This is a genomic window from Brenneria tiliae (assembly GCF_023347575.1).
Classification (GTDB): Bacteria; Pseudomonadota; Gammaproteobacteria; order Enterobacterales; family Enterobacteriaceae; genus Brenneria; species Brenneria corticis.
The window spans coordinates 1-115,343 of record NZ_JAKPCB010000094.1 but is presented as its reverse complement, the minus strand read 5'-3'; the positions used below and the strand labels follow the sequence as shown (position 1 = coordinate 115,343).

The following is a 115,343-nucleotide window of genomic DNA, read 5'->3' as shown; positions in this document are numbered from 1 at the left end:
AACTGCCATTCAGTGAACGTTCATCGTTGCCAAACAGCACCGACAGCCAGCCGCCCTGTTGGTAGTAAAGGAATTCCACCACCTCGGGCAGGGCGTCCAGCTTGACGGTCAGCGTCAGCTGCTCCGGCGTTTGCCACGCCTCTTCCAGAACGGCGGCCGGGAACCGCAGGCGGACCTGGGCGGCATAGCTGAGGCCGCGTTTGCCGAACAACGCGTTGGGGCCGGCGACAGGGGTTTCATTCATTAGGGCACGTCTCCTGACGGAAAGAGGGGAGCGGGAGCGCTCCGGCCGTTGCCGGGGCGTTGCGCTGCGGGCGGGTGGTCGCAAGGAAACTCTTTTTCATGGCGAGGGGCGATTCCTTATAGACCGAAAAGATAAAACAGCCATGCCAGCACCGCGGCGGCAAAGCCCAGCCGGGTCACGCGCCCGATCAGCAGAAAACGTCCGCGGGCGAGACTGTTCTCAATCAGCGAGGCGATGAAAAACAGCGCCGCCAGCTTGATGACGAAGGAGAACGCCCCCGTCGCCAGCGCCGGCAGCGTAAAGGTTTGCGCCTTGCCGAACGGGATGAAGACGGACAAAAACAGCGAGGCGACCACCACCTGCTTCAGGCTGACGCCCCATTTCACCAGCGCCAGCCCGGCGCCGGCGTATTCCGTCAGCGGCCCTTCCTGCAGTTCCTGTTCGGCTTCCGCCACGTCAAACGGCACTTTGCCCATCTCCACAAAGGCGGCGAAAGCGCAGGCCAGCAGAGCGATAAAGGTGGCCGCGGGCGATACCCAGGAGACGGCCAGCGTGCCGGCGATGGCGCCGATATTGGTGGAGCCGGCAATCAGCGCCACCACCAGCAGCGCCAGGATCAGAATGGGCTCCACCAGCACCCCGAGCGTCATCTCGCGGCTGGCGCCGATGCCGGCGAAGGTGCTGCCGGTATCCAGCCCGGACAGGCAAAAGAAAAAACGCAGCAGGGCGAACAGATAGAGCAGGGCGATGACATCGCCGCCGGCGCCAAAGGGCGACGTCCAGGTGACGGCCGGCAGCGTCATGGCGATCAGCAGCAGGGTGCCGATCAGCACATAGGGCATCAGGCGGAAAACGCCGCTCGCGTGCAGCGGCGCCACATCCTGACGTTTCAGCAGCTTGAACAGGTCGCGGTAGTCCTGGAGCAGGCCGGGGCCCTGGCGTGAGTGCATTTTGGCGCGTATCACCCGCGACATGCCGGACATCAGCGGAGCAATCGCCAGCATCAATATCGCCTGCACAAAGCCGAAAGCCATCATTGTCGGCACGGTTGCCGTTTCAGCGATCATCATGTTCTCCCGCAGCGGTGGAAGGTTTTTTTCCGCCTGACGCCGTCGCCTTCGACCGGCCCCACCGCAGAGTGCGCAGGCGGTAGAACGGGGCGAACATCAGGCGCAGGGGTTGGGTAAAGCCGGCGGCGGAAACCGCCATATCGTTCTCATAGGCGTAGCCGCAGGCCCAGGGGGCGCCGCGCCGGCGGAAGCTCAGGCGCGCGCCTTTGGCGCCGATATAAATCAGCAGCGGCAGCAGCGGCAGGGCCAGCAGCAGGATAAAGATCAACGGCATGGACAGCGACGTCCGGTCGGGGGAGCCGGGGAACAGCAGGCTTCCCTGGGCGACGGCGAGCGCGTCGGCGCCGCTCAGGCCGGCGGCTACGCGCAGGATCGCCGGCGCCACTGCGCCGGCGCCGACGCCCAGCAGGAGACAGCCCAGCGCCAGCAGCAGCGTGGCGGCCCGCATCGGCCAGGGAACTTCGCGGGCCTCGGCGGCGGCCGCGCTGCGGGGCGCCGCGGAAAAGGTAATGGCGTAGAGTTTGACGCAGCACATCGCCGCCAGCGCCCCTACTATCGCCAGCACCACGATGATGAACGGCCCCAGCAGACGCAGCGGCAGACTGCCGTCCTGGCTGAGAATAAACAGCGACTGATAGGTAAACCACTCGCTGACGAAGCCGTTCAGCGGCGGCAGGGCGGAAATCGCCATACAGCCGATAAGAAAGGTCACGGCGGTATAAGGCATCAGCCGCGCCAGCCCGCCCATTCTCTCCATATCTTTGCTATGCAGGCGATAGATAACCGAGCCCGCGCCGAGAAACAGCAGCCCCTTGAACACCGTGTGATTAAGCATATGATACAGCCCGCCCAGCAGGCCAAGCGCCGCCAACAGCGGGTGGTGGCCGGCTATCCCCACGATGCCCGCGCCGATTCCCATCAGCATGATGCCGACGTTTTCCACCGTGTGGTAAGCCAATACGCGCTTGATATCGTGTTCCGCCAGCCCATAGAGACCGCCGAATATCGCCGACGCGGCGCCGCAGAGCATCACCAAGCCTCCCCACCAGATAGTGGTCGCGCCGAGCAGGTCGATGCCTACCTTGATAATGCCGAAAAGACCGATTTTCACCATTACGGCGGCGATCAGCGCCGACGCGTGGGACGGCGCGGCGGGCAGCCCCTGGGGCTGCCAACCGTGCAGCGGCACCACGCCGGCCGTCGCGCCAAATCCCACAAAGGCCAGCACAAATACCGCGGACGCCTGCGAAGCGGGCAGGGAAATTTGCCGCCAGTCGGCAAAATCAAGACTGTGGCTGGCGCGGTACAACAGCAGGAACGCCAGGATAATCAGCACGGTGCCGCAATGGGCGATGAAAAAATAGCGCCTGCCCGCGCCGGCGGCCTGGGCGGACGTCATCAGCGCGCCGGCGCACAGCGTCATCACTTCGAACAGAATAATAAAGTAAGCGGCGTTATCCACGCACACCAGCGCCGTCATGGCGGCGGCCAGCAGGTTGACCAGGAACCCGATGGACCCGGCGCGTCCGCGGTGTTCCCGCAGATAGGCCAGCGAATAGAGCGCGATAACCACCATCAGCAGCGAGATAAGCAGCATCATAAAGGCGGCCAGCGGGTCCAGACGCAGGGTGAGCGGCGCGAATGCGGCGACCGGCGCTGCAATGCCGGCGGTTAACGCCGTTCCGGCGCGCAACAGCGGCAGCGCCGCGGCGATGGCGCACAGCGCGCCGAGCGCCGTGAGCAGCGCATTCAGCCCGATCGCCAGCGATTCGCGGCGCGCCAGACACAGCGACAGCAGCGCCCCGGTCAGATAAAACGCCAGCGCCCACGCCAACCAGTGCAGTGAACTTATCATAGTTTATTCTCCCGATCGGTCTCGGCGGGCGGGAAAGGGATGTTGCCGGCGGGCCACTCCATTGCCTGCCGGCGTTTTGCGGCGCTGGCCTGTTCGATTTGGCGATCGTCAATGACCAGCAAGGCATTGGTCGGGCAAACGCGCACGCATTCCGGTCCCTGCGGCTGAAAGGCGCACAGATCGCATTTCACCGCGACGCTGCGTATGCCGGCATTCCAGGCCAGCAGGGGATTGACGGAGGACGCGCTGGCCGGCACGTCGGACAGCATGGATAGCGGAATCGACTGGCTAAAGGTTTGCGGAATGGCGAGCGGCTTGCTGCCGGACGGCGTTATCGCGCCGAAAGGACAGGCGATGGCGCACAGTTTGCAGCCGATACAGGTGTTTTCGTCCAATACCACCGCCTGGTTCTGATGCGTAATGGCATTAACCGGACAGACTCTGGCGCAGGGCGCGTCTTCGCAATGACGGCATAGTACCGGCGCGGTGCCGGCGAGGTCGCGCTCAACCGTCAGCCGCGGATGCGCCTGCAATCCCTGGCGACGGTGTACCTGCGTACAGGCGGCCATGCAGGTGTTGCAGCCGATACAGCGCTTAGGCTCCGCAATGACGAAGCGGTTCATAGCCATACCCTCCGGGGGTTGTGTTTAAGGTTTGCCGCGTTAAAGCATATTTTGTGCCACGTCGGGCGAATCGGCCGTCAGGTCGCGTAGAATAAGGGATTGAACAAGAAAGCGTCGGCAAAGGCTCGCATGATATAGCCAGACTCGACATTAGTGACGACGGCGATCGACGGGGAAGATTCGACACTTTTGACGACCGGGTGAAGCCGGCCTGGTTTTGGGCGAAAAAAGCGCCGCCTTATGTAATCTTGATTAAGCATATCGTAAAGAAACCGATATTTAATACGCCGTCAAACAGCATGTTAATCTTAATTTTTAATAGATGGCATGAAAATTGCTTAAGCAAGAAATATACCGACGGGTGCTTTGCTGCGCCGCATCCTCAATGGAGAATCACTATGTGTCTGGGCATTCCTGGAAAAATTATTGAACTGGCCTCGGCCGAACGACAGCTGGCATGGGTCGACGTGTGCGGCGTCCGGCGCGAGGTGAACATTGCGCTGGTGGCGGACGGCGTGGACGCCGGGCGGCTGATCGGCAGCTGGGTGCTGGTCCACGTCGGGTTTGCCATGAGCCGTCTGGATGAAGAGGAGGCGTATGCGACGCTCGACGCTTTACGGCAAATGGAGGAGGTAGAACAAGATGTTACAATTTTTCTGCGTCAATAGATTTCTTTTCGTGACGTAAATCAAGACTTATTCATTTCTCAGGGTGATAATAAGAATAAATCTCATTAGCGCTTCACTCCCTGATTATGTCTACCTGGCTAAAACTTTTCTTTTCGTTGTGCTGGCTATTCGGCAGTTCTCTGGCGCTAGCCGCAACCGACTACGCTTCCTTTATCCAGGATATCGAATCCAGACTGGATAAAACGGCTCAACTGTATCAGCAGCAACAGCCTGATGAGGCCCGCACCGAAGTTCAGATGGCCTATTTCGAAGTGTTCGAAAATCTCGAAGGCCCCATCCGTATCAATATTTCCGCGCAAAAAAGCTATCAGTTGGAAGCAGCGTTCGGTGAAATCCGGCGCATGATCGGCGAGGGAAAACCGCTGGCCGACGTGCAGGCCAAAGTGTCCTGGCTGAAAGGGGAACTGAACGCGGTGCTGCCGGTATTGGCCGACGGCCATCGGCTGGTGGCGCAGCAACAGCACGGCGCGTATGACAACAGCGATATCGCGCTGTACTGGCAGCAGAGTTTTAAAATCATCGACGATCAACTGGCGCAGGCGATAAGCGAATATCAGGACGGCGACTACGCCAGGGCCAGCCAGAGCGTGCAGCAGGCGCACTATCAGGGGTTTAAAAACTCCGAAATGGAGATGTCGGTGCGGCAGAATCGCTCCGCGCAGCAGGCCGCCGCCATTAATCAGCAATTCTCTTCCCTGATTACTCTGGCGAATCAGCCGGATCAACTGACTGAAGTGGCCTATCGCGTGACGACGCTGCTGCAGGATATTGAAGATTTGCTGCCGGGGTTGCCCACCACGCGCGACAGCCAGCCGGTTAGCGCAACCGCGGACGATGACGGCGCGCCCGGCGCCGCCGACGTGCCGGACGCCAACTGGGCCAAAATATCCGACGACATTAATCAGGCCATCCTGGCGGCCATCGAAAAGTACCGCCAGGGCGAGGTGAAACCGGCGATGATCGCCGTGCAGGACGCCTACTTCGATCTGTTCGAAGCCACCGGCATGGAAAACAAGGTCGGTTCGCGCAATGCGGCGTTCAAATCGACGCTGGAAGGCTATTTCACCCGTATGGTCAGCCTGATGAATGCCGGCCAGCCGGTGGAGCAACTGCACCTTCAGGCCGAAGCGCTGCGGCAGGATCTGGCGAACGCCGTCGCCATGCTGGGCGAAGGGGGGGATACCCACTGGAGCCTGCTGATATACAGCCTGCTGATCATTGTGCGTGAAGGTATGGAAGCGCTGCTGATCGTGGCGGCCATCGTCGCCTATCTGGTGAAAAACAATCATCAGGATAAGCTGCCGCTTATCCGGCAGTCTGTTTATATCGCGCTGCTGTGCAGCGTGATCACCGCCGTTATTTTCCAATTGCTGTTTACCAACTCCGGCGCCAGCCGCGAACTGCTGGAAGGCGTCACCATGCTTATCGCCGTGGTGATGCTGTTCTTTATGAGCTACTGGCTGCTGTCGAAGGTGGAAGCCCGGCACTGGAAAGCCTATCTGGACGGTAAATTGTCGCACTCCCTGAGCAGCGGGTCGCTGGTGGGATTATGGCTGACCAGTTTTCTGGCGGTCTACCGGGAAGGGGCGGAAACCGTCCTGTTTTACTACGCGCTGGTGGGCGATGCCAGCAATATGGCCGGATACCTCTCCATTCTGGCGGGCTTTGCCATCGGCTGCGTGATCCTGGTGATTGCCTATCTGATCATGCGCTTTACCGTGGTTAAACTCCCGCTTAAGCCTTTCTTTATGTTTACCGGTTGTTTCATGTATCTGATGGCGTTCGTTTTTGCCGGTAAAGGGGTACTGGAACTGATTGAAGGCAAATTGTTTGAACCGACGCTGCTGACCGGCGTACCGGAAATCAGCGGGTTGGGTATTTACCCCTATGTGGAAACGTTAATCCCGCAAGGGGTGCTGTTAGTCGCGGCATTGGCGGCGCTGTGGATCATGCGGCGTCGCAGGGCCTCGACAATCTGATACTGGAAGCAGTGACCAGCAAAAATAACCAGAAACGACCGTTACGCCCCGATGACTGCAAGGCGCGGGAAACCGCCGGCTTGCATGATGACGGGTACATTGATGACACGAGGATGGGTTGATGAATAAGCAAAAAAGTCTGATTGCCGGGGCGATAATCGCCGCTGTTTTCACCATGCCGGCGGCGCTGGCGTTTGAAGAGTATCCGGCCGGCGAACCGGTGACCATAAACGAACTGGAGATCGCCGCGGTTTATCTGCAGCCGATTGATATGGAACCCCGCGGCATGGGGCTGCCGGCGGCAAAAGCGGATATCCACCTGGAAGCCGACATCCATGCGGTGGAAGGGAATAAAAACGGATTCGGCGCCGGCGAGTGGATGCCGTTCCTGACCATCGCCTATACCCTGACCAACACCGATACCGGCGCCAAGCAGGAAGGCACCTTTATGCCGATGGTCGCCAGCGACGGCCCGCACTATGGCGCGAACATCAAAATGATGGGCGTGGGCAACTACAAGGTGATTTACCACATCGACCCGCCATCCAAAGCCGGCATGCACCGCCATACCGACGATGAAACCGGCGTCGGCCGCTGGTGGAAACCGTTTGACGTCAGCTTCGATTTCAAATACGTCGGCATCAAGTGATGGTCCCGTCCGCGATAAGCGTTTCCTTATCGCGGTAACGCTCACGCCTCTGCCGATAGCCGTCAGGGGCGTGCGCTTTATTACCCAATAGATTTCAAGGTGCGGAAGCCAACGCACCTGCAACTTGAAAGATGAAGGGAATATGAGTTACTTCTTCGTTACTACGCTACAGTCATTCCTGCCGATAGCGTTGCTGTTGGGGCTGAACTGGAGCCACCGTTCCCCGCCTGAAATCCGGCCGTTGGCGTGGATCACCCTGCTGGCGCTGATTGTCGGCACGGTAATCGGCATTCGCCTGCCCAACGGCCAGCAGCTGCAACTCTGGATCACCGGCATTCAGGCGATCGTCCTGCTGCTGTTTCTCGCCGGTCAGTTTTTCTCTCATTCCCGCCTCGGCTATTTCTGGCAGGCCGTCCTGGTTGCCGGCGCGGCGATTCATTGGGGCGGCGATCCCAACCTGAGCGCCTTGACCAGCACGCACGTGGTGAATACCGATCTGCTGCTGAATTTCAGCGCGGTGGCCGCGGCCTTCGGCTGGCTGGTATTCAGCGCCGCGCTGTGCGGCATGATGGCGCGGCGTATCCGCGTATTGCGCTGGCCGCTGCTGGTGGCGCTGGTGGCGCTATTGCTGTTGCCGATCAGCGGCAATCTGCTGCTGTTATTGATGAAGCTACAGGTGCTGGGGCTGGACAAGCCGCGCCTGAGCTATGTGGCGCAGGTCACCAATAGCGCCTGGCTGTTGAATTATCTCGGCGCGCTATTGCTGGCGGTGGCGGCGGCCGGCTATCTGCTGCCCTTATTCCAGACGCGCCGGCGCATGCAGGCCGCCACCGAGGCCATCGCCAGGCGCCGCGCCACCGCCGACTACCGCAATGTGCGGCGCACGGTGCTGGCCGCCCTGATTGCGCTGCTGGCGATCGTGGCGGCGCAGCTTTACTGGGACAAGGTGGCGTCCCAGCCTCCCCGTTTGTCCGAGGCGCTGCCGGTGACGCCGGCAGCCGACGGCAAGGTGCACATTCCCATCGAACAAATTCGCGACGGCAAACTGCATCGGTTTGTGTGGGTTGCCGATGACGGCAAGGCGGTGCGCTTTTTCGTCATTAACCGCTACCCGGACCGGCTGCGGCTGGGAGTGGTGTTCGATGCCTGCCTGCTGTGCGGCGATCAGGGCTATGTGATGGAAGGTAATCAGGTGATCTGCGTCGCCTGCGACGTACGCATCTTTATTCCCTCCATCGGCAAGGCGGGCGGGTGTAACCCCGTGCCCATCGAAGGCTGGAGCAATGACGACAATGAGCTGGTGATTAGCCAGTCGTCGCTGGCGGCGGGCACCAACTATTTCACCACGGTGATATCGCTGGAGGTCGTCGATCCGGTTGACGGTTCGAAACTCACCAACGTGCAGGCCGAACATAAGTATCGCTACGGCGGTAAAACCTATTTCTTCTCATCTGAGGCGAACTACAACCGTTTCCGTGAAAGTCCCGGAAAATATGTGACTGCAAAGGCGGCGGCTGACGATCAAGCGGAAGGGGAATAACCATGTTATGGCGCATGTTACGCCAATCCTGGCGCAGAAATATCCGGCGTAAATCGCTGGCGGTCTTAACGGTCTTTTTGGCGGCGGGGCTGATTTCGGCCCTGCTGGCGGTATCTATCGATATCGGCGACAAAATGGCGCGCGAACTGAAATCCTATGGCGCCAATATCCTGATTGAACCGGCGGGACAGGCGGCGCTGCCGGCGCTGTTCGGCGAGCACGGCAATCCGCTGGAAGGGCAGGATTTTCTCGATGAGTCGGAACTGCCCAACATCAAGGATATTTTCTGGCGCAACAATATCGTCGGATTCGCGCCGTTGCTGAGCGGCGACGTGGAGATCGACGGGCAGCCGGTGGCGGTATTGGGCACCTTTTTCTCCCAGCCGGTGGCGGTGCCGGACGAAGAGGATTATCGCACCGGGCAGATAACCGTCAGCCCCTACTGGCAGGTTGCCGGCCGGTGGCCGCAGGAGCCGGTGACTGAGGGAGGCGCCGCCGAGGCGCTGGCGGGCAAACAGCTGGCGCAGCAGAACGGCTGGCAGGTGGGCAGCCAGCTACGGCTGCATGGCCCGCAGGGGGAAACCCGGGTGCGGATCAGCGGCATTCTGAGCAGCGGCGGGGATGAGGAAAACCGGCTGGTGATGCCGCTGGCGGCGGTGCAGCGCCTGCTGGGGCTGGAGGGGAAAATACAGGCGATCCGCGTTTCCGCGCTGACGGTGCCGGAGAACGATCTGTCGCGCCGGGCGCGTGAAAATCTGGAGGCGCTGAATGCCGAAGAGTATGACCTCTGGTACTGCACCGCCTATGTCTCTTCCATCGCCCACCAGTTGGAGGAGGCGATTTCCGGTTCGGTGGTGCGGCCTATCTGGCAGGTGGCGGCGTCGGAAGGCGTGGTGATCGATAAAATCCAGCTGTTGCTGGCGGTGGTCACCTTTGCGGCGCTGGTCGCCGCGGCCATGGGCATCGCCTCATTGATGACCAGCACCATTATGGAGCGGGCGAAAGAGATCGGGCTGATGAAAGCGCTGGGGGCGCGGCAATGGCAGATTATGCTGCTGTTCTATCTGGAAGCGGCGCTCAGCGGTTTGCTGGGAGGAATCGCCGGCTGCCTGGCGGGCTGGGGACTGGCGAAAGCCATCGGCCTGATGCTGTTCGGCGTGCCGCTCAGCTTTGCCTGGATCGTTATCCCCTGCGTGCTGGTGATTTCGATACTGATCGCGCTGATTGGCACCTGGTTCCCGGCCCGGCGCATCGCCGGACTCTACCCGGTGGAGGTGCTGTATGGCCGCTAATGCCTGGATGAATGGGATGTTCTGGCGGCTGGTGATCCGCGCGTTGCGGCTGCGGATGCAGCGGGTCGGCGTGGTGTTCGCCGCCCTGACGGTGGGGGCGGCGATCGTCACCGCCATGTCGGCGGTGTATTTCGATATCAACGCCAAAATGAGTCAGGAACTGCGCACCTTCGGGGCGAACTTTTATATCGGCCCCGCGCGCGGCAATACGCTGCCCCAGCCAACGTTTCAGCAGATCGTCGACGGCGCGCCGGCCGGGCTAATCAACGCCGCCAGCCCGTATCTGTATGGCATGGCGCGCACCGAGCTGGAAAAAGTGGTGCTGATGGGGGTGTGGTTTGAATCATTGCGTCCGCTCGCCCCTTACTGGCAGGTGAAGGGAAACTGGATCGGCGTCAGCTTCGACGATCGCAACGCGATGATCGGCGTCAAGCTGGCGGAGCGGCTGAACGTGAAAGTAGGCGACGGTATTACGCTGATCGGCGACGGCGATAGGCAGCGTTTGCAGATTAAAGGCATTGTGGAATCCGGCGACGCCACGGACAACATGCTGATCGTCAGTCTGGATCTGGCGCAGAAATGGCTGGATAAACCGGGCGCGATCAGCAATGCGTTACTCAGCGTCAGCAACGATCTGGGGCAGGTGGATCAGTTCGCCGCGCGGCTGCAACAGCAGTATCCGCAGTTGGAAATCCGGCCGATCCTTAAGGTCTCCGCCTCCGAAGGGCAGGTGCTGAATAAAATCAAAGGGCTGATGGGACTGGTGTCGGCGGTGATACTGGTGCTCTCCTCGCTGTGCGTCAACACCACCCTGATGGCGATTGTCGGCGAGCGGGCGCGCGAGTTCGCCCTGCAAAAGGCGCTGGGCGCCAGCGGGCGGGATATTATCCGCCAGATGCTGGCGGAGACCGGCATCATCGCCCTGGCGGCGGCGGTGTGCGGTTCGCTGCTGGGTTATCTGCTGGCGCAGATTCTGGGGATGGCGGTATTCAACGCGACGATCTCGCTGCGGGCGCCGGTCTTTCCGCTGACGCTGCTGCTCTCGCTGCTGGTGGCCGCCGTCGCGGCCATAGTTCCCACCCGACGGGCGATTCATGTCGAACCGGCCAAAGTATTAAAAGGAGAGTAGCGATGTCCTCATCGATAAATGTGCAGGGCGCGGAGCAGGCGCCGGAGGCGGTAATTGAAACACGCGGGCTATACAAGCGTTTTGGACAGGTTACCGCGCTGGAGGATATCAATATTCGCATTGCCCGCGGTGAGTTTGTCGCCATTATGGGCGCTTCGGGATCGGGTAAAACCACCCTGATGAATATCCTCACCTGTCTGGATACGGTCAGTGAAGGCCAGGTGCTGCTGGATGGCGTTGACGCCGCGGCGCTGGATGAAGAAGGGCGGCGTAAATTCCGCGCCGACAAGATCGGCCTGGTGTTTCAGCAATTCCACCTGATTCCCTTTCTCACCGCGCTGGAAAACATCATGCTGGCGCAGCATTACCACAGTATCGTGGATGAACCCGCGGCGCGGCGGGTGCTGGAGCAGGTGGGCCTGGCCCACCGCATCGGACATTTACCCAATCAGCTTTCCGGCGGCGAGCAGCAGCGGGTGTGTATCGCCCGGGCGCTGGTGAACGAGCCGCCGGTTATCTTCGCCGATGAACCGACCGGCAATCTGGATGAGGAAAATGAACGGCGGGTGCTGGATCTGCTGAAGAATTTGCACCATCAGGGGCGCACCGTGGTGATGGTGACGCATAACCCCGAACTGGGCAAATTCGCCGATCGCATTATCCGTTTGCAGCACGGTAAATATTTCGGCGAGGAGGTGAATCATCATGTTATGGCGTAACGGTTTACCGGCCTGCTGTCTGCTGGCCGCATTGGCGTTGCTCGGCGGCTGTAAAGAGGAACAGGTCAGCGTCGGGGCGCCGGCGCCGGCGCTGGCCGCTTATGATCTGGCCGGGCAAGCGGCGGACCTGAGCCGCTGGCGGGGAAAAAACGTCTATCTGAACTTCTGGTCCGCGGGCTGCGGCGGTTGCCTGGCCGAAATGGCGACGCTGGAGAAACTCAGCCGACGCTACGGTGATAAAATCGTGGTGGTGGCGGTGAATACCGACCCGGACGGCGTGGATATCGTCCCGCTGTTGGCGCAGCAAACGGTGAACTACCCGGTCATCCGCGATCAGCTGGGGATCACCAAAGAGCGTTACCAGGTTATCGGCACCCCCACGTCGTTTATCATCGACGGCGGCGGCAAGGTTACCGCCCAGCATCAGGGCGCCAGAGACGAGCGGCAATTGACGGAACTCTTTGCGCGGCTGGCTAGCGGAAGCTGATTTCGCCAGCGGCGAATGGCGGTATCGTCAGGCTGATTCGCGCGTTATTTCCCCGCCGGATCGGCGACCGCCACCGGCACCACCACCGGGCGGGGTTTGATTCTGACCGCATAAATCACGCCGGCAACCAGGCAGAATACGCCGCCCAGCGTCAGCAGCGGCGGCCAGGAGTGGCGGATGATAAATGAATAGGTCAGCCCCGCCAGCGTTTCAAACACCACCAGCGGGCCGATCAGCACGGTCGGCAACCGCTGGCTGGCTTCGTTCCAGCATAGCGTGCCCAGCCATGAGCAAAACAGGCCGATAACGATCATCAGAGTAATAAATACCGCCGGCCGCGGGCCGAACGGCAGGGGGAAATCCTGGCGGGCGAGCGCCAGCTGGCCGCAAACCAGCAGGTATCCCAGCAAAGCCAAGGGCAGCGTGACCAGACCCTGCGCGGTGGCCCAGGTGGTGGGCGTTTTGCCGGTGTTTTCTCGCAGCCAGCGCGCGTTGCGCAGCGGATACCAGGTCCAGCATGCCACCGCCGCCAGCGCCAGCGCGATGCCGCCGAGATAGCGCCAGAGGTCCAGCGAAGCCGCCGCGGCGCTCACCTCCGCGATATTGACCAGCAGCAGCCCGGCGGCGATAAGCAACAGCGCGGGAGCCAGCTGTCTCCATAACACTTTGCCGTCATGCCGGCTGTAGAGCAGATTGGCGCTGACGGCGATCGCCACCGGCAAGGTGCCGATAATCATGGTCGAAACCGGGGCGCCGGTACGCTGAATGGCGCTGGCCAGGCAGAAATAATAGAGCAGATTGCCGATAGCGGAGAGTTTGATCGCCTCACGCCAGTCTTTGCCGCTGAGCAGCCGTAACCGATGGCGATCGAGCCAGGCCAGCGGTAAAGCGATCAGGCCGAAAGCTAGATAGCGGCCGGTCGATTGCAACGCGGCGGGGTATTCAGGCACCAGCAAGGGGCCGACAAAAATCAATCCCCACATCAGCCCGGCACAAAGGGCGAAAACAACGCCAGTCAACATGATAAACCTTATTTTAACCGTTTGAGTAACGCGCGCCTGAATTAGCTTTTCATCGCGGCTTAACGTTTATTCCGTCACCTGTATCGCTATTTCCATACTCGGCGTCAATAGCGCAGGTCGGATAAATTATTAGACTTGAAGATTATAACTAATATCTAAAAGATTTATCACGCAATGGGCGCTGATGTGTTCGATTATGGTAAGGTATTTTTAATTTATTGAATATAAAGAATTTATTGTTGTTTTCTGCCTTTATTTTCGACTGAAAGGCAGCGGCTAACTTTTCTTAGTATAAAAAAATATAATCAAATCGATTTCCTTATTTGTCCCGGGCATTATTTCTTCGTATCAATGTTACATTCTGATGTCGCAACAGTGATGGAGTAAAGGGTGAATTTTCAGCAACTGAAGATTATTCGTGAATCAGCACGGTGCAATTACAACCTGACCGAAGTGGCGAATACCCTGTTTACCTCGCAATCCGGGGTGAGTCGTCATATCCGCGAGCTGGAAGAGGAGCTGGGGATTGAAATATTTGTCCGCCGGGGTAAACGCCTGCTGGGCATGACCGAACCAGGCAAAGAACTGCTGATTGTGGCGGAAAGGATCCTGAACGACGCCAGCAATATTCGCCGGTTGGCCAATGTATTTACCAACAATGATACCGGTCAGTTGGTCATCGCCACCACCCATACCCAGGCGCGCTACAGTTTGCCTCAGGTGATAAAAGCGTTCCGCGCGCTTTATCCCCAGGTGCGTCTGGTGCTTAATCAGGGCACGCCTGAAGAGATCGTGACGATGCTGCATTCAGGGGAAGCGGATATCGGCATTGCCAGTGAACGCCTGATTAACGATGCTTCTCTGGCGGCTTTTCCCTATTACCGCTGGCACCATTCAATCGTGGTGCCGGAAGATCACCCGCTGGCGCGCGAGCCGGTTGTGACGCTGGATATGCTTAACGCGGCGCCGCTGATTACCTATCGTCAGGGGATTACCGGGCGTTCCCGCGTCGACCGCGCCTTTCAGGCGGCGGGCATGGCGCCGGATATTACGCTGAGCGCACAGGACTCCGACGTCATCAAAACCTATGTGGAACTGGGGCTGGGGGTTGGCATTCTGGCTGACAAGGCCTACGACCCGGTTCGCGACAAAGGGCTGGTGCGCCTGAACGCCGAACATCTGTTTGAAGCCAATACCGTGTGGCTGGGGTTAAAAAAGAATCAGTTACAGCGTAACTATGCCTGGAAGTTTATCCAGCTGTGTAACACCGAGCTGTCTCTGGCCGAGATTAAAGACAAGGTCTTTGCCGAGAACGACGAGACCGTGATCGACTATCAAATCTGACCCGCGGCAAGCGGCGCTTAATCCAATCGCCCCGGTTCAGTCAGCGCCTGGGGGATTGGCTGGTTTTGCGCCGTAGCGAACCTTGCTGCCTGTCGCATGAGCACCTGATTTATCAGCCAGAAAATTTCTGGCTGCCCGCTTTTTCCCACCGCCGTTTTACCTGTTTCCCGCCTCGTTCAAGCAGCCGGGCTAATGCATTCCGTTAGCATAGTTATGGTTTTCGCGATTAACAATCCACTTGATCTCGCCGTGGCGGGATAGTAGCATCCCCACGCATAACAATAACATATGTTTGGTGTTTTGTTTTTAGATACAAAGAGTTGTGGGTTTTTATTGCATAAATATGTGATTCATTCTGTGTACCGATACGACAATAAACGTCGGTAACTGCCCCATCCAAACATGCCTGATACTCGCTGTCTCCACGCTTATTTTACGGTTCACGTTGAACCGGAATTTGCGCTATCGCCATTCGTTCCTGGCGGGGAGTTTTGAAACGGAAAATCGCTATGAAAACACAGAAAATCAGTCTGGCCTGGCAAATTCTTATTGCGCTGGTGCTTGGTATCGCGCTCGGCGCCGTATTGCACGAACAGGCGGACAGCCCCCAATGGCTGATCGGTAATATTCTCAGCCCGGCCGGCGATATCTTTATCCGCCTGATTAAGATGATCGTCGTACCCATCGTTATCGCCACCTTGATCGTGGGGATTGCCGGGGTCGGCGACGCCAAAAAGCTGGGCCGCATCGGTCTGAAGACCATTATCTATTTTGAGGTGGTCACCACATTAGCCATTATTTTGGGTATTACCCTGGCGAACGTGTTTCAACCGGGGACGGGCATCGATATGTCGATCCTGACCTCCGCGGATATCTCGCAATATGAAAAAACCACCGAACAGGTGCAAAGCGGCTCCCATAGCCTGGTAAGCACCGTTCTGTCGCTGATCCCGCCGAATATTTTTGCCGCGGTGGCCAATGGCGACATGCTGCCGATTATTTTCTTCTCGGTGCTGTTCGGCCTGGGGCTGTCATCGCTGTCGAAAGAGCATCGCGATCCTCTGCTGAACGTGTTTCGCGGCGTCTCGGAAACCATGTTCAAAGTGACGCATATGATCATGCGCTATGCGCCGGTCGGCGTATTCGCCCTGATTTCGGTCACGGTGGCGAACTTCGGTTTTGCCTCGCTGCTGCCGTTGGCAAAGCTGGTGGTGCTGGTTTACGGCGCCATACTGTTTTTTGCCCTGATCGTGCTGGGGGGGATTGCCCGCCTGTGTAAATTGCGCATCACCACATTGATTCGCATTCTGAAAGACGAACTGATCCTCTCTTACTCCACCGCCAGTTCGGAAACCGTGCTGCCGCGTATTATCGAGAAGATGGAAGCGTACGGCGCGCCGAAATCGATCACCAGTTTTGTGGTGCCGACCGGCTATTCATTTAATCTGGATGGTTCGACGCTGTACCAAAGCATCGCGGCGATCTTTATCGCGCAGCTGTATGGCATCGATCTCTCTATCGGGCAGGAAATTGTGCTGGTGCTGACCCTGATGCTGACCTCTAAAGGGATTGCAGGCGTTCCCGGCGTCTCTTTTGTGGTTCTGCTGGCAACGCTCGGCAGCGTGGGGATCCCGCTGGAAGGTCTGGCGTTTATCGCCGGCGTGGACCGTATTCTGGATATGGCGCGTACCGCGCTGAACGTGGTGGGCAATGCCCTGGCCGTGCTGGTGATCGCCAAATGGGAACGCCAGTTTGACGAGAAAAAAGCGCGGGCCTACGAACGCGAACTGCACAGCGGAAATAGCGAACCCGTGCAGCAGGAGCAGGGGTAATTATTCCACCGCGTTGCCATTATTGACCCCACCCCAACCCTCCCCTTCGCAGGGGAGGGAGTTTTGCGCCTCACCTGGCAAAGGGGGAGCGAATTTTTGCTCCTCCCCCTGACAAGGGGGAGGCCGGGAGGGGGTCGTCAACCACATCAGGCGGCGCGATTATCATTAACCACGGCCAATGCCGTTAGCTGTTGCGTACTCCACAACGCCTTTCCAATGCTTTCCGGCTCGACGGAAAAGGGCAGTCGCGCGGCGATATGGGAGCCGATCTTCACGTTTTTGACAATCTCATCAACCTGCGAAGGCCGATCGCCGAGGCCGAGCAAATCCAGCGTCAGCGGACTGCCGTAGCGGCGAAGCTGTAATAACAGCTCTTCTCTGTCATGGGCATCGTCATGTTCGAGAAAGGCCTGGACCGCCAGACCGAATCCCACTTTTTCGCCGTGCAGCCAGTGATGTAATTCCGGCAAGCGCGTCATGCTGTTATGAATGGCGTGAGCGACGCCGATACGCGGTACATCGTCTTTCATGCTGTTAGCCACGCCCGCCAGCGCGATCGCGGCGTCAATCACTTTGCGTAAGGCCGGCGTAATCTGCTTTTGCTGATTGTCGGCAACGGCCTGTTCGCCGTGGCTATTAAACGTATCCACCGCCAGTCTGGCGGCCTGCGCTTTCAGCGCCAGAGCCAGCCCCTCGTCGCCATTGCGCAGATAGGGCTGGAATTCATACCACTTTGCCAGCGCGTCGACGATGCCGGCCTTAAGGTAGCGCGGCGGACTTTGCGCAATCACTTCGCCGTCGACCAGTACCCATACGGGCAGCCGCTTAAGCGCCAGCGGCCCCTGATGCGCTCCCGTCTCGCTGTAAATCACGCTGATGGGCGACCAGGCGGCGCAGGTCGCCGCAATGGTCGGGACGGTAATGACCGGTACCTGCCCCAGGACTTCACCGACGGCTTTGGCCGAATCCAATACCCGCCCGCCGCCGATTCCCAGAATCAATTCGGCCCCAAGCTCTCGCGCCTGAACGGTCAGTGCTTCGATCGCCGGCTTGGTGCAGTCGCCCGGCAGAAATTCAATCCGATACTTCAAGCCCTGCTGATTCAGGCTGTGCTCGACTTTTTCTGACGTCGCCCGCCATGACTGCGGGCTGGTAATAATCAACAGGGTTTCGGCCAGCGGTTTAACAAACTCACCGACGGCGCCGATGACGCCGTCACGATTCAGATAGGTTCCAGGCGCTTGTATTGCGATCATGTCCGTGACCTCCGATATGTCCGCGGAAAAGGAAATAACTCAGTTGTAGCAGCGATGCGGAAAGCGGCAAAAGAATGATTCTGGTTATGCATGGATGAATTTTGCATAACCGGCTGAGGGCGATATTGTCTTATGTTGAACCGCGGCAATTAAGGAGAGTACGACGTTTTTTAATATTTCTGTTCGACCGGCTTTAAAGGGAAAATCCTGTTTATTTATAAAGTCCTTTTTGGCATAACTTAGAATAAATGCCCCGTTGTTTATTAAATATCAATTAAATATCGGACACTTATTTCATTAGAACAATATTGGCTATAGATAGTTTTATTTCTCATTTAGGGATAAAAACGCCGGCGTTATAGTGTTGCCTACATTATTTAATTCAGTATTCAGAGTTGATTATGCCGGTATTTAGTCATCATTATTTACGAGATTATCTGCGCACCCAATTAGTGAATGTCGCGGTGGATGGCGGCGTGGCGCAGATTGTGGCGGATAATCTGGTGGAGTCGAGCCTTAAGGGGCATGATTCGCACGGCGTCAGCATGCTGCCGCGCTATATCGCTGCCATCAGGGAAGGGGGGCTGTCACCCCACGCCAATGCTGTAAAAACGCTGGATTTCGGGCCGTTGATCTCTTTTGACGGCCGGCAGGGGTTCGGGCAGGTGGTGGCGCGGCAGGCGATAGATGAAGGGATCACCCGTGCGCTGGATCAGGGCGTCGCCGTGGTCAGTCTGGCGGACGCGCACCACCTGGGGCGCATCGGCGCCTGGGCTGAACAGGCGGCGAGCGCCGGCCTGGTTTCCCTGCATTTCGCCAATGTTCATTCCACGGTGGTACTGCCGTGGCAGGGGGAACTGCCCCGTTTCGGCACCAATCCTTTCTGCGTGGGGGTACCGGTCGAAGGCGACGAGCCGGTGATTCTCGATTTCGCCACCAGCGTGATTGCCGGTAATAAAGCGCGTATCGCCTGGAATGAAGGGAAACAGCTGCCGCCGGGGTGCATTGTGGACAATCAGGGGAACCCGACGGTCGATCCGCGCTGGCTGATGGAGCAGCCGCTGGGAGCGCTGCTGCCGTTCGGTCAGCATAAAGGGGCGGGGCTGTCGCTTATTTGCTCGCTGCTGGGAGCGGCCTTGACCGGCGGCCGAACCGAACGCACGGCAAAGGGAGAAAAAAAGCAGATTATCAATAGTATGCTGTCTATTCTGATCGATCCGCAACGCTTAGGCGGCGCGGAAACTTACCGCCAGGAAATTCCTGCTTTATTGGCCTGGGTTCGCCAGTCGCGTGACGACGGGGAGTTATTATTGCCGGGCGATCCGGAAAAACAAAAATATCGTCAGCGTCTCGAAGAGGGTATTTACGTTGATGATACCAGTTGGAAGCAGCTTGCCGATTTAAATACGCAGGTTGCATAAAACGGTGGTTTTTATTTAAAGCTTATTTAATTTATTTTGTTATTTTAATCCAATAGGGAACTAAACGTGAGCAAAAATCTATTCGGCGCGGTAGGAATGAGCGGTCTGTTATTTATCGCCACCTCGGCATGGGCGGCGGAAAATAAGCCGGAAGAAGTGCGGGTGGCCTACAGCGGCGGCTCACAGGTATTGGTGTTGGCGAAAGCGGACGGTTCGCTGGAAAAAGCGCTCGGCACGCCGGTCAAGTGGGTGCAATTCGCCTCTGGCGCCGATGCGCTTAACTATTTCGCCAGCAACGCCATCGATATCGCCAACTTTGGCTCCAGCCCGGCCGCCGCCGGTATCGTGCGCAAATTGCCTATCGAGATTATCGGCGTTTCCGGGGTGATCGCCACCTATGAGCGGCTGATTGGCAAACAGGGCATTAATTCGCTGAAGGATATCGAAGGCAAACGCGTGGCGTATCCGCCCAATTCGACCGCCCAGTATGCGCTGGAAGCGGCGATAGCCGTTCACAAGCTCGATCGCAGCAAAATAAACCTGATACCGTTACGTCCGGCTGAAATGGTGGCGGCGTGGAAACGCGGCGATATCGACGCCGGCTATGTCTGGGCGCCCTTTGCCCAGGAGTTGGAAGCTTCCGGCGGACACGGCGTATTCGCCACCAAGGATCTGCAAAAAGACGGCTACCTGATCTACAACAACTATGTGGTCAGAAAGGCGTTTGCCCAGCAGTATCCGCAAACCGTAGCCCGTTTCCTCCGCGTGCATCAGCAAAAAGTGAATGAATTCCGCCAGGATCCGGAGAAAGCCGCGGCGACGGTGGCGAAAGAAGTCGGCGCCCCGGTCACCACGGCCACCAATACCTTGTCAGGTCTGGAATATCCTACGCTCGAAGAGCAGGCGACGGCACAATGGCTGGGCGACGGCACCAATACCGACCAAAGCGGGATCGGGCTGGCGGTCGCCAAAACGGCGCGCTTCCTGGAAAGTATCGGCGAAGTTCGCCAGCGTGATATTCCTTCCTCCTATTCCGATGCCATCAACTCATCCTATTTACAGCAGGCAGGGAAAGGAAATTAACGGATCATGGGAAAGTGGTCCTATGCATTAATAAGCATCACGTCAGTCGCGCTGGTGCTGGTTTTATGGCAGATCGCCGGGGTCAGGCAGTGGGTCGATCCGCTGCTGTTACCGCCGCTGTCGGATATCGGGTTAACCGCGACGGAGCTAATGCACGATGGCTACCGCCAGGTGCCGCTGTGGCAGCATATTCTGGTCAGCGTCGCCCGGGCGCTGAGCGCGTTCAGCGTGGCGATTATCACCGGCGTTCCCCTGGGGCTGCTGATGGGGCTGTCCGCCCCGGTCGCCGCGGTGTTTAATCCTTTTGTGCAGTTTTTGCGTCCGCTGCCGAAGATTGCGCTGATCCCGCTGGCGGTGGTGTGGCTGGGGATCGGCGAGGAGTCCAAGTTCTTCCTGATTTTCATCGCCACCTTTCTCAGCGTGGTGGTCGGCGCCAATGCCGCCGTGGAGCGTATCGGCCGTAACCGTATCCGGGTGGCGCAGACGCTGGGGGCAAGCCGCGGGCAGATTTTTTGCCGCGTGGTATTGCCCGATACGCTGCCTGAATTATTCACCACCGTCAGGCTGGCGATCGGTATCGGCTGGACGTCGCTGATTGCCGCCGAAATGGTGGCGGCGACCTCGGGTATTGGCTGGATGGTGATGAACGCCAGTTCCTATTTACGCACGGATATTGTCATGCTGGGAATTTTACTGCTGGGCGGCATCGGCTATTTGCTGGATTTGCTGCTGGTGGGACTTCAGCGCATTCTGGTGCCGTGGGCGGGGAAAGAGTAATGACCGACCAACAACAGACGCATATCGCCATAGAGCGCGTCAGCCTCACCTTTCCCTCCCAGAGCGGGACGTTGACCGTACTGGATGACGTCTCGCTGCGGGTGAGCCGCGGAGAGTTCGTGGTGCTGCTCGGGCCTTCCGGGTGCGGCAAATCGACCATTTTGAATTTGATCGCCGGTTTCGAAAAGCCCGGCAGCGGGAAAGTGCTCTGCGCGGGACAGCCCGTCGCCGGGCCGGGGCCGTCGCGCGGGATGGTTTTTCAGCAGGCCAATCTATTTCCCTGGCTGACGGTGCTGGACAACGTCACCTTTGGCCCGCGTATGCAGGGCGCCGATAAAAAACAGATCCGGCGCGAAGCGGCGGACTACCTGTCGCTGGTGGGGCTGGATGATTTTCATCAGCACTATCCGTGGCAGCTTTCCGGCGGCATGAAACAGCGGGTGGCATTGGCCCGGGCGTGGCTGCCTCAGCCCGAGATCCTGCTGATGGATGAGCCATTCGGCGCATTGGACGCGCAAACCCGGCTGATGATGCAAGAGCTTTTACTGTCCGCCTGGCAGAAAACCGGCACGACGCTGCTGTTTGTAACCCATGACGTTGAAGAAGCGCTGTTTCTGGCCGATCGGGTGCTGGTGATGTCGGCTCGTCCCGGACGTATCGCCGAGGAGATTCATCTGCCGTTCGGCCGTGAGCGAAATATTGAAACCCTGGCGCAGCATCCGCAATACGCCGAGCTTAAGCGCCACGTTTTGCACCGGGTGCGCGAAGAAGCGCGACGCCATATTAATCTGTAACCAGAGATCTATTTTGAGGAGAATATCATGCACCTTGCCCGTTTCCCCCGGCTGACGCTGGGGCATTTCCCCACGCCGCTGGAGGCTCTGCCGGCCCTGTCCAAACATTTGGGCGGACCGAATATCTATATCAAACGCGATGACGCCACCGGGCTGGCGACCGGCGGCAATAAAACCCGCAAGCTGGAGTTTCTGCTGGCCGACGCCCTGCAGCAAGGGGCGGACGTGATTATCACCCAGGGCGCCACGCAGTCCAACCATGTACGGCAAACCATCGCCGCGGCGGCAAAGCTGGGGCTGAAAACCAAAGTGCTGCTGGAAAAACGTGTTACCGACTACGGCGACGACTATCAGCGCTCCGGCAATATTCTGCTGGATAACCTGCTGGGGGGCGAAATTATCGATCATCTGCCGGCGGGAACGGATATGCAGCAGGCGATGGAAGCGCTGGCGGACACCCTGCGCCAGCAGGGGGCCAAGCCGTACGTGATCCCCGGCGGGGGCTCCAATGCTATCGGCGCGCTGGGTTATGTGGCCGCGGCGGAGGAGCTGCTGTTTCAGTCCAGCCAGCAGCGTCTGCGTATCGACCATATCGTTCATGCCACCGGCAGTACGGGAACGCAGGCCGGCCTGGTGGCGGGATTAACCGCTACCAACAGCCAGATCCCCCTGCTGGGGATCAGCGTAAGAGCGCCGCGCGAGAAACAGGAAGAGAATGTGTATGCGTTGGCGCAGCGAACCTGGCAACTGCTAGGGATTGATGGTGAAATTCCTCGCCATGCGGTACAGGTGAATAGCGACTATGTGGGGAAAGGATACGGCATTCCAAATCAGGGCACGCTGGAAGCGCTGACCCTGCTGGCCCAGCTGGAGGGCATTCTGCTTGATCCGGTCTATTCCGGAAAAGGGATGGCGGGGCTGATCGATCTGATTCGCAAAGGACATTTTGCGCGCGATGAGAACGTGGTCTTTATCCATACCGGGGGCTCCGCCGGGCTGTTCGGCTATCGCCAGCTCTTTGAGCAAGCGGCGTTGTAATGACCACTCAAGCGCAACGGCATACCCTAATCGGGGTGCTGGGCGGCATGGGGCCGCTGGCGACCGTCGATCTGCTGCAAAAGATCATCGAGGAAACCCCCGTTTCCCGCGATCAGGATCACGTGCCGGTGGTGGCCTGGAACGTACCGCAGATCCCCGATCGGCAGCAGGCGCTGGCCGGAACGGGCGAGTCGCCGCTGCCCGCGCTGCTGGCCGCGGTCGGCCAGCTTAATCGCCTTTCCGTCAGTCATATCGTGATCCCCTGTAATACCGCGCACCACTGGTTTGATGCCTTGGCGCAGAAAAGCGAGGCGCCGTTGATCCACATTGCCGATGCGACGCTCGCTTCCGTGGAATACCTGGTGAAAAACCAGGCCAAGGTACTGCAGAAAATAGGATTGATTGCCACCAGGGGCACCCTTGATGCCGGGTGGTATCAGCAGCGCTTTGCCGCTCTGGGGGCGGAAACGCTGGAGCCGGATGAACAGGAATTGGCGACGCTTTTTGTGCCGGGCTGTTATGCGGTAAAACGCGGAGAGTTGCAAAAGGGCGGATATTTACTTGAACAGCTTGCCCAAAGACTGATCGATCGCGGCGCGGAGTGGCTGGTTCTGGCCTGTACCGAAGTGCCGCCGGCATTAGCGGCGATAAATTCCCGTTGGCTGGATATCAGCCTCGACCCGACCCGTGCGCTGGCTCGGGCCTGCGTGCGGGAATGGCGAGGTTCTGTTGCAGAGTAGTTTAAAAAAACGCCGGGAGCGTTTTTCAACGTCGCTTGCGACGGCCTGAAAGGTGGCGGGCATGGATAGCCCGCCATAAAAAAACGCCGGGAGCGTTTTTCAACGTTGCTTGCGACGGCCTGAAAGGTGGCGGGCATGGATAGCCCGCCATAAAAAAACGCCGGGAGCCATAAAAAAAGACCGTCCGGGAAACCAGACGGTCTTTTTATCGGTGATTAACTCAATCGTTAGAGGAAGCCATACAAACCGGCAAACACCCAGCCAAATACGCAGGATGTAAACACCCCGATTAAACCTGGCAGGATGAAGCTGTGGTTAATAACAAAACGACCGATTTTTGTTGTACCTGAGCGGTCGAACTGAATGGCGGCCAGGTCGCTTGGGTAGGTCGGCAGAATGTAGTAACCGTAGCAAGCCGGCGCGGAAGCGACGATATAAGCCGGGTTGATGCCAATGGCCAGCGCAATCGGCACAATCGCGGCTAATGCGGCGGCCTGTGAGTTAACGAATTTCGATACCAGCAGCAGAACAATCGCATAGGCCCACGGGTATTGTGATACCAGCGTGCCCAGGGTGGATTTAATCTCTTCCAGATGCGCGCCGAACATGGTTTCCGCCATCCAGGCAACCCCATAAACGGCGACGATGGCGATCATCCCCGAACGGAACACCTCGTTCTTGGAGATGGAAGCCGCGTTGGTTTTGGTGGCGATAATGATGGTTGCGCCAGCCAGCAGCATAAACATCTGGATAACCAGCACCATGGATAAGGGTTTTCCACCGAAATGCGGACGCAGTTCCGATACCGCGCCCAGAATGGCGACGGCGGCAATGGCGGTCAAAAAGATCCACATGGCAACCCAGTTGCTGCGCGGCAGTTTTTTGTCCAGCAGCGTCGCGGTATCCCCGTAGACATATTCCTTGTTTTCCGGGACAGAGATAAATTTCTGAAACTCCTGATCCTTATCCAGATCTTTACCCCGGAACCAGCTAAAGATACCAATGGCCAGGATACCCAGCAGGGTAGACGGAATGGTAATCGACAGCAGGTCGAGGAACTCCAGGTGTTTGCCGTGGAAGGTAAAGTTAGCCAGCATCGCCACCAGCGACACAACGGCCACCGATACCGGACTGGCGATAACCCCCATCTGCGCGCCGATGGAACTGGCGGCCATGGGCCTTTCCGGACGGATATTATTTTTGATGGCGACATCGTAAATAATCGGCAGGATGGTATAAACCACGTGGCCGGTACCGCACAGAATGGTCAGAGTACAGGTAACGAACGGCGCAATAATCGAAACATATTTGGGATTACGGCGCAGCAGACGTTCTGCAATCTGTAACATCACATCCAGACCGCCTGATGCCTGAAGCGTCGCCGATGCCGCCACTACCGCGATGATAACCAGCATAACGTCAACCGGCGGTCTGCCAGGTTGAAGCTTGAATACAAATACCAGAATAACGAGCCCTATGCCGCCTAACAGCCCCAGCGCGATCCCACCTTTTCTTGCACCGTAGAAAAGGCAGATCAGGACAATGATTAACTGAATGATAAAATCCATATATACCCCATTGCTCAGAATGACGAGTTAATTAATTCGGTTGGCTTACTTTCGTCGTGGGTACTATAGATACTGTTTGTTATTCATTTTCTTGATCTAAGTCTATTATTTCAAATGTTTCTTTATTTTGCTTGAAATAAAGGAACTAGCTCTCAATAATAAATTCCCTGTGATTTTTTTAGTTTCTTAAGTATAAAATTAGTTTTTTAATGTAAATTAAATATCGACAGATGATTCATGGGTTAATTAATATTTAAAAAATCATATGTTCATCATCCCATTGTTCTATTTTTGTTGTTGTTTGGTTTTAATTTGTGATTAACTCGGTTTTGTTTTTTGATAAAACATGCGTTTATTATGTGGGGAACGTTGTGTTTTGGTGATTGATTTTGTTTATTTTATTGATTTTAATGAATAAAAAATTATTTTTTTAAGAAAATACGCGTTGCGAGTGAATGTCAATTTCTCCGCGGTATCAATATTCCAATTAACGATAATAACCAATTTATAACGATTCTTTTTATCTAATGCTGCGCGGGACGCCTGGTTTTTATTTTCCTTTTGAAAAAATTTCGTCTGAAATCATATAGCTTTATAAGTTATTAAAATAATAACTCTATATAGCTAATAGATTTTAAAATATCACGCGGCGGTGTTGCATAAATCCACGATCGCTGCCCGAAGTAGCCACGGGCTGTCCATACCAAAGTCTGGTTCCCTTCTTTCTTAGTAAAAAACCCGCACTGCGTGATATAAGGCGGCTTTTTTTTGACAAAAAGCGGCTACATTCTCTGTACATAACCATACAAATAGAATGGTTTTTGCGGCGCGGGGACAGGGGACACTGGGTTTGCGCACCCCCTGTCGATGTTGTCGGTAGATAGCCTGAAAGCCATCAATGAAACGTAGAGAAAGGTTTTACTTTAGCCATGGCGGTTTTGCTTTAGATAATGTAATTCGGTTTATTGATATTGCTGTAATTGTCTGAACAGAGAAACCGGCATTTGAGGAAATACGGAACCAAGACGTTGATTTTATATAAAGACGCCGCCGTACTTATGTTAGCACGGCTTAATATATTCCCCATCCTACAGACAAGCCATTATGAAAACGAATAAAGTGAAATATCCAGGCGTTCCCAGTGTGATCCATGGCAATGGCGCTGTTGCTTATGTTATGAATCACGTTTGTGGCGGGGTAATCGGTTACCCGATTACCCCATCGACGGAAATTGCAGAGATTTTCGAAGCCGCCCGTGCAGAGGGGGGCGTCAACGTCTGGGGCAAGCATCCGTTTTTCTTTAGCCCGGAGGGGGAGCACTCGGCGCAGAGCGGCGCGCTTGGGGCGGCGTTGACCGGCGGTCAGTTCATTTCAAACGCCTCGTCGGGCCAGGGTATTCTTTATGCGCTGGAATCCCATTACGTCACGGTGGGCAAAAAGGTGGGCGGCTTTGTGCTGCAGGTGGCGGCGCGGGTGGTGTCAAAACATTCGTTGAATGTGATGGCCGGCCATGACGATATCTACGCGTTGCTCTCATCGGGTTATACCATTCTTTTCGGGGCCAACCCGCAGGAGGCGGCCGATCTGGCGGCCATTGCCTACCGGGTCTCGTCGCTGTCGCTGATTCCCGTCGCCAACGCCATGGACGGGTTTTCCACCAGCCATATGCTGTGTGAAGCGCTGATGCCTGAGCCGGCGCTGCTGGCGGAGTATCTGGGGGATCCGGCGGGGCGCATCAAAGCGCCCACCGCGGCGCAGGATATGATCTACGGCGCCAAAGGGCGCGTATTCCAGCTCAATCAGTATCTGTCCCGTCATCAGACCGACATTGCCGCCGATCGGCGCGCCAAACTGCAAGACTACCTGGAACATCATGCCGAACGGATTGAACAAGACCGGCGGGGCGCCCTGATCGCCCCGACCCTGGACTGGTTGCCGGCTGAATTGCACGCTCCCTGGCGGAGGCAATGGCTGAACGCCTTTGAGAAGGGGACCCGGCAATTGGTGCCGGCGTTAATCGACGTCAATAATCCGGGACTGACCGGCGGGGTGCAAAACCAGCCCGATTTCCAGGCCGGGGCGGTGGATCATCGCACGCATTTCGTCAGCGACGTGCCGGCGCTGGTGCGCCAGGCGATGGAGGAATATGGCGAATTGACCGGACGCCATTACCAGCCGGTCCAGACCTTTATGTGCGAAGACGCCGAAAACGTTATCGTCGCCTTGGGGTCCGTTACCGATGATATCGAGGCCGTCGTCGCGTATCTGCGTCGCTCGGGCCATAAAGTGGGCCTGGCGGCCGTTAAACTGCTGCAGCCTTTCCCGGAAGCCGAACTGGTGGATGCGCTGCAAGGCAAGCAGGCCGTGACGGTGCTGGAACGCTCCGACCAGACGGAACTGACGGCCCGGGTGACCAGCGCCCTGTTCAAGGCCCGCGAAAATGCCGATCAATTGCGCCATGCGGATATTCCCGCCATACACGCCATGCCGAAACTGACCACCGCCATTTTCGGCCTCGGCGGGCACGACCTGCAGCCGCGGCATCTGATCGCCGCATTCAAGAATATGGCGGACGGCCAGGGGGCGCCGCTGATCTATTTGGGTTCGCAATTCTTCTCCCCGACGCCGTCACCCTATTTAGAGAAACTACAGCGGCGCCTGAAAGAGGCTTATCCCGAAACCGAACGGATGGCGCTGGAGACCGGGCCGAACCCGAATTTGCTGCCGGAGGGCGCGTTCCGCATCCGTTTCCACTCGGTGGGCGGTTACGGCACCATTGCCACCGGCAAGCTATTAACCGATATCCTGGCGGGCGCGCTGGATATGCACTCGAAATCGGCGCCGAAATACGGTTCCGAGAAGAGCGGCGCACCCACGAATTATTATATTACGCTCAGCCCGGAGCCGGTGAAGATCACCAATGCCGATCTGGAAGATGTGGAAATCGTTATTTCACCGGATCATAAGGTGTTTAGCCATGCCAATCCCCTGCGCGGCCTGACGGCCGGCGGCACCTTTATCATGCAATCCAATCTGTCCCCCGCGGAGGTCTGGCGGGAGTTGCCGCTATCGGCCCGCAACACAATCCGGGAAAAGGGCATCCACTTCCTGATTATCGATGCATTCGTCGTCGCCAAAAAACATGCGCCGACGCCGGAGCTGGAAACCCGCATGATGGGCATCGCCTTTATCGGCGCGGTTGTGGGGCACGTAGAGCGGGTCTCGGCGGGTTCGCCCGCCCCCGCGATCCTGGCGAAAATTCGCCAGCAGATCGCTAAAAAATTCGGCGCCAAGGGCGGCGCCGTGGTGGAAGGCAATATGGCGGTGATCCACGACGGCATAGAAGCCACCAGACGCGTCGATTACGCCTCGGCGGAGTTTGCGGATGTCGACGGCCAGCGGTCGTCGGCGAGCCCGTACGGCCTATCGTTGTCCCCTGGGCGGGGGCAACGTGGGGACACGTCGGTTCTGAACGGTCTGTTCGACCATGAATATTATGAAGAAACCGTTGCACGCCCCTTCCGCGAAGGCACCATCAGCGAAGCGCCGGTGTTGCCCGGCGCCGGACTGTTTATGCCCGCCGGCACCGCGAGCGCGAAGGATAAAGGGCTGTTCCGCCGCTCCGTTCCCGAGTTCCACGCCGATCTATGCACCGGCTGCATGGAGTGCGCGCTGGTGTGCCCGGATGCGGCGATTCCGAATAGGGTACATGATATCCACGAACTGCTGCTGGCGGGCATTGGCCGGCTCGATCTGGATGAAAACCGACTCGAGGCCGTGCGTACGCATCTCTACCCGCTGGTGGATGCGGTGCGTGAAACGTACCGTCGGAACAAAAGGTCGCGGCCCTTCCATGACATCGTCGCCGAGGCGGCGGCGGGGTTGGTCATCGACGAAGCGGGCTTGCGCAATGATTTTGCCAGGCTGGCCGAGATGCTGGCGGTATATCCCGTCGCGCGGACCCGGCCGTTCTTCGATGCGGCGGAGAAAGCCGGTACCGGCAGCGGCGGACTGTATGCCGCCGCCATTGACCCGTGGAAATGTACCGGTTGTCTCGAGTGCGTCAGCGTCTGCGGCCCCGGCGCGCTGGCGGCCCGGGAGCAGGATGCGCCGTTGCAGCAGACCCTGCAGGCCCGTTTCGGGTTTATGACGTCGCTGCCGAAAACCCCGGCGCGGTTCTATGCCGATGCGCTCAAACCCGACGGCGACATCAAGCGGCTGTTGCTTAATCCCGAGAACTATTACGCCACCACCGGCGGGCACGGCGGTTGCCGCGGCTGCGGCGAAGTGACGGCCATCCGCCTGGTGGTATCCGCCAATCACGCCATCACTCACCAGCACCGGCGGGACCACCGGGTAGAACTGGAAACCCTCATCTCCCGGCTGAATGAGAAACGGGATTCATTGCCCGACACGGACGTTGCCCGGCGCGAGCGTCTCGACGATCTTATCGGTACGCTGGAAAAAAGGCTGTATCTCTACGAAGGCGGGCCCGGCGGCCAGGGCCCGGCCGGGGCCGTCATCGCCAACTCCACCGGATGCAGCAGCGTTTACGCCTCTACCTTCCCCTATAACTGTTATAACGATCCTTGGGTCAACAGTCTGTTCCAGGACGCCCAGCCCCTGGCCAAGGGGATGTTCGAGGGGCTCGCCGCGCAGCTGGTGACCGATGTCCGCGCGCTGCGCCTGGCGCGGCTGGAACTGGCGGATCAATACCGTCCGGAGCTGCACGATCCGGCGCTTCGCTACCTGTCATGGGCCGACTTCACCGCCGACGAGCTTGCCTTGCTGCCGACGGTAATGACCATCGGCGGAGACGGCGCGACCTACGATATCGGCTTCGGCGCACTATCGCGCATTTTGACCAGCAGTACGCCGCTCAAGGTCGTGGTGCTGAATACCGGGGTCTATTCCAATACCGGCGGCCAGGCTTCCACCTCGAGCTTTATCGGCCAGGATGCCGACCTGGCCCGTATCGGCAAGGAGCAGGGCGGTAAACGCGAAGCGCGTAAAGAGCTGGGGCTGATCGCCTCTTTCCATCCCAATGTGTTCGTCTGTTCCACCACCACCGCGCTGCCGGGGCATTTCCTCAAAAATACGCTGGAATGCCTCCGCTATACCGAGGGGCCGGCGGTGCTGGATATCTACACTCCCTGTCAGAGCGAACACGGCATTACCGATGCCGCCGCCGCTCGGCACGGCCGTCTGGCGGTGGAAAGCCGGATGAACCCGGTGTTTGTGCACGATACGCGCCGCGGCGCTTCACTGCACGAGTGGTTCTCCCTTGAGGGCAATCCGGATGCGGATAAGGACTGGACGACCACCACTCTTGAATATCTCGACGAAAACGGCGGCCTGCAACTGCTGACCATGCCGTTGACGCCGGCGGTATTCGCCCAGAAGGAAAACCGTTTCAGGAAGCAATTCCACGCCATCGATACCTTGGACGACGCGCGCACGGCGGCGGTGGACGCCTTTATCGATCTGCCGCCCGGCGAACGGGCGGAGCGCATTCCCTTTATCTATGCCGTCGACGCCAATCGACATCTTATCAAGCTCGGCGTCTCCCCGACCCTGATTGAACTGGTGGAAGAGCGGCGTAAATACTGGCGGATGCTGCAACATCTCGCCGGTCTGCATGAAGGGAAAATGGCGGCGGAACATGATGCCGCCATCAATGCCCTGATGGAGCGGTATCAGGCAGCGGTGCGGCAGCGGGAAGTCTCCATGGACGATATTGCCCGCGCCATGTCCCGGCTGGCGGCATCGAGCAAGGCGCCGCCGGTGAACGCCGGCGCGATCCCGCTCCAGGTGGCGGACGATACGCCGTCTCCCGCGCTATTCCCCGAGACTAATGGCGAGGCGTTGGTAACGCTCTCCCCGGAAGAGCAGGCGAAGTGCACCAATTGCAAAACTTGCTATCAGGATGTGCCGGAGATTTTCGAAAGAACCCGGATCGTTATCGACGGCGAGAGCCGGGAAATCGCCCATATGATTCCCGGCGTGCTGGAGCGCATCAAGATCACGCCGGATCTGCAACGTCGTATTCAACGGGTGGCGGCCAATTGTGATGCGGAGATTATACAATGAGCACCGAAAACGTGATTTCTTCGCCACAGGGCGCTTCCTCTGAAGACGAGCTGCGTCGCTATCTCAGCGCCGGCAGTACGCTGGAAAATACGCGCTCGCAGCTGGCGGCCCTGGAGCAGACGGAGCCGGTGGAAACCTACCATCAGCAGTTGGCGCTGCTGAGCCGCCGGCTGCAAAACGAGCCGTGGGTCTTTCGCGACATTTTCATCGCCGACGGGACCCAGGCCGTGGCCTGGGAATTCCGGCAGGAGGAACTTGGCGCCGCATTTATTCAAACGCTGTGGGAACTGCTGCTGCGTGACGATGACGCCAGCAAACTGCTGATGCGGTTTGTCTGGGATGTTCCGCTGAAGCTCAAGCGTAAATTCATCCGCGCCCTTGACCGGCATCTGTCGGATCGTTATCCGCTGTTCAAGGGGTTATCGGAAAACTGGCCGGCGGAAAACGCCATTCCGCCCTATATCCGTGAGCCCGAACGGCGTGCGCGGGATTTCGAACTGGTGAACCAGGGGTATCTCGGTTATATGAACGTGGGTTACAGCGCCCGCGAGGTGGAACTGCTGGTCTGGCTGGAAGCCCTGCGGGACAAGCAGTGCGAAGAAAAACCTTGTGAAGTCGGTCTTTTGACCCCCGGCGACGCCCGGCCCAAAGGAGGGTGCCCGGTCAAGATTCACATTCCGCAAATGCTCGAACTGCTGGGCACCGGCCGTTTTCGCGAGGCGATGGAACTGATAGAAAGCTGCAACCCCCTTCCCAACGTCACGGGGCGGGTTTGTCCGCAGGAGTTGCAATGCCAGGGCGTCTGCGCCCATCAAAAGCGGCCCATTGAAATCGGCCAACTGGAATGGTATTTGCCCCAACGGGAAAAGATGACTACCGGCGGGGCCGACGAGCGTTTCAACCGCCGTCCCGATCCCTGGGTACAGGCGGTAAAGCCGCCCATCGCGGTGGTGGGTTCCGGACCGGCCGGACTTATCAACGCCTACCTGCAGGCGGCGGAGGGCTTTCCGGTCACGGTGTTCGAAGCCTTCCACGCCTTGGGCGGGGTGTTGCGCTACGGTATCCCGGAATTCAGGCTACCCAATGAGCTGATTAATGACGTGGTGGATAAAATAACCCTGCTCGGCGGGAAGTTCGTCACCAATTTTGTGGTGGGCAAGACCGCTACGCTTGAAGATCTGAAAAACGCCGGCTTCTGGAAAATCTTCGTCGGCACCGGCGCCGGGTTGCCGCGCTTTATGAACGTGCCCGGCGAGCATCTGCTTAACGTGATGTCGGCCAACGAGTTTCTGACCCGCGTCAACCTGATGCAGGGAGCCAGTGATGATTATGAAACGCCGCTGCCGGAAATCAGCGGCAAACGGGTGATCGTCATCGGCGGCGGCAATACCGCCATGGATGCCGCCCGTACCGCCCTGCGCCTGGGGGGCGAGGTCGCCATCGTCTATCGTCGCACCCAGAGTGAAATGCCGGCGCGGGTGGAAGAGCTGCTGCATGCGCAAGAGGAGGGTATCGCCCTTAAGGTACTGCGCGCGCCCTGCGAGTTTATCGGTGACGACCAGACCCATTTCGTCAAGCAGGCCATACTCGATGTGATGGCGCTGGGGGATCCCGATGCGTCCGGCCGTCGCAGCCCGTCGGCCACCGGCGTTAAAGAGTCGATGGCGGTGGATCTGGTGATTATGGCCCTCGGCAATGCGCCCAATCCTATTATCAAAGACGCGGAGCCGCATCTCCATACCACGAAATGGGGCACTATCCAGGTGGAACAGGACTCACAGCAAACCTCCATCAGCGGCGTTTACTCAGGGGGCGACGCGTCGCGCGGCGGCTCCACCGCCATTAACGCCGCCGGAGACGGCCGGGCGGCAGCCCTCGAAATCGTCAGCGACATGAACCTGTCCCCTGACGAAATCCGGTCCATGGTAAGCCTGGCCGGGCGCTATTCGACCCTGGGCGCCACACCGAAAACCATTCTGGCGAAGAGTGAGCTGGCGGGCGGCATCGTCGAGCTTATTGTCCGGGCGCCGCTGATTGCCAAAGCCGCCCGCGCCGGGCAATTTGTCCGCGTGCTGCCGTGGACCCGCGGCGAGTTGATTCCGCTGACCCTTGCCGATTGGGACGAGGAAAACGGCACCATCTGCCTGGTGGTGCAAGGAATGGGAAGCAGCAGTATGGCCATCAACCGGATGCAGGTGGGGGATGCCTTCGCCGGAATTGCCGGCCCGCTGGGCCAGCCCAGCGTTCTGCACCGCTATCCTTGTGATAAAACCGTGGTGTTCACCGCCGGCGGCGTCGGCCTGCCGCCGGCTTATCCCATCATGCGGGAGCATTTACGCTGCGGTAATCATGTCACCCTCATTGCCGGCTTCCGCAATGCCGATCTGCTGTTCTGGATCCGGGACAACGAGCGCATCGGCAAACTACAGGCCGACTACCCGGGGTTGCTGGATGTTATTTATACCAGTAACGACGGCGGTTTCGGTCGCAAGGGGTTCGTCACCGGCCCGCTGGAAGACCTGCTGAAAGAGAACCGGCGAGGAGGTGGGAGGGAAATAACCGAGGTCGTCACTATCGGCCCGCCGCTGATGATGCGCGCGGTCTGCGATTTGACGCGCCCGTACGGCGTGAAAACCGTTGCCAGCCTGAACTCAATCATGGTGGATGCCACCGGCATGTGCGGCGCCTGTATGGTGCCGGTGAATATCGACGGCGGGCTGGTGCGCAAACATGCCTGTATCGATGGCCCGGAAATCGACGGTCATATTATCGATTGGGATAAATTCCTTCCGCGATTCAATCAGTTCAAAGCGCAGGAACAGGTCAGCAAACGGCAGCACGGCTTCGCGTAGTTGGCGTAATGCAGCATTCGACTACACTTAACCGATCCCCCTTACTATCACCTTATGCAAAGGAGCACGACATGGCTGAATCCGACCCCAAAGAAGTTACCGTCAGCGACGGTCTCGCGAAGATGCGGGAAGCGGCCGACAAGCTGACCGAAGAGGAACTGGAGGCGTTGGCCGAGGAGGCGAAAAAGGCGGTGGAGGAGTCGAGGGAAGAGGCGGCTAAAAAACGCTAGCGCCGGCCAAACCCATGACGCGCCATCGCAGCTACATACCGCCGGCATCTCCACCCTCGGCGTTGGCGATGTTTATGGTATCCGTCTGAGAAATTGGCAGATTTTTTGCACGTGTCTTTATAAGTGAAGAACCAGTAAGCGACAAAACCCCCACTGATTTTCTGTTTATAAGGGAAGTGTTATGCACGACAAATTGCTGATAGATGGTAAACAGGTCGCGGGCCGGGGCGAGGCTCTGGCGGTTTTTAATCCTGCCAGCGGCGAGCAAATCGCCGCGATCCCCCAGGCCGACCTGCATCAGGTCGATGCTGCCGTAAAGGCGGCGGATGCGGCATTTGCGCAGTGGGGGCAAACCACGCCCAAAGCGCGCGCCGCGTTGTTATTGCAAATTGCCGATGCGGTTGAGCAGCACGGCGAGGAGTTTGCCCGACTGGAATCCCTTAACTGCGGCAAACCCTATCATGCGGTGCTGAATGACGAGATTCCGGCGGTGGCGGATGTATTTCGCTTTTTTGCCGGCGCGGCGCGCTGCCTGAGCGGTTCGGCGGCGGGCGAATACCTGGAGGGCCATACCTCCATGATCCGGCGCGATCCGGTGGGCGTGGTGGCGTCCATCGCCCCGTGGAACTACCCGCTGATGATGGCTTCCTGGAAACTGGCGCCGGCGCTGGCCGCGGGAAACTGCGTGGTGCTGAAGCCCGCCGAACAAACCCCGCTGACAACCTTTTATCTGGCGCATCTGCTGGCGGATATTCTGCCGGCCGGCGTGGTGAATATTCTGTTTGGGCGCGGCGCCGACGTGGGGGACGCGCTTACCGGGCATGACAAGGTGCGGATGGTTTCCCTGACGGGATCGATTGCCACCGGCGTGCATATTCTTGCCAATACCGCACCGGGCGTGAAACGTACGCACATGGAACTGGGCGGCAAAGCGCCGGTGATTGTCTTTGATGACGCGGATATCGCCCAGGTGGTTGAAGGCATCCGCAGCTTCGGTTTTTATAACGCCGGTCAGGATTGTACCGCGGCCTGCCGCCTTTACGTACAGCGCGCTGTTTATGATCGGGTGGTAAGCGAGCTGGGGAAAGCGGTATCGACGTTGAATATGGGCGACCCGCAGGATGAACGGACCGAGCTGGGGCCGTTAATCACCGCGGCGCAGCTGGAAAGGGTCGCCGGATTCGTCGAACGGGCCAGGGCGCTGCCGCATATTACCCTGGTGACCGGCGGCGAGCGGGCGGCGGGCAAGGGGTATTACTTCCAGCCCACCGTCCTGGCGGGCGCGCGTCAGGAAGATGAGATCGTACAGAAAGAGGTCTTTGGCCCGGTGGTTTCCATTACGCCGTTTGATGATGAAGCGCAGGTGGTTGACTGGGCCAATGCCTCCACTTACGGGCTGGCCTCGTCCGTCTGGACCCGCGATATCGGGCGGGCGCACCGTCTGGCGGCGCGCCTGCAATATGGCTGCACCTGGGTGAATACCCATTTCATGCTGGTGAGCGAAATGCCGCACGGCGGACAGAAACTTTCCGGCTACGGCAAGGATATGTCGATATACGGCCTGGAGGATTACACCATCGTGCGCCATATCATGATCCGTCACTGATTTTCCCTTCCCGCCTTGCCTCGGCTGTCGTCGAGGCAAGGCGCGGTCGCGGTTCTCCTGCCGATACTATTTGCCGTGCTCAACGGCCGTCTTTTTATCGGCCTTTTTGCACCACGGCAGCGCTTAACGCTCCGTTATGGTGCGCCCGGATCGCTTTTACTCGTCTTTCTCCGCAATTAACGGCGCGCAGCGGTTTTTAATGCTGAAGGTAAAGTTTTCCTTTTCTTTTTATTTCAGTTTTGTATGCGGTGTCAGATTTTAATCTTTTATTGTCGTTTGGGGCTGCGAACTGGCGTGTTCTGTGCATTAATTAAATTGATATCACGTGATATCCGTTATCAAGGAGCGCATTTTGTCCAGATCAAAGGCAAACCTCAACCCGCTAGAGTGCACTCAGCAGGCTTTACATTGGATTAAGAGCGAAAAGTTGACCACCGAGGAAATGGCCGCATTAAATCAGGAAGTCTTGAGTTCTTTTCGTGAATACGTCAATCCGGGTTTTCTTGAATATCGAAAATCCGTCACCTCCGGGGGTGAATACGGCGCGGTGGAATGGCGCGCCAGTGGTCCGAATACGCTGGTTGATACCCAGGGAAACGAATATCTGGACTGCCTGGGCGGTTACGGCATCTTCAACGTCGGTCATCGCAACCCCACGGTTATCGCTGCCGTAGAGCAGCAGCTTGCCAAGCAACCCTTGCATAGTCAGGAACTCCTCGACCCGCTGCGCGCCATGCTGGCGAAAACGCTGGCGGCCTTAACGCCCGGCAACCTTAAATACAGCTTTTTCAGCAACAGCGGAACCGAATCGGTCGAAGCGGCGTTGAAGCTGGCCAAGGCTTATCAGTCCCGTCGCGGCAAATATACCTTTATCGCCGCATCGGGCGCGTTTCACGGTAAGTCGCTCGGGGCGCTTTCCGCCACCGCCAAGGCCGAGTTTCGCCGTCCTTTCATGCCGCTGCTGCCTGGTTTCCACCACGTTCCTTTTGGCGATATCAGCGCCATGAGGAAGCAGGTTCATCAATGCCAGAAGACCGGAGACGACGTTGCCGCCATCATCCTTGAACCCATTCAGGGAGAGGGCGGGGTGATTGTACCCCCGGATAATTACTTACCTGCGGTCAGAGCATTATGCGACGAGGTTGGGGCATTGCTGATTCTGGACGAAGTACAGACCGGCATGGGGCGGACCGGCAAGATGTTTGCCTGTGAACATTATGGCGTTCAGCCCGATATCCTTTGTCTGGCCAAGGCGCTGGGCGGCGGCGTGATGCCGATCGGCGCCACGGTGGCGACGGAAGAGGTGTTCTCGGTGCTGTTTGAAAATCCGTTCCTGCATACCACCACCTTCGGCGGTAACCCGCTGGCCTGTTCGGCGGCGCTGGCCACCATCCATGTTCTGCTGACGGAAAAACTGCCTGAGCAAGCCGCGCAGCAAGGGGATTTTTTACTGCAAGGACTGAAAGAGCTTGCCGCCGGCTACCCGGAGTTGATTTCCGAAGTACGCGGCCTTGGCTTATTGCAGGCTATCGAGTTCAGGAAAAACGAGATTGGGTATACGTTTGCGAAAGAACTTTTCCATCGTCATATTCTGGTGGCCGGGACGTTGAATAACGCCAAATCGGTGCGCATCGAACCGCCGCTTACCATCACCCGCGAACAGTGCGCGCGCGTACTGAAGGAAGCGGGTGAGGCGTTAAAAAAGCTCAGGGGAATGACGGCGGGAAAAAGCGCGGAGGAAAATAAAATTAAAGAGTATGTGGTTGAGTGACGCCGGCGATTCCGCCGCGGCAGATCGCGCTTTGTTAGTATTATATCAAAAACCAGTCAGATTTTAACCTGACTGGTTTTTTTATGGCGGGCGTTCTGCCCGCCACCCTCCGGCCCGTCGCAAGCGACGTTGAAAATCGCTCCCGGCGATTTTTTATGGAAGAGTATTCCAAAGTCCGCAATAAGCCCAGTACCCAGGATGGATATCAGGGCATCATCGATCGTAACATCGTCCCGATTTTAGGGCGAATCATACTTCTTGGCGTCTTGCGTAGAATGTTAAACCTTGTCGAGGTATGGGGGAGAGCGTCCTGACGGCACGAACCTACGCGCAGAGCGGCTGAACCGGCGTAAGACGGTAGCAACAGGTGGGGAAATAGCACAGGAGTGAGATTTCCCGGGCTGACAACAATAGCCCCGGCTCTGGGCCGGGGTGGGTATCAGGTCTTATATGATGGGTCGTAGGCTTGCGCCCATTGGAAGCCACCACCAACCTTGTCCTGATTGTATGCTTTTTAGTCAGCCATCGTCAACCGCCACGGCTGGTTCTTTTTTCGAGGTTCAGGGATATGCCACGAACGCTACAATACCGGCCCGTACTGATTGATACGCTCATCAGCAATGAGCGTATCAATAGTTACCAAAATGTTTTTCAGCCTACCAACGACGTGGAACTGATGGGCGTATATCTGTGGAACGCTCACGTTTGCGGCGCGCTGTATCCGCTGATCGGCACAGTGGAAATCACCTTACGCAATGCTATCGATCATGCGCTGGCCGCTGACCTGGGACGGTTCTGGTGGGCCGGCAGCAAGCTACGCTACCGCTCCTTCGCGCCGGGCGTCGATGCGCCGTATCCGGTGCTGGCCATGCGCGACAATTTTGCCAAGGCCACCCGTACCTATGCCGCCGAGCAGCGCCACCGACATGCGGTACGCGGCAATGTGACACCTCACCATCACGGTGTGATTGCCAAGACGGAGTTCTCAACCTGGGAATTTCTGCTGGATACGGAGTTCATGGGGCGCGGGTTGATCTGGCCCAGGCACCTGTCATCGGTATTTCGTGGGCCCTGGCCGGCGAGGCAGGCTGGCGCCGTTCTGGCCCATGTCCATAATCAGGTCGCCACGCTGCGGGATTTCCGCAATCGCTTGTTCCATCACGAGCCTGCCTGGAAACGCTACGGCGTGCGGACCGAAACAGATGCCTTGCCGCACTTGCTGGAGAAGATTGGCAAGGTGGAAAGCCTGCTGGCCCTGATCCACCCTGAGAATCTGCGCTTATTGCGCGCTAATGGGCTGCTGCGAGGGGCTCGCCGGGCTTGCACGACTGGAGAGATTCGCCGCTTTCAGCATCTGGCGCAGGTTCACCAGGTGAACTCGCTGGGTAAACTGGAGCAACTGGTGGAGCGGTGCAACAGGGATAACAGTACATTGGAAGCCAGAGTGTATCAGGAGCGGTGGCATCATTTCCTGATCCTGCCGCAGTAGCCGATTCTTTCTTTGGTCATCCAGCCCGTCCCTGCGGCCCGTCGCCAGCAACGTTATTGCTCCGCCAGTTTTTCCACCAGATCCAGGCGCTGCCGCCACGGGTCGGGCTGTTGCGCGGTGTGCTGCGCGCCGCCGGCCGGGACGATCAGAATATTGTCTTTTTGCCGGCTGTAGCGCTCCCACTGCGGCAGGTCGGCGCCATCCGGCCGGCCGGTGCGGGCGAAGTTCACCCAGTATTGCTGTGTTTGCCGGGCGACGGCCCGATCGTTCGCCGTGACCTGCTCGCCGTAGCGCGCGGTCAGGGTATTAAACACGTAAGGGATCTCGCTGGCATGCACCGCGCCCTGCCATTGATCGCGCATACTGTCCGCCACATAGCCAAAACGGTACTGCCAGGCCGGAATCCCGGCCTTGTCCCAGATGCGGGCGACGAAGCGAGCCGGCTCCACCATAAAGCCGTCGCTGGAAATCGCCATGGCGACGGCCTGAGGCGACAAGCCCCGGTAAGCCTGTTTGGCCTGCCGGCGATCGGCGGCGGCAAAAACCGCCACCGCTTCATCAAGGGTTGCCGCCTTGGGGGGAAAGCCGATATCGGCGTCGGTGGCGCCGATCAGCAGCGGGATGCGCTGGAAGTCGCCCCGGCGATAAAGGTCCTGTGGTTCGCCGATTATCAATTTGCCATCGATCATCGGGCCGGAATAATCCGCCGGACTTATCGCCATATTCAGGCCGTTGACTACCTTATCCGCCGGAATGCCGCGTAACGCCGCCAGGGCGTTTTCATCTTTTCCGCTGATGGCGTTGGCTTGCGCAAACGCCAGCCCGGCCTGCTCCGCCCTGGGCCAGTCCTGAGCGATGGCCAGATTGTGTCTGCCGCCGCCGGATTGAATAATGGCCTTGTGAAACAGCCCCTTTGCCAAATCGCTGGTAAGCAGTGAATGGATGGCGAACCCGCCGGCGGACTCGCCGAACAGCGTCACATTCTGCGCATCGCCGTTAAATGCCGCGATATTTTTTTGTACCCATTGCAGCGCCGCAATCTGATCCATTAATCCGTAATTGCCGCGCAGCGGCTGGTCCGCCAATGCGGGATGGGCAAAGAAACCAAAACGGCCGACGCGGTAGTTGAAGCTGACGAATACCACCCCCTGACGGGCAAATTCTTCGCCTGAATAGACCTCCGGCGACGAGCCGCCGTTGACGAAACCGCCGCCGTAGATCCACACCATCACCGGCAGGGGGCCGCGGGCGTCGGCCGGACGCCACACGTTGACGGTCAGACAGTCTTCGCTAAAGCCGACGCCGAGCGGGGCGGCATCGCCGGGAAAGGGTTCCTGCATGCAATCCTTGCCGTACGCCGCGGCCGGGCGAATCCCCGTCCAGCGCGGCGCCGGCTGCGGCGGCTGCCAGCGCAGCTCGCCCAGGGGCGGCGCGGCAAAAGGCACGCCTTTAAAAGCATCGACGCCTTGTCGCGTGGTTCCGGCGATGCCGCCGCCGTCCAGGGCGACCCGCGGTCCGTCGGCCGATACGGCCTGGCTGGCGGCAGAGAGCAGCAATAATCCGGCCGCGAGCAATTTATCCATTTTATTCATTGGTACTGCTCCTTTGGCGCCAAAAATAAAAAAATCGGGAATGTTTTCAGGCTATTGACAAAATTCGTTATAACGCCGGTATAGAAAGTTTGCATTGATATGACAACGGTCATGGACAGTATATGTGACGGAAATCAAAACCAGAGTACGCACAACCGGCGCATTTTTTCAGCAAAAATCTCTCGATCGGCAATAATGTAGCGGTACGGCATTTATATCATCAGGAATGCCGATTGAACAAAACGTTCGAATATACTCGTACATTTGTACTATACTGTTCGCCGATATTCAGTATCGAGTTCTGCCGCAGACAGTTAACTGCCAGCCCCAGAATTAGTTTAACTAATTAAGGATGTTATATGGCTCGCATAACCCCCATTGAACGCTATCGCAATATTGGCATTTCCGCCCACATTGATGCCGGTAAAACCACCACGACGGAACGCATCCTGTTTTACACCGGGGTGAGTCACAAGATGGGCGAAGTCCACGATGGCGCGGCGACCACCGACTGGATGGCGCAGGAACAGGAACGCGGCATAACCATTACCTCCGCGGCGGTGACCTGCTTCTGGCAGGGGATGGAGAACCGCTATCCCCGGCATCATATCAATATTATTGATACCCCCGGACACGTGGATTTCACCATTGAAGTCGAGCGCTCGATGCGCGTGCTGGACGGCGCGGTAATGGTGTATGACTCGGTCGGCGGCGTGCAGCCGCAGTCGGAAACGGTCTGGCGCCAGGCGAATAAATATCAGGTGCCGCGGTTGGCGTTCGTCAACAAAATGGACCGCCCCGGCGCCGACTATTTCCGCGTCCGCCAGATGATGATCGATCGGCTGAAAGCCAATCCGGTGCCGATAGTCATCCCGATAGGCAGCGAAGAAAACTTTATCGGCGTGATCGACCTGATCAAAATGCGCGTCATTATCTGGGACGACGCCACGCAGGGGATGACCTTCAGCTATGAGGCCATCCCGGAGCACCTGCTGGCAACGGCGCAGGAGTGGCGGGACAATATGGTCACGGCGGCGGCGGAAGCGACGGATGAGCTGATGACCCGATATCTGGACGGCGAGGCGCTGAGCGAAGACGAGATTACCCTCGGCCTGCGGATCCGCACCATTGCCGGCGAGATTCAGCCGATGCTGTGCGGCAGCGCCTTTAAAAATAAAGGGGTACAGCGCATGCTGGACGCCATCATCGAGCTGATGCCGTCGCCGCTGGATATTCCGCCGGTCAGCGGTATTGATGAGAAAGGCAATCAGACGGTGCGTCACGCCGACGACGACGATAAATTCGCGGCGCTGGCGTTCAAGCTGATGACCGACTCCTTCGTCGGCCAGTTGACGTTTGTCCGCGTCTACTCCGGCGTGCTGCGCAAGGGCGACAGCGTCTACAACCCGATCCGGGGCAAAAAAGAGCGTATCGGGCGTATCGTCCAGATGCACGCCAATGCGCGCCACGAGGTGGATGAAATCCGCGCCGGGGACATCGCCGCCTGCGTCGGCCTGAAGGAGGTGACCACCGGGGAAACCCTGTGCGACCCGGACGCCGTGCTGACGCTGGAGCAGATGACCTTCCCCGAGCCGGTGATTTCGCTGGCCATCGAGCCGAAAACCAAGGCCGATCAGGAAAAAATGGGCATCGCCCTGCAACGGCTGGCGTCGGAAGATCCGTCGTTCCGCCTCAGAACCGACGAGGAGTCCGGGCAGACCATCATTTCCGGCATGGGCGAGCTGCATCTGGAGATCATCGTCGACCGCATGAAGCGCGAATTCGGCGTGGCGGCCAATATCGGCAGGCCGCAGGTCACCTATCGTGAAACCATCCGCAGCAAGGTGACGGATGTGGAAGGGAAGTTTGTCCGCCAGACCGGCGGTAAAGGCCAGTACGGTCATGTGGTGCTGACGGTTGAGCCGCAGGAAGCGGGCAACGGCTTCGTCTTCGAGGATGCCACCAAGGGCGGGGTGGTGCCGCGCGAATTTATTCCGTCGGTGGAAAAAGGCGTGCGCGAAGCGATGATGACCGGGGTGCTGGCGGGCTATCCGATCGTCGACGTCAAGGTTACGCTGACTTTCGGCTCCTACCATGAGGTGGACTCCTCGGAAATGGCCTTCAAGATGGCGGCGATTTTCGGCTTTCGCGAGGCGATAAAACGCGCCAATCCGGTGATCCTTGAGCCGGTCATGAAGGTAGAGGTTGAAACGCCGGAAGAGTATGCCGGCAGCGTTATGGGGGATCTCTCTTCCCGCCGCGGTCTGGTGCAGGGTATGGAAGAGATGATCGCCGGGCGGATTATCCGCGCCGAGGTGCCGCTGTCCGAAATGTTCGGCTACTCCACCGCGTTGCGCTCGATGTCTCAGGGACGGGCGACCTATACCATGGAGTTCCGGCACTACGTGGAAGCGCCGCGCAATGTGACGGAAGAGATCATCGCGGCGCGCCGCTCGCGCTAAATAACGGCCAGCCGGCTTCCCTCCGGTCCGGGGGGAGGCCGCATGCTGCATGACGATCGCTCCGGCGCCGGACGCCAACCTCGTTCCCGCATTACCCCCGATTGTGTTATTATAACGTTATTCAGTACTTCGCAATCCCGTCATTTCAAATATGAAATTACTACTCTGTTATTTATTCCGCAAAATAATCATCAGGCCGTTTTCAGCCGCCGCGAGTAACAGGCGTCATTTTTGAAATATCCTATAATCAAAATGATTTTGGGAAAGGATTGTTGCAATCGTTTATCGCTATCGTCAGGCGAACGGTTGTTTTTTAAACAAATGGAGTCATAAATGGTATTAAAAAAGAAACGTCGTGTGCCAATGAAAATACAGGACATTACGATAATTGACGACGTCAAGCTTAAAAAGGCCATTACGGCCGCGGCGCTTGGCAATGCGATGGAATGGTTCGATTTCGGCGTTTATGGTTTTGTTGCTTATGCGCTCGGACGGGTATTTTTCCCCGGCGCGGATCCCGGCGTGCAAATGATTGCCGCGCTGGCGACCTTTTCGGTTCCTTTTCTGGTCAGACCGTTGGGCGGCGTATTTTTTGGCGCCATGGGCGATAAATTCGGGCGCCAGAAAGTGTTGTCGGTAACCATTATTATTATGGCGGTCAGCACCTTCTGTATTGGTTTGATCCCGTCCTATGCATCAATAGGTATCTGGGCGCCGATATTATTGCTGCTGGCGAAATTGGCGCAGGGTTTTTCCGTCGGCGGGGAATATACCGGCGCGGCGATATTCGTTGCCGAATATTCACCGGACAGAAAGCGCGGCTTTTTAGGCAGCTGGCTTGATTTTGGATCGATCGCCGGCTTTGTGTTAGGGGCGGGCGTAGTGGTGCTGATTTCGTCGATTGTCGGCGAAGCGGACTTCCTCGAATGGGGATGGCGTATCCCGTTCTTTATCGCCGGTCCTCTGGGACTGATCGGGATCTATTTGCGCCATGCGCTGGAGGAAACCCCGGCTTTTCAACAACATGTCGATAAACTTGATAAAGACTCGAAAGACAGCCTGCAGTCGGCGCCCAAAGTGTCATTCAGGGAGATTGCCACCAAACAGTGGCGGGGTTTACTGATGTGCGTCGGCGTGGTTATTGTCACCAACGTCACCTACTATATGCTGCTGACCTATATGCCGAGCTACCTGTCGCACAGCCTGCATTATTCGGAAGATCATGGCGTAATGATTATTATCGCCGTGATGCTCGGTATGTTATTTGTCCAGCCGGTAATGGGATTAATGAGCGACAGATTCGGACGCAAGCCGTTTATTATTTGCGGCAGCATCGGTCTTTTTCTTTTATCCATCCCCAGTTTCATTCTTATTAACAGCGGCGTGATTGGCCTTATTTTTTGCGGACTGCTGATTCTGGCCGTGCTGCTTAACTCTTTTACCGGCGTGATGGCGTCTATTTTACCCGCGCTGTTCCCGACGCATATCCGCTATAGCGCGTTGGCGATATCATTTAATATATCCGTTCTGGTTGCCGGCTTTACGCCGACGGCGGCGGCATGGCTGGTTGAATCAACGGGTAATCTTTATATGCCGGCCTATTATTTGATGGTGATTGCCGTTATCGGGCTGGTCACCGGGATAGCAATGAAAGAAACGGCTAACCGGCCGTTAAAAGGCGCCACGCCGGCGGCTTCCGACCGGGCCGAAGCGAAAGAGCTGTTGCAGGAGCAATACGACAATATCGAGCAGAAAATCGAAGATATTGACGAGCAAATCGCCGAGCTGCAGAAGAAAAGAAGAAGCCTGATCGATCAGCACCCGGAAATCAATTAAAACGCCGACGCCGGCATTGCATCTTTATCAGATGCAATGCCGGCGGTAGACCGCAGTTTACCGGAACGGCGGCTCGTTGAAGGTGCGCAGTTTGCGGGAATGCAGGCGGTCGCCTTCGGCGCGCAGCAGGTCGATGGCGCAGATGCCGATTTGCAGATGCTCCGAAATGGCGCCCTCATAGAAGCGGTTGGCCTGGCCGGGCAGTTTGATTTCACCGTGCAGCGGCTTGTCGGAGACGCAGAGCAGCGTGCCGTAAGGCACCCGGAAACGGTAACCCTGCGCGGCGATGGTCGCGCTTTCCATATCCACGGCCACCGCGCGGCTGAGATTAAAGCGCAGCGCGGAGGCCGAATATCTCAACTCCCAATTGCGATCGTCGGTGGTGACCACCGTACCGGTGCGCAGACGCTGTTTCACCGCCTCGCCGGGCATACCGCTCACCGTTTTGGTGGCGTCATAAAGGGCGCGCTGAACTTCGGCGATGCTGGGGATCGGAATATCCGGCGGCAACACTGAATCCAGCACATGGTCGTCGCGCAGATAAGCATGCGCCAGCACATAATCGCCGATCGCCTGGCTTTCGCGCAGGCCGCCGCAGTGGCCGATCATCAGCCAGGCGTGCGGCCGCAGCACCGCGAGGTGATCGCAAATGGTTTTGGCATTGGACGGACCGACGCCGATATTCACCAGGGTAATGCCTTTGCCGCTGCGCGAAATCAGGTGGTAAGCCGGCATCTGGTGGTTTTTCCAGGCGAGGTCGGAAACGGAGCGTTCGGGATTGGCGGTCGCCGAGGTAATGGAGATGCCGCCGGCGCAGGACAGGGATTCATACGGGCTGTGCGGATCGGCGATCTGGTCGCAGGCCCAGCGCACAAATTCGTCCACGTAGCGGGTATAGTTGGTGAAGAGAACGAACGGCTGAAAATGCTCCACCGCCGTGCCGGTATAGTGGCGCAGCCGCGCCAGGGAGAAATCGGTCCTCAGCGCGTCAAAATGCGACAGCGGCGAGGTGGTGGTGGCGTGGAATAATCCGTCGGCGGTTTCATCGCCGATTTGCGACAGCTCGGTGGTGGGAAAATGCCGGGCGATCCCGGCGCTCATCGAACGGTCGAGGATAAGATCGGACCCGTCCAGCACGTAGGGGAAAGGAATTTCCTGATGGGACGGCGCCACTTCGATGCTGGCGCCGTACTCCTCCTCAAGCAGGGCCAGCTGTTCGGTCAGATAGGGATGGAAAAAACGCGGTCGGGTGATGGTGGTGGTGTAGCAGCCGGGCCGCGTAAAACGCCCATACGCCCGATGTCTGGGATGGCCCGCCGCCACGCCGTCCCATTTGACGCGCAGCTCCGGATAGGCGAAGAGCCCCGCGGCGCGCGCCTGCGCGTCCGGCAATTTCCCCTGGGTGATAAAGTCTTCAATCGCGTCGCGCAGTGCCGTAACCGCGCCGTCGTACAACGCTTCCAGTTTATCAAGCGCCTCGGCGGCGGTGAGCCTTGTGCTGGATCCGTTGTTGCCCATATTTTTTCTCCGTCTCTGTTCTCAATGTTTCAGCGCTGAATAGGCTGAAGCGGTTAGCCCGTTAATCAACAGGCTAGCCGAAAACAGGCGTAAAAACGACTCTTCCGGTTCAGCGTTTTCCCCGTCCGGACAGATTGGCCGCGCTGACCGCCAGCACCGAGAGCACGGCCAGCGCCGCCGCGGGCGCCAGCACACCCCAGAATGCCCGTTCGATATACGGCATGCCTTCCGCCAGCACGCGCCCCCATTCCGGGGTCGGCGGCGAGGCGCCCAATCCCAGAAATCCCAGCGAGGCCAGCGCCAGCGCGATACCGGGCAGACGCAGCATGGCGTGACGGAACAGCGGCCCGGCCAGCGCCGGCAAGACGTAAAACAGACTGCGGCGCACCGGGCCGACGCCGATCACCGGCAACATACGAACATAGGGACGCGCCGCGATTTCGGCGACCAGCGCCGCGGTGTGCGCCGCCAGCGGCGCCCAACTGACGGCGACCACCGCCAGCGCCGCCCCCGTCGAACTCGGGCCGTTGATGGCCGCCACCAGCAGGCCGGCGATAACCGGCGGCAGGGCATTGGTCACTTCTATCGGGCCGGTGCACAGACGGGGAAACAGACCGATAAACAGGCCGATGGCAAGACAGGCCAGCGATACCGCCAACGCCAGCAGGCAGGTATGCAGCGTGCCGTGGGCGACGCGGGCCAGCAGGTCGCGCCCCATGGCGTCCGCGCCGAACGGCAGCGCAAAAGAGGGCGCCTGCAGCCGCAAAAAGGCGGAGCTATAGGGATCGCGCGGCAGCCCGGCGATCAACAGCAGCGCTAAAAGCAACAGGCAGAGCAGCGGCAGCCAGACGGCGTAGCGCGACGCCGTCACCTGGTTTTCTTGCGGCACCGGCATGGCGCCGTTGCGCAGCGCGCGGCCGAGGATCAGCAGCCGTACGCCGGCGGCGGCCATGCCGGCGATTGAGGCGATAGTCAGTAAAATAAGCACGCCGGTCTGCAGCGCGGGCAGATCCTGCGCCGCCGCCGCCCCCAGCGTGGCCCGGCCCAGGCCCGGTATGGCGAAAACCTTCTCCACCGCTATCGCGCCGCCGGTCAGTGAAACCAGCACCAGCCCCACCAGCGGCATCACCCCCGGCAGGGTGCGTTTCAGCACCGCCAGCGCAATGTGGCGGCGGCCGACGCCCGCCACGCTCCAGGTCATCAGCCAGTTTTCGCTGAAGGTGGCCGACAGCGCGTCGGCGATAATCCGCCCCAGGTAGCCGCCGGCGGGAATGCCCAGCGCCAGCGACGGCAACACCGCATAGTGCAGCCCCTTCCAGCCGTAAGGCGGGAACCACTGCAGCCACACCGCGCCGACAATCAGTAAAAACGACGCCAGCAGAAATTCCGGCAGCGCGGTGAACATGGCGGCGAACAGGCCGTTGGAGCGGCGGATGCGGCCGTGCAATCCCTGGAGGAACGTGGGGGCGCACAGCAGCGCCGCCAGCGAAAAGGCGACCAGCGCCGCCGAGGCCATCAACGTCAGCGAGACGCCCGCCGCCTGCAGCATTCCCGGTAGTACCGGCCGGCCGGATACCCACGAATAACCGGCGTCGCCGCGCAGCAGTCCGCCGAGCCAGTTCGCCAGCAGCCGCAGCGGCCCCTGATCCAGCCCCAGCGACTGGCGTATCGCATTCAGCGTTTCCGCCGTGGCTTCCTGGTCGCCGGAACGGGCGCGCAGCAGCGCCAGCGCCGGATCCTGACCGGATAACCAGGGCAGTATGCCAATCAGCGCGACGATGGCCGCCAACGTCAGCAGGCGGGAAAAAAACGGTATCAGCATGCCGTAGCGCGGGTGGCGCATAAGGCTGACGCCGGCGCAGGTGCGGCAATAGACTTGCTCACTCATGACCTTGTTTTACCCGTTACTCGGTTTTGGCCGGCGGCTCGATGCGGGTGGCGCTGTTGATCAAGGCGCGTTCGCGCGGGTCGCGCAGCGCATCTTTCACCCGCGCGCTTTCCCCCTGAATAACCCGTTCGTGCAGCATCGGAATGGCGGCGTCGCTGGCCAGAATCAGATTTTCCGCCCGCATAATCGCCTGGCGCCGCCGATCGCCGGCCGGGATGGCCGCCGCCTGTTGCAGGGCGCCGTCGATTTCCGGACGGCAAAGCTGGGAAATATTGAAAGACCCCTCGCAGGCGAAGTCGCTGTAGAGGTAGGCGACCGGATCACCGGAATCCAGCACCGTGGCGCGCGACAAAATAAAGGCGTCGAATTTGCCGGCCAGCGCATCGGACTCGATCTGCGAATATTCACGCACCACCTGTTTTACCGTAAAACCGGCGGCGGTGAGCTGCTGCGCCAGATAGACCGCCACTTCCGGCAGTTCTGCGCGGTCGCTGAAGGTCGCCAGCGTGATGCTTACGTCGTCGGGAGCCGCGGCAGTTACCGGGTCGGCGACGGGCTGGCGCAGCTCGGCGGCCCAGGGCAGCGCCGGGCCGAGCAATCCCTGCGCCACGTCGGCGCGTTTCTCATACACGTTGTCCACCAGTTGCCGGCGATTGACGGCGTCGCGCACCGCCGCGCGCAGCGCCGGATCTTTCATCGGCCCCAGGCGGGTATTGAGATAGAGGGTATTGGTGCGCGGCATCGGCACTTCATGCACCAGGTTTTGATCCAGCAGCGGCGCCTGCGATACCGGGATCGCTTCAACGATATCCGCCGCGCCGGTGCGCAGCGCGGCGGCGCGGGCCGGGCCGTCCGGCACAAAGCTGACGTCAATGCCGCTCGCCTGCGCCTTTTCTCCCCAATAGCCGCCGAATCTGTCCAGGGTGGCGCCGCTGGTGCCGTTTACGCTGCGCAGCACAAAAGGACCGCTGCCGGTATTTTGCGGGTTGACCACGCCGTTTTCGCCGTAAGCATTGGCGGACAGAATAGCCAGCTGCGGGCTGGAAAGGCGCTGGGGCAGCAGCGGATCCGGCTGGGCGGTTGACACCAGCACCGCGCTATCGCCCTCGGCGACCGCGCTCAGCTGCACGCCGTCGAGAATACGCGGTTTGGGCGCGGCGCCTGCGGCCACCGTCAGCGCGTTGACCACGGTCGCCGCGTTTAGCTCGGTGCCGTCGTGGAAATGCACGTTCGGGCGCAGTTCAAAACGCCAGGTATGGTCGTCGATTTGCCGCCAGCGGGTCGCCAGGGCGGGCTGCGCTTCACCCAGCGCGTCCAGCACCACCAGCGTTTCCGCCGTGCTCCAGCGCGATAGTTTAAAGGCGTCGTCGCTCAGCGGCGTCAGGCCGGAGCGCGGCGGTTGCAGCATCGCCAGTTTCAGGCGGCCGCCGTTATCGGCGGCGGAGTGATCATCCGCGTCGTTGAAGCAGCCGGAAAGCAGCAGGGCGGCGCAAAGCAGGCCGCAAACGGGACGGAAAGGGCGTACGCGCATCGGACAGTCCTTATCAATTTTGAGGGGAAAGGGTGGTAAACGGACGGCAAATCAGCGCCATCGCCAGCGAACTGCACAATGGAACCGCAGCCAGCATCAGCCAGGGAACCGCCGCCTGCGGCGAGGGCGTCAACGCCTGGTCGAGCAGGCCGCCCAGCAGGAAATTGCCCACCAGCACCGCCAGCCCGCCCATGGACGCCAGCGCGCCATAGTGCGCGCCGAGGTTATGGTTATTGGCGAAGTGGGGGATAAGGTCCATGCCGACCGGGACGATCAGCATCTGTCCCAGCGTCAGCAGGGTAATCAGGGAGACGGCGGGCAGTAAGCGCAGCCAGCCTTGCGGCGGAACGCCGGGGGCGAACAGCGCCACGCTGACGAAAGAGGCCGCCAGCAGGGCGAACCCCAGCGGCAGCATACGGGCGGCGCCGTGGCGGCGGGCAAAACGCGCCAGCGGCAGTTGCAGGCCGATCACCAGCAGCGAGGCCAGCACGAACAGCGGGCCGAGATCTTTTTCGCTGCCGCCGGCGCGGTGCAGCTCCACCGGCAGCGCCAGATAGAGCTGGTTGTAGCTGAACAGGTAAGCGCTGTAGGCGATGATAAACGCCACAAAACGGCGCTGACGGAAAGTTTGCCACCAGGGGGCGATCTGCAGGGCGGATGGGTTGCGCGGCGTGGCGGGCAGGCTGAAAAACAGCACCAGCAGCGCCAGTAAAAATACCGCCGCGCCGGCCAGCGCCACCCGCTGAAAGCCGAATCCGGCCAGCAGCGAACCGAGCAGCGGCCCGAGCACCGCGCCCAGCTCGCCGCAGATGGCGAACAGCGCGAACCATTCCGACCGGCTGCGTTTTCCCTGTTTTTCGCTGTGCGTTCCGGCCTGCGCCATCAGCGCTTCAATGGCCGGCGAGAACAGGGCGCCGCCGACGCCGGTCAGACAGGCCCCGAGGATAACCGGCCAGAGCGAATCGGCCAGCGCCAGCAGCAGGTAGCCGGCAATGCGCACCACGCAGCCGCAGAGAATGATGCCGCGCGCGCCGAAGCGATCGGCCAGCGCGCCGCCGACTAAAAACATGCCCTGCTGCGAAAAGGTTCTTAAGCCGATAACCAGCCCGATCGCCCAGCCGGAAAGCAGCATATCGTCACGCAGGAAGATGGCCAGAAAAGGCACCACGGCGTAGAAGCCGATGTTGAAAACCAGCTGGCTGCCCAGCAATAACGGCGGGTAGGGCCGCGGTGCGCGATCGGCGCTGAGGTCTGGCATATAGGTTATCCGTTCAAAGAGGTAAAGAAGGGATGGCTTGCAATAACCGGCGCGTATGCCGGTGCCGTGGCGACGCCAGCACCTCGGCCGTGGGACGATCTTCGATAATGCGCCCATCGTCCATGACCAGCATGCGTTCGCACAAACCGGCGATTATTGAAATGTCATGCGACACCATCAGCAATCCCATATTATTTTGCGACGTAACCTGCCGTAGCAGGGTTTTGATCTGTTCGCGCAGCGGTAAATCCAGTCCGCTGATCGGCTCGTCGGCCAGTAAAAAATCGGGGCGCGTCACCAGGGCGCGGGCCATGGCGACGCGCTGGGCCTGCCCGCCCGACAGCAGCCCGGCGGGTTGATCCAGCAGGCGGGCGCTCAGGCCGACCTGATCCAGCGCTTCCCGTATCGCCGAGGCGATATTTTCGCCGCTGCGCAGGCGCTTCAAGGGTTCCGCAATCAGCGCGGCGACGCGCTGGCGCGGATCCAGCGAGCCGGCGGGGTCCTGCGGAATGTACTGGACGCGGCGGCGATACCACAACAGCGAACGGACGGAACCCGGCCGCACCCGGTGGCCGTCGCAGTGTATCGTGCCGCTGTCCGGGGTGTCCAACGCCAGCAGCGTTTTCAGCAGGGTGGATTTGCCGCAGCCGGATGCGCCCACCAGGCCGACGCGTTCATGGCGTTGCAGCGTGAGCGACAGATCGCGGAAAATGGCCGCGGCGGGGTCGGCCTTTTGCCATGGGAAACGCGGCGTCTGGCGGTAGCGGCTAACGCCGTCCAGGCTTAAAAACGGGGTGGAAATGGCGTGAAGATGGCGACTCATCCGGCAAGCGCTCCCAACTGCGTGATGGGCAGGGCGGCATCGCCGCGGCGGGCGGCGGCGACCAGACCGCGGGTATAGGGATGCTGCGGCGCGTTGAGCAGTTGCCGCATATCGCCGGATTCCACCAGACGGCCGTTTTCCATCACCAGCCCGCGCTGGCAAAGCTGCGCCGCCACGGTGATATCGTGGGTGATAAACAGCAGCGCGGGGGCGTTTTCTTGCGCATACCTTGCCTGTAACACCTGCAAAACCTGCTGCTGGGTAATCACGTCGAGCGCGGTGGTCGGTTCGTCCGCCACCAGCAGGCGGGTGCGTCCCAGCAGCGCCAGGGCGATGCAGATGCGCTGGCGCTGTCCGCCGGACAGTTCGGCGGGAAAGCGTTGCAGCAGGTTGGGGATATCTCCCAGGCCGATGGCGTCGAGCAGCGCGTCCAGTTCGGCGGGCGATGACGCGCCCAGCGCCAGCGACAGCTGTTTACCCAGTTTCATCAACGGGTTCAGCGCGGTGGCGGAGTCCTGGAATATGGCGGATACGCGACAAGAGGCCGGGCGGGCGAGCGCTTTGCGGTGGGTGACGTCGGCGCCGTTGATCTCGATGGCGCCGCTTATTCGGCAGCCTGCCGGCGGCGTGCCGATTATCGCTCTGGCGGTGAGCGACTTGCCGCAGCCGGACGCGCCGAGCAGACAAACTCTTTCACCGGCGCGCAGGCGGAAAGTGAGATTGCCGACTTTGCTTTCTGCGCCAATGGACAGGCCAAGGTTGTTCACCTCCAGCACCGTCTCCGCCTGTTTGTCCCTGGTTGTCATTACATCGCTGCGCTATGTTGGATGGTTTGATATGTAATAACATAACAAAATGAACTGGGGGGATGCAAAGGAAATGTTTCCGGTAGGGAGGACATTTGGCTGCTTACGGTTTCAGTAGGAGGTCCCCGCCTACTACTGCGGGGATGACGGGGGATATTTTATCGCAGGGATGACGGGATACTCTTCATCGTCATTCCTGCGCAGGCAGGAACCTTCCCAATGGCGACGCCGCTGCTGGAGCAGATCCCCGCCTGCGCGGGGATGACGCCGAGAACGCGCGCCAATGACGCCGGGAACGCGCGCCGAATTCCTGCCCCTTCCGTCATTCCTGCGCAGGCAGGAACCTTCCCAATGGCGACGCCGCTGCTGGAGCAGATCCCCGCCTGCGTGGGGATGACGCCGAGAACGCGCGCCAATGACGCCGGGAACGCGCGCCGAATTCCTGCCCCTTCCGTCATTCCTGCGCAGGCAGGAATCTACCCAACAACAGCGCATCGTCTCAGAAACAGACTCTGCCTGCGCACCGATTTAGCCATCCGCGGCCAAGCCCCGTCGGGGAAGGGAACATTCCCCTCACCGTACCCCCTCCAGCCATTGCCGCAGGGCGTGCGCCTGCAGCACGCCGCCCAAACGCCCTTTTTCCTCTCCCTGCTCCAGCCACAGCAGGGTGGGGAGCGAGCGCACCCCGAACTGACTGGTTAGCTCGGGATGATGGTCGGCGTCCAGATAGCGGCTGGTGATATGACGATAGCCGTCTTCGTTGAGTATCGCCTCCAACTGGCGATACAGGCTCTTACAGTGTACGCACCGCTCCGCGCCGACCAGCACCAGCGCGCTCCGCCCGTTGAGCGCGTCCCGCTCTTCCAGCGGCGCGAAGCGGGAGCGGTCGACGCTGAACAGTTTGGGGCTGCGTTTCAGATCCTCGCTGTCGGTGGCGACGCACAGCGCATCGGCGCTTTTTTTGTAGGGGCGCACGCCGTCGACGCGAATTACGCTGGCGAAGCCGGGCTGCGCGGCCCCCGGCAGGCGAAAACGGGTGTTGTCCGGCGCGTCCACCGGGATTTCCCGCGGACGCGCCAACTGCGGCACCCAGTCGTAAGGCACGCGATAGGCGCGGTAGAGCATATTGGTGTTGACGGTCTTGCCCCAGTAGGGCGAGATATACTCCCACACGATATCGTGCTCCGCCGTCACCTCGAATATCCGGCCGTTGGCCCCCTCATTGATCAGCGTGTTGCCGTTGGGCAGGCGCTGAATATTGCTGATATAGGGGCTGTAGAAGCGAAAGGCGTCGGTCGGGTGCGGTATACCGGCTTCGTAGGGCGAATAGCGCCAGACGATATCCAGGGTGACCGGGTTGATCTCCAGTATGCGCGAGTAGTCGCGCCAGGCGTTTTTCACCCCGTCGGCCGAGGCGGGATTGGGGGCGCCGTAGCCCGCCCAGCCGCCGTTGTCGAACAGCAGAATATTGCCCGCGCCGGGCAGGCCGGCGGGGATCATATGGGCGTGGTGCTGGCCGATAATCCATCCCAGATGTTTCAGTTCCGGGGTGCCGTAGTCCGGGCCGAGCTTCCAGACGATGTCGCCGCTGGCTTTATCAATAATGGCGATAATATTGGACTCGCGCGCGTCCCAGATAATGTTGTCGGGGTGAAAACGGGCGTCGCCCCGATCGAACCACGGGTTGGGGCCGAGGGTCGACATCGAGTTGATATGCATCCAGTCGCCCATGCCGCCGCCGCTTTTGCGCATGTTGGGATTTTTATAGATGGCGCTTTTGGCCGCGTCGTCAAAGCCCAGTTGGTCAAAGCGATCGCTACAGCGCCATTCCCACAGAATATTTCCCTGCCAGTCCACCTCGATAATGGTGTCGTCCAGCAGCAGCTTGTCGCTGATACGCGCATTGCGCAGATTTTTATGCGCCAGAATCAGCGTATTGCCGCCGATGGCCTGCGGCTCCTGCCCCGGCGCATAGTAGCCCACCGGGTTGCCGCTGCGCTGATAGTCATGGTGGGCGCGCGCCATCCACTCGACCGGCAGGCCGGGATCGCTAACCTGTTCATAGCCATTGAATTTCCACACGATATTGCCGTCCCAGTCCACCTGGATCAGGTCGACCATATCCTGCATGCCGTAGCGCGGATCGCGTTCGCCGCTGTGGCCGAGAATATAACCGCCGGGCAGGATCTTATTGGGAAAACCGTGCAGCCCTTCCCACAGACGCAGCTCGGCGCCGTTCATATCGATCAGCACCGCGCCGCTTTCCAGCGCCTGAAAGACGGTATAGCCGCCCCAGGCTTTTTCCGGGTTATAGAGGGTGGTGCCGGTGGGGTAAACGGAAGGATGTCCCATTGCAAAACTCCAGTCAGAAAGTGGAAACGGATTCAACCGGCGCGGCCGGGGAAATTTTCAGGCGCTCAAACTGCACCACCGGCGGCCGGTTGGTTGGGATGTCGCTCATAATGATTCTCCTGCGTTGCGCCAGCGGGTCATGCGTTTTTCCAGGCTGAGGCCGGCGCGGTCGATGGCCGCGCCGGTGACGCCGATCAGCAGCATGCCGCTGAGAATGGTGGGCATATCCAGCAGCTGCTGGGCGTTAATCATCAGGCTGCCGATACCGATATCCGACGACATGAAATACTCCGCGCCGACCGTGCCGAGCCAGGCGTAAATCAGCGACAGGCGCAAACCGGCAAAGATGGCGGGGGCGGCGCCCGGCAGGATCAGCGCTTTCAGCCGCACCGCCAGCGACAGTTGCAGCACCTGCGCCACTTCCTGCAGCTGGAGCGAGCGCTGACGCACGCCGCGGTGGCTGGCCACCAGCATCGGAAAGAAGGAGGCCAGCGCCACAAACACCACTTTGCCGGCTTCGCCGTTGCCCACCCAGGCGGTGAGCAGCGGCAGCCAGGCAAACAGCGCGATCTGGCGCAGCGTGGCGACGGTGGGGGTGAGCAGCGCGTCGGCGCGCGGGCTGAGGCCGAGCAGCACCCCGAGCAGCAGACCGGCGGCGATGCCGCCCGCGGCGCCTGCCAGCGCGCGCAGCAGGCTGTGGCGCATGGCGTCCGGCAGGACGCCGTCGGCGAAGCCCTGAACCAGCGCGTGCCAGACGGCGGAGGGAGGCGGCAGCAGCGCGGCGTCCACCCAGCCGGACAGGCTGGCCAACTGCCAGAGCGCCAACAGCGCCAGCGGCAGCGCTACTCCGGCGCGCCAGCGCGACGGCGCGGCGTTAAGGCGGCTGACCGGCGGATGCGGCCAGTAGACCAGCCGCCGCTCCAGTCGGTCTATTCCCCACTCCATCAGCAGTCCGGCGGCGCCGATAACCGCGATGCAGACAAATACGATATCCAGTTGAAACAGCTGACGCCCCCACACCAGCAGGTAGCCGATGCCCTGCGACGACGCCAGCAGCTCCACCACAATCAGCGAGACCCAGGCCTGCGACAGCGCCAGGCGCAGCCCGGTCAGCCAGACCGGCAGCATCGCCGGCAGGGTCAGGCGCATCAGCCGTTGCCGCCAGGGCAGGCACAGGGTGCGCACCGCTTCCAACAGCGAGGCGGGAATATTGCTCACCCCGCTCTGGGTGTGCAGGGTGACGGGGACGATCACCGCTTTGACGATGACCGCCAGCTTCAGACCCTCGTCGATGCCGAACAGCACCATAAATAGCGGGATCCACCCCAGCGTGGGAATTTGCGCCACGGCATACACCGTCGGGTTCAGCAGGGCGGCCGCCCGCGACGACGCGCCCATCAGCGCGCCCAGCGCCGTACCGGCGAGCAACCCGGCCAGCAGACCGCTGAACAGCCGTTGCAGGCTGACTCCCAGCTGCGACAGCAAATCGCCGCGCCACAGTTCGGCGGCGGTGCGCATCACCGTGGCGGGCGCGGGAAGGATTTGCGCCGGCATCCAGCCCTGGCGGCTGCCGACGTACCACAGCAGTAGCAGCATCAGCGGTACCACCAGGGGATAGCACAGGCTTGCCGGCAGCCGGAAGCGCGCGGGCGGAGAGCGTTTCAGCACCATAGACTTATTCATTTTCTTGCATGAAGCCAGTCGGAATGAACGAATAAAGGAATAAAAAACAGGTTTAGGCGCCGAATGCCAATGCATTAAATCGATTACCGGCGTGCAAAAAACGCATATCCGGCGTCATGCCGCCTGATGGCTGATTTATGTTTTTTTTCACTGAATAAATCGGGAAATGTTATTTAAGACGCGCATCTCCCCTTCGCTAGTTTGATGGCAATGTCCTGTTATTGGCGGAGAAAATAATGCACACGACATCACTACGGCGCGAACCTCGCCGGCGAGCTGCTCTTTACCGTATCGCCGGCGCCCTGATGCTGATCGGCCTGACGCTGAGCGGAACCGGCGTGCGGGCGGCGGAGAGCAAACCAACGGAAATCCGCATCGGCCTGCCCGACCAGAGCGCCGGCAGCAAGCCGTTTATCCGCGGACCGCTGGGGCTGGCGCATATCCGTCAGCAGCTGGAACAGGTGTTTGAGCCGCAGGGCATCAAAATCCGCTGGTCGTTTTTCAAAGGCGCCGGGCCGGCGGTGAATGAGGCGCTGGCCAACCGGCAGCTGGACGTGGTCTACCTGGGGGATTTGGCCGCCATTATCGGCCGGGCGGGCGATTTGCCCACCCGCGTGCTGGTGGGGTCGCGCGGCTCCAACTCTTATCTGGCGGCGACGCCGGAGTCGGGGATCCAGCGCATTACGGACCTGCGCGGCAAACGCGTCGCCGTGTACAAGGGCACCGCGGACCAGCTGTCGTTCGAGCGCGCGCTGAGCGGCGCCGGGCTGAGCGAGCGTGATATCCGTGTGATCAATCTGGACTGGACCGCGGGTAAAGCGGCGCTGGCCGCCAAACGGGTGGATGCGGTATGGGGCGGCGTAGGGCTGCTGACGTTACGCCGGCAGGGGATCAATATCGTCGCCGACAGCCGTTCGCTGGGGCGGGCCAACACCACCCAGGCGGCGGTGCTGGCGACGGAGGAGTTTATTCAGCGCTATCCGCAGGCGACCCGGCAACTGGTGGAGGTGCTGGCGGACAACGCTCGCTGGATCGCCGATCCGGCGCATTTAACCGAGTATATCGCGCTGATGTCGGCGCAGAGCCAGATCCCGGCGGCGCTGTTTGAGGAAGAGCTGCGGCCGGAGGAGCTGAATTTCCAGAGCTCGCCGCGGCTGGACGACTTTTTGCAGGCCAGCTTTGCGGACAGCATTCAGCGGGCGAAAGCCGCCGGCCTGATCCGCCGCGACTTCCCGGTGGAGGCGTGGTTCGACGGCCGTTTTGTCGAGCGGGCGCTCACCGACCGTCAGTGGGACAAGGTGTGGCCGGGGTACGATGCCGGCGGTCAGGCGCAGTAGTGCTGGTTTTCAGCGGCGGGGGCTTTCGCCGGTTGCAGCCGCCGCCGCGCGTGCAGCCATGTCATCAATGCCCGGCCGTCCATCGGACGGGCATACAGATACCCTTGCATATACCGCACGCCGCACCCTTTAAGGTAGCGGTATTCATGGCGCGAGCTCACCCCTTCCGCGACCATATCCAGCGCGAGCCGTTTGCTGAGCCCGATAATGGCGTCGAGCACCGGCGTATCGTTGTCAGCCGGCCCGATGGCGCTGACGAACCCCTTGTCGATTTTAAGGTAATCCAACGGAAACATCTGCAGATAGGATAGGGAGCAGTGGCCGGTGCCGAAATCATCAATGGCGATAATAAAGCCCTCCTGACGCAGCAGCGTCAGTTTATCCACCACATTCTGCTTATCGGTGATCAGGCTGCGCTCGGTGAGCTCCAGGGTGATATTCAGTTTGCGCGGCGCCATCATGGCCGCGAGCCGGCGAATATCATCCACAAAGGCCGGGTGCTGAATATGTTCGGCGGCGATATTCACCCCCAGATGAAAGCCGTCGGGCACCTGCCAGTGCCTGACGTCGGCGGCCAGCAGTTCGAACAGATGCAGCGTCAGCGGGATAATCATTTTTTCGGACTCCGCGGCGGTGATAAACACATCGGGGGGGATGCTTCTGCCGCCGGGTCGATACCAGCGCATCAGCGCTTCCACCCCGACGCAGCAGCGGGACGTCACATCGTAGATGGGCTGGTAATGTACGCTGAATTCGTTAGTGAGCATGCCCTTGCGCAGTTCATCGCGCAGCGACATTTTGCGTTTCTGCCATGAACGTACGGCGGAGACGAAAATCAGCGCGAGGATCAGCGCCACCGGCAGAAAGGCGAAGAAAGCGCGTCTCCATTCTTGAATCAGCTCGGACGCCGGCAGCGTCGCGCTGACCGTGATCGGGTAACGGGAGGACGTTTTGGCGTCGGTCAGCGGAGAGATCAATGGATGATCATCCATAATTTCCCGGCCTTCCTTAATCTGATAGCCATCGCCGAATTGTATCGTCAGCTGATATTGCCGGCTAATTCCCATCGCGCTCATAAAGTCGATCAAATACTGCCCGTCGACGATGGCGAAGGTGCCGAACGACGACGCATTCAACCGGGCAAAGACCACCGCGGGGCGCTCCTGAACTCCTCTGGTCGCGCGCAGTGAAACATTCCAGGCGGCGGGCGGCGGGGAAGGCAGCGGATATTGCAGAATGTCGCTCAGAGGCACAAGCACGTCGCCGGATACCGACGAGCAGTACATATTCGGCCCCTGGGTAAGGCCCAGCGAGCGAAAATAGGGGGACAGGGTTCCCAGGCGCACCAGCCTGGGGGAAGCGAGGGCGCAGGAGTTCCCCTCGAACGTCCGCAGGGAGGACACCATGTCCCAGGCCTGCCGGCTGATGGACTCCGCCTGATGCACGATGACCAGGGTGGTTATTTCCAGATCCTGCTTAACGTTTTGTCTTGCCGTGATGTAGCTGAAGATAATGCCCAGCAAAAAAGGGAGTAACCCGGCGGCCGTTAACAGCAACAGGTTACCGGGAGAGTGGAGATGTTTGGTTTTTGCCATTACGTTTTTGTCGAATTGAAATACTCGGGGGATATACACAGCTTAGCAGAATATTTTTCTCTGCTTTGCCGACGGCGGCGCGCTTATTTAAGTGATCCACTTCAATTTTTTATCTCACATGCCGAAATTTGTTATTTCCTTTGGCGAATAGTTGCCAGAATCGTTTGCAGCACCATTTGGCAGAAGCGGCTCGCAATACAACAAGAGGAATAATCAATGGAACAGCTAATGACTGAAGGGGCGGTGCTGTCGCCGCATGCCGGCGTGTTCGACTCGCTGGATGAGGCGGTATACGCCGCGACGCAGGCGCAGAAAATGCTGAACAGCGTAGCACTGCGCCAGAGCGTGGTCGCCGCTATTCGTCAGGCCGGAGAGCGGTATGCTCAGGTGCTGGCGGAGATGGCGGTAGCGGAAACCGGCATGGGACGGGTTTTCGATAAATACACCAAGAATGTGTCGCAGGCGCGCGGTACGCCGGGGCTGGAGTGCCTGTCGGCGGAGGTATTGACCGGCGACAACGGCCTGACCCTGATTGAGAATGCGCCCTGGGGCGTGGTGGCCTCGGTCACGCCTTCCACCAATCCGGCGGCCACCGTTATCAATAACGCGATCAGCATGATCGCCGCCGGCAACAGCGTGGTGTTCGCGCCGCATCCGTCGGCGAAAAAGGTGTCTCTGCATACCATCAGCCTGTTGAACAAGGCCATAGTAACGGCCGGCGGGCCGGAAAACCTGCTGGTCAGCGTGGCGAATCCCGATATTGAAACCGCGCAGCGCCTGTTTAAATATCCCGGCATCGGCCTGCTGGTGGTGACGGGGGGCGAGGCGGTGGTGGAAGCGGCGCGCAGGCACACCGACAAGCGGCTGATCGCCGCGGGAGCCGGCAATCCGCCGGTGGTGGTGGATGAGACGGCGGATTTGGCGCGCGCCGCGCGCGCCATCGTACGCGGCGCGTCTTTTGACAACAACATCATCTGCGCCGATGAAAAAGTGCTGATTGTGGTGGATAGCGTGGCGGATGCGCTGTTGGCGGAAATGCAGCGCCACCAGGCGGTATTGCTGAGCGACGATGAGACGCGGCGGCTGTTGCCGCGGCTGTTGACGGATATCGACGAAAACGGCAAAGGGAATGTCAGCCGGGAGTGGGTCGGCCGCGACGCGGCGAAAATCGCCGCCGCCATCGACCTGCACGTCGGCGAGCAAACCCGCCTGTTGCTGGCGGAAACCGACGCCGCGCACCCGTTCGCCGTCACCGAGATGATGATGCCGGTGCTGCCGGTGGTGCGCGTCAAGGATGTGAAGGAAGCGATTGATCTGGCGGTGAAACTGGAAGGCGGCCGCCACCATACCGCGGCGATCCATTCCACTAATATCAACAATATGCATCGTATGGCCAGCGCCATTGATACCAGTATCTTCGTCAAGAACGGCCCCTGTATCGCCGGTCTGGGACTGGGCGGCGAGGGCTGGACGTCCATGACCATTTCCACGCCGACGGGCGAAGGGGTGACGTCGGCCCGTACCTTTGTCCGCCTGCGCCGCTGCGTGATGGTCGATATGTTCCGTATCGTATGATGCGCATCGGCGCGTGAATGGCAACAATACCCGGCGGCCAGGCCGCGGGATGGAGGAGGCGTTCGGGCGGCGGCGACTGTCGGCGATGGCTAGGGATCGCCGGCGTCACGTTAATCCGCCCTGTTGTGCTGTAGAGTGGTTGTATCGCAATAGTTGTTATTAAGGAGCGTACGATGACGATAAAACGCCCCAATCTGCACGGTCTCGACGGCGTAAATTATCCCGCGCAGGGAAACGCGGCGCCGCCGATTGAAGATGAAAACGTGCGTCAACGTTATACGCAGGATGTGTATGCGCAATCCTGCGCCATTACGGCATGGCAGCAGCTTTACGATCAAATCCATCCCGGCCATTTTCGCGGCGAGTTAACGGAGCTGCGGGTAGACGGCATCCAGTTCTGCCATGAGTACACCAATCTGGCGCTGCGCCAGTCCTGCATGGTATGGCCCGAGGCGTTCTGGCTGGGCATTCCCGCCGCGCAGGGCGCGGCGGGCTTTATCGGCTCGCAGCCCATTGATGAACGGAGCATCGCGCTGAGTCCCGGCGGTAAGGAGTTCGAGCTGAGTACGCCGAACGAATACGCCATCCTGGGCGTGGTGATTTCATTCGACGCGCTGTTCCGGCATAGCGGCATGCTGGCGGATGAGGAAAGGTTTCGCCATCTGCTGCGCCAGCCGTCGGCGCTGGTGGTGGAGCCGCAGCAGAAAGCGGCGTTATGGTCTTTGGTGCGGCAGGCGCTGCGCTACGGCAGCCGCGACCCGCAATGGATGCGAAACCGCAACGCCGGCAAGGTGCTTAATCATAATCTGCTGACGATGGTGGCGGCGCTGCTGGAAAGCGCGGACCCGCTCCCCCCGCGCGCGACGGACCGGCGCATGGGTTATCGGCGGCTGGTTTCCCGCGCGCGGGAATATGTGCTTGAGCAAACGTCGGAGCCGGTGACGGTCCCCGATCTGTGCCGGGAGCTGTATGTCAGTCGCCGCACGTTGCAGAACGCGTTCTGCAACGTGCTGGGCGTCGGCCCGAACGCCTGGCTGAAAATGATCCGCCTCAACGCGGTGCGCCGCGAACTTATCAGTCCCTTTTCCCGCAGCCATACCGTCAAGGACGCCGCCATGCAGTGGGGATTCTGGCATCTAAGTCAGTTCGCCAACGATTATCAGCGCTTATTCAACGAAAAACCGTCGGCGACGCTGCGTATGCGCGCGCGCCGCTAATCACCGCGCCCGGTAAACCCTCTGTTTCCCCCGCCCCACTCAAACGCCGTCCCCGCATCGCCCCGGCGCGAAAACGACAAGGATAAACGCTTTGATAGCTTTCACATTTCGTGCGCCGTGATTTCGCTATAGTGTCGAATACGTATGGGGGGAAGCCTCAGGGGGGAAAAGTTCAGCGATGAAAATGCAGCTTTTATACGAATTTATTCTGTTGTCGGAATTGCTTAATTTCAGTAAAGCTGCGCAGAAAATGAATATGACCCAGCCGGTTCTCAGCCGTCATATGAAGTCTCTTGAGGAGCAGTTCGGCGTTGAGTTGTTCCGGCGCGATACGCACAGCGTCGAGCTGACGTCGATCGGCAAATTGTTCTCCGATGAAGCGCGTAAAATCATCTTTCAATATGAAAGCTCGGTATCCATCGTCAACGCTTTTTCGGGCAAAAGCCAGCGCCGGCTGACCATTACTTTTCTGGGGGAGGCCATTCAGTACGTGCTGGTTAAGTTTCTCACTCAGTTCCAGCAAAATAATATCGGCGTCGCCGTGGATTGCCGGGACAGCGAACTGGACGAGGCGCTGCATTTTCTCGAAGATCACACCTGCGATCTGGGTTTTTTAATTCGTCCCAATTTTTGGGAAAATAAAAAGTTTTGCAGTTTGTCATTTCAAACCGACCCGCTGTGCGTGGCGGTGAACAGAAACCATCCGCTGGCCGGGCGGGGGCGGGTATCCTTAAGAGAGGTCAGCGAATGGCCGATTATTCGCGTCGATCCCCGTGAATTCTTATTGGCCGAAGCCTACAGCACCCGATTTTTCGACTGCTATGATATTGCGTATACGCTGGACAAAGAATATCCCAATCTAAAAACCTGCTGTTTTAATCTGGAATTCAGGGATCGGGTGGCATTGCTGATGCCCAGGCATCGCGGCTACTTACTCGGTAATAACAGCGTATTACTGGAGGTGATTGAAAATGATTACTGGTTTAATCTGGAACTGGTATGGGACAGTAAAAATACCAACCCCTGTATTCCGCTTTTTTTAAAGGAATTTAAACAGTTTTTTAAAAATAAAAATTTGCCCTCCTGAATGCGGTTAAATATTTCCCCCGCGCCTGATTAACGCCATGTGATGGACGATTATCAAATGTGACTTGTATCTCATTAATTTGTTATTTCTTATTATCTATTTTAAATTAAATTACCCTAATGCTAGGGTTGGTGTGTTGTTTTGTTATTGTTTTATAAGATAAAAACAATAAACTCCCATGATTGCATAAACGGTTATGTTAAAAAAACATAGCCGAAAAAATAAAAAGAATTTCTCCCGCTCAAAGCGGGGTGATACGTTTTTCCTGTCTGGAAGCACCAGAGGAAAAATGTGAATCACATCATTTAAATCAACGTCACTTCCAATAAGTTTTAATTAATTCAAATAATGCCATAACGAAGGAGTAAATCATGGTGATTAAAGCCAATTATGAGTCTGATGCCGGAAAACGCAAGGAAATGTCACATAAGGAATTGGGAACAATTCCCCATATGCCTTTCGAAGAATATTCGGAAAAGCTCAAACACTGCTTCACCATGAAGCGGAAGAACGGAATTCTTGAAGCCCGTCTGCATACCAACGGCGACAGCCTGCAATGGGGGGCGCCGGCGCATCAGGCGCTGCACTATTTCTTCGACTGGGCCGGAAGAGACCCGGATAACGAAGTCATCATCCTCGGCGGCACCGGCAAGGACTTTATGAAGGGCATCGGCCGGCTGGATGAGAACGGCAACTGGCTGCCGGCCACCGAGTTCGCCTCCGCGCCGGACGAAGCCTGGAAAATGTATGAATATCAGTATTATGACGGCACCAACGACATTGAAGGCCAGGTCTTCGACGTCGAGGTTCCCACCATCGGCGTATGGAACGGCGCCGCCTTCCACACCGACCTGGTGCTGTTCAGCGATATCACCCTGTGTACCGAGGACGCCTGGACCACCGAGATGCACTTTCGCACCAACATGGTTCCCGGCGACGGCATCCAGATCGCCTGGCGCGAGCTGATGGGGCGCAAACGCTACGCCTACGCCGAATTGACCGGCGAAATCATCACCGCCCGCAAGGCTCTGTCCCTCGGCATGGTCAACGAAATCTGTACCGATACGGAAGCGACCTACGACCGCGCCTGGGAAATCGCCGAGCTGATTATGCGCACCGGCACCCGCGTGACCCGCCGCATCACCACGCAGATGCTGCGTAAAGCCTGGAAGGAAGATATCGCCAACGAACTGCGTAGCGCTTTCGCCACCGAAATGTTCGTCACCGCCACCGAGCACTCTCCACACGAAGCCAACTACTGGACGTGGGCGCACGAAGAGGCCGAGCTGGTCAAGGCCGCCGAGAAGAAAGGCAAGGTTATTCGTCCGCGGCTTGGCGGCGGTCAGGAAGAAGACGAAATCAAGTAAGCGCCGGTCGCCCGCCTGGGGCCGCTACGGCCGCAACGGCGGGTATGTCTAGGTAACCTGTTGATTTAAAAACTATAGAAGCTGTAAACGGGGAAACACCATGAACACAGGCAACGACGTTATTATTTCCGCCGCCCTGACCGGCGCGGTAACGCCAAAAGATATCAATGAACATATCCCACTGACGCCGGAGGAAATCGCCGCCGACGCTTATCGCTGCTGGCAGCAGGGCGCGGCCATCGTGCATCTGCATATGCGCGACGACCAGGGGCAGGGCACGATGGACTGCGACAAGTTTGCCGAAACCATCCGCCTGCTGCGCGGCTACCGCGACTGCGATGTGATTATCAACTGCACCACCTCCGGCGATCATCGGGCCAGCGACGCGCAGCGTATGGAACACGTTTCCCGGCTGGAAGGGATTGAAATCGCCTCCTGGGACGCCGGCTCGTTTAACTGGATGCCCGGCGGCGTGTTTATCAATTCCCCGCAGTTCCTGGGCAAACTGGGCGAAATCCTCAGCGAACGGGGGATCAAGCCGGAAGTGGAGATCTTCGACAGCGGCATGCTGGGCGTCGCCGGCTATTTTGTCGAACAGGGCAAATTACGCGCTCCGCTGCACTATCAATTCTGTCTCGGCGTGCCGGGGGGAATGCCCGCCACGGTGGAGAATCTGAACTATCTGGTGGCGCATATTCCCGCCGACGCCACCTGGTCGGCCTTTGGCGTCGGCAAATACCATCTGCCGATTCTGTTCGCCACCCTGGCGCTGGGCGGACACGTGCGGGTGGGTCTGGAAGACAACGTCTATTTCAGCAAAGGGGTGAAAGCCACCAATCCACAGCTGGTGGAGCGCGCGGCGCAGGCCGTTCGCCTGGCGGGCAAACAGGTGGCGACGCCGGCCGTCGCCAGAAAACTATTGGGGCTGCGTCCTCTGTAGCGATCCCTTTATAGGGTTACATCGGGAAACGATTATGAAACAGGCAGTCATTGTGTCGGCGGCGCGTACGCCGATCGGCAGATGTCGCGGTACGCTGGCGCCGGTTCCGGCGCATATGTTGGGCGCGCTGGCGGTAAAAGAAGCGGTACATCGGGCCGGGATCGACCCCGAAAGCATTGATGACGTTATCTTTGCCAATTTAATGAATAATGAAATCAACAATATGGGGCGGATGGTGGCGCTGGAAGCGGGGCTGCCCATTTCGGTGCCGGGCATCACGCTCGATCGCCAGTGCGCCGCCTCGCTTAACGCGCTGGCCTACGGCGCGATCCAGATTATGGCCGGCTTCGCCGAGACGGTGGTGGTCGGCGGCGTGGAGAGCGATTCCCGGCGCACCTGGTCGCTGGAGAAAACCGAAACGGCGTATTCGGTGCAGCCGCCGCGCTTTGTGGATATTCATACCTCGCCGGATCGGCTGGGCAATCCCTCCATGGGCATCACCGCGGAAAATATCGCCCGGCGCTATTTGCTGAGCCGCCGGGAACTGGACGAATTTTCGCTGCGCAGCCACAGGTTGGCCGCCGCCGCCTGGCAGGAAGGGCGCTTTGACGACCAGGTGGTGGCGGTTACGCTGCCGGATCGCCGCGGGCGGGAGATCGTGGTGCGGCAGGATGAGTCGGTGCGTCCCGACTGTTCGCTGGAGGCGCTCTCCTCTCTGCGCCCCAGCTTTTGCCAGGACGGCATGGTAACCGCCGGCAACAGCTCGCCGATGAGCGACGGCGCCGGCGCGCTGGTGGTGATGGAACGCTCGCTGGCGCAGGCCCAGGGTCTGGAGATCCTGGCGGTATTTCGCGGCTATGCCGCCGCCGGCGTGGATCCCAACTTTATGGGGCTGGGGCCGGTGCCGGCGACGGCCAAACTGCTGCGTCAGACCGGCCTGGCGGTCGAGGACGTTGACCTGTGGGAGCTGAACGAGGCGTTCGCCGCCCAGTCGCTGGCCTGTATCCGCGATATCGGCATGGATCCGCAGCGGGTCAACCCCAACGGCGGGGCGATCGCGCTCGGGCATCCGCTGGCCGGAAGCGGCGCCATTCTGGCCACTAAAACCGTTTACGACATGCAACGCCGTCACCTGAACAACGCCGTGATTACCTTTTGCGTCGGCGGCGGTCAGGGCGTTGCGGTCCTGCTGACGAGGGAATGATGATGTCGGGAAAATTCACTTCAATAGATGAAATCACCGCGCTGTTTAAGGACGGACAAACGCTGATGTGCGGCGGTTTCGCCAACCACGGCGTGCCGAATCGCCTGATTCAGTGCGTGATAGACAGCGGCGCGCGCCACTTCACCCTGATTTCCAACGATAGCGGCGATGCGGATCTCACCGTTGGCCGCCTGATCCATCACGGTCTGGTGGACAAACTGATCGCCTCGCATATCGGGCGCAATACCGAAACGGTGGCGCTGGTCGCCGCCGGAAAAATCGAGCTGGAGCTGGTGCCGCAGGGCAGCCTGGCCGAGCGCATGCGCTGCGGCGGTTCGGGGCTGGGCGGCGTGCTGACCAAAACCGGCATCGGCACGATGGTGGAAGAGGGCAAACAGTTCGTCGAGGCGGATGGCGAACGCTATCTGCTGGAAACGGCGCTGCGGGCGGATATCGGCCTGGTGCGCGCCCGTACCGCCGACCCGCTGGGCAATCTTACCTATCGCGGCACCATGCGCAATTTCAACCCGCTGGTCGCCAAGGCCTCGCGCCTGACGCTGGTGGATGCCGATATGCTGGTGGACGTGGGCGAACTCGGCATCGATAGCATCATCACCCCCGGCGCTTACGTAGACAAGATTCTGACGCTGCAAGGAGAACGCTTATGAACGCGCGAGATCGGATTGCCCGGCGGGCCGCGGCCTATTTTTCAGCCGGCGACGTCATCAACCTCGGCATCGGCATCCCCAGTCTGTGCAGCGACTATGCCCCCGCCGGCGTGATGTTCCACACCGAAAACGGCCTGGTGGGCATGGGGCCGCTGGTGGAGGGCGTGCTGGCGGTGGAGGGGTTCTCCAACGCCACCGCCCTGCGTTTCGTGCCGGTGCCCGGCGCCAGTACCTTCGACAGCGCCGAATCCTTCGCCCTGGTGCGCTCCGGCAAACTGGCGGCGACGGTGCTGGGCGGATTACAGGTGGCGGAGAACGGCGACCTGGCCAACTGGGCGCAGCCCGGCCGCGTATTCGGCATGGGCGGGGCGATGGATCTGGTCAACGGCGCGCGGAAAGTGATTATCACCATGGAGCTGTGCACCAAAAAAGGAGAGCCGAAAATTGTCAACTCATGCAGCTATCCGCTAACGGGCAAGGGCTGCGTGAACCATATCGTCACCGAGCAGTGCGTGATTGACGTCACCCAGGACGGGCTGGTGCTGGTGGAACTGCTGGAAGGGCTGACGCCCGAGGATATTCAACGCCAGGTTGAACCCCGGCTGCTGATCGCCGAACGGCTGGCGATTATGCAGGCTTAACTCATCACTCCCCGTCGGAATGTTCCGACACCACCGTATAACGGCGCCGGCGCCGCAACAGCGTTCCGGCACCGTGGGAGCATTATCCTATGACTGGGCAAGAAAATAATATGGCGTTTAATAAGACCACAAATTGTTCTACCCGGGGCGATGCGCATCCCGCCGCCAGCAGCAACGGTTTTGGCGCGCGCGGCTGGACCATCATCATCTTACAGGCGGTCATGTTCTGGATCGCCGCCGGCGCCATAACCCACGGCCTGAACGTGATGCTGCCGGCGCTGTCGCAGACCTACGATCTGGACTACAGCATGCTGCTGGCGCTGGCGACGCCGGCTTCCTGGGCCTCTATTCCCGCGGGGCCGATATGCGCCTGGCTGTGCGAGAAGAAAGGCGCCAAATTCAACATCATTTTCTGTCTGCTGGCCTGCGGACTGTGCTTCGGCCTGCTGGGGTACAGCGGTTCGCTGACGGGGTTCGCGCTGCTGTTCGCCGGCGTCTGTTTCTTCGGCACCGGTTTTGCCTACGTGGGCGGCACCGCCATCATGACCAGCTGGTTCGTGCGCAAGGCGGGGCTGGCGCTGGGGTGGAGCACGGTGGGGCAGACGTTTTCCAGCGCGTTTTTCGTTCCCACGCTGGCCGCGCTGTTCGTCTGGCTGGGTATCCGCCATGGCTTCTGGGGCATCTCGACCATGATGTTTATCATGGCGGTGCTGGTGCTGCTGTTTGTCGCCAATAAACCCGAGGATATCGGCCTGGCGCCGGATAACGAGCGGCTTTCCGTCGCCGAACTGGGCGAGCGCATGCGCGCCCATGACGACTATGTCTGTCCGCTCAGCGTCAGGCAGTTGCTGGGGATGCGCGACGTGTGGTTTATGGGCATCGCCACCGGCGCCATCTACATCATGCTGGTGGGCGTGGTGAGTCAGATCGTGCCGCGGCTGATGGAGATGGGCTATGAGTTAAACACCGCCATTTTCTATATGTCCGCGTCGGCGCTGTTCGGCACGCTGGGGGCATACGGCTGGGGCTGGCTCAACCATCGCCTCGGGGTCAAACGGGCGCTGCTGGTCTACACCGCCTGGTGGATGGCGGCGGTGGTGATCAACCTGTTTGCTCATCATACCGTTATGCTGTGGGTCTCCCTGCTGATGATCGGCTTCAGCCTGCCGGGCGCCACCAATTTAAGCACCGCGCTGATCGCCACCAAGTTCCCCCGCCGTCTCTATATTCGCGCCATCGGCATCGTGCACCCGATTCAATCCGTGGTGCGCTGCTTCGCATTCTCCATTCTGGCTTTCGGCCTGGCGTATCTGGGCGGCTATACCGGCGCCTATCTGCTGCTGGTGGGCGTGGGCGCCCTGGCGCTGCTGCTGATCTGGCTGACCGATGTGACGCCGGTGGAGGTTGACGCGCCCGCCGTTCGGCGCAGCGGATCGCCGCGTTGATAGGGGTTGTTCCCGGCGATGAGGAATAAACGAGGTTTTATTTTCGCTTACAAGAGGCATTTATGACATCACTTGTTATTGCCAGTGCGGCGCGTACGGCCATCGGTAAATTCGGCGGCAGCCTGAGCGGTTTTACCGCGCCGCAGCTGGGCGCGTTGGTTATTGATGCGGCGGTTCGCCGGGCGGGTCTCGGACCGGCGGCGGTCGACGAGGTAATTTTCGGCAACGTGCTTCAGGCGGGGCTGGGTCAGAACCCCGCCCGCCAGGCGCTGCTGCAGGCCGGCCTGCCGGACACCACGCCGGCGACCAGCATCAATATGGTGTGCGGCTCCGGCCTGCAAAGCGTGATATTCGCGGCGCAAAGCATTGCCGCCGGCAATGCGGACGTGGTGCTGGCCGGCGGCATGGAAAACATGTCGGCGGCGCCCTATCTGCTTAATCAGGCCCGTTGGGGATACCGCATGGGCGACCAGACGATAACCGACAGCATGGTCAACGACGGTCTGTTCTGCGCCGTCAATCGTTACCACATGGGGGTGACGGCGGAAAATGTCGCGCAACGCTACCATATCAGCCGCCAGGAGCAGGACGACGTGGCGCTGCTTTCCCAGCAGCGGGCGGCGGCGGCGATTGAGCGCGGCGCGTTTCGCCAGGAAATCATCCCGGTAACGCTGAAAAGCAAGAAGGGCGACACGCTGTTTGCGGTTGACGAGCACCCGCGGGCGGGCACCTCGGCGGAAAGCCTGGGCAAACTGGCGCCGGCCTTTAATCCCGCCGGTTCGGTAACGGCCGGCAATGCGTCGGGGATTAACGACGGCGCGGCCGCGCTGGTGGTAATGAGCGAGAACTGGGCGACACAGCGCGGCATTCGGCCTCTGGCGCGCATCCGCGGCTATGCCGTCAGCGGCGTCGATCCCGCGGTGATGGGCATCGGCCCGGTGCCCGCGACCCGGCAGGCGCTGAGCCGGGCCGGACTGACGATAGCGGATATCGATCTGGTGGAAGCCAACGAGGCTTTCGCCGCCCAGTTTGTCGCCGTCGGCCGTGAACTGAAACTGGACATGGATAAAACCAATATCAACGGCGGCGCCATCGCCCTGGGGCATCCCATCGGCGCATCCGGCGCGCGGATCCTGGTAACGCTGCTGCATGCGCTGGCGGACAGGGACAAAACGCTGGGGCTGGCGACGCTCTGCGTCGGCGGCGGGCAGGGCGTGGCGGTGATAGTGGAACGTATATAGCATATATCGGCGCAGGGCATACCCCATTTGGCTCCTCCCCCTGGCAAGGGGGAGGTTGGAGGGGTCATTAATGGCAAAGCGCATAACTTTGTCGGCAGTATGAAAATAACTCTATAAAGGTGAAATTATGATAACGAAAAATAGAGGACGCACCTATAAACGGCAGCTCGCCATGATGTTGCTGGCGTGCGGTATGTTGGGCGCATCGGCCCATGCCGCGATTACCGCCGGCCAGTACAGCGCCACGGAAAAGGGCAACGAAGGGATAGTCGGCGTGACGGTCACCATTGATGCCGCGGGGGTTATCAAGGATATCGCGGTGGATGCCAGCAAGGAAACGCCGGAGCTGGGCGGCAAGGCCGGTCCGGAAGTGGGGGCGGCGATTGTCGAGCATCAGAGCCTGAATGTGGACGGCGTGACCGGCGCGACCATGACCAGCAACGCGGTGAAGAAAGCGGTCTCCGCGGCGCTGAGTCAGGCGGGAGCGGACGTGGCGCGCTATCAGGGAAAGGTGGCGAAACAGGGGCAGGATGAGGAAACCAGCGTCGACGTGGTGGTGGTGGGCGGCGGCGTCTCCGGCACTGCCGCCGCGCTGGCCGCGGCGGAAAAAGGCGCCAAGGTGCTGGTGATAGAGAAAATGCCGGTGCTGGGCGGCGCGGGGCGCATGGCCAGCGGTTTTACCGCGGTGGAGTCGTCGCTGCAGAAAGCGAAGGGCATGAAATACACCGCCGCCGAGCTGACGCAGCGGCTGCTGGAATATAACCAGTATCTCTCCAACGGCCCGTTGACCAAAAGGATCGTCGATAAATCGGCATCGACGGTTGACTGGATGATCAAGCACGGCGTGGAGCTGGAAATCGTGGAAACCACGCGCGACGCCAAGCAGAGCTCGGTACAGCAGGCGCACCTGGAAGACCCGATTAAATCGGACGTCTATCATCGCATCAAAAACGGCGGCGAAGCGGCTTATAAGACGCTGTACGACGAATTCGCCAAGCTGGGCGGCAAAGTGCTGACCAAAACCGTCGGCAAATCGCTGATTCAGGATGATAAAGGCAACGTGACCGGGCTGATCGCCGAAAAAGCGGACGGCGGTAAGTTAACCGTGCACGCCAAGGCGGTGATTCTGGCCAGCGGCGGCTTCGGCGCCAACAAAAAGATGCTGGACGAAGCGATGCTGACGGCGAATATTTTCCCGCTGGCATGGCCCAATATGGGCGAGGGGCTGGAAATGGCCTGGAAAGCCGGCGGCGCGAAATGGGATATGCAGTCCGCCCTGATCCACGCCGCCCAGTTGGTCGACATCGAGCCTTCGGAAGGGGCGCATCACGGCGGCGGCGACGCGGCGGCGCTGGACAGCCCGCTGATCTGGCTGCTGAAATCGCCGCTGCTGTGGGTGGATGTGGTCGGTGAGCGCTTTGCGGACGAGGGCCATATCTACGATACCGCCTTCTGGGCCAACGTCGCCTACTCCGTCGGCGGCCATTATTACATTATCGTCGATACGCCGACGTTGAAATCCTTCACCAAAAACGCCATGCCGTTCCCGCTGTCGGGCGCCGGCCCGGCCAACCCGCCCAAACCCGGCGACTTTGTCGCGCTGGCGGATGCGGGCACCAGAGGCGGAACCAGCAAGTCGATCGTCAAGGGCAAGGACATTGCCGAGTTGGCGTCGCGCATGGGGATCGCCCCCGAGAGTCTGAAAGCCACCGTCGACCGCTATAACGGCAACGTGAAGGCCAAACAGGATAAGGACTTCGGCAAGAAAGCGGAGTATCTGGCGTACGGCATCGAAAAAGGGCCTTTCTACGCCTTTAAAGCGGTGGTGGTCAGCCTGAGCTCCCTGGGCGGCGTGCGGGTGAATTCCGACCTGCAGGTCACCAATGGGGATCTTCAGCCCATCGCCGGTCTGTACGCGGTGGGGAACAATGCGGCCGGTTTTTACAGCGTACCGGGCTATCCGCCTTATCAGGGATTGGCGAACGGCTTTGCGTTGAACTCCGGGCGCATCGCCGGCGAGCACGCGGCGCAATCTGTTCTGAAAAAGTAGCCCTATTATTTCTATACCCTAAATAATTCGAGTTGCAGGAAGGCGGCAAGGGAAGGAATCCCGATGAGCTTACACAGGTAAGTGATTCGGGTGACTGAGCGCAGCCAACGCATCTGCAGCTTGAAGTATGACGGGTATATAACTCATGCGGCACCGCCAGAATGTGCCGCATTAATTACAACCAGAGACGGAAACAGCGCGCTAATAATAAATCTGACAGTCAAAGAATAATTATTATCGTACCGTCATTAACACTATTTATGACCGAAAAGAGCGTGTAATTCTTACAAAAAAAACGCTCTGCCGTTTTTTGTCATTCAATGACAGGCTGTTCTCGTCTCATTATCTCTGTGGGATAGAACATGAAAATAACACACCGTAATATATGGACGGGGATGCTGTCCGCCGGCGTTGTTGCGTCCGGTATGCTGCTGACGGGCGCTCAGGCGCGGGCCGCCGAGCCGGCGTCTGAACGTCCGCTGTCGGAGGCGGGAACATGGCTGGCGGAGCATGGCGTCACGCCGCATCTGATCGTCTCGCAGCTTTATCTGGGCAACCCCAGCGCGGGAACCCGCACCGACCAGCATGAAACGCTGACCATGTTTATGGCCGGCGCGGACTTCGATCTGGACCGCATGGGGCTTATTCCCGGCGGGAGCATCCATTTTATGCAGCTATGGGTGCCCTTTACCCATAATCTGGATCTCGGCAACCAGTCGGGCGGTGTGCTGGCCGGCAACCCGCCGCCCTACATCCCCAAGACGGCGCATCTGATGCGTTTCACCTATGAGCAGAAATTGTTCGACGACCGGCTGTCGATCGAGGCCGGCAAGAGCAACCCGGGGCAGTTCTTCGGTTTCACCAACTGTAATATCCCCTCGGCCTGCGTAAACACCATACTGAATGAAACGGCGGTATTCGCGCCGCCGCCTTATGCCGGCTGGGGGGCGCGCATCGGCTACCGCTTTACGCCGACGCTGGAGTCCGGCATCGGCGTCTGGCGCACCTATCAGGCGTTTCCGTTCACCAACGGCTGGGAGCGCTGGGACGACGACCTGGACAGCGGCAACACCCTGTTGGTCGCCAACGTGGCGCGGCGCGTCAACTGGCAGCAGGAGCCGTACCCCTTTAACTGGGAGGTGTTGGGATTCCATAATTTCAAGGAGTACGATGACGTCTACTACACGGTGAACGGCACCTCCAAGGTGTACGACAGCAATTCGCCGGTGCGTACCCGCGACGGCGTCTCCGGCGTCTATCTCACCGGCAAGAAAGCGCTGTGGCGGCGCGACGGCGGAACCGATACGCAGAATCCTTTCCCCAGCGCGGTAAGCCTGCACGGCAGCGTAACGCACGCCCTGCAGTCGCACGCCCACCGGGGCATCGCCACCCTGGCGGACGCCGGGCTGATATGGTCCGGGCCGTGGCAGAGCCGTCCTCACGACAGCTACGGCCTGACGTTCCGCTGGGCCAAACTGACCAGCAGCGAGCAGAACTACCTGCAGGATATGTTCGACGTTTCGGGCGGGACGGGGTGGCAGGTGCCGCGCAACGAGTATCAGCTGAGCATCGACGCCTCCATTATGCTGACGCCGGAAGTGAATCTGCAGCTGATCGGCGCCCGCACCTGGAATAACAGCAACTGGCAGTATCCCTATACCAGCGTCAAGCCGGAGAATGGCTATACGTTCTGGCTGCAACTGAACGTGCTGGCGGACAAACTGCTCGGACTTTGACAGAGAGCGCGGACCGGCGGGATTGCCGGTCCGCTGACCGCGCCCTGGCAATATGAACGGCGTCGACTCTGTAAATACAAGAGGGCGATAAAGATGAAATATTTACTCAATATTGTGCTGACGGCGGTAATGATGTTATCCGTTCCTGGAGTAACCTTTATAAATTCAACCTATGCCGCTACGGCAGTGAATTTATCCAGGGAAGACGGGAAAATTGTCGATAGGGCAAGCTTTGATCATTACATCAGCTTATTTAACAGTAAGAATTCGGCCTGTTTTGAAAAATATTATTCAGCCAACGTTCGTATGCAAAATGGGAAACTGGTGCTTAACGGCATTCCGCAAGTAAAGGATCACTATGCCAGAATATGGCCCATCATGCAGGAAGAGGTCAGGTTCAATAATTTCTCTTTCGATGGAAAAACGCTGGCGGTCGATATGCATACGCACTTTACCGTTATAAATGATGCCGAAGATTCGCCGTTTGGCTCGGTTAAAAAAGGTGAAAACTTCGATTTTTATGGCGTGGTGATGTACCGGGTGAATGAACAGGGGAAATTCTACGATATAAAAGTGGCGTATCTTGATTTTACCCGCACCACCGACGGTCGGACGATATCGCTTGGATTACCGCATTGAATGACGGCGGACGGCGGTAATTAACCGTCTATGCCTTATTAATAATCAGAGACTGAAACAGCAGGGTAATAATACGGTCGGTTGCCGGCCGTATTATTATGATCGCGTCGTCATTTAGGGTGTGACCGAAAAGAGCTAAATAAACCTTAATTCAACGTCCGTTGAAGGGCTTTTGTCGCGGCCGCGACAGGGCCGGAATAAATAACCGGCAAAGAATAGGGGTAAATAAGTCGCTCTGTGGTTTTGGGTCATCTCAATGGCCGGCTGTGTTTGTCTCATTGCTACCGGCAGGATAAAACAATGAATATGACATTCCGTAATATAGGGGCGAGGATGCTGCCCGTTGGGGTTATTGCGTCCGGTATGCTGCTGACGGGCGCTCAGGCGCTGGCCGCCGAGCCTGAGCCTGAGCGCCCGCTGTCCGAAGCGGGAGCATGGCTGGCGGAGCACGGCGTCACGCCGCACCTGATCGCCAGCCAGCACTGGCTGGGAAACCCCAGTGCGGGGACCCGCACCGGGCAGTACGAAACGATGACCGCGTTTATGGCCGGCGCGGACTTCGATCTGGACCGCATGGGGCTGATCCCGGGCGGGAGCATTCACTTTATGCAACAGTGGGTGCCTTTTATCCATAATCTGGAGCTCGGCAACCAGTCGGGCGGTGTGCTGGCCGGCAACCCGCCGCCCTACAGCCCCAAGGTGGCGCATATGATGCGTTTGACCTATGAGCAGAAGCTGTTCGACGATCGACTGTCGATTGATGTCGGCAAAAGCAATCCGGCGCTGTTTTTCGGCTACAACAACTGCAATATCGAGATTTCCTGCGTGAACACCATTCTGAACGGCACCGCGGTGTTCGCGCCGCTGCCTTATGCCGGCTGGGGGGCGCATATCGGCTACCGCTTTACGCCGAAGCTGGAGTCCGGCATCGGCGTCTGGCGCACCTATCAGGCGTTTCCGTTCACCAACGGCTGGGAGCGCTGGGATGACGACTTCGAAAGCGGCAACACCCTGCTGGTCGCCAACGTGGCGCGACGCGTCAACTGGCGGCAGGAGCCGTATCCCTTCAACTGGGAGATCCTGGGATTCCATAACTTTATGGAATACGACGACGTCTACTACACGGTAAACGGAACCTCCAAGGTGTACGACGACAGCTCCCCGGTTCGCACCCATAACGGCGTCTCCGGCTTTTATCTCACCGCCAAAAAAGCGCTGTGGCGGCGCGACGGCGGGAGCGATGCGCAGAATCCCTCCCCCAGCGCGGTAAGCCTGTACGGCAGCCTGACGCACACCCTGGGGGCCGAGGCGTATAAAGGGCTCGCCACGCTGGCGGATGCGGGGATCATGTGGTCCGGCCCCTGGCAGAGCCGCCCCCACGACAGCTACGGCCTGACGTTCCGCTGGGCCAAACTGACCGGCAGCGAGCGGGACTACCTGCAGGATGTGTTCGCCGTTGAGGGCGGGACGGGGTGGCGGGTGCCGCGCAACGAGTATCAGCTGAGCATCGACGCCTCCATTATGCTGACGCCGGAGGTGAATCTGCAGATGGTCGGCGCCCGCACCTGGAATAACACCAACTGGCAGTATCCTTATTCCGGCGTCAAACCCGAGGACGGCTACACGTTCTGGATCCAGATGAATGTGATGGTGGATAAGCTGCTCGGGCTTTGACAGCGACGGCGGACGAGGCGGGACTGCCCGTCCGCACACCACGCCCCGCCATTTGAAATATGAATGGCGTCAACTGTGTAAATACAGGAGGGCAATGACGATGAGATATCTATCCCTCCGGCCGGTTTTATTACTCCAACGGCCGGAGGGAGAATTATTTCGGCCACGCGTCGCGCTGGTGTTGTTATTACAAGTTGAAGTAATGCCGTTGGATATCGGCACGACCATTGATAATACATAACAATATAGGGTCATTTATATGCTTAGGGATATTTGTGTCGCAATGACATGTTGTTTCTGGGTAATGAATACGTTGGCGTCAGAACTTCCTGCCGGGGACACTTCGGCGAAAAAGGGTGACGCTCCAGTCATGGATAATCCCTATCTGGCCAAAGGATGGTATCGGGAACCAGAACCGGGGCTGGGGGAACTATTAAACGATAAGGGCATTGTTTATCGCGGCCTGATGTTGAATGCATTGTTCAATAATATCAGCACCGGCGCTCGTGTCGGCCATACCGGCGGCCAGACGATTTTTATCAACGCGCTCGATCTGGATTTGGCAAAACTGGCGAATATGGCGAATTCCAGGATCCATATCGAAGGCGTCATATTCCCCTGGCATCATCCGGGAGATGAAGACGGTAATATGGTGGAATTCGGTAGCTATGCCAGCAGTTATCTTGGCGGCGATCAATATCCGTCTCATGATGCCAGCTTTAGTCCCTGGCTTTCGCTTCTTACCTATGAAATTTCGCTGTTGGAGGGGCGGCTGGACGTTGAATTTGGCAAGACGAATCTGCAACGGTATTACTTTTCACCCAACTGCGGCATTGATTTTCTTTGCACGGATGCGCTGGTTAAATGGAATACCGGCGTGCCTGACGCCAGCACCGGCAGCATGGGGGGACGCGTAGGCTATAAATTGTCCCGCGCGGTGACGGCGGAAGCCGGAATACAGCAAATGCGCGAGTATAGTTCACTGATAAAGGATAACGGCTGGGATGCGTTCGGCATGGGCGGAGGGACGGGAACCTTTGCCGTCGCTTCGTTGCGTTACAAGACGGATTTTTCCTACCACCCCTATCCCGAAGATTACCAGTTCAACTACTTTTATGCGGATGCCCGTATCAGAGACCCGTACGAAACGGATAAAAGCCATCGGGGCTCGGGCGGCATTGTTGTTAAATTTGCCAAAACATTTTGGTCGGAAACGGGAAAAACCGCCGCTACGGGAACGGATATTCCCAGTAATCTGGGATATTTCGGCACCATAGAGCACTCTTTTGACGATGCCAAACCGGTGGATTGGGGCCTCACTTTGGGCATGGCTTACGTCAAGCCGCAGATAGCATTGCCGCACTGGATAGAACTTGATCAAATTACCGGCAAGGTGATGTATATCCATCTCAATAAATCAACGCTATTGGCCCAGCGCGATACCAGAATGTCTCTGGGGGGCAGCGACCAGATGACTTCCTCCAACGAATACCGCATTGAATTGAGTTCCACTTTCTCTATCGGCACGCATGTAAAAATCCAGCCGGCTATTGAATATATCGTCAATCCTGATAGCGCAATTTCCAGAACCTCCGCCAACGTACCGGTCAGCGGCTGGCTGGTCGGCGTGACGGTTGCGCTAATGCTGGGTAATCCATAGCGGCGGGCTGCGACAATCTTTTTTTATAAACCGATTAATCAATAAAACAGGATAAATAGCGATGAAAAAGAAAAATTTTATTTTGACGCTTTGTTTAGGGGGCAATCTGCTGGCGTTCCCTCTTGTGTCGCAGGCGGGAACGCCAACGGGGGATTGCGATCGCCAGTGCCTGAAAGAGATCGCCCTGCAGGTGCTTAAGTCGATGAAGGAACATAACAGCGAAGCGCTGCCTTTGGCGCGCAGTTACCTGTTGACCGAAAACGGTACGCCGGTTTCTCCGGTAATGAGCACTCTCTGGCGCACCGTCACGGACTTTAAGCCCCTGGGGCCGGGGCAAGAGGCGATAGATCCCCAAACGGGGCAAATTGTGGTGATTACCGAGGTGCGGGAAGGAGACAGCCCGTCGGTATTGTATGGCCGGTTGAAAGTGGAGGATCGCCATCTGACGGAGCTTGAACTGTATATCAGCCGCTCCAAGGGCGAATCGGGCCAGCTGTTCGCGCCGCACGAACTTGATAATTTGCCCCAGGCCTGGCGCTATGAGGTTCCGGCAAAAGAGAAGGCCAGCCGTGAAGAACTGACGCGCGTGGCGTACAGCGTTTTTGATAAAAGCTATGGTAATCCGCCCGGTTCCAAATCGTGCGAGCTGGTTGAGATGGGCGGACGAGTGATTGAGGATCCCGATGCGCTCAAGTTGATTACCCAGGCGGATGCCCCGGATCTCTCGCACCGTGCGACCGAGGGGGGCGTTTCCGTGCCTTGTACCGTTTCCGACCGGCCGGAAGATAAACAGGCGCGCGTCGTTGTCGATGAGCAACAAGGCGTTGCGGCCAGTTTTGGCATTGTTCCCGGGGTGGTTTTTCCCAGCTTTATTACGCCGGGGCTTGAGTCTACCTTTGTGCCCGACGACTCTTCCGCCGGCTGGAAGCGGTTGCCCGCGGATATCCACGATCCCAACGGAACGCCCCGCCAGTCGCGGCATAAGCATGGCGACCTCTCGTATGTCCCGGTTTTGAAAACAATGCCGACCTCCATGCAAACGGTAGAGGTGGTGAAATTTTATGGCGGAAAGATCGAAGGCGTACAGCGTTATATGCATATGCAGCCGGTAGGCAGCGGCTCGGTATGGAATATAAATACGGCCAAATAGCCCGGTGAATGACCAATGATTTGGGAGCGGAAAAATAATGAAATTATTCAGACAAAAAATATTTATGATGCTTTGTATTTCGGTATTCGGCTTTTCCCTATACAACGCCCATGCTAAATATGCCTCAATCACCGTTGGCAAAAATGCCGCGGTTATAAAAAAAACGGACGTCGTCGTTATCGGCGCCGGTGCGGCGGGAACCGCAGCGGCTATGGCGGCGGCGGAAAAAGGCGCCGGAGTCATCATTCTGGAAAAACAGGCCGCGGTGGGGGGAACGGGGAATTTCGCCGAAGGTTTTTTCGCCGCCGATAGTTCGATGCAGTTGCGCCAGGGTATTCTGGTCACCCCGGATATGGCGTTTAAAAACATCATGGATTATAGCCATTGGAAGGCTAATCCTTATGTTGTCAGAGCCTTTGTCGACCGCTCCGCCGATACTTTTGAATGGATTAAAGACAAAGGCGTTGAATTTGAATTTGTCGGTCCCGGAATACCCGGCGGCCCGATGACCTGGCATGTCGTTAAAGGACCGAAAAGCGAGCGCGGCCGCAGTGTGATTACGGCATTTTTCAATAAGCTCAAGGAAATGAAAAATGTCGAAATACTGATGAAAACGTCCGGAAAAACGCTTATCACCGACAATGGCAGAGTGACCGGCGTCATGGCCGAGGATAGTGCGGGCAATACAATCCGTATTGACGCCGTATCGGTTGTCATTGCGACCGGTGGCTATGCCAACAATAAAAAAATGCTGCGGGAGTTCATCGGCGATTTCGATCTTTCTTTTGCCGCGCCGGCCGGCAAGGATGGCGATGGTTTGAATATGGCCTGGTCGGCGGGGGCGGGTAGAGAGGGGCTGGGCGTTTTGCACGGGCACCGGCCCGGCGTGGCGGGGGCTTCCATTGGAAACCACGCCGGGGCGGCCGCCAATCAGCCTTATCTGTGGGTCGACCGCAAAGGAGAACGCTTCACCGATGAAGCCAATACCATCATGTGGCCCCATGCGGGCAATGCATTGGTAAAGGCCGGCAACCTGATGTTTACCGTCTATGATGACGTCACGAGAAATCACCTGATAAAAGAGGGTAATGATGTTGCTATCGGTGATTTTATCGCGGTCAGAACGCCTTTGACCAATCTGGATGCGGATTTTGGAAAATTGGCGCAAAAAGATATTCCGCTGGCGTTTAAGGCCGATACTCTGGACGAGTTGGCGAAATTGATATCGGTTGATGTCGGCAGGCTGAAAAGTACGGTTGCGGAATATAATAAATTTTCCGACAACAGAAAGGACGGGCTATTTAATAAAGAGCCGGCGTTTTTACATCCGATAAAAACGCCGCCGTTCTATGCGTTGAAATCGGTGTCACAGGCGTTGGGTACCTTGGGGGGAATAAAGATTGACGGCAAAATGCGCGCCGTTACCCAGGATGGAACGGTAATTCCCGGATTATATGCGGCGGGCGATGATGCCGGCGGCTTATATGGCGATACTTACGATCTCAATATCGCCGGAGAGACCTTCGGCTTCGGCCTGAATTCAGGAAGGATCGCCGGCGAGAATGCGGCGAAAAAAGCGCAGGGCGTAATTGACGGGGCGTGACGCGGGGCGTCGCGTTGCGGCTACTGGTCTGCCGCGCCGGGGAAGTGGAGACATATCCATTTCCTCACTATCCTAATCCGATAAAAGCATTTGCTTTGATGGGTTGGCGATAATAAATCTATAGCCAAGTGATTCATTCTTCACGAGACGTCAATATACGAGGAAAAATCATGGCGGAGCAGGATGTGGGCGAGTTGTTGTTTATCCAGCAAAGCCATGTAAATTGGCATCTGGACGACGTGGTGAAGGAACTGAGCGCGGTTCGTCAGCAATGGCGGAGAAAATATTACCCGAGCGATTATCTGGATAAGCGCCTGATACCGTCGAAAGAGAAAGTGTCCGAGATTGCGGATACCCTGATAAAAGGGTTATATCCGATGCGTCTGGGCATCAGCGAGCTGCGCAAGGAAAATGAAGATTATTACGTGGGGTATTTGCTAGGCACCGCCCTGGACCGCCTGGCGGAAGAGGCCAGCCTGGAATTACGCTACTATTCCAGTTTACAGGAACAATCCGGTTTACAAGAACAGCCCGCCTCACCAGAACAGGACGCTCGGCAGGAACAGCGCGGCGCTACGCCGCCGCGTGATGAAGACGCCGCCGGGTTTGGGGAAGCCGTCAGGCGTGTGAAAGCGTTCGCCGCCAGGCTGCCCGAGATCCGCAAACAGCTGGATAACGATATTATCGCCGCCTATCAGGGCGATCCCGCCGCGCACAGCGTTGACGAGGTGTTGATCTGCTATCCGGGGATCTACGCCGTTATCCATCATCGTATCGCCCACCAGTTATACCTGCTGGATCTGCCGCTGCTGGCGAGGATCATCAGTGAAAAGGCCCATAGCCAGACCGGTATCGATATCCATCCCGGCGCGCAGATAGACGAAGGGTTTTTCATCGACCACGGCACCGGCGTGGTCATCGGCGAAACGGCGATTATCGGCAAGCGGGTGCGCATTTATCAGGCGGTGACGCTGGGCGCCAAACGTTTTATCACCGACAGTTCCGGCAATCTGCAAAAGAATTATCCCCGCCACCCGATTATTGAAGATGACGTGGTCATTTATGCCGGAGCAACGCTGCTGGGTCGCATTCGCATCGGCGCCCGTTCGACCATCGGCGGCAACGTCTGGTTAACGCGCGACGTGCCGCCGGAAAGTAATATTCGCCAGGCCAGCGCATTGCAAACGCAATATAAGGATGGCGACGGCATTTAATCCGCCGCGGATTAAATTACTGGTGGTTTATATTTTCCGCAGCAAATTGCGAGTTGGATCAATAAAGAAAATCGCCTGCTGACATAATAGTAATATACCCTAAATAATTCGAGTTGCAGGAAGGCGGCAAGGGAAGGAATCCCGATGAGCTTACACAAGTAAGTGATTCGGGTGACTGAGCGCAGCCAACGCATCTGCAGCTTGAAGTATGACGGATATAAAAATATAACCATTTGTATGGAAGATATATGAGTATTCTGGATCTGGTTGGTAATACCCCATTGATAGCATTAAAGAATTTATCCGAAGATATATCTGACGTTCCCATATTCGGCAAAGCGGAATTTATGAACCCCAGCGGTTCCGTTAAAGACCGGGCGGCAAAAGCCATGATCCTTGACGGCATCGCCAGCGGAAAGTTGACCCCCGGAAAAATCATCATTGACGCCACCAGCGGTAATACCGGCATTGCCTACGCGATGATTGGCGCGGTGCTGGGCTATAAGGTCGTCCTCTATATGCCGCGGAATACCAGCATCGAGCGCAAACGAATTATCAGCCATTACGGCGCCGCCATCGTGGAAACCGATCCCCTGGAAGGTTCCGACGGCGCCTATCTGGCGGTCAAGGAGCGCGTGGCGGCGGACCCCGAGCGCTATTTTTACCCCGATCAATACAACAACGACGTTAACGTCCAGACTCATTTCACCACCACCGGGCAGGAAATCTGGCGGCAAACGCACCATCGTGTGACACATTTCCTCGCCAGCGTGGGGACCTCCGGCACCTTTGTCGGCAGCGCCCGGCGTCTGAAGCAGGAAAATCCGTCGATCAAGACGCTGATGGTACAACCGGCATCCCCTTTGCATGGTATCGAAGGGACCAAGCATATGGCCAGCAGCATCAAGCCGGGCATTCTGGATGAAACGCTGCACGACGGGGTGATAACGGTGACGACGGAAGAAGCCTATGCGATGACGCGGCGCCTGGCGCAACGGGAAGGCATCTTTGTCGGCGTGTCGTCGGGGGCGAATGTGGCGGCGGCGGTAAAACTTAAACGCACCCTGGCGGCGGACGCCGTGGTGGTTACCATACTTTGTGATACCGGTTCACGCTATACGGCGGACCCTTTTTGGAATGAAACCCTATGATACGGCTATCGAAAGAGACGGAGCGGTTAATCCGGCGGGAAGGCGAAAAAGCCTATCCCAACGAGTGTTGCGGCGTGTTGCTGGGCGCCAGCAACGAACAGGGGGAGGCGATAGTCGATCAGATCCTGCCCATCGAGAACGGGCGGGAAGAAGAGGAACAGTATCATCGTTTCGTGATTACCGCGGACGACTTTTTGCGCGCGGAGCTGGTTGCCCGCAAGCAGGGGATCGAGGTGATCGGTTTCTACCATTCCCACCCGGATCACCCGGCCGTTCCCTCTGAATTCGACCGGGTGCATGCCCTGCCTTTCTACGCCTACGTCATTGTGGCGGTGGCAAAACGGGTATCCGGCGACTTTACCAGCTGGCGGCTGACGCCCGACCGCGAACGTTTTATTCAGGAAGACGTCGACAATAACTGAACGCTCTATTTAGCGAGGATTAACCATGGCAGCAACTTTATTGATTCCAACGGCGCTGCGCGCCTTTACCGACGGTCAGTCGAAAATCAGCCTGGAGGGCGATACCGTGGGGCAGCTGATCGGCGCGCTGGCGGATAAATACCCGGATATTCGCCAGCACCTGTATGAGGATGACGGCGCGCTGCGTTCGTTTATCAACCTTTACGTTAATGAAAAGAATATCAAAACCACCGGAGGGCTGGAGACGCCGGTGGGCGACGGCAGTGAAGTTATTCTGGTGCCGGCGATAGCCGGAGGAGCGGGAGAGGCGGCATGAGTATTGCGAGTATCATTCCCGACGAACGTCTGGCGGAGCTGTCCAATGCCGATATCGCGCGTTACAGCCGCCATCTGCTGTTGCCGGAGGTCGGCGTCGAGGGGCAGCAGCGTATAAGAAGCGCGCGCGTGCTGCTGGTGGGCACCGGCGGGCTGGGCGCGCCGGTGGCGCTCTATCTGGCGGCGGCGGGGATCGGCACCATCGGGATTGTGGATTTTGATTTTGTCGAAGTATCCAACCTGCAGCGCCAGATCATTCACGGCACCAGGGATATCGACCGCCCGAAGGTGGCTTCGGCCAAGGATCGCATCAAGGCGATTAATCCCGGCGTGGAGGTGGTGACCTACAACACGCAGCTAAACAGCGGCAATGCGCTGGATATCATCCGGGATTACGACATCGTGGTGGACGGCACCGACAACTATCCCACCCGTTACCTGATTAACGACGCCTGCGTCCTGCTGGGCAAACCCAACGTCTACGGCTCCATCTTCCAGTTCGAAGGGCAGGCCAGCGTGTTTTATGCCAAAGAAGGCCCGTGCTATCGCTGCCTGTACCCGGCGCCGCCGCCGCCGGGACTGGTGCCCTCCTGCGCCGAAGGCGGCGTGGTCGGCGTTCTGCCCGGCATTATCGGCACCATTCAGGCCGCGGAAGTCATCAAACTTGTGGTGGGCGGCAGCGACAGCCTGATCGGCCGTCTGCTGCTGTTCGACGTGTGGCAGATGAAACAGCGCGAGCTTCAGCTGGAAAAAGATGCCGATTGCCCGATCTGCGGCACACATCCGAGTATCCATCAACTGATTGATTATGATGAATTCTGCGGCCTGAAACCGTCGACGGAAGAGGAGCCTATCGAAAGCGTGACCGCGCTGGAGTTAAAGGCCTGGCTGGACGACGACAAGCCGCTGCAGCTTATCGATATCCGCGAACCTCATGAACGCTCCATTGTGAAATTCCCTGATGCCAAGGTGATACCGCTGGGTCAGATCATCAGAAGGATCGACGAATTTGATCCTGCCGTCGATGCGGTGTTTCTGTGCAAAATCGGGCAGCGCAGCATCTTTGCCATTCGCGCGTTACAGCGCGCCGGATATAAAGGGAGATTATTGAATTTAAAAGATGGCATCAATGCCTGGGCGCGGGATGTGGATGTCCGCCTACCGCAATATTGAGAGCTTGCACCGCAGTATCGTTGACCAACGTCTTATACATCTATTAATGGAAAGGAAGGAAGCATCATGGCTGAGAAGAAAACGCAATTGAACGCACTGGGACGCGAAGCCGCTTATCAGTTGGCGAATGTCACCAAAACGGCCCCGCAGTTTGGCGCCATCACCCCCCGCTGGGTGTCTCGCTTTCTTGAGTACAAAGGGCTGGAAGCCGGGATATACCGCGTCAACAAGGTGGTGGAAGGGGATACGCCGCTGGATATCCTGTGCAGCCAGGACCCCACCCGCATTGAAATACCCAAAGGCTATATCGAGTATCAAACCAAACCGCGCGAGTATCAGCTCGATTCGATCGCCACGATCGTCAACGTCGATACCAAAATCGCCGATATCTACAGTTCGCCGTTCGATCAGGCGGCGGAGCAGATTAATCTGGCCATCGAGAGCCTGCGCGAGCGTCAGGAGAGCCAGTTAATCAATAACGACGATTACGGCCTGCTGAAAAATGTCGCCGACTCGCAGCGCATCCAGACGCGCAGAGGCCGCCCGACGCCGGACGACCTGGACGAGCTGATTTCCAAAGTGTGGAAAGAGCCGTCGTTCTTCCTGGCGCACCCGCGCGCCATCGCCGCGTTCGAACGCGAGGCGACGCGCCGCGGCGTACCGCCCGTCACCGCGACGATCCACGGCGGAACCTTTATTCTGTGGCGCGGCATCCCCTTGATCCCTTCCGATAAATTGTTCGTGGACGGCTTAAAGAATCCGAAAGGGCAAAGCGGTAAAACCAATATTCTGCTGATCCGTTCCGGCGAAGCCAAACGCGGGGTGCTGGGCCTGTACCAGTCGGGGCTGCCCAATGAACAGTCCCGCGGGCTGTCGGTGCGCTTCCGGGGCATTGACGACAACGGTGTGGCGTCTTATCTACTTTCGGTCTATTGCTCTGCTGCTATTCTGGCTGACGACGCCATCGCAGTATTGGAAGACGTTGAAGTAGGTGAGTACTATGACTACGAATAAACGCACGCTATACGGCGGCGAGCCGGACCCCTGGGGCAGTGCGCCGTCGGCGAACGATTACGGCCTGCCGGATGAGCACGATCTCTATGCGCTGCTGGCCGAGCGCTCGGTCGCCGGCGGGCAGCCCGGCGCTCAGGGCGCCCCCGAGCCAGGCTATGCGCCGCGCGTGGTGCCGCTGGGACAACCCGGCGCGCCGGCGGCGCCCTACGGCGCGGTTAATCACCCGTCGCAGCCGCAGGCGTCCGTTCTCGCTCCCGCGGCACGGGTCGGCCAGATCCCGGTTGAGCGCATCCGCGCCGATTTCCCCATTCTGTCGGAGCAGGTGGACGGCCATCCGCTTATCTGGCTGGATAACGCGGCCACCACCCAGCGTCCGCAGCAGGTGATCGACCGCATCAGCCATTTCTATCTGCATGAAAACTCGAATATTCACCGGGCGGCGCATACGCTGGCGGCGCGCTCCACCGACGCCTACGAGGCCGCGCGCGACAAGGTGGCGCGTTTCATCGGCGCGCCGGGGCCGGATAATATCATTTTCGTGCGCGGCGCCACCGAAGGGCTGAACCTGATTGCTCATAGCTATGTGAAGCCGCTGCTGCGGCCGGGGGATGAAATTATTCTTACCCTGCTGGAGCATCACGCCAATATTGTGCCGTGGCAGCTGATCGCCCAGGAAACCGGCGCGGTGATCCGCGTGGCGCCGGTGGATGAGCAGGGACAAATACGCCTTGAGGATTACACCCGGCTGTTCAACGACAAGACCCGCTTCGTGTCGGCGACCCACGTCTCGAACGCCCTGGGCACGGTGACGCCCATCCAGGAACTGGTGGCGATCGCCCATCGCTTCGGGGTGCGCATCGCCATCGACGGCGCGCAGTCCATCTCGCATATCCCGGTTAACGTAACGGCGCTGGATGCGGACTTCTTTGTCTTTTCCGGACATAAAGTCTTCGGTCCCACCGGCATCGGCGCGGTATACGGCAAGCGGGAGGTGCTTGAGGAGGCGCGGCCCTATCAGGGCGGCGGCAATATGATCGCCGATGTAACCTTTGAACTGACCCAGTATCAGCCGGCGCCGAACAAGTTCGAGGCCGGGACCGGGAATATCGCCGATGCCGTCGGACTGGGGGCCGCCCTCGATTACGTGTCATCGCTGGGCATTGAAAACATCGCCCAGTACGAGCATGCGCTGCTGGAATACGGCATTCAGAAACTGTCCCGTATTCCGGGGCTGCGTTTGATCGGTACGGCGGCGCAAAAGACCAGCGTGCTGTCGTTCGTGCTGGAAGGCCATAATATCGAGGACGTAGGCCGCCATCTCAGCCAGGTGGGTATTGCGGTGCGCGCCGGGCATCACTGCGCGCAGCCTATCCTGCGCCATTTCGGCTATGAAGGCACGGTAAGGCCCTCGCTGGCTTTCTACAATACGCCACAGGAGATCGATTTCCTGGCGGACCGCGTGGCGCAACTGGTCGCCCGCTAGCCCGTTCTTACGGTGAAAACGCCGCCTATGCCGTCCGTAGCGATACGGGCGGCATATTTTTTAGCCCGGCGCGCGGTTAATTCGCCTTATTTTTTGCTCGCCCAGATGACCTTGCCCTGGGTGAACTCCTGAAGACCCTCCACGCCCAGCTCCCGTCCGATGCCCGACTGCTTGGCGCCGCCGGTGGCGACCAGCGGATGGATCGCCATATGTTCGTTGATCCAGACCGTGCCGGTATCGATCTTCCCGGCAATATCGATGCCGCGTCGCCAGTCGCCGGTCCAGATGGTGCCGCCCAGGCCGTATTCGCTGTCGTTGGCGCGGCGGATAACGTCGTCGATATCGGAGAACGACAGCACCGGCAGCACCGGCCCGAACTGCTCTTCGCGCACCAGGCGGGCGTCGTCGCCGATATCGCGCACGATGGTGGGGCGGACGAAATAGCCGGGGCCATGATGGGGCGTGCCGCCGGCGATAATCGTGCCGAGCGGCCGCGTATCCTCGATCAGCGCCAGCACCTTGTCGAACTGCGCCTTGTTTTGCAGCGGGCCGTAATCGGTCTTCGGGTCGGCGCCGTCGCCGATCGTCGCCGCGTCCGACAGCCGCGCCAGTTCGGAACTGACCGCCTCGTAGAGAGACTCGTGAACGTAGACCCGCTTCACCGCCAGGCAGATCTGGCCCGTGGTGATCATCGCGGCGGCGAAGATCTTGCGCGCCGCCTCGACCGGGTCGGCGTCGTCGAGCACGATGGCGGCGTCGTTGCCGCCCAGTTCCAGCGTCACCCGCTTGATCGAACCGGCCGCCGAGGCCATGACTTTTTTGCCGGTGGCGGTGGAGCCGGTGAAGCTGATCTTGGCGACCAGCGGATGCCGCGTCAGGGTTTCACCGAGATCGTTATTGTCGACGATGGCATTGACCACCCCCGCGGGAAGATGCTTAGCGCAAATTTCCGCCAGGCGGATACCGGAAAGCGGCGTGGTGGGCGCGGGTTTCAGCACCACGGTGCACCCCACCAGCAGCGCCGGAATGACCTTCACCGCCAGCAGCAGCAGCGGCTGATTCCAGGGGCCGATCGCCGCCACCACGCCGAGCGGCGCGCGATACCGGATAATTCTCTTTTCCTCGTCTTCCAGCACCGGCTCCTCGGGCAGGTCGATGCTGCTCAGCGCGCGGAACAGCCCCACCGTGTAGCCCACCTCCTGCGCCGCTTCGCGCAGCGTTTTCCCCTGTTCGGCGGTTATCAGGCGCGCCAGTTCGTCGGCCTGCGCTTCGATATCGGCGGCGATGGCCAGCAGCGCATTGCGGCGATCGGCGACGTCGCGCGCCGCCCAGTCGGGAAAGGCGCGCGCCGCCGCCCGGACGGCCTGATCCACCTGCGCCGCGTCGGCGCGCGCGACGCTGGCGATGATTTGCTCGTTAGCCGGGTTGATTACTTCAAGCGTCGCGGCGCCGTCCACCAACTTTCCATCAATGATCATCTTGTATTCAGTCATGCCAGTTCTCCATGAAACGGGACTGATAAACTTCAGCCAGGTGAAAAGAACGGATGGACAGGCTTGCGGGAGCCGGAGAATCGGCTTTATCGTCGCGTCGCTTTGCAGCCCGGCGCGCGCCCTGTCGATCTTGTCGAATGCTGTAACTTACCCGATCCCGCCGATTTTTTTATATGCAAATGTTGGCATCGGCGAAGAAAGTACGATCGGCGGCGGGAAAGGCGGGGTTGCGCAGCTTTATAGCAAATAAGAACCAGGGTAATGATAATAATTATTTGTATTTGTATCAGGATGTGATTATGTTTTAACCGATATGACCAGCGACCAGCGCTTATTGCCGAGCGGCCGGCGCTTGGAACACGGGGAGGACGCATCATGCCTACGTATGGCCTGCGCCACCGACAAACGCGGCGAACGGCATCGCCGCTGGAACAATACAGCGGTTGCTATAGCGCCCATCACGCGCACTTTATCGAGTCCGACTGCGCTTCCTGCCCCCTGCAATGCGCGGCAGGCAAGCAGAAGATCTACCTGGTTCAGCGGGCGCTGGGGGAAGGGTGGACGGATATGCACGAATTCGACAACGGCATTATGGTCGGACGTCGATGCTGCCGCCTGACGCATCCGCTGGAAAACGAACACCCGTCGCTGCCCGACAGCGTCAGCCTGAGCTTTATGGTCAGCGGGCAGATCGGCCACGGCGTGGCCAACTATCCGAGCCTCACGGCGTCGGCCGGGGATATCCTGCTGCGCACCGCGCCGGGCGTGCTGCGGCGCAGCGTTCCCGCCGGCTGCCTGCTCAGCGGCGTCTCTATCGACATCCCGCGCGATATGTTTCTCACTTTGCAGGAACAGGGGGTGGACATCTCCTTTCTTCACCGGCACGGTTCATACGCCGTGCTGCGGCCCACGGCGCAAATGGCGGACGGCCTGTGCCGGCTCTGCCGACGCGTGCTGAACCTGCAGGTGCATAACTCGCTGCTCGCCCGCCTGGAGCTGGAGTCGCTGACCATAGAGATTCTGCTCAGATTTCTGACGACCTGCGCGGACGCGGCGCCGGACGGCGCCAACGGCCTGCCGCAACGCTGGCAGCGCGCGCTCAACGAGGTGCTGGAGATCCTGCACGCCGAATGGAATCAGCCGCTGACCATCGCCCAGCTGGCGCGCCGCGCCGGCATCAATGAGTGCTACCTGAAAAAACTGTTCCGCGAGCGCACCGGGCAGGGCATTGCCGGCTATCTGCGCCGCCTGCGCATGCAGCGGGCGCGCGAAATGATCGACTCCGGCCGCTACACCGTGCAGCACGTCGCGCAGCAGTGCGGCTATGCCTGCGCGAGCAGGTTCACCCAGGCGTTCCAGCGCGAATACGGCTACAGCCCCAGCCGTCAATAGCGCATCCGCGGCGGTTGCCGATCAAACCTTATCCGCGCCACATCGCCTCTCCCGTCTTGCCGCGACGGGCGGGAGAGCGCTTCAGCTCTTTATTTTCCCGCTCGGCGCCAAACTTTTCCCGCTCGGCACACATGGCCCGCTGAATGAGGGCTAGGATGTCGTCTGATTACAAATGCGTTCTATTCTCATTAACGAATTTTATTCTTAACTTGGTGCCCTGGGAAAATGAATAAACTTACGTCCTACCATCCATTCAGGCTGGCGCGCTGGCATGCGCGTACGGCCCCGGCCGGCATTCGTATCGGCTCTCCGCTATCGTCGGCCGCCGCGCTGCTGATCGTTTTGTTCGGCCACCACGCCGACGCCAACGCCGCCGAGAGCGCGGCGGACCAGGAAGCGGCGCAGACGGAAACGTCGCCGGCCGGGGTCCAGGCGCGGGAGGAAGCCCGGCCGCCGGAAGTTGAAGATAAAATTCTGGTCACCGCGCCGCTCAACCCGCAGCAGGAAGCCGCCACCGGCTACAGCGTCAGGCGCTCCAGCAGCGCCACCAGGCTCGATCTGGAGCTAAAGCGTACGCCGCAGACGGTGTCGGTGATTACCGAGAAGCAGATTAAGGAACAGAATCTGACCGATATCCATTCGGTGCTCAACGCCGCGCCGGGGATAACGGTGATGCAGTACGGCGTCACCGGCGCCGGCAACACCTCGTACTATTCGCGCGGCTTCGCCATTCGCAACTTTCTGCTCGACGGCGTGCTCACCAGCGTCGCGCCCTCGGGGGGCATCATGACGCGCGGTCTGAACGGCAACAACCGCTTCTTCGCGATGGACAGCGCCATCTATGAGCGCATCGACGTGATCCGCGGCTCCACCGGGCTGGTTTCCGGCAACGGCGACCCCGGCGCCACCCTGAACCTGGTGCGCAAGAAACCGACCGTGGCGCCGCAGTTCAACGCCGGCGTCGGCTACGGCTCGTGGAACCGCAAGCGCGCCGAGGTGGATTTTTCCACCACCCTTAACGAATCGGCCGGCCTGCGCTGGCGCATGGTCGGCGTGGCGCAGGACGGCGACCACTGGATGGACCGCGTCGGAAAGAAGGACTACACCCTGTACAACGTGCTGGAACTGCCGCTGGGGAACGATACGCTGCTGCGCGGCGGCCTGGTCTACGGGTACCAGAAGATCGACGGCGCCAGTCCGCTTACGTCGTCGAGGGCAGCTCCCAATTTCGATAGCCTTGAGCCCATACCCAAGTTTCCCGGCGGGCGCAGCGCCAATAACGCCACCGACTGGACCTTCGCCAAAAACGAGAATATCAACGCCTTTCTCAACGCCGACCACTACCTGAACGATCAATGGACGCTAAATGTGGCCTACAACTACAACAAGTCCGATTTCCATACGATTTACGGATTTCTTGATGGTTACAATACAACCGGTGCGTATAGGGGTACCTACGACTATTACTTCGGGCAGTGGCGGCCGGAGGCGGATCTGCACAATCTTGATGTCTCGCTTAACGGCAAGTTCGAGCTGCTGGGGCGGGAGGCGGAAATCGTGGCCGGCTTATCCGGCTACCGCAATAAGGTCACCATGCCTTATCACGCGTCTCAGTCGTCTGGCATCAGTTCGATCACCGGCTGCGGCAACAATTCGCGCTGGGTATATTGCACGCTGGAGAACTTCAACAACGGCGATATGCCGCGGCCGTACCTGAGAACCCCCGGAACTCAGGCTTTTTATGACGCCTACTACACCTATGACGCCACGCACGCGAGCGTGCTGACCAGGGAAAAACAGTACGGCCTGAGCCTGTCGGGGCGCTATAACCTGACCGACCGCCTGATGGCCATCGCCGGCGGCCGCTACAACAAGTGGGAGTCGGATCAGGACGTCTCCAGACGCGGCGTGCGCGATGACCTCTATTCGCTTAAGTTGGATCAGGGCGGCTTCTCCTGGTTCGGCGGCCTGGTCTATGACCTGACCGACCAGTGGTCCGCCTATATCAGCTACGCGCGCACCCTCGACCCGCAGAGCGAGGCGGGGGCGATCGTCGGCTACGACGGCCACCCCATCGAAGAGCGGCAAAACGACACCTTCGAACTGGGCCTTAAGGGCAGCCTGTTCGGCGACAGGCTTAATACCCAGATCGCCTACTTTCATACCAAACAGGATAATCTGCCCTATTACAGCGACTACTATGGCTGCGCCTGGCATGGTGTGGCCAACTGCACTTATTCGGATAATATGCTGGAGCCGGTGTTCGCCGGTCCGGGCTTAAAAGTGCAGGGAGTGGAGCTGTCCGCCAGCGGCAGCGTTACGCCGCGCCTGCAGATTAACGCCGCCTATACCTTTATGCACACCACTTGGCCCGATCTGACCACCGCCGAAAGTGCCAGCACTGGCCGATATGCCTCTATGGAGATGTATTTCTGGCGCTACGGCACGCTGCCCAAACACCAGTTCAAGCTGTTCGCCAACTGGCAGGCCGCCGAACGGCTGAACCTGGGCCTGGGGGTTAATTTTAAGGGCAAGGTCAAGTATTTCCGTGACCGAAATTCAAAAGCCTACGCCGCAAAATATTACCCTGACGCCGACAGTTCCATATACGACCTGGGCAGCTCGACCACCGTCGATCTAATGGCCCAGTACCGCATCACCAGCGCGCTAACCGCGCGGCTTAACGTGCAGAATCTGTTCGATAAAACCTATTACGTCACGCCGCGCCGCGATATGTACGGCGCGCCGCGCAACGTAATGTTTACGCTGAATTATCAGTTCTAATCACCACCAAGGAGGTGCAACGGCAAATACCACTAAATCAGACCATTGAAAAAGTAGCCATTGGTGATAGCAAATCCATATCCGTCATTCCTGCAGATCCCCGCCTGCGCGGGGATGACTATGGCGGAGTGGGATTATCAGCAATCTGAGTAAATCGATATTCAAAATCAGCGTTTTTAGTTAATTGATTTTTAAGAGGAATAAATCATGAAAAAATCAGTCGCTGTAACCGTCTCCGGCCTGCTGGCCGGCTCCACGCTGCTGTTCAGCGCCGCCGTCAGCGGCGCCACGGCGGAATTCATCAATAACCCGGCGGTGGGTAATGCGGGGGCCGCGCCTTTTACCTTTACCGAGGCGGGCGGCTTTTACGGCACCTTTGAGTATAACGGCGTAACCTACGGGGTGGGCGCCGCCGCCATCGATCTGAACGCCATTCCCGATAATTCGGATATCTATGTTGTCGGCACATATGGTCAGCCAACACTGCAACTCCCATACACCAACTCCGCTTTCCGTATCTATAAGCGCCAATATTCGGCGGTGATCGGCAATAACGCCATTCAGGCGATCCAGGCCGGCGATAGCGACCGCGAGTTTGTGCGCGCAGTGGTCGGCCGTGCCACCACCGCCGCCGAGTTCGCGGCGCTGGGCAACCAGACGCTGACCTACTCCGGCGAGGTGTTTAACCATATCACCACCTCCGGCAACGGTTCGCTGACCTATACCATCGACACCGGCGCCAGAACCGGCAGCGGTTCGTTCGCCGGGCTAACGGGCAATCAGCCGCAGTTCGGTTCGTTCATACTGGACGGCACGCTGGAAACGGCGGCGCTGACCAACGTCAGCGGCCAGCCGCGCATCATTGACGGCGGCGTCAGCCTGACCAGCAACAATGCGGAGCTGAACGAGCAACTGACCAACTACGATCCCAAATATGATCTGGGGGTCTACGGTCCCAACGCCGAGGAGATCGCCGGCCATATCCACGACCTGTCCGAGCCCGGCGAGCAGAATATCCTGGGCGGCATCGGCTTTTCCGCCGCGCGCTAAAGGCCAGGGATTGGGGAGAACCAGCCGTTGATTATTGATGAGTGTACCTGCGCCGGAGCGCGGCGGCCGTCGCCGCATACCGTTCCGGCGCGTTATTTTGCCTTCGCGGGCCGCGCGGCAGTCTGATTTCCCGCGTCCGGCGCGCCCCACGCACCCGAGATCGCCGGTATGTCGTATGCGCCATCCATTCTGAAGATCGCTATCATCACGCTGCTGTTTCCGCTGCTGGCCGCCATCGGCGCCGCCCAAGGGCAGATGCCCGTCATTCCCGGCGAACAGCGCCGCTTTCCCGCGCCCGATATCGACCGGCAGTGGCAAAAAGAACAGAACGAGGCGCTGGAGCGCGCGCGGCGGCGTCAGGCGCAGCGCGGCGAACGCCTGGCCGCGCCGGTATTGAACGACGCCGCGGTGGCGGCCAATAGCGCGGTGGCGGAGCTGATTCTGGAGACGGCGCTGCAACATCAGGACTGGGACACTATCGAACGGGTGCTGCCGCTGTACGCCGGCCATCCGCGCCACGACCGGCAGCTTTATCGCTTCGTCAAAGGGGCGATGCTGCGGGCGAGCTGGCGGCTCGGGCCGGCCATCGACCTGTACCGCCGGATGCTCGACGCCGACCCGACGCTGAACAATGTGCGCTTCGACCTGGCGGTAATGCAGTTCGAGAACAAATCCTATCGCCAGGCGAAACGGCAATTTTTGCTGCTGGCCGATAACCCGCAGGAGCCGCTGTTCCGCGAGCTGTCGCTAAACTACCTGAAACGGATTGCCCAACGCGCCAGGCCGTCGCTAAACCTTACCGTCGATCTGCTGCACACCGACAACTACAATCAGGGCAGCGACGTGGAGTACATCTATTTATGGGGCCTGCCGTTCAGGAACAACAACCGCCGGCAGAGCAGTTCCGGCCAGTCCCTGTCCGTGACGCTGGAGCAGGACGTCAACCTTGCCGGCAACCACTTCCTGGGCTATTCGGCCTATTTCAACGCGCTTAATTACGCCAGAGACAACCATTACGACGAAAGAACGGCGTTGCTGGGGCTGGACTACCAGTACCAGAGCCTGCGCGATACCTTTTCCGTCGGGCCGGTTTACACCTACCGGCGGCTGGGGGGCGAGAGTTATGCCAGGGACGTCGGGCTGAGCGCCAGTTACGGCCGCTGGCTGACGCCCCGCTGGCAGGCCGCGCTGGGGTATCGTCTTCTGGACCGGCGCTACTACCGGCAACCCATCGGCGAGCTGTACGACGGCAATATCGCCATCCACAGCCTGAATCTGATGCGCGCCGTTTCGAACCGTTTTCTGCTCTACGGCGGGGTATTCCACGAGCGCGAGAAGCTGGGCGCCGCCGATGTCTCTTCCCGGCAGAACGGCGTCAACGGCGGCTTTACCTATATCGCGCAGGGCGGCCTGGACGTCAGAATGCAGCTAAGATACGGGCGCAAGCGCTTTGACGAGGAGAACGCCTTTTTCGGCGTCCGGCGCCGCGACGCCGTCACCCGCCTTTCGCTGCGGTTGCAGTACCGGCCCTGGACTTTTCAGGGCATTACGCCGCGGCTGGTTTATCTGCGTGAAAAAACCACCAGCAATATTCCGGCGTTCTATGGCAAATCCTCCAATCAGCTGATGCTCTCCTTCAGCAAGGAGTTTTGATGCGTCTCCGCCAGCGTTGCTTAATGATAATAAGTGCTATTATCATTAAGCGCGGCGTTTTGCGCGGCGCGCGAGGTTAACCTGGTTTGCAACGCGACAAGGTACGGATATGTCAGCAACAGAACCGAATAGGGGGTGGATGCCCCTGACGCCGGCACAGCTGGATTTTTGGCAGGAGTTTTGCCTTTATCCCGATCAACCGATCTCCACGGTGGCGCACTATATCGATATCCGGGGCGAGGTGGATCGGCAGGCCCTGGCCCAGGCCATTACGCTGACCATCGGGGAAACCGAGGCGTTCGCGCTGCGCTTTGCCATTGCGCGGCGACGGCAGCCGCTACAGCGCTGCGATCCGGCCGCGGCGCCCCCGCTGCGGCGCATCGACGTGCGCCACTGTCCCGACCCCCGGCGGGAAGCGCTGCGCCTTATGCGCGCCGACGTTGAGCAGCCGCTGGATTTATTGCGCCAGCCTCTGGCGGCGAGCTGGCTGATAAGGGTGGGGGACGCGCGCTATTTCTGGTATATCCGGGCGCACCACATCGTTATCGACGGCTACGGCATGACGTTGATTGAACACCGCTGCGCCGGCCTGTATGCGCAGGGTATCGGCAAGGGCGACGGCGGCGACGCCTTTTACCCGTTCGCCCGCTGTCTGGCGGAAGAGCGGGAGTACGGCGCCGGCCGGCGTTGCGCCGACGACCGCCGCTACTGGCGAGATTATCTGGCGGCGCCCGTCGAACTGCCGGTGCTGCATAAGGGCGGCGAAGACTACGGCGCCGATAGCCGGCATTTCGCCTGCCGGCTATCGGCGCGTTTTAGCGGCGAGTTGCAGCGCCTGGCCGAGCGCTGCGATATCGGCTGGCCCGATCTGCTGCTCGCCCTTTCCGGCGCCTATCTGTTTTACCATTTGCCGCGCCGCAGCAACGGGGATCGAGAGATCCTGCCGCTGTGGGTGCCGTTTATGAACCGCCGCAGCCCGGTTGCCGCCTACGTTCCGGCTTTGCTGGTCAATATCCTGCCGCTGTTTATCCGCGTCGCGGCGGATGAAAACCTGCTGGATTTCCTGCGGCGCACGGCGCGGGAGCTGCATGTGCAGCGTTTGCACGGACGCTATCGCATTGAGAGGATCGCCGCCGATCGGCAACTGCCGGCGAATTCCCGCTATTTCTTCTCCCCGCTGGTCAACGTGCTGCCGTTTGATCCGCCCTGCTTCGCGGGGTGCCGCAGCCGCCGGCACGTGCTCGCCAGCGGCCCCGGCGACGGTTTCAACATCACCTGGCGCGGACATATGGACGCGCGCCGGCTGAGCGTGGAGGTCGACGCCGACCCGGCGCTGCTGCGGCAGGATGAATTTATCCGGCATCGGCAAACGCTGCCGGAATTTATGCGGCGCGCGGTGCGGGAGGGGGCGCTGACCCGGCGGCCTGAGGCGCTGTTTAATCCGCCGGACCCGGCGCGCTGACGGGAGCCGGCGCTGCGGCGCTAAAGCTCAGCCGGATGCGGCGGCGGTCCGTTTTGCCGTTGGCGGATAACGGCAGCGCCTCGGCGTGAACCATGCGGGTCGGCACATGGGTGTCCGGCAGATAGCGGCCGACGAACGCCCTTAGCTCGGCGATGGGGATCTCTGCTCCGTAGCGTGAGGTATACATCGCCCCCAGGGCGATCTCGCCCGTTTCCCCCGTCGCATAGTCCACCACCGCCGCCGCGTCGATCGCCGGGTGTTTAGCCAGCGCCGCCTCTATTTCCGGCAGAGAAACCCGCACCCCGCGCACCTTGACATAGCCGTCGACGCGGCCGGCGAAGATAATATCGCCGTCTTGACGATAATAACCGCGATCGCCGGTGCGGAAGGCGCGCAGCGGTTTTCCCTCCGCATCCTTCAGGGTAACGAAATCGTGCTGCTCAAGTACGCCGTTCTCCAGATAGCCGAGCGCCAGATTCACCCCCGCCGTGTAGATGCGGCCGACGACGTAGGCCGGGCAATGTTCGCCGGTATCGTGACAGATAAAATAGCGGTTTGCCGGCAGCGGCCTGCCGTAGGGGATGACGTCGCTATCCTCGGCGCTGATTTCGTGCCAGATGCTCCAGATGGTGGTTTCCGTCGGCCCGCCCAGTGAAAACAGCCGCACGGCGGCAAGGCGCTCCCTGAGCGCGCGCACGGTGGCCGGTTTGATGTAATCGCCGCCCTGGGCGATCAGCCGCAGGGAGCCTAGCTGCTCCCCCCGGGTACAGGAAAGCAGCATTTCCAGTATGGCCGGGACCGAGCACCACAGGGTGACGCGATGGCGTTCAATCAACCGGTTCCAGGCTATCGCGTCCTTTTCCTCATCGGGCGCGGGCAGCACCAGCGTCGCGCCGGCGCACAGCGAGCCGAACAGATCGAACAGGGACATATCATGGTGCGGCGGGGTGACGGAGATAAACACGTCCCGTCGCCCCACGTTCCATTTCTTCAGCGTCTGCCCGATGGTGTTGTCGGTGGCACGGTAGCTGAGCACCACGCACTTGGGTTTGCCGGTGGTGCCGGAGGTGTAGAGATAATAGGCCGGGTCGCTGCTGTGGCTCCGTTCGGATAGCTCCGCCCGCGACGGCGCGGGTTCCTGCTGCGCGACGGGCGATAGCAGCGTCTGCGGCGAGACGGCGGCGATTTCCCCGACGCGCACGTCGCCCACCACCAGATCGGGGCGGCAGTTGGTCAGCAGATAGGCCATGCGTTGCGGCGGCGAGCCGGTATCAACCGGCAGCCAGACGATCCCCTGTAACGCGCAGGCGAGGGCAATGGTCAGATGCTGCGGCGAACGGGGAAGGACAAGGGCCGCCACCTTGCCGGGCGCCATGCCGTGGCGCCGCAGGTTCGCCATCGCCGTTGCCACCGACCGCCCCAGCTCGGCATAGGAAATCGTCCGGTCGCCGCAGCGCACGGCCGCTTTATCCGGGGGAGAGTCGAAGAGGTGCGCGGCGAGACGCGCGAGAAAGCCGCTGCCGATAAAATCGCCCTCGTCGCCGTTGCGGCGATAGTGGCGATAATCGATAAAGCGCCCCGGCGGCGGGGCCGGCTCCGCCCGGTCGTCCAGCAGCGCGATCCTGCGGGCCATCGCCCGGAGCATGTCCCGCACCACCGTCCGATCCAGCGCCCGTTCGGCATAGTCCGCCGCCAGCAGCAGATCCCGATGCCGATCCCGCAACAGCCGGATATCCATCGCCACCTGCGGGGTTTGCGTCAGCCCGGCGTGAAAACGCATCGGCGCGCCGGCGGGCGGCGTTTCCCACGCCAGGCCGTTGGTGAGGATCACCGGCAGCGCCGGGCTTTGCCCGTGCCGTTGCAGCAGCAGGCGGGTCAGATCGACTCCGGAAAACGTCAGGTGGTGCAGCGCGGCCAGAGTATCCTGCTGCCAACGGCGGGCGGCGGCGAAAAAGTCCTCTGGCTCCCTGGCGAAGCGCAGCGCCACAAAGGTGGAGGCGTTGCCCAGCCGCCCGTCCGTTGCCGGAAAGGCCACCGGCACGCCCACCGCCAAGGCGTCGTCCCGATTCCAGAGCGATAGCGTATCCAGAATGGCGGCCGACAGGATGGCGTTCTGAAACAGGCCGTGACGCGCCCCGATGGCGGAAATTTTCTTCAGCAGCCCGCGCGGCAGCGTAACGCTTTCCCGGCGCCAGCCCGACGAGGGAATGGACGCCAGCGGCCGTTTCCAGGGCAAGGCGGGCGGCGGCGGGAAGTCCCGCAGCTTTTCGCGCCAGTAGCCTTCGTCCTCCCGCCGCTGTGCGGCCGGGATCGGCGCCCGGCCGTCGTCCGCCTGCGCCACCGCGGGCGGCGCGATTTCCGTCGCGGCGAACAGCTGCGCCAGGATGGCCGAAATCGACGCCCCGTCCATAATCAAGGCGTCGAAGCTGGTGAACGCCAGGGTAGTAAAATCCTCGTCCGCGCGCCCGTCGCCCAGCGCCAGTTCGATGATCCAGATATGCCAGGGCGCGAGCGCGAGGTCGTTGCGGGCGTGGGAGCAGGCGCGCCGCATCTCGTCCGCCCGCCGCAGGGCGTCGGCGCGGGGCAGGGCGCGCAGATCGATTTCATCCATATTGACGACGACGTCGGGGGATACCCGCTGGCTCAGCGTATCGGCATCTATCCGGGTGCGCAGCGCCGGATGCCGACGCACCAGTTCGCTCAGCCGTTTGCGCAGGACGGCGACGGGAAAATTCCCCCGGTACTCGCGGAAATCCTGCATGGCGACGCCGCCCAGCGGCCACTGCTCGCTTCTGCCCACCAGATAAGCCTGTTGCAGTGCGGTTAACGGCGTGCGCGCGATATTTTCCCGCACCGGCCGGGGGAGCGCCTGTTCTTCGCCGTACAGCCGCTCAAGGGGCTGATGCAGCGCCTCGGGGGAACGGGCCAGGCGGCGCAGCAGGTTCAGATAGCGCTCAAACAGGCGGCCGACGGCCGGTTGCGGAAAACAATCCAGACGGATGTCCCAGTTCAGCAGAACGCCGTCATGGACGTCGACCGCCTGTACGTCAAGCGCCACCTGCGGCCCCTGGGAGATCACCCAGTTCATCTCCCCGAAGGTTTGCAGCACCGCGTCGGAAAACAGCCTGCCGCCGGGTAGCCCCAGCCCGGAGGTAAACACCACCGGAGCAAGCTGCACGCCGCCGTGACGGCGGGACAGGTCGCGCAGCACGTTCACCCCCGGGTAATGGCTATGGCTAAGCAGCTGCGCCAGCCGCGGCGCCGTTTGCCGGCAAAACGCCGCCAGGCTTGCGCCGGGAGAGTATTCCACGTCCAGGATCGTCAGATCGGAGAAATCGCCGATAATGCGCTCGACGCCGTCGACGTAGGGCGGGCGATGAAATATCGGCACATTGAGCCGAAAACGGGTTACGCCGTTGCTGCTTGCCAGTACCCCGGCAAAGGCGCAGAGAAACAGCGTCGTCAGGGTCAGATGCCGGGCGCGGGCCGTTTTCTCCAGCGAGCGGCGCTCGGCCGGCGTCAGCCGCGCGGCAAGCCTGTCGCTGCGGCACTCTCCCGCCGCGCCGTTTTGCGGCAGGGGCGGGGCGGGAGGAATGTCCGCCAGGCGTTGACGCCACCACCGCTTGTCGCGCCGGTAGCGCCGTTGCAGGCTTTCATCGGCGCGCATCCGGTCCAGATAGCGGAAATAGGCGGCGTCCGCCGCGTCCGCGGCCGCCGGGGGCCGGTGGTAGAAGCGGGCCAGCTCCTCCAGCAGTATGCGAAAACTCGGGGCGTCGGCGGCGATCATATCCACATCCACATGCAGACGGCAGCGATCGTCCGGCAACAGGCTGACGCTGATATCGCTCGCCTGACCCTGCTCCAGCGCCAGCCGCTGCGTGCTTAGGCTGCGGCGTTTGGCGTCAAGATAACGCGCGCCGTCCGGCGGCGCGGCGTCCCGCCAGTCGTCGATGCGCAGCCGGTGGCGGCGCTCGTCCAGCGGCGCGATGGTCTGCCGTCCCTCGGGGGTAATACGCAGCCGCAGCATCGGATGATGCTGGTAAAGGCGGCCGACGGCGCGCTCCAGCCGGTGGATATCCAGCCCGGCGCCGTCGAATTCGGCGTACAGATGCGCCGCGACGCCGCCGAGATGCTGCCCGGACCGTCTGCCGACCCAACTGGCCGCCTGCATCGGAGTCAACTCTTTCATCGGGGAGGCCCCTCAAAGTTGAGTACATGAAACCGCATAAATATATTACATATGGATGGTAATTTAAATTATTCTCATTTGCATTTATGATGGCGGATACGCCTCAGGGGTCCATGCCCAGATGCTGGCGCAGGGTGCTGCCGCTGTAGTCGCGGCGGAACAGTCCGCGCTCCGCCAGGCGGGGGATCAGTTCGTCGAACAGCAGGTCCAGCGACGCCGGCGAGCCGCCGGGCAGGGCGATAAAGCCATCCGCCGCCCCGGCCGCCGCGCGCGCGGCAATGTCGTTCAGCGCGTCTTCGACCGTGCCGACCACCAGCCAGTGCGCCGTCGTCTGGTTCGTCTGGTTCGCCTGGGTCTCCCGATAGAGTTCGCGCGCCTCGCGCCGGGTTTTGCCCAGATAGAGGCTTAGGCCCGGCAGCAGCCGGATCGCGTCCGGGTGCCGGCCGTGCGCCCGCGCCCGCCGCCGCAGGTCGCGTCGCAGCTCGACGCCGGCGGCGATATCGGGCGTGGCGGCGAAAACGCCGTCGGCGATGCGCGCGGCGAAATCGCGCCCGCGGTCCGAGGCGCCGGCCTGGAACAGGGGAATGGCGCCGCAGCCGGGGTCCGGCACGTTAAGCGGTCCCTGAACGCTGAAGAAACGCCCGCGGTGGTTGATGGGGCGCAGCCTGTCGGCCCGCGCGTATTCTCCTTTTTGGCGGTCGAGCGTCAGCGCCCCATGGGGATAGCTTTGCCACAGCCGACGCACCACCTCGGTGAACTCAAGGGCCTTTTCGTAGCGTTCGTCGGCGGCGGACATCCGGTCGAGGCCGAAATTGCGGTTGCCGTCCAACGCGGTGACCACGTTCCAGCCGGCGCGGCCCTGACTGATCCAGTTAAGGGACTGGAGCTGTCTGGCGACGAGGTAAGGGGGCAAAAAGGTGGTCGAGGCGGTGGAAACCAGGCCGATACGGCGGGTTTCCCCGGCGATGGCGGCCAGCAACACCGTGGGATCGAGGCTGCTGAAGGAGGGGGACTGCGCCGCGCGCAGCGGATCGATAAACATGACGTCGGGGCGAAACAGAAAATCCAGTTTGGCGTTTTCCGCCCGCCGGGCCAGGTCGAGATAAAAATCGGCCGAGTATATCTCTTCCACCCGGCTGTCGGCGCGTCGCCATCCGTTTCCGCTTAGCCAGGTTACCGCAATGGATAGGCCGATGCACAGCTGCCGGTTTGCTTTCATGCCTGCGCGCCTCCTGTTCGAGAGTGGGTTTTGTCGCCGTCGCGCTCCCGGCGCACCGGCGACGGGGCAAGGCGATTGGCGGTTACGCTATTGCGACGCTATGTGTGTGAATAATATACTGCTTAAAAATCAGCCGCGCCGGGCGAGGACTATTTTTTTAGCAGTTATCGTAACAATTATAATGAACGGTCGGGAGCTTATGAACGGACGGAAAGGTATGGCGGGCATCGGTCGCCTGATAACGGCGCTGGCGCTGACGGCGGGGCTAATCGCGCAGGGCGTCAGCCCGCCGGCCGCTGCCGCCCAGCCGGGCTGGCCGCGGGAGTTTCGCAATGCCGACGGCACCGCCACCACCCTGACCGCGCCGCCCAGGCGCATCCTCTCCACCTCGGTAACCATCACCGGCACGCTGCTGGCCGTCGACGCGCCGGTGGCGGCCAGCGCGACCGCGGCCAACGGCCGCTTTTTCGCCCAGTGGGACAAGGCGGCGCAGGCGCGCGGGGTGGAAAAACTGTGGCCGGCGGGCAGCGTGGAGCTGGAAGCGGCCTATGCGGTGGCGCCGGATCTGATCGTGGTCGCCGCTACGGGCGGGGATTCCGCGCTGGGGCAGATCGGCGAACTGCAAGCCATCGCGCCGACCATCGTGCTGGATTACGGCGGTCAGACCTGGCAGGATCTGGCGCGGCAAATCGGCGCGGCCACCGGTCTCGAAGCGCAAATCAACGCCCGCATCGTCGAGTTCGACGCCGCGGTGGCGGCGGCGCGCGAGCGCATCACGCCGCCGGCCGGCAAGGTGAACATCATCAGCTACAACGGTCCCGGCACCAGCAACCCGATCGCCACCGCCGACGGGGTTCACGCCCGCCTGCTGCAATCGCTCGGCTTTACCCTCGAAGCGCCCGACCCGGCGTGGCAAAGCAGCGTGGCTCCGCGCCAGGATTTTATCTGGACGGAGTATGAAAACCTGACCCGGCTGAGCGCCTCCACCACCTTCCTGATTAACGCCGGGGATGACAAGGCGGCGGCGTTTCTGGCCGATCCGCTGCTCGCCAACCTGCCTTCGGTGAAAAAACGCCAGGTCTATGGGCTGGGCGTCAATTCGTTCCGCATCGATTATTTCAGCGCCGGGGAGATTATCGCCGGCATCGTCAGACGGTTCGGCAAGGCGGAACAGGCCGCGCCGTCGCCGTAACCGCTTGTTATCTACGCAGGGTCATTCGCCATGCCACCAGTCGTTCAGGTTGTTCCCCGCTCGGGCAGCGGCAAATTCAGCTTTCGGCGCCGGGGCCTGTTTATCGGCGCGCTGCTGCTGGCGGCGTTGGCGCTGTGGAGCCTGTTTATCGGTTCGCGCCCCATTCCGGCCCAGGTGACCTGGCAGGCGCTGGTGGCGTTCGACGCCGGCAGCAGCGAGCACCTGCTGGTGCGCTACCTGAGAATTCCGCGCACCCTGCTGGCGATAGTGGTGGGGGCCGCGCTGGGCGTCTCCGGAGCCATTATGCAGGCGCTGACCCGCAATCCGCTCGCCGACCCCGGCATTCTCGGCGTGAACGCCGGGGCGATGGTGGCCATCGTGGCGGCTATCGCCTTTTTGGGCGTTTCCGACGTCGCCGGGTATATGTGGTTCGGGCTGCTCGGCGCCGGACTGGTGGGCTGCGGGGTCTATTTTCTCTCCGGCGGCTGGCGGGAAATCAACCCGGTGCGGGTGGTGCTGGCGGGGGCGGCGCTCACCGTGGTGCTGCTGGCATTGGCGCAGTTGATTACCGTCAACAGCGACGAGGAGGTGTTTAATCAGTTCCGCCACTGGGTGGTCGGCTCCCTCCAGGGACGCGGTTATGCGGTGCTGGGGCCGGTTTCCCTGGTGGTGGCGGCCGGTCTGCTGGCGTCGCTTACCCTGGCGAAATCGCTGGATATGGTGGCGCTCGGCAACGATTTGGGGCAGTCGCTCGGCGTCAATGCGCTCTGGGTGTGGCTGCTGTCGGCGCTGACCATTATCTCCCTGGCGGGCGCCGCGACGGCGGCGGCCGGGCCGATAGGCTTTATCGGCCTGACCGCGCCGCATTTTGCCCGTTTCGTGGCCGGTTCGGACCACCGCTGGGTGTTGCCCTGGTCGATGCTGATTTCCGCCATCCTGATGGTGACGGCCGATATTCTCGGCCGGCTGCTCGGCTATCCGGGGGAGATCGGCGTGGGCATTATGGCGGCGTTGATCGGCGGACCGGTGTTCGTGGTGCTGGTGAGACGATGGAAAATCATCCAGCTATGACCGCCGCACGCCAGAGCGACGCGCCGGCCGGCATCAGCGGCGCCGTCTGGCGCCGGGGAAGGGTATCGCTGCTGGTTTCCCCCCGGACGCTGGCGGTGTGCGCCGGGCTATTGTTGCTGTTGCTGCTGCTGGCCGCGTTCGCCATGACGGCGGGACGGATCGATATCAGCGTCGCCCAGATTCTGCATGCCATCTTGGGCGACGGCGACGGCGGCCCCGGCGATCGCATCATCCGCAATATTCGCCTGCCGCGCACCCTGACCGCGATCTTCGTCGGCGCGGCGCTGGGCGTTTCCGGGGCGATCTTCCAGTCCGTTTCGCGCAATGCGCTCGGTTCCCCCGATATTATCGGCTGCACCACCGGCGCCGCCAGCGGCGCGCTGCTGCAGATCGTGCTGTTCGACCCCGCGCCGACGGCCGTCGCCTTCGCCGCGATAGCGGGCGGCATCGCCGCCTCGCTGCTGGTCTATCTGCTGGCGGTGAAGGGGGGAACGCTCCGGGGGTATCGCCTGATCCTTACCGGCATCGGCGTCGGTTCGGTGCTCAGCGCGCTGAACGGTTTCCTGCTGGTGAAGGGCGATCTGGATAACGCGGTGATGGCCAACCTTTGGCTCGCCGGCTCGGTGCAATCCCGCACCTGGATGCACCTGATCCCGGTGATGATCGGCGTGGCCGTGCTGCTGCCGGTCGTGCTGCTGTGCGCCAGAAAGCTCACCATGATGGAAATGGGCGACGATATGGCCTGCCTGCTGGGCATCCGCGTGGAGCGCGTCCGGCTGCTGATGATTCTGTGCGCGGTGGTGCTGGCGGCGCTGGCCACCGGGGCCACCGGCCCCATCGCTTTTGTCGCCCTGGCCGCGCCGCAGCTGGTGACGCGTTTAACCCGCTCGCGCAAGCTGCCGGTAATCAGCGCCGCGCTGATGGGGGCCTGCCTGCTGCTGCTGGCCGACCTGATCACGCTGCTGCTGCCCCTGACTGTCGCAGTGCCCGTCGGCCGTATGACCGGCATTCTCGGGGGCGTTTATCTGCTCTGGCTGCTGAACCGCATGCGCCGGTTCTGAGCCGCGCAGGCCGTTTTTATCCCCTTTATCGCGACCTTTCCTTTCGTTTCTTTACAATAGTAATGATTTGCATTACTTAAATTGAAACATTATCATTCGCGACGGTGAGGTGCTGTTTTTTTGAGCTCTTCCGCACGTCACCCCTGAGCCGCCGCACGCGGCTGAGACGCAGCCATCGTGGCGCAGGCAAAACAATAACCAGGCGATGGCGCCCGGGCAGAGTCAATCCGCCCCTACGGCATGGATAACGCGCGTTACAGAGTCGTACCGGATGCCAGATGCCGTTTGCAAAGTGAAAATCACACTTTTTTCTATGTGAGTAGAACAGATTTTGTGCATCTTTGCTTAAGGAGGGTTATTGATGAGTAGGTTACACGCGACTCTGCGGCACAAAGCGGCGGATGGCAAAAGAGACGGCGTCGGTTTACGGGTTGCCGGCTCCGTCGCTACCCTGTTGCTGGGAACCGTCCTGCCCCTGTCCGACGCCTGGGCCGCCCCCGAAGAGGAGAGGGAGGAAAGCGGCGGTGACGCCGCCGCCTGGTCGCAGGACCCGCGGCCGGAAACGGACGCCATCCTGGTTACCGGCGAGAAGGTCAACCGCTCGATTTACGAGACCGGTTCCAGCGTGGAGGTCTACGATTCCCGCAGGCTGGAATCGACGCCGGGGGTTACCGTGGCGTCGGATCTGCTCAAGATGACCTCGAACGTCGTCGATACCGGCATCGGCAACGATCTGCCCACCGTACGCGGCATCGACGGCACCGGGCCGGCGCAGGGCGCCCACGCTTTTCTCAACGGTTCGCGCGCCCGCCTGAATATGGCGGTGGACGGCCGTTCGCTCACCTACAATGAACTGGCCTTCGGCCCCCAGTCGATGTGGGACATCGAGCGGGTCGAGGTGTTCCGCGGCCCGCAGAGCCTGCTCCAGGGGCGCAACTCCATCGCCGGCGCGGTGCTGATCACCTCGAAAGACCCGACGTTCCACTGGGAGCAGGCGGTGAAGGGGGGCATCGGCAACCGGCACTATTCGCAGACGGCGGCGATGGTTTCCGGCCCCCTGGTAGACGATGAACTGGCGTTCCGCGTCAGCGTCGACCGTCAGCGGCGGCGCAGCAGCGCCGATCTGACCGCCTATGCGCCGGTCGGCGACCCGCGGGAAATAGAGGTGACCACCTCGCGCGCCAAGCTGCTGTATAATCCCGCCGCCCTGCCCGAACTGACCACCAAGCTCTCCCTTAACCACTATGATACCCGGGCGCCGCAGAACGAAGCCAGCAGCAGCGTGCGCTTCGAGACCACCAGGCCAGTGTTCGAAACCAAATCCACCAGCGGCATCTGGGATATCGCCTGGGAGGCGTCCGACAGCCTGCAACTGGAGAACAAGCTGCTGTATACCGATTTCGACAATCAGCGTCTGACGTCGAACGGCCTGCAGTCCGCGAATATCGACGGCAAGGAGTTCCAGCTTGAACCCCTGGCGCGTTTCGGCGGCAGCGATGACCGGCTGCGGGCGCTGGCCGGACTGCGCTATTTCTACTCCACGCAGGACGAATGGCTCAATTTCGACGCGTACTACGGCGGCGTCAATACCTTCGATGACCGGACCGAATCCTTCTCGGCCTTCGCCGAGGCCACCTACGCCGTGGTTCCAAAGGTCGACGTAACGCTGGGCGGACGCCTGGAACGGGAGGAGCGGCGGCGGCAAGGCGGCAGCAGCAACGTGGCGATCGATTTCGACAAGTCCTATAACGTCTTCCTGCCCAAGGCCGAAATGGTGTGGAAGCCGCGGGACGGACAGGCATACGGCGGCCGCATCGCGCGCGGCTACAACGCCGGCGGCGCCGGTATGACCTTCCTCGCGCCTTTCGTCAGCTACACCTATGACGCGGAGTACGTCTGGAACTATGAGCTCTTTAGCCGCCATCAGCTGAAAGACAGTAACGTTGAACTGACCACCAATATTTTCTATAACGATTACAAGGATATGCAGCTTCCCGTCGATGTAAGCGGCTCCTCGGTGATCCTCAACGCCGACAAGGTGAAGACCTACGGCGCCGAGCTGGGCGCCCGCTGGACCCCGGCGTGGGAGTTCGATCTGTTCGGCTCGGTCGGGCTGCTGAAGTCAAAGATCGAGAGCTTTTCCGGCAGCGAACTTGAGGGAAACAAGCTGGCGCGGGCGCCGGGCTATACCGCCAACCTGGGCGCCAGGTATCGCTTCGCGCGCGGCTTCGAACTGAGCGGCAACGTCGCCTACTCGGACTCCTACTATTCCAACAATGACAACGACCGGCGCGGGCGGATCTCGTCGTACTGGACCACCAATCTCCAGCTTGCCTATACCTTCAAACAGGGGCGGGCCACGCTGTTCGCGCAGAACCTGTTCGACCATGACGACAGCGTCATGTCCTACTACGGCAGTTCCAGAGGCGTGGCCTACCTCTCCGAGGTCAGGCCCGACCGGTTGATCGGCGCCTCTCTTGAACTGACGTTCTAACGCAGCGCAGGAGGATGACGCAGTGACGGACGAGTTTGAGCGCGGCACGACTGAAGATAAGACGCGCAAAACGCCGGATGATGACGCCGAAAAGCAGGGCGATGGACGGCCGCTGACGCCGTTTGAAGAGCGGGCGTGGCTGCGCCATCAGCAATATCAGGATACGCCAGACCAACTGGCGCTGGCCTGGCGGCTCGGCCCGCAGGTGCGGCCCGGCCGGCTGGCCGCCGCTCTGCAAGCGGTGCTGAGGGAAATGCCCGGCCTTAACGTCAGATACCGTTTTGATGAGCAGGGGGAACTGCGCAAATTTTCCGTCAGTCCGCTGATACAGCCGATAGCCATCGAAGCGATCGCCGACGAGGAACAGGCCATCGCCGCCCTGCTGCGCGAGCAGGACAAACCCTGTGAACTGCGCCTTGAGCCGCCGGTGCGTTTCCTGCTGTTTATCGGTGGGCCGCACGGCGTGATTCTGGGGGCGGTGGCGCACGCTATCCTGGGAAAACAGCTGTCGTGGACGCAGATATTGACCGCGCTGAGCGCCGTCTATAACGGCGGGCCGTTGCCGCATCATCGGCCCGCCGCCCCGGACGGTCTTACCGAGGGGATTTGGCCGGCGGACGGCGGCTGTCAAATAAATCTGCCCTGGCTGTATCGCAGCGGGCAGGAGATCGTCGACTTCGGTCAATCCCGCGCCCGTTATGCCGGCGCTGCGACGCGTTACGGCGCCATGCTGCCAGCCGCGCGGCTGGCGCACTTTGTGCAGCTTGACGGCGAGCAGCCATCCCGCTTGACGGCGCTCGCGGTACTGTTCGGCAGCTATCTTTCGGCGGCCGGCGCGGGGGAGGAGATAACGGTCGGCCTGCCCTGTGCCGATGCGGGCGCGGAGCAGGCGGCGGACGGCGAGCGATTGCCCCAGGTAAAGGTGCGCCATAACGGCATGCCGCTGCGCGAGGTGGTGGCGCAGGCGCAGGCGGCTCTGGCGTCCGCCGGGGAGCGCAACGAAACGTTTGCCGCCGCGCCGGACGCCCCGGTGCGGGTAATCAGGCTGCTGGACCCTTCGCCGTCGCTGCGCCTGGAGGGCGTCGCCGCCGTGCGCATCCCCTTGCCCCCGGCGCGCTGCTCCGTCGATCTGGCGTTGGCCGTCGGCGACGGACCGGGGGAGACGCTGCGTCTGGAGCTGATCGCCGGGCCGCGGGTTTCGCCCCATATCGGCGGCTTTCTGCTCGAACGGTTTGTCGCCTGGCTGGCGGGGGCGGCGTTGCCCGCGGCCGGAAACCTGCCCGGCGCGGAGGGGCCGCGGGAGGATAAGTTGCCTGTCGCGCCGCCGGCGTCAGGCGGGGAGCAGCAGGCCGGGATAGCCGAGCTTATCCTCGCCGAGTTTCGCGATGCGCTGGCGTCCCCGCAGATGACCCTGGATGATGATTTTTTTGATTTTGGCGGCCATTCGCTGATCGCCACGCGGGCGATCGGCCGGCTGCTCAGCGAGCGCGATATCGAAATCCATATCAACGATCTGTTCAGCCATCCCACCGCCCGGGGGCTGGCCGCCCTGGCGCGGCGCGGCGGCGGACAGAGCGCCGCATCCCCCGCCGCGCAGACGGCGCACGACGATGCCACGGACGCGCCGCTGTCGCTGGCGCAGCAATCGCTGTGGAAAGCCTACGCCGCCTTTGATTTCGGCGACATCTTCAATATTCCCTTCGCCCTGCGTTTTCTCGACCCGGTGGATGAGACGGCGTTCCATCAGGCGCTGCTTGACGTGCTGGAACGGCATAGCGGCCTGCGAACGCTGTTTGACGAGGAGCGGGGCGAGGTGCGGCAGCGTATCATCGCGCTCGACGATCTGCCCCATTACCCGTGGTTCGGCTATTCGCACCAAAGCGCCGCGCGCGACTGGCGCGCGGCGCTGGCGCAGGAAGCCGGACACCGCTTTAACCTGGCGGCGGAACTGCCGCTGCGCGTCAGGTTTATACGCGATGACGAAAGCGGGCGGCAGATCCTCTCCCTGCTGTTCCATCACATCGTGCTGGATGAGTGGTCCGTCAATCTGCTGATGGACGAACTGGCCCATGCCTATCCCCACCGGGCGGCGAACCACTCGCCGGTATGGCATAACCGGCCGGCGCCGTTCCATAGGTTCGCCATCGAACAGCACAAGGCGGGCCTTAATCAGGCGCACCTTGACTATTGGGTCGAGAGCCTGCGCGGCGTAGAGCGCGGCAAACCGCTGTTTGCCGTCGCCGATCCGGCCGAAAACGACGACGCCTCATCCGCCAGCGCCGGAGGGTGGGTGGAACTGAAGGTGGAGCAAGCGGTGGCGGACGGCCTGTACCGGCTGGCCCGCGAACAGGGCGCGTCGCTGTTCAACGTCGCCTATGCCGGCATCGCGGCCGCACTGCATGCCTTGGGCGCGCCGGACGACCTGGTTATCGGCACCTCGGCGTCCGGACGCAACGACGCCCGCTTCTTCGACACCATCGGCTATTTCACCACGGTGGTGGCGCACCGCCTGCGTTTCAGCGCGGGAATGACGCTGGCCGCGCTTATCGAACAGGTGAAGAACAATATCAACCACTCCCTGCCTTACACCGACGTTCCCATCGACCTGGTTGAAGAAGCGTTGGCGGACGGGGATGGCCCGGACGGCCGGCATATATTCGAAGTATTTATCCAGTTGCACGCCAAGAACAAACTGAACGGCAGCTTTACCTTGCATGACGGGAGCCGCGTCTCTTTCAGACAGGTGGATCCGCAAAAGAGCGAATCGCTGCTGGGCCTGCAGTTCGAGGTGATGGAAGAGATTCTCGCCGGCGAGACGTCGATACGCGTGCTGATGAGCTACCGCTCGCAACACTATGATGCCGCAAGGGTCGATCTGATCGTCGCCACCCTCACCAAGGCGTTTGCCCGGCTGGCGGAAGAGGGGGCGGCTCAGCTGCCGCTGGAGTCGCTGCTACCGCCGCCGCATACGGAGAACCCCGCGAGTCCGGTTGCGGCGCAGGAGACCATGACGCCGGTCTGGGATAAAGCGCGTCTGCGCGAGCTGCTGTTGCCGCTGCTCGACGCCGACGGCGAGGATATCGGCGATGACGAAAACCTGCTCGAATACGGTCTGGATTCGGTGCGCATTATGTCGTTGATCGCCCACTGGCGCAGTGAAGGGTACGAGGTCGATTTTATCTCGCTGATGAAAAATCCCACTATTAACGGCTGGCGGCTATTGCTGGCCGAAGGTCAGGATAATCTGGTATAGGCGGTGGGCGGGGTAGGGGCTCCCCAGAAATTTGGGGAAGGAATTTCTATAAGCGCAGTGAGGGTTTCGTGCGCACTAACCTCAGTCGTTTTCTGTGACCGTCGCAGCACGCGCCCGACACGGGGCGGCTCAGTCGCCGCCGCCCCGTGGCCCCGGGCTTTTCGCGAAATCGCGTCGCTACGCGATGCCTTCGGCGTTCGTGACCGCTGGTCGGGCCGCCATTGACGCGCTCCCGGCGCGGCACTGGCTTTCGCGGCGTCCGTGCCGCTCACCCGGCGGTCACGCCCACCTCAGCGCGATTTTTTACGCGAAGGAAAACCTTTAAAAAACCACATCCTGCTATCTAAGACGATTTATCAAACCCGCCTACTGCCGTCGGGATTACCGGGTGCATTTTACCTCGGGAATGACTATATCGGAGCGGGTTTATCAGCAATCTCTAGCGCCCCGCTGGCGGGGCGCCTTTGGCGCTTACTCCTGACTATCCATAATTTCATGCCGCAGATCGTGATAACGCTCTTCATCATAGCCGTGGCGCCAGTAGGGAATGGCGTAGATCCGCTGACGGTCGTAGCCCTTTTCCCGGCGGATATAACGACGCAGCGCTTTGATTATCCGGTCTTCGCCGCCAATCCAGAAAGTGACGTCCTGAGCGGGTAACGCCCAGGAGGTAAAGGTATCCACCAGCCTGTCCGTCAGGGAGATATCTCCCGTCAGCCAGACGACCTCCACGCCTTCCGGTTTGCGCAGATCCAGCGTATCGCTTTCGTTATCCACGCGAATAACGACTTTGCCCTGCGCATCGGGCGCCAGTTTCTCCAGCAGGGCGGCGATCGCCGGCAGCGAGGTGGGATCGCCGGCCATAAAATAGTGCTTCGCTTCCGGCAGCATCGGGTCGGGGCCGCCGGGATTGGAGATGCCAATCCAGTCGCCGGGCCGCGCCCGCCGGGCAAAATTCAATGCCGGACCTGCGACGCCGTCGTGCAAGGCAAATTCAATATCAATTTCGCGTTGCGCCAGGCGGATGGCGCGCACCGAGTAGGTTCTGATAAACGGCGGCACCTCATTCTCCCGCCACTGCGGCCCCTGCGGGGTAAGGGTGGGTAGTGCGGGCTTCAGCTCTCCCTCGCGGGGCAACAGAATTTTCAGATGCCAGCCTTCGCACTCCGGCGGGTAGTCGTGCAGATTCTCGCCGCTGAAGGTTATGCGGCGCAGACCGGGCGAAATGTCGTTAATCTCTTTAACCTGCACCAGCCGCGGGGGCGCCGGGCGGTACGTCGTCTTGGGGGCTTCGTTGGGTGTGGACATCGTTCTTCTCCCTCAGGAAAGATGGTTTTTTGTCCGTTGAGTGTATCAGCTATCTTTTTTAATATTAATTATTATCATTATCATATGGGAGCTGCGCTAAATTTTTTAGCTTGGAAAACAATTAAGCAACAATATCGTTACATAACCGCGACGGCGGAAAATATAATATTATTCTTCTTTATAAGATTAATTAACCTAACTTATTTATTGCTGTAATGATTAAAATTTTTTTATTTTATATTTATTGCTCGATACTGGACTATTTGGTTGATGTAAATTATATGCCGCATCTATCACATTTATTATTTAATAAGTCAATTATAACCATGGCGCCCATAAGTTAATTATAACCATAGAGGCAAATCATATTATGAAAAAAACAGCCAAGTACAGCGCATGGTGTATCGGTTTATGTTTATTGTCGCCGCTAAGTATCGCCGAACAGGTAATCGACGCCGATGTCGTTATCGTCGGCGGCGGACTCAGCGGTCTTGCCGCGGCGGTAACCGCTCAGGAAAATGGCGCCAAAACCATCGTTCTGGAGAAGATGGCCATCATCGGCGGGGCGGGAAACTACCCTGAGGGATCGCTGGGAATCGGCACGCGAATTCAAAAAAAAGAAGGAATTAATATTACTCCGGAGAAAGTTTTTGAACGCGTCATGGAGTTCCATCACTGGCGCGTCAATGCGCCGGTTATTCGCACGCTGCTTAATCACTCTGGTGAAACCATTAACTGGCTTGAAGATATCGGCGTTCAGTTTAAAGGGATCAAGACAACCTTTCCTGCAGAAAAATCTCTTTATACATGGCATATTTATCAAGGCTCGGGATCTGCCGCCATCAAGGTATTAGCGACTAATTTTAAACAGAAAGGCGGGGAGATATTTACCAAAACCCCGGCGGAAAAACTATTATTTGACGAGCAGGGCGCAATCAAAGGCGTCGCCGCTAAAAATTCCGCCGGGGAAACGATAATCGTTAACGCCGGCAATGTCGTCCTTTCCACCGGCGGATTTGCCAGTAATAAAGAGATGCTGGCTAAATATGTTCCGGACCTGAGAGATCCCCTCAAAATCTATCCTCCTGATAAATTTCCTCAATAATAACAGGGATTGCCGCCATCAGAGCCAGCAAGGTCTCGCGCTCTGTTTCCGGCATCCCTTCCTTCCTCAACACCTGCA

At 59.9% G+C, this 115,343-nt stretch carries 82 protein-coding genes (1 of these 82 running past the window's edge); 60 read left to right on the top strand and 22 right to left on the bottom strand.

Going from position 1 to position 115,343, the window contains the following annotated elements:
• The 4 genes from MFP24_RS08285 to MFP24_RS08270 form a co-directional block, all read right to left on the bottom strand.
• On the bottom strand, positions 1–244 hold the 5' portion of the coding sequence (locus MFP24_RS08285; protein WP_249229895.1) for a hydrogenase large subunit. 1,493 nt of this gene lie to the left of the window's left edge; only the first 244 of its 1,737 coding nucleotides appear in the window; its start codon is at positions 242–244; the stop codon falls past the left edge of the window.
• Between the two features lie 116 nt (positions 245–360).
• The gene (locus MFP24_RS08280) at positions 361–1,314 is read right to left on the bottom strand and encodes a respiratory chain complex I subunit 1 family protein (RefSeq protein WP_407061985.1); all 954 of its coding nucleotides are present in this window, start codon (positions 1,312–1,314) and stop codon (positions 361–363) included.
• Entirely contained in the window at positions 1,301–3,169 is a 1,869-nt protein-coding gene (hyfB, locus tag MFP24_RS08275) for a hydrogenase 4 subunit B (RefSeq protein ID WP_249229896.1), read from the bottom strand. The genes MFP24_RS08280 and hyfB overlap by 14 nt, the downstream gene beginning before the upstream one ends.
• Entirely contained in the window at positions 3,166–3,792 is a 627-nt protein-coding gene (locus MFP24_RS08270) for a 4Fe-4S dicluster domain-containing protein (RefSeq protein WP_249229897.1), read from the bottom strand. Before MFP24_RS08270 ends, hyfB begins: the two co-directional genes overlap by 4 nt.
• A gap of 398 nt (positions 3,793–4,190) precedes the next feature.
• On the opposite strand from MFP24_RS08270, the gene hypC reads away from it, so the two are divergent.
• The 8 genes from hypC (at position 4,191) to MFP24_RS08230 (ending at position 12,276) form a co-directional block, all read left to right on the top strand.
• Entirely contained in the window at positions 4,191–4,460 is a 270-nt protein-coding gene (hypC, locus tag MFP24_RS08265) for a HypC/HybG/HupF family hydrogenase formation chaperone (protein WP_009113576.1), read from the top strand.
• Between the two features lie 86 nt (positions 4,461–4,546).
• Positions 4,547–6,460, top strand: coding sequence for an FTR1 family iron permease (locus MFP24_RS08260; RefSeq protein ID WP_249229898.1), 1,914 nt, complete (start codon positions 4,547–4,549; stop codon positions 6,458–6,460).
• Positions 6,461–6,581: 121 nt separating this feature from the next.
• Positions 6,582–7,109, top strand: a complete 528-nt coding sequence (locus MFP24_RS08255) for an iron transporter (RefSeq protein ID WP_249229899.1) — start codon at positions 6,582–6,584, stop codon at positions 7,107–7,109.
• 142 nt (positions 7,110–7,251) lie between these two features.
• On the top strand, positions 7,252–8,649 hold the full coding sequence (locus MFP24_RS08250; protein WP_249229900.1) for a Fe-S-containing protein: 1,398 nt from the start codon (positions 7,252–7,254) through the stop codon (positions 8,647–8,649).
• 2 nt (positions 8,650–8,651) lie between these two features.
• Entirely contained in the window at positions 8,652–9,941 is a 1,290-nt protein-coding gene (locus tag MFP24_RS08245) for an ABC transporter permease (RefSeq protein WP_249229901.1), read from the top strand.
• A 16-nt stretch (positions 9,942–9,957) separates the two neighbouring features.
• A complete protein-coding gene (locus tag MFP24_RS08240; RefSeq protein ID WP_249229971.1) occupies positions 9,958–11,070 on the top strand; it encodes an ABC transporter permease in 1,113 nt (370 codons plus the stop codon).
• Between the two features lie 2 nt (positions 11,071–11,072).
• Positions 11,073–11,789 carry an ABC transporter ATP-binding protein gene (locus MFP24_RS08235; protein ID WP_249229902.1) on the top strand — a complete coding sequence of 239 codons (717 nt, stop codon included), beginning with the start codon at positions 11,073–11,075 and terminating at the stop codon, positions 11,787–11,789.
• On the top strand, positions 11,776–12,276 hold the full coding sequence (locus MFP24_RS08230) for a TlpA family protein disulfide reductase (RefSeq protein ID WP_249229903.1): 501 nt from the start codon (positions 11,776–11,778) through the stop codon (positions 12,274–12,276). The genes MFP24_RS08235 and MFP24_RS08230 overlap by 14 nt, the downstream gene beginning before the upstream one ends.
• 44 nt (positions 12,277–12,320) lie before the next feature.
• Here the strand turns inward: MFP24_RS08230 and MFP24_RS08225 are convergent, their stop codons facing one another.
• The gene (locus MFP24_RS08225) at positions 12,321–13,298 is read right to left on the bottom strand and encodes a DMT family transporter (RefSeq protein WP_249229904.1); all 978 of its coding nucleotides are present in this window, start codon (positions 13,296–13,298) and stop codon (positions 12,321–12,323) included.
• A 390-nt stretch (positions 13,299–13,688) separates the two neighbouring features.
• On the opposite strand from MFP24_RS08225, the gene cbl reads away from it, so the two are divergent.
• Positions 13,689–14,642 carry an HTH-type transcriptional regulator Cbl gene (gene cbl, locus MFP24_RS08220; RefSeq protein ID WP_249229905.1) on the top strand — a complete coding sequence of 318 codons (954 nt, stop codon included), beginning with the start codon at positions 13,689–13,691 and terminating at the stop codon, positions 14,640–14,642.
• 509 nt (positions 14,643–15,151) lie between these two features.
• Positions 15,152–16,474 (top strand): glutamate/aspartate:proton symporter GltP, encoded by a 1,323-nt coding sequence (gene gltP, locus MFP24_RS08215; protein WP_249229906.1) that lies wholly within the window; start codon positions 15,152–15,154, stop codon positions 16,472–16,474.
• Between the two features lie 146 nt (positions 16,475–16,620).
• Here gltP and MFP24_RS08210 read toward each other — a convergent pair whose 3' ends face one another.
• Entirely contained in the window at positions 16,621–17,730 is a 1,110-nt protein-coding gene (locus MFP24_RS08210; RefSeq protein WP_249229907.1) for an iron-containing alcohol dehydrogenase family protein, read from the bottom strand.
• A gap of 401 nt (positions 17,731–18,131) precedes the next feature.
• On the opposite strand from MFP24_RS08210, the gene MFP24_RS08205 reads away from it, so the two are divergent.
• The 6 genes from MFP24_RS08205 to cuyB all read left to right on the top strand — a co-directional run bounded on the left by MFP24_RS08205 (position 18,132) and on the right by cuyB (position 23,583).
• Positions 18,132–19,151: a malate/lactate/ureidoglycolate dehydrogenase gene (locus MFP24_RS08205; protein WP_249229908.1), complete on the top strand. Its 1,020-nt coding sequence runs from the start codon at positions 18,132–18,134 to the stop codon at positions 19,149–19,151.
• Between the two features lie 96 nt (positions 19,152–19,247).
• On the top strand, positions 19,248–20,234 hold the full coding sequence (locus tag MFP24_RS08200; RefSeq protein WP_249229972.1) for a taurine ABC transporter substrate-binding protein: 987 nt from the start codon (positions 19,248–19,250) through the stop codon (positions 20,232–20,234).
• 6 nt (positions 20,235–20,240) lie between these two features.
• Positions 20,241–21,011 (top strand): ABC transporter permease, encoded by a 771-nt coding sequence (locus MFP24_RS08195; protein ID WP_136166913.1) that lies wholly within the window; start codon positions 20,241–20,243, stop codon positions 21,009–21,011.
• Entirely contained in the window at positions 21,011–21,805 is a 795-nt protein-coding gene (locus MFP24_RS08190; RefSeq protein ID WP_249229909.1) for an ABC transporter ATP-binding protein, read from the top strand. The genes MFP24_RS08195 and MFP24_RS08190 overlap by 1 nt, the downstream gene beginning before the upstream one ends.
• Before the next feature lie 27 nt (positions 21,806–21,832).
• Entirely contained in the window at positions 21,833–22,843 is a 1,011-nt protein-coding gene (gene cuyA / locus MFP24_RS08185) for a D-cysteate sulfo-lyase (protein WP_249229910.1), read from the top strand.
• Positions 22,843–23,583 carry a cysteate racemase gene (gene cuyB / locus MFP24_RS08180; protein WP_249229911.1) on the top strand — a complete coding sequence of 247 codons (741 nt, stop codon included), beginning with the start codon at positions 22,843–22,845 and terminating at the stop codon, positions 23,581–23,583. The genes cuyA and cuyB overlap by 1 nt, the downstream gene beginning before the upstream one ends.
• 227 nt (positions 23,584–23,810) lie before the next feature.
• Here the strand turns inward: cuyB and MFP24_RS08175 are convergent, their stop codons facing one another.
• The gene (locus MFP24_RS08175; protein WP_249229912.1) at positions 23,811–25,151 is read right to left on the bottom strand and encodes an anaerobic C4-dicarboxylate transporter; all 1,341 of its coding nucleotides are present in this window, start codon (positions 25,149–25,151) and stop codon (positions 23,811–23,813) included.
• 1,176 nt (positions 25,152–26,327) lie between these two features.
• Here MFP24_RS08175 and MFP24_RS08170 point away from each other — a divergent pair.
• From MFP24_RS08170 to MFP24_RS08140, 6 genes are all read left to right on the top strand, one after another.
• The gene (locus MFP24_RS08170) at positions 26,328–31,241 is read left to right on the top strand and encodes a 2-oxoacid:acceptor oxidoreductase family protein (protein WP_249229913.1); all 4,914 of its coding nucleotides are present in this window, start codon (positions 26,328–26,330) and stop codon (positions 31,239–31,241) included.
• A complete protein-coding gene (locus MFP24_RS08165) occupies positions 31,238–34,093 on the top strand; it encodes a sulfide/dihydroorotate dehydrogenase-like FAD/NAD-binding protein (protein ID WP_249229914.1) in 2,856 nt (951 codons plus the stop codon). Before MFP24_RS08170 ends, MFP24_RS08165 begins: the two co-directional genes overlap by 4 nt.
• A gap of 71 nt (positions 34,094–34,164) precedes the next feature.
• The gene (locus tag MFP24_RS08160) at positions 34,165–34,323 is read left to right on the top strand and encodes a hypothetical protein (RefSeq protein ID WP_168197622.1); all 159 of its coding nucleotides are present in this window, start codon (positions 34,165–34,167) and stop codon (positions 34,321–34,323) included.
• A gap of 181 nt (positions 34,324–34,504) precedes the next feature.
• Positions 34,505–35,929, top strand: coding sequence for an aminobutyraldehyde dehydrogenase (gene patD, locus MFP24_RS08155; protein ID WP_249229915.1), 1,425 nt, complete (start codon positions 34,505–34,507; stop codon positions 35,927–35,929).
• Between the two features lie 352 nt (positions 35,930–36,281).
• A complete protein-coding gene (gene ygjG, locus MFP24_RS08150) occupies positions 36,282–37,700 on the top strand; it encodes a putrescine aminotransferase (RefSeq protein ID WP_249229916.1) in 1,419 nt (472 codons plus the stop codon).
• A gap of 568 nt (positions 37,701–38,268) precedes the next feature.
• Positions 38,269–39,189 (top strand): hypothetical protein, encoded by a 921-nt coding sequence (locus tag MFP24_RS08140; RefSeq protein ID WP_249229917.1) that lies wholly within the window; start codon positions 38,269–38,271, stop codon positions 39,187–39,189.
• Between the two features lie 53 nt (positions 39,190–39,242).
• Here MFP24_RS08140 and MFP24_RS08135 read toward each other — a convergent pair whose 3' ends face one another.
• Positions 39,243–40,781 (bottom strand): carboxylesterase/lipase family protein, encoded by a 1,539-nt coding sequence (locus tag MFP24_RS08135; RefSeq protein ID WP_249229918.1) that lies wholly within the window; start codon positions 40,779–40,781, stop codon positions 39,243–39,245.
• A gap of 359 nt (positions 40,782–41,140) precedes the next feature.
• Here MFP24_RS08135 and fusA point away from each other — a divergent pair, with 359 nt between their 5' ends.
• On the top strand, positions 41,141–43,243 hold the full coding sequence (gene fusA, locus MFP24_RS08130; protein ID WP_249229919.1) for an elongation factor G: 2,103 nt from the start codon (positions 41,141–41,143) through the stop codon (positions 43,241–43,243).
• 333 nt (positions 43,244–43,576) lie between these two features.
• Entirely contained in the window at positions 43,577–45,079 is a 1,503-nt protein-coding gene (proP, locus tag MFP24_RS08125) for a glycine betaine/L-proline transporter ProP (RefSeq protein ID WP_136166923.1), read from the top strand.
• Positions 45,080–45,136: 57 nt separating this feature from the next.
• Here the strand turns inward: proP and MFP24_RS08120 are convergent, their stop codons facing one another.
• The 9 genes from MFP24_RS08120 to MFP24_RS08080 all read right to left on the bottom strand — a co-directional run bounded on the left by MFP24_RS08120 (position 45,137) and on the right by MFP24_RS08080 (position 56,938).
• Positions 45,137–46,597 (bottom strand): AMP nucleosidase, encoded by a 1,461-nt coding sequence (locus MFP24_RS08120; RefSeq protein WP_249229920.1) that lies wholly within the window; start codon positions 46,595–46,597, stop codon positions 45,137–45,139.
• Positions 46,598–46,706: 109 nt separating this feature from the next.
• Positions 46,707–48,485, bottom strand: a complete 1,779-nt coding sequence (locus MFP24_RS08115; protein ID WP_249229921.1) for an ABC transporter permease subunit — start codon at positions 48,483–48,485, stop codon at positions 46,707–46,709.
• A 16-nt stretch (positions 48,486–48,501) separates the two neighbouring features.
• Positions 48,502–50,016: an ABC transporter substrate-binding protein gene (locus MFP24_RS08110; RefSeq protein ID WP_249229922.1), complete on the bottom strand. Its 1,515-nt coding sequence runs from the start codon at positions 50,014–50,016 to the stop codon at positions 48,502–48,504.
• A gap of 13 nt (positions 50,017–50,029) precedes the next feature.
• On the bottom strand, positions 50,030–51,274 hold the full coding sequence (locus MFP24_RS08105; RefSeq protein WP_249229923.1) for an MDR family MFS transporter: 1,245 nt from the start codon (positions 51,272–51,274) through the stop codon (positions 50,030–50,032).
• A 13-nt stretch (positions 51,275–51,287) separates the two neighbouring features.
• Positions 51,288–52,097, bottom strand: a complete 810-nt coding sequence (locus MFP24_RS08100; RefSeq protein ID WP_249229924.1) for an ABC transporter ATP-binding protein — start codon at positions 52,095–52,097, stop codon at positions 51,288–51,290.
• The gene (locus MFP24_RS08095) at positions 52,094–52,903 is read right to left on the bottom strand and encodes an ATP-binding cassette domain-containing protein (protein ID WP_249229925.1); all 810 of its coding nucleotides are present in this window, start codon (positions 52,901–52,903) and stop codon (positions 52,094–52,096) included. Before MFP24_RS08095 ends, MFP24_RS08100 begins: the two co-directional genes overlap by 4 nt.
• Positions 52,904–53,061: 158 nt before the next feature.
• A complete protein-coding gene (locus MFP24_RS08090; protein WP_249229926.1) occupies positions 53,062–53,361 on the bottom strand; it encodes a hypothetical protein in 300 nt (99 codons plus the stop codon).
• Between the two features lie 115 nt (positions 53,362–53,476).
• Positions 53,477–55,255 (bottom strand): aryl-sulfate sulfotransferase, encoded by a 1,779-nt coding sequence (locus tag MFP24_RS08085; RefSeq protein WP_249229927.1) that lies wholly within the window; start codon positions 55,253–55,255, stop codon positions 53,477–53,479.
• A 105-nt stretch (positions 55,256–55,360) separates the two neighbouring features.
• Positions 55,361–56,938: an ABC transporter permease gene (locus MFP24_RS08080; protein WP_249229928.1), complete on the bottom strand. Its 1,578-nt coding sequence runs from the start codon at positions 56,936–56,938 to the stop codon at positions 55,361–55,363.
• A gap of 236 nt (positions 56,939–57,174) precedes the next feature.
• Here MFP24_RS08080 and MFP24_RS08075 point away from each other — a divergent pair, with 236 nt between their 5' ends.
• A complete protein-coding gene (locus tag MFP24_RS08075) occupies positions 57,175–58,275 on the top strand; it encodes an ABC transporter substrate-binding protein (protein ID WP_407061986.1) in 1,101 nt (366 codons plus the stop codon).
• Here the strand turns inward: MFP24_RS08075 and MFP24_RS08070 are convergent.
• Positions 58,263–59,870 (bottom strand): EAL domain-containing protein, encoded by a 1,608-nt coding sequence (locus MFP24_RS08070; protein ID WP_249229929.1) that lies wholly within the window; start codon positions 59,868–59,870, stop codon positions 58,263–58,265. The genes MFP24_RS08075 and MFP24_RS08070 overlap by 13 nt on opposite strands.
• Positions 59,871–60,086: 216 nt before the next feature.
• Here MFP24_RS08070 and MFP24_RS08065 point away from each other — a divergent pair, with 216 nt between their 5' ends.
• From MFP24_RS08065 to MFP24_RS07950, 24 genes are all read left to right on the top strand, one after another.
• The gene (locus MFP24_RS08065) at positions 60,087–61,445 is read left to right on the top strand and encodes an aldehyde dehydrogenase family protein (RefSeq protein ID WP_249229930.1); all 1,359 of its coding nucleotides are present in this window, start codon (positions 60,087–60,089) and stop codon (positions 61,443–61,445) included.
• Positions 61,446–61,618: 173 nt separating this feature from the next.
• Positions 61,619–62,662: an HTH-type transcriptional regulator EutR gene (eutR, locus tag MFP24_RS08060; protein ID WP_249229931.1), complete on the top strand. Its 1,044-nt coding sequence runs from the start codon at positions 61,619–61,621 to the stop codon at positions 62,660–62,662.
• A 178-nt stretch (positions 62,663–62,840) separates the two neighbouring features.
• The gene (locus MFP24_RS08055) at positions 62,841–63,749 is read left to right on the top strand and encodes a LysR family transcriptional regulator (RefSeq protein ID WP_249229932.1); all 909 of its coding nucleotides are present in this window, start codon (positions 62,841–62,843) and stop codon (positions 63,747–63,749) included.
• Between the two features lie 371 nt (positions 63,750–64,120).
• Entirely contained in the window at positions 64,121–65,116 is a 996-nt protein-coding gene (locus MFP24_RS08050) for an enoyl-CoA hydratase/isomerase family protein (RefSeq protein WP_249229933.1), read from the top strand.
• A gap of 100 nt (positions 65,117–65,216) precedes the next feature.
• Positions 65,217–66,056: a beta-keto acid cleavage family enzyme gene (locus MFP24_RS08045; RefSeq protein WP_249229934.1), complete on the top strand. Its 840-nt coding sequence runs from the start codon at positions 65,217–65,219 to the stop codon at positions 66,054–66,056.
• Positions 66,057–66,090: 34 nt separating this feature from the next.
• Entirely contained in the window at positions 66,091–67,260 is a 1,170-nt protein-coding gene (locus tag MFP24_RS08040; RefSeq protein ID WP_249229935.1) for a thiolase family protein, read from the top strand.
• A 2-nt stretch (positions 67,261–67,262) separates the two neighbouring features.
• On the top strand, positions 67,263–67,928 hold the full coding sequence (locus MFP24_RS08035; protein WP_249229936.1) for a CoA transferase subunit A: 666 nt from the start codon (positions 67,263–67,265) through the stop codon (positions 67,926–67,928).
• Positions 67,925–68,569, top strand: coding sequence for a 3-oxoacid CoA-transferase subunit B (locus tag MFP24_RS08030; RefSeq protein WP_249229937.1), 645 nt, complete (start codon positions 67,925–67,927; stop codon positions 68,567–68,569). Before MFP24_RS08035 ends, MFP24_RS08030 begins: the two co-directional genes overlap by 4 nt.
• Positions 68,570–68,679: 110 nt before the next feature.
• Entirely contained in the window at positions 68,680–70,014 is a 1,335-nt protein-coding gene (locus MFP24_RS08025) for an MFS transporter (protein ID WP_249229938.1), read from the top strand.
• Between the two features lie 62 nt (positions 70,015–70,076).
• Positions 70,077–71,255, top strand: a complete 1,179-nt coding sequence (locus MFP24_RS08020; RefSeq protein WP_249229939.1) for an acetyl-CoA C-acetyltransferase — start codon at positions 70,077–70,079, stop codon at positions 71,253–71,255.
• Positions 71,256–71,382: 127 nt separating this feature from the next.
• Positions 71,383–73,305 (top strand): FAD-dependent oxidoreductase, encoded by a 1,923-nt coding sequence (locus MFP24_RS08015; RefSeq protein ID WP_249229940.1) that lies wholly within the window; start codon positions 71,383–71,385, stop codon positions 73,303–73,305.
• Between the two features lie 362 nt (positions 73,306–73,667).
• Positions 73,668–75,041, top strand: a complete 1,374-nt coding sequence (locus MFP24_RS08010; protein WP_249229941.1) for a carbohydrate porin — start codon at positions 73,668–73,670, stop codon at positions 75,039–75,041.
• A 93-nt stretch (positions 75,042–75,134) separates the two neighbouring features.
• Entirely contained in the window at positions 75,135–75,680 is a 546-nt protein-coding gene (locus tag MFP24_RS08005; protein ID WP_249229942.1) for a hypothetical protein, read from the top strand.
• Between the two features lie 300 nt (positions 75,681–75,980).
• On the top strand, positions 75,981–77,354 hold the full coding sequence (locus tag MFP24_RS08000) for a carbohydrate porin (protein ID WP_249229943.1): 1,374 nt from the start codon (positions 75,981–75,983) through the stop codon (positions 77,352–77,354).
• Between the two features lie 370 nt (positions 77,355–77,724).
• Positions 77,725–79,014, top strand: a complete 1,290-nt coding sequence (locus MFP24_RS07995; RefSeq protein WP_249229944.1) for a carbohydrate porin — start codon at positions 77,725–77,727, stop codon at positions 79,012–79,014.
• A 61-nt stretch (positions 79,015–79,075) separates the two neighbouring features.
• Positions 79,076–80,164: a hypothetical protein gene (locus MFP24_RS07990; protein ID WP_249229945.1), complete on the top strand. Its 1,089-nt coding sequence runs from the start codon at positions 79,076–79,078 to the stop codon at positions 80,162–80,164.
• Between the two features lie 37 nt (positions 80,165–80,201).
• Positions 80,202–81,767 (top strand): FAD-dependent oxidoreductase, encoded by a 1,566-nt coding sequence (locus MFP24_RS07985; RefSeq protein ID WP_249229946.1) that lies wholly within the window; start codon positions 80,202–80,204, stop codon positions 81,765–81,767.
• Between the two features lie 170 nt (positions 81,768–81,937).
• Positions 81,938–82,981: a serine O-acetyltransferase EpsC gene (gene epsC, locus MFP24_RS07980; protein ID WP_249229948.1), complete on the top strand. Its 1,044-nt coding sequence runs from the start codon at positions 81,938–81,940 to the stop codon at positions 82,979–82,981.
• A 248-nt stretch (positions 82,982–83,229) separates the two neighbouring features.
• Positions 83,230–84,132: a PLP-dependent cysteine synthase family protein gene (locus tag MFP24_RS07975; RefSeq protein WP_249229949.1), complete on the top strand. Its 903-nt coding sequence runs from the start codon at positions 83,230–83,232 to the stop codon at positions 84,130–84,132.
• Positions 84,129–84,554 (top strand): M67 family metallopeptidase, encoded by a 426-nt coding sequence (locus MFP24_RS07970; RefSeq protein WP_249229950.1) that lies wholly within the window; start codon positions 84,129–84,131, stop codon positions 84,552–84,554. The genes MFP24_RS07975 and MFP24_RS07970 overlap by 4 nt, the downstream gene beginning before the upstream one ends.
• 25 nt (positions 84,555–84,579) lie before the next feature.
• Positions 84,580–84,870 (top strand): ubiquitin-like small modifier protein 1, encoded by a 291-nt coding sequence (locus MFP24_RS07965; RefSeq protein WP_249229951.1) that lies wholly within the window; start codon positions 84,580–84,582, stop codon positions 84,868–84,870.
• Positions 84,867–86,042, top strand: coding sequence for a molybdopterin-synthase adenylyltransferase MoeB (gene moeB, locus MFP24_RS07960; protein WP_249229952.1), 1,176 nt, complete (start codon positions 84,867–84,869; stop codon positions 86,040–86,042). Before MFP24_RS07965 ends, moeB begins: the two co-directional genes overlap by 4 nt.
• Before the next feature lie 66 nt (positions 86,043–86,108).
• A complete protein-coding gene (locus tag MFP24_RS07955) occupies positions 86,109–87,056 on the top strand; it encodes a family 2A encapsulin nanocompartment shell protein (RefSeq protein WP_136166949.1) in 948 nt (315 codons plus the stop codon).
• Positions 87,043–88,539, top strand: coding sequence for a cysteine desulfurase (locus MFP24_RS07950; RefSeq protein WP_249229953.1), 1,497 nt, complete (start codon positions 87,043–87,045; stop codon positions 88,537–88,539). The genes MFP24_RS07955 and MFP24_RS07950 overlap by 14 nt, the downstream gene beginning before the upstream one ends.
• 86 nt (positions 88,540–88,625) lie before the next feature.
• On the opposite strand, the gene MFP24_RS07945 is transcribed toward MFP24_RS07950, so the two are convergent.
• Positions 88,626–90,032 carry an aldehyde dehydrogenase family protein gene (locus tag MFP24_RS07945; protein ID WP_249229954.1) on the bottom strand — a complete coding sequence of 469 codons (1,407 nt, stop codon included), beginning with the start codon at positions 90,030–90,032 and terminating at the stop codon, positions 88,626–88,628.
• A gap of 375 nt (positions 90,033–90,407) precedes the next feature.
• Here MFP24_RS07945 and MFP24_RS07940 point away from each other — a divergent pair, with 375 nt between their 5' ends.
• The 5 genes from MFP24_RS07940 (at position 90,408) to MFP24_RS07920 (ending at position 98,373) form a co-directional block, all read left to right on the top strand.
• Complete coding sequence (locus MFP24_RS07940; RefSeq protein ID WP_249229955.1) at positions 90,408–91,424, top strand: helix-turn-helix transcriptional regulator; 1,017 nt, start codon at positions 90,408–90,410, stop codon at positions 91,422–91,424.
• A gap of 225 nt (positions 91,425–91,649) precedes the next feature.
• Positions 91,650–94,208 carry a TonB-dependent siderophore receptor gene (locus MFP24_RS07935; RefSeq protein WP_249229956.1) on the top strand — a complete coding sequence of 853 codons (2,559 nt, stop codon included), beginning with the start codon at positions 91,650–91,652 and terminating at the stop codon, positions 94,206–94,208.
• A gap of 207 nt (positions 94,209–94,415) precedes the next feature.
• Positions 94,416–95,258 (top strand): factor H binding protein domain-containing protein, encoded by an 843-nt coding sequence (locus MFP24_RS07930; RefSeq protein ID WP_249229957.1) that lies wholly within the window; start codon positions 94,416–94,418, stop codon positions 95,256–95,258.
• Positions 95,259–95,426: 168 nt separating this feature from the next.
• Positions 95,427–96,911, top strand: coding sequence for a surface lipoprotein assembly modifier (locus MFP24_RS07925; RefSeq protein ID WP_249229958.1), 1,485 nt, complete (start codon positions 95,427–95,429; stop codon positions 96,909–96,911).
• A 109-nt stretch (positions 96,912–97,020) separates the two neighbouring features.
• Positions 97,021–98,373 (top strand): condensation domain-containing protein, encoded by a 1,353-nt coding sequence (locus MFP24_RS07920; RefSeq protein WP_249229959.1) that lies wholly within the window; start codon positions 97,021–97,023, stop codon positions 98,371–98,373.
• Here the strand turns inward: MFP24_RS07920 and MFP24_RS07915 are convergent.
• Together MFP24_RS07915 and MFP24_RS07910 are read right to left on the bottom strand one after the other, a co-directional pair.
• Positions 98,348–102,562 (bottom strand): amino acid adenylation domain-containing protein, encoded by a 4,215-nt coding sequence (locus MFP24_RS07915; protein WP_249229960.1) that lies wholly within the window; start codon positions 102,560–102,562, stop codon positions 98,348–98,350. The two genes, MFP24_RS07920 and MFP24_RS07915, sit on opposite strands and share 26 nt — an antisense overlap.
• Before the next feature lie 103 nt (positions 102,563–102,665).
• Positions 102,666–103,781: an NtaA/DmoA family FMN-dependent monooxygenase gene (locus MFP24_RS07910; protein ID WP_249229961.1), complete on the bottom strand. Its 1,116-nt coding sequence runs from the start codon at positions 103,779–103,781 to the stop codon at positions 102,666–102,668.
• A gap of 199 nt (positions 103,782–103,980) precedes the next feature.
• Between MFP24_RS07910 and fepB the strand changes: the two genes are divergently transcribed.
• From fepB to MFP24_RS07885, 5 genes are all read left to right on the top strand, one after another.
• Entirely contained in the window at positions 103,981–104,973 is a 993-nt protein-coding gene (gene fepB, locus MFP24_RS07905) for a Fe2+-enterobactin ABC transporter substrate-binding protein (RefSeq protein ID WP_249229962.1), read from the top strand.
• 30 nt (positions 104,974–105,003) lie between these two features.
• Positions 105,004–106,044 (top strand): FecCD family ABC transporter permease, encoded by a 1,041-nt coding sequence (locus MFP24_RS07900; protein WP_249229963.1) that lies wholly within the window; start codon positions 105,004–105,006, stop codon positions 106,042–106,044.
• Entirely contained in the window at positions 106,041–107,105 is a 1,065-nt protein-coding gene (locus MFP24_RS07895) for a FecCD family ABC transporter permease (RefSeq protein ID WP_249229964.1), read from the top strand. The genes MFP24_RS07900 and MFP24_RS07895 overlap by 4 nt, the downstream gene beginning before the upstream one ends.
• Positions 107,106–107,466: 361 nt before the next feature.
• The gene (locus MFP24_RS07890; RefSeq protein ID WP_249229965.1) at positions 107,467–109,599 is read left to right on the top strand and encodes a TonB-dependent receptor; all 2,133 of its coding nucleotides are present in this window, start codon (positions 107,467–107,469) and stop codon (positions 109,597–109,599) included.
• A 22-nt stretch (positions 109,600–109,621) separates the two neighbouring features.
• Positions 109,622–112,852 carry a condensation domain-containing protein gene (locus tag MFP24_RS07885; RefSeq protein ID WP_249246717.1) on the top strand — a complete coding sequence of 1,077 codons (3,231 nt, stop codon included), beginning with the start codon at positions 109,622–109,624 and terminating at the stop codon, positions 112,850–112,852.
• 471 nt (positions 112,853–113,323) lie between these two features.
• On the opposite strand, the gene MFP24_RS07880 is transcribed toward MFP24_RS07885, so the two are convergent.
• Positions 113,324–114,160 carry a siderophore-interacting protein gene (locus MFP24_RS07880; RefSeq protein ID WP_249229967.1) on the bottom strand — a complete coding sequence of 279 codons (837 nt, stop codon included), beginning with the start codon at positions 114,158–114,160 and terminating at the stop codon, positions 113,324–113,326.
• Positions 114,161–114,530: 370 nt separating this feature from the next.
• On the opposite strand from MFP24_RS07880, the gene MFP24_RS07875 reads away from it, so the two are divergent.
• Positions 114,531–115,265 (top strand): FAD-dependent oxidoreductase, encoded by a 735-nt coding sequence (locus MFP24_RS07875; protein ID WP_249229968.1) that lies wholly within the window; start codon positions 114,531–114,533, stop codon positions 115,263–115,265.
• The last annotated feature ends 78 nt before the right edge of the window (positions 115,266–115,343 follow it).

Excerpts from the sequence above, each read along its gene's own strand:
- MFP24_RS08280 (WP_407061985.1), bottom strand. The coding sequence starts at position 1,314 with ATGATGATCGCTGAAACGGCAACCGTGCCGACAATGATGGCTTTCGGC.
- hyfB (WP_249229896.1), bottom strand. The coding sequence starts at position 3,169 with ATGATAAGTTCACTGCACTGGTTGGCGTGGGCGCTGGCGTTTTATCTG.
- MFP24_RS08270 (WP_249229897.1), bottom strand. The coding sequence starts at position 3,792 with ATGAACCGCTTCGTCATTGCGGAGCCTAAGCGCTGTATCGGCTGCAAC.
- hypC (WP_009113576.1), top strand. The coding sequence starts at position 4,191 with ATGTGTCTGGGCATTCCTGGAAAAATTATTGAACTGGCCTCGGCCGAA.
- MFP24_RS08260 (WP_249229898.1), top strand. The coding sequence starts at position 4,547 with ATGTCTACCTGGCTAAAACTTTTCTTTTCGTTGTGCTGGCTATTCGGC.
- MFP24_RS08255 (WP_249229899.1), top strand. The coding sequence starts at position 6,582 with ATGAATAAGCAAAAAAGTCTGATTGCCGGGGCGATAATCGCCGCTGTT.
- MFP24_RS08250 (WP_249229900.1), top strand. The coding sequence starts at position 7,252 with ATGAGTTACTTCTTCGTTACTACGCTACAGTCATTCCTGCCGATAGCG.
- MFP24_RS08245 (WP_249229901.1), top strand. The coding sequence starts at position 8,652 with ATGTTATGGCGCATGTTACGCCAATCCTGGCGCAGAAATATCCGGCGT.
- MFP24_RS08240 (WP_249229971.1), top strand. The coding sequence starts at position 9,958 with ATGTTCTGGCGGCTGGTGATCCGCGCGTTGCGGCTGCGGATGCAGCGG.
- MFP24_RS08235 (WP_249229902.1), top strand. The coding sequence starts at position 11,073 with ATGTCCTCATCGATAAATGTGCAGGGCGCGGAGCAGGCGCCGGAGGCG.
- MFP24_RS08230 (WP_249229903.1), top strand. The coding sequence starts at position 11,776 with ATGTTATGGCGTAACGGTTTACCGGCCTGCTGTCTGCTGGCCGCATTG.
- MFP24_RS08225 (WP_249229904.1), bottom strand. The coding sequence starts at position 13,298 with ATGTTGACTGGCGTTGTTTTCGCCCTTTGTGCCGGGCTGATGTGGGGA.
- gltP (WP_249229906.1), top strand. The coding sequence starts at position 15,152 with ATGAAAACACAGAAAATCAGTCTGGCCTGGCAAATTCTTATTGCGCTG.
- MFP24_RS08210 (WP_249229907.1), bottom strand. The coding sequence starts at position 17,730 with ATGATCGCAATACAAGCGCCTGGAACCTATCTGAATCGTGACGGCGTC.
- MFP24_RS08205 (WP_249229908.1), top strand. The coding sequence starts at position 18,132 with ATGCCGGTATTTAGTCATCATTATTTACGAGATTATCTGCGCACCCAA.
- MFP24_RS08200 (WP_249229972.1), top strand. The coding sequence starts at position 19,248 with ATGAGCGGTCTGTTATTTATCGCCACCTCGGCATGGGCGGCGGAAAAT.
- MFP24_RS08195 (WP_136166913.1), top strand. The coding sequence starts at position 20,241 with ATGGGAAAGTGGTCCTATGCATTAATAAGCATCACGTCAGTCGCGCTG.
- MFP24_RS08190 (WP_249229909.1), top strand. The coding sequence starts at position 21,011 with ATGACCGACCAACAACAGACGCATATCGCCATAGAGCGCGTCAGCCTC.
- cuyA (WP_249229910.1), top strand. The coding sequence starts at position 21,833 with ATGCACCTTGCCCGTTTCCCCCGGCTGACGCTGGGGCATTTCCCCACG.
- cuyB (WP_249229911.1), top strand. The coding sequence starts at position 22,843 with ATGACCACTCAAGCGCAACGGCATACCCTAATCGGGGTGCTGGGCGGC.
- MFP24_RS08175 (WP_249229912.1), bottom strand. The coding sequence starts at position 25,151 with ATGGATTTTATCATTCAGTTAATCATTGTCCTGATCTGCCTTTTCTAC.
- MFP24_RS08170 (WP_249229913.1), top strand. The coding sequence starts at position 26,328 with ATGAATCACGTTTGTGGCGGGGTAATCGGTTACCCGATTACCCCATCG.
- MFP24_RS08165 (WP_249229914.1), top strand. The coding sequence starts at position 31,238 with ATGAGCACCGAAAACGTGATTTCTTCGCCACAGGGCGCTTCCTCTGAA.
- MFP24_RS08160 (WP_168197622.1), top strand. The coding sequence starts at position 34,165 with ATGGCTGAATCCGACCCCAAAGAAGTTACCGTCAGCGACGGTCTCGCG.
- patD (WP_249229915.1), top strand. The coding sequence starts at position 34,505 with ATGCACGACAAATTGCTGATAGATGGTAAACAGGTCGCGGGCCGGGGC.
- MFP24_RS08140 (WP_249229917.1), top strand. The coding sequence starts at position 38,269 with ATGCCACGAACGCTACAATACCGGCCCGTACTGATTGATACGCTCATC.
- MFP24_RS08135 (WP_249229918.1), bottom strand. The coding sequence starts at position 40,781 with ATGAATAAAATGGATAAATTGCTCGCGGCCGGATTATTGCTGCTCTCT.
- fusA (WP_249229919.1), top strand. The coding sequence starts at position 41,141 with ATGGCTCGCATAACCCCCATTGAACGCTATCGCAATATTGGCATTTCC.
- proP (WP_136166923.1), top strand. The coding sequence starts at position 43,577 with ATGGTATTAAAAAAGAAACGTCGTGTGCCAATGAAAATACAGGACATT.
- MFP24_RS08120 (WP_249229920.1), bottom strand. The coding sequence starts at position 46,597 with ATGGGCAACAACGGATCCAGCACAAGGCTCACCGCCGCCGAGGCGCTT.
- MFP24_RS08115 (WP_249229921.1), bottom strand. The coding sequence starts at position 48,485 with ATGAGTGAGCAAGTCTATTGCCGCACCTGCGCCGGCGTCAGCCTTATG.
- MFP24_RS08110 (WP_249229922.1), bottom strand. The coding sequence starts at position 50,016 with ATGCGCGTACGCCCTTTCCGTCCCGTTTGCGGCCTGCTTTGCGCCGCC.
- MFP24_RS08105 (WP_249229923.1), bottom strand. The coding sequence starts at position 51,274 with ATGCCAGACCTCAGCGCCGATCGCGCACCGCGGCCCTACCCGCCGTTA.
- MFP24_RS08100 (WP_249229924.1), bottom strand. The coding sequence starts at position 52,097 with ATGAGTCGCCATCTTCACGCCATTTCCACCCCGTTTTTAAGCCTGGAC.
- MFP24_RS08095 (WP_249229925.1), bottom strand. The coding sequence starts at position 52,903 with ATGACAACCAGGGACAAACAGGCGGAGACGGTGCTGGAGGTGAACAAC.
- MFP24_RS08090 (WP_249229926.1), bottom strand. The coding sequence starts at position 53,361 with ATGACGGAAGGGGCAGGAATTCGGCGCGCGTTCCCGGCGTCATTGGCG.
- MFP24_RS08085 (WP_249229927.1), bottom strand. The coding sequence starts at position 55,255 with ATGGGACATCCTTCCGTTTACCCCACCGGCACCACCCTCTATAACCCG.
- MFP24_RS08080 (WP_249229928.1), bottom strand. The coding sequence starts at position 56,938 with ATGAATAAGTCTATGGTGCTGAAACGCTCTCCGCCCGCGCGCTTCCGG.
- MFP24_RS08075 (WP_407061986.1), top strand. The coding sequence starts at position 57,175 with ATGCACACGACATCACTACGGCGCGAACCTCGCCGGCGAGCTGCTCTT.
- MFP24_RS08070 (WP_249229929.1), bottom strand. The coding sequence starts at position 59,870 with ATGGCAAAAACCAAACATCTCCACTCTCCCGGTAACCTGTTGCTGTTA.
- MFP24_RS08065 (WP_249229930.1), top strand. The coding sequence starts at position 60,087 with ATGGAACAGCTAATGACTGAAGGGGCGGTGCTGTCGCCGCATGCCGGC.
- eutR (WP_249229931.1), top strand. The coding sequence starts at position 61,619 with ATGACGATAAAACGCCCCAATCTGCACGGTCTCGACGGCGTAAATTAT.
- MFP24_RS08055 (WP_249229932.1), top strand. The coding sequence starts at position 62,841 with ATGAAAATGCAGCTTTTATACGAATTTATTCTGTTGTCGGAATTGCTT.
- MFP24_RS08050 (WP_249229933.1), top strand. The coding sequence starts at position 64,121 with ATGGTGATTAAAGCCAATTATGAGTCTGATGCCGGAAAACGCAAGGAA.
- MFP24_RS08045 (WP_249229934.1), top strand. The coding sequence starts at position 65,217 with ATGAACACAGGCAACGACGTTATTATTTCCGCCGCCCTGACCGGCGCG.
- MFP24_RS08040 (WP_249229935.1), top strand. The coding sequence starts at position 66,091 with ATGAAACAGGCAGTCATTGTGTCGGCGGCGCGTACGCCGATCGGCAGA.
- MFP24_RS08035 (WP_249229936.1), top strand. The coding sequence starts at position 67,263 with ATGTCGGGAAAATTCACTTCAATAGATGAAATCACCGCGCTGTTTAAG.
- MFP24_RS08030 (WP_249229937.1), top strand. The coding sequence starts at position 67,925 with ATGAACGCGCGAGATCGGATTGCCCGGCGGGCCGCGGCCTATTTTTCA.
- MFP24_RS08025 (WP_249229938.1), top strand. The coding sequence starts at position 68,680 with ATGGCGTTTAATAAGACCACAAATTGTTCTACCCGGGGCGATGCGCAT.
- MFP24_RS08020 (WP_249229939.1), top strand. The coding sequence starts at position 70,077 with ATGACATCACTTGTTATTGCCAGTGCGGCGCGTACGGCCATCGGTAAA.
- MFP24_RS08015 (WP_249229940.1), top strand. The coding sequence starts at position 71,383 with ATGATAACGAAAAATAGAGGACGCACCTATAAACGGCAGCTCGCCATG.
- MFP24_RS08010 (WP_249229941.1), top strand. The coding sequence starts at position 73,668 with ATGAAAATAACACACCGTAATATATGGACGGGGATGCTGTCCGCCGGC.
- MFP24_RS08005 (WP_249229942.1), top strand. The coding sequence starts at position 75,135 with ATGAAATATTTACTCAATATTGTGCTGACGGCGGTAATGATGTTATCC.
- MFP24_RS08000 (WP_249229943.1), top strand. The coding sequence starts at position 75,981 with ATGAATATGACATTCCGTAATATAGGGGCGAGGATGCTGCCCGTTGGG.
- MFP24_RS07995 (WP_249229944.1), top strand. The coding sequence starts at position 77,725 with ATGGATAATCCCTATCTGGCCAAAGGATGGTATCGGGAACCAGAACCG.
- MFP24_RS07990 (WP_249229945.1), top strand. The coding sequence starts at position 79,076 with ATGAAAAAGAAAAATTTTATTTTGACGCTTTGTTTAGGGGGCAATCTG.
- MFP24_RS07985 (WP_249229946.1), top strand. The coding sequence starts at position 80,202 with ATGAAATTATTCAGACAAAAAATATTTATGATGCTTTGTATTTCGGTA.
- epsC (WP_249229948.1), top strand. The coding sequence starts at position 81,938 with ATGGCGGAGCAGGATGTGGGCGAGTTGTTGTTTATCCAGCAAAGCCAT.
- MFP24_RS07975 (WP_249229949.1), top strand. The coding sequence starts at position 83,230 with ATGAGTATTCTGGATCTGGTTGGTAATACCCCATTGATAGCATTAAAG.
- MFP24_RS07970 (WP_249229950.1), top strand. The coding sequence starts at position 84,129 with ATGATACGGCTATCGAAAGAGACGGAGCGGTTAATCCGGCGGGAAGGC.
- MFP24_RS07965 (WP_249229951.1), top strand. The coding sequence starts at position 84,580 with ATGGCAGCAACTTTATTGATTCCAACGGCGCTGCGCGCCTTTACCGAC.
- moeB (WP_249229952.1), top strand. The coding sequence starts at position 84,867 with ATGAGTATTGCGAGTATCATTCCCGACGAACGTCTGGCGGAGCTGTCC.
- MFP24_RS07955 (WP_136166949.1), top strand. The coding sequence starts at position 86,109 with ATGGCTGAGAAGAAAACGCAATTGAACGCACTGGGACGCGAAGCCGCT.
- MFP24_RS07950 (WP_249229953.1), top strand. The coding sequence starts at position 87,043 with ATGACTACGAATAAACGCACGCTATACGGCGGCGAGCCGGACCCCTGG.
- MFP24_RS07945 (WP_249229954.1), bottom strand. The coding sequence starts at position 90,032 with ATGACTGAATACAAGATGATCATTGATGGAAAGTTGGTGGACGGCGCC.
- MFP24_RS07940 (WP_249229955.1), top strand. The coding sequence starts at position 90,408 with ATGCCTACGTATGGCCTGCGCCACCGACAAACGCGGCGAACGGCATCG.
- MFP24_RS07935 (WP_249229956.1), top strand. The coding sequence starts at position 91,650 with ATGAATAAACTTACGTCCTACCATCCATTCAGGCTGGCGCGCTGGCAT.
- MFP24_RS07930 (WP_249229957.1), top strand. The coding sequence starts at position 94,416 with ATGAAAAAATCAGTCGCTGTAACCGTCTCCGGCCTGCTGGCCGGCTCC.
- MFP24_RS07925 (WP_249229958.1), top strand. The coding sequence starts at position 95,427 with ATGTCGTATGCGCCATCCATTCTGAAGATCGCTATCATCACGCTGCTG.
- MFP24_RS07920 (WP_249229959.1), top strand. The coding sequence starts at position 97,021 with ATGTCAGCAACAGAACCGAATAGGGGGTGGATGCCCCTGACGCCGGCA.
- MFP24_RS07915 (WP_249229960.1), bottom strand. The coding sequence starts at position 102,562 with ATGAAAGAGTTGACTCCGATGCAGGCGGCCAGTTGGGTCGGCAGACGG.
- MFP24_RS07910 (WP_249229961.1), bottom strand. The coding sequence starts at position 103,781 with ATGAAAGCAAACCGGCAGCTGTGCATCGGCCTATCCATTGCGGTAACC.
- fepB (WP_249229962.1), top strand. The coding sequence starts at position 103,981 with ATGAACGGACGGAAAGGTATGGCGGGCATCGGTCGCCTGATAACGGCG.
- MFP24_RS07900 (WP_249229963.1), top strand. The coding sequence starts at position 105,004 with ATGCCACCAGTCGTTCAGGTTGTTCCCCGCTCGGGCAGCGGCAAATTC.
- MFP24_RS07895 (WP_249229964.1), top strand. The coding sequence starts at position 106,041 with ATGACCGCCGCACGCCAGAGCGACGCGCCGGCCGGCATCAGCGGCGCC.
- MFP24_RS07890 (WP_249229965.1), top strand. The coding sequence starts at position 107,467 with ATGAGTAGGTTACACGCGACTCTGCGGCACAAAGCGGCGGATGGCAAA.
- MFP24_RS07880 (WP_249229967.1), bottom strand. The coding sequence starts at position 114,160 with ATGTCCACACCCAACGAAGCCCCCAAGACGACGTACCGCCCGGCGCCC.
- MFP24_RS07875 (WP_249229968.1), top strand. The coding sequence starts at position 114,531 with ATGAAAAAAACAGCCAAGTACAGCGCATGGTGTATCGGTTTATGTTTA.